This is a genomic window from Klebsiella sp. 1SOBk10mer (assembly GCF_046602535.1).
Taxonomy (GTDB): domain Bacteria; phylum Pseudomonadota; class Gammaproteobacteria; order Enterobacterales; family Enterobacteriaceae; genus Klebsiella; species Klebsiella quasipneumoniae.
In genome coordinates, this window is sequence record NZ_JBKIUP010000007.1 from 171107 (window position 1) to 286449 (window position 115343).

Below are 115343 nucleotides of genomic sequence, written 5' to 3' on the forward strand. Positions count from 1 at the left end.
GAGCAGCGCGCAGTCGCGGCTCACAATCGTCAGCACTCTGCCAAAGCTCTGGCTGTGACCGGCCAGTTCCGCCGTGGCCGGAGTCTGTAACGCGGGCTTTGGCGCCGTTGGCGTGTCGAGCAACTGACGATAAAGCGCCCCTTGCTGCTTCTGGTAACCCGGCTGCGCGTGCGGCCAGCTCGCGCCGCCCGGCCTGCCGCTGGAGGCCGCAGGCTCACGCGATGGCGTGATGCTGAAACGGGTTGCCGGTTCACGCGCTTCCGACGGCCGCGCAAACTGGTTGCCGCCCGCCGCGATCCGGTTCTCCGGCATCGGACGGGGCGCCGGCGGGTCGTCTTTTTCCGCCAGCGGCGCGTCAAGTTGCTGCTGCAGCACGCTCAGTACGCCCTGGTAGATAAAGTCATGCACCAGGCGCGACTGATGGAAACGCACCTCATGCTTGGCCGGATGGACGTTCACATCCACCTGATGGGGATCGATCTCCAGATACAGTACAAACGCCGGCTGCTGATCGGCCCCCAGTTTGTCTTCACAGGCCTGGCGGATAGCGTGGTTGATCAACCGGTCCCGCATCATCCGCCCGTTAACGTAGCAATACTGAATTTCCGCCAGTGCAGAGTTAGTATGCAGCGGATCGGCGACCCATCCGCGCAGGGTCAGATCGCCATGCTGCCACTCGATCGCCAGGGCATGTTCAAGAAAGGCGGCGCCACAGATGGTTCCCAACCGCCGCTCCCGCTGGCCATCCTGAGCGACTGCCCGATACTGGCGCATCACCTTGCCGTTATGGCTGAGGTTGATGGTGACGTCGAATCGCGCCAGCGCAATGCGGCGGACCACCTCGTCAATGTGGCCGAACTCGGTCTTTTCGGTGCGCATAAATTTGCGCCGCGCCGGGGTGTTGTAGAACAGATCGAGGACTTCAAGGGTCGTACCGACCGGGTGCGCCGCCGGCTTCACCGTCACCGCCTGCTCGCGGCCTTCGGCATACGCCTGCCAGGCTTCCTGCTGTTCCGCCGTGCGCGAAGTGAGCGTCAGGCGCGCCACCGAACTGATACTGGCCAGCGCTTCGCCGCGAAAACCGAGGCTGATAATGGCTTCGAGATCGTCGAGCGAGGCGATCTTGCTGGTCGCGTGGCGAGCCAGGGCCAGCGCCAGCTCGTCTTTTTTGATGCCGCAGCCGTTATCGCGAATGCGAATAAGCTTCGCGCCGCCGCGTTCGATATCAATATCAATCCGCGTGGCGCCCGCATCAAGGCTGTTTTCAACCAGCTCTTTCACCACCGACGCGGGCCGTTCCACCACTTCGCCGGCGGCAATCTGGTTGGCGAGCTGCGGCGGCAGAACCTGAATCGGCATCCCCTGCTCCTTAGTTAATCAACATCCCGCCTGGCGCTGCGGCGCTGGCGGTCTGCGCCGCCTCGCCGCGAGGCGCAGACTGCAGCGGATGCTGCATAAAGTAGTTGCGTAAGCCGTTATAAATCGCCTCCGCAATCTGCTCCTGGTAATCATCGCTGCCCAGTAGCCGTTCTTCCCCGTTGTTACTGATGAAGCCCGTTTCCACGAGGATCGACGGAATGTCCGGCGAGCGCAGTACGCCGAGGCTGGCATGCTCCGGACGGCGTTTATGCAGATTGCCAATCCGCTGCAGCTGGCTGAGCACGTTGGTCGCGACATCGTAGCCGACGCGTTGGGAGTGACCGAACTGCAGATCCAACACCGCCTGGCTCAGGTAGGGATCGGCCTGGCTGTTCGCCAGCACATCGCCCGCGCCGCCGAGCAGTTCAGACTGTTTCTCATGCTGTTCCAGCCAGCCGGCCATTTCACTGTTGGCGCGACGGTTAGAGAGCACCCATACCGAGGCGCCGGTGGCGTCGCGGTTTGGCGCGGCGTCAGCATGGATTGAGACGAGGAAGTTGGCATTTTGCTTACGCGCCACATCCGAGCGTCCCATTACCGAAATAAAGTAATCCCCGTCACGGGTCAGCACCGGTTTAAACTGCGGATCGGCGTTCAGCAGCGCACGCAGCTTGCGCGCGATGGCGATAGTCACGTTCTTCTCTTTGGTGCCATTCGGGCCAATCGCGCCAGGATCCTGACCGCCGTGCCCGGCATCGATGGCGATAATCACTTTATCCTGCGCCGACACGGTGCGGGCCGCCGGACGGGTCACGGTTTGATTGTTGGTCATCGCCGGCTGAGAGGAGGTCATCACCGTCTGCCGATCGTGGCCCGACGAGCTGAACGGATTGCGTCCCGCCGTCACCGTCCGGGAAGGCATCACCGGCGGCGGGTCGGCCCGTTTCACCACCACAGGAGGTGGCGGCGGCGGCGGCGGCGCGTCGGCGTTGATGGTAAAGACCACCGTGTAATTCGCCCCGTTCTGCTGCTTCACCGCCCGGGTTTTGCCATCTTCCGTCAGATCCACCAACAGACGCAGCGTCTGCGAATCCTGCGGCGTACCGGCACGAATGCTCTTCACCAGGTTGCTGCCGCTAAATTTCAGCGGCAGTCCCTGCAATACGCCGGTCTGTTTGATATCCAGCGCCACCAGTCGTTTGCCCTGGGGGGTAAAAGAGTACTCCGGTTCACCGACAAAGCTAAGAGTAATACGGGCCTGCTGGTCTCCGTTGGAGACCTGGATATCGGATAAACTCGCCGCAGTGGCGTGAAGACTCGACAGCATCAGCGCAGCGGCAAGCCAGGTGGTTATGCGATACTTCATCCCGTCATCCTTCAGGCTAAATGGCTAAACGTGCCAGTAAAGACTCACCCCGTGAGGAGATCGCGGTAATGCGCGCCTCACGCCCTTGTGCCTGGTAATCAAGGTGAATTTCAACGTCCGGGTCAGGCAGGACACCTGCGCCTTGCTGCGGCCATTCCACCAGGCAGATGGCATCGTCGGCAAAATAATCGCGGATCCCCATAAATTCCAGCTCCTCAGGATCCGCCAGGCGGTAGAGATCGAAGTGATACACCATCAGCTTGTCGAGGGTATACGGTTCCACCAGGGTATAAGTTGGGCTTTTGACATTGCCGCGGTGACCGAGCGCCTGTAAAAAGCCGCGGCTAAAGGTGGTTTTTCCCGCGCCTAAGTCACCATAAAGGTAAATCACGGTGGCGCCGGTACAGGCCTGCGCAATACGGTCGCCCAGGGCCAGCGTGGCCTGCTCATCGGGTAAAGGAATCACTCGGTTAATCATGGTCTACGTCAATCACATCCGGGTTAACAACACGCTTGAGCGTGGAAAAGAGATCGGTCGCCAGCATGCCGCGGGTGCCCTCGCGGGCGGCCAGTCGGTCGGCGGCATCGCCATGAACGACGCACCCAGCACAGGCAGCATCATACGGCGTCAGGTGCTGTCCTAACAATGCGGCGATGATGCCAGTGAGCACATCGCCCATGCCGCCGCTGGCCATCCCGGCATTGCCGGCGTCGATAATGCCCATCGCCCCGCTTTCACTGGCCACCACCGTGCCCGCGCCTTTCAGCACGACCACGCCGCCATACCGTTTTACCAGACGCTGCGCAGAAAGTAAGCGATCGCTTTCAATTTCTGCCACGCTGATATTCAGCAGACGGGCCGCTTCGCCGGGGTGCGGCGTCAGCACGCGATTGTGACGTTTATCGGGATTGAATGCCAGCAGGTTCAGCGCATCGGCGTCCCAGACCATCGGTTTGTTAACCCTTTCCACCATGCGCAGGGCGCTGCGTCCCCACTCGTTCTGCCCCAGGCCCGGGCCAATCGCCACCACCTCCGCCCATTCCAGCGCGGCTTTCAGGGTCTGCGGCGTCAGTTCATCCACCATTAATTCCGGCCGGGCGGTGACAATGGGCGCCACGTTCTCAGGGTGAGTGAGTACTCGCACCAGCCCTGCGCCGGCGCGTAAAGCCGCTTCACCGCACATGCGAATCGCGCCTGCCGTGCCGCGATCGCCGCCGACGATCGCCAGCTTGCCGTGATCGCCCTTATGGGAGGTGGCCCGGCGCGGCGGCAGCCAGTCGGCAAGGTGGGCGGCGCAAAACCGCGTCAGGGGGGTACTTTGCCCGGCGAGCCAGCGCTCAAGCCCCAGCGCATGATGGTGGAGCTGCCCGACGACATCCCGCGCCTTGCCGGTCAGCAGCCCCGGTTTGAGCGCGATAAACGTCAGCGTATGGTCGGCCTGAATGACCGCCCCCGGCGTCGCGCCGGTCTGCGCGTTCAGGCCGGAAGGGATATCCAGAGCCAGCACCGGCGCAGGATGGTGGTTCGCCTGGTGAATGAGCACCGCGACGTATTCACGCGGCGCACTGCGCAACCCGGTGCCGAGCAGGCCATCAATAATCAGTGAGATATCGTCTGGCCAGGGGACAGTGGCCGCATGGATCACGCCGCCGGCGTTAAGCCATGCCTCCCGCGCCGCCTGCGCCTCTTCCGGCAGCGGGCTGTCACTCTCTACCGCCAGCAGCGTCACCCTCCGCCCGGCGGCCTGGGCCAGACGCGCGACGACATATCCGTCACCGCCGTTGTTGCCATGCCCGCAGAGGATCAGCCAGTGCGCGCTGTCAGGAAAAGCGCGGCTGGCCAGTTGGAACGCCGCCTCGCCCGCGCGCTGCATCAGTTCAAACAGCGTCAGTCCCAGGCTGTCCGCCGCCTCTCGTTCGGCCAGGCGCAGCGCCTCCGCAGGCCAAATGTTGTATGGTATACTGTCAGGGTTTTTCGTCATTGTATGGTCCATCATGTCACAGCCCCTCGATCTCGTTCAGTTAGCGCAACAAATCAAACAATGGGGCACAGAGCTCGGGTTCCAGCAGGTCGGTATCGCTGATACCGACCTCAGCGCCAGTGAACCCAAACTGCAGGCATGGCTGGATAAACAATACCACGGCGAAATGGAGTGGATGGCCCGTCACGGTATGATGCGCGCCCGCCCCCACGAACTGCTGCCCGGTACGTTACGCGTCATCAGCGTGCGGATGAATTATCTGCCCGCCAACGCCGCCTTTGCCCGCACCCTGAAAGATCCCGCGCTGGGTTACGTCAGCCGTTATGCCCTCGGGCGTGATTATCATAAGCTGCTACGTAATCGCCTGAAAAAACTGGGTGAGAAGATTCAGGAACAGTGTGCTTCGCTCAATTTTAGACCTTTTGTCGATTCCGCGCCTATCCTGGAACGGCCCATTGCAGAAAAAGCGGGCCTTGGCTGGACAGGTAAGCACTCACTTATCTTAAGCCGCGACGCCGGATCATTCTTTTTTCTCGGCGAACTGCTGATTGACCTGCCCCTGCCGGTCGACAGCCCGGTCGCGGAGGAGTGTGGACGCTGTGTCGCCTGCATGACTATCTGCCCCACCGGGGCCATCGTTGAGCCCTATACCGTCGACGCCCGCCGCTGCATCTCCTATCTCACCATCGAACTGGAAGGCGCTATTCCGGAGGAGTTCCGTCCGCTCATCGGCAACCGGATCTATGGCTGCGACGACTGCCAGCTTATCTGCCCGTGGAACCGTTTCTCACAGCTCACCGATGAAGAGGATTTCAGCCCGCGCCAGGCGCTGCATGCCCCGCCGCTGGTGGAGCTGTTCGCCTGGAGCGAAGCGTGGTTTCTGAAGGTGACCGAAGGGTCGGCGATTCGTCGCATTGGTCATCTGCGCTGGCTGCGTAATATCGCCGTCGCGCTGGGCAATGCGCCCTGGGATGAAGCCCATCTTCGCGCACTGGAGAGTCGCCTGGGCGAGCACCCGCTTCTCGACGAGCACATTGAGTGGGCGATGGCCCAGCAGCTGAAAAAGCGCAGCGTCGACGCCGTCGAAGTACAGCTGCCGAAAAAATTACGTCTGGTCAGGGTGGTAGAGAAAGGCCTGCCGCGCGACGCCTGATTCATTCACAGGCTGTGAATAAAATCTAAAACACATTGAGTTTCAAGGCGCAGACCGAGGTCAAGTGATCGGATTAACATTTCGAAATGAAATTTAATTGTTAAATTTCAATTAGATATAAAGATATTATTTACAAAGCGAAGCATTTACGCCGTCAGAAGCGAAACGACAACCTGTGGATAACTCTGTTTACAGTATTTCTGCAGACCAAACGAAAATCATCCCCGGCGCTGGATTGCACTGTGGATAAATAAGAGATGGAAGAAAATTTGGAGCGGGAAACGAGACTCGAACTCGCGACCCCGACCTTGGCAAGGTCGTGCTCTACCAACTGAGCTATTCCCGCTTAATCATCGTCATTCAAGCTACCGTGTAGCAACCTGAAAACTGCGACTGGTGTGGTGTGTCATTCAAATTTTGGAGCGGGAAACGAGACTCGAACTCGCGACCCCGACCTTGGCAAGGTCGTGCTCTACCAACTGAGCTATTCCCGCTTAATCTTCGGCTTTCGCCCCGCATCTGCGAGATGAAATCCTTTGATCAGGATGGTGCTTTCAAATTTTGGAGCGGGAAACGAGACTCGAACTCGCGACCCCGACCTTGGCAAGGTCGTGCTCTACCAACTGAGCTATTCCCGCGTTACTGCATTTTTTGCCATATTTCGATGGCGTCGTAATTTGCATTTCTGCGTCGTTACGGGAGGCGCATTATACGAGAATTCGATGCCCCTGCAACCCCCTGTTCATCACTTTTTTGCGTTTTTTGTTTAAATGGATATTTTCTCGCCACCTACGCCGCTGAATTGTATAAATAAGCGTCATTTCGGGCAAAATCGCTTTTTCCGCCCGCCTGAATGACGCAAAATCGCTCGCATCATACAGCGGTGGCGCGACGTAAAACGAGGCCACCACGCCGCCAAACAGGGAATTAGCATGAGAAAAGTCCTCACCGTCCTGCTGCTGAGCACGCTGGCCATCGGAACCGCGTCAGCCGAGACGCTCCATTTTGGCACCAGCACGGCCAATCCGCCGTTTGTCACCGCCAACGGCAAAAATCAGCCTGTCGGCTTCGATATCGATCTTGCCCAGGCCCTGTGCCAGCAGATGCAGGCGCAGTGCCAGTTCACGGCGCAGCGTTTCGATACGCTGATCCCGGCTTTACGCTTCAAGAAATTTGACGCGGTGATTGCCGGCATGGAAGTGATCCCGATGCGTGAGAAGCAGGTCGCCTTCAGCCGTCCCTATCGCCAGGCGCTCTCCGGGGTGGTGATCGTCAACAAAGATGTCGCCCATACCTTTGCCGACCTGAAAGCCAAAAAAGTCGGCGTGGTGAAAGGCACACTGCATCAACACTATCTGCGTGATAAACAGAAAGCCGTACAGGCTGTTCCTTACGACGACGTCGCCAGCGCCCTGGCCGCGCTGAAGGCCGGGCAAATAACCGGCGTCATGGGCGACTTCGCCACCCTCGACGCCTGGCAGCAGGAGAACCCTGACTACGCCATCATGGATGAACGTGCCACCGACCCGGCTTATTACGGTAAGCAGTATGCGATTGCGGTGCGCAAAGACGATCCGGAGCTGCTGAATGCGATCAACGATGCCCTGACCGCGGTCATGGCGACGCCTGACTTCCAGCAGATGCAGCAGAAGTGGTTTAAATAACGCAGAAAAGTGTACCGGGCCGCGCACAGGGCCCGGTCGCGGTTTACAGCTTAATGAAATGCTCGCGGTAGTAAGCCAGCTCGGCGACTGACTCGCGGATATCGTCCATTGCCTGATGGGTACCCTGCTTTTTAAAGCCGTCGAGAATTTCCGGCTTCCAGCGACGCGCCAGCTCTTTCAGCGTGCTAACGTCCAGATAGCGATAGTGGAAATAGGCTTCCAGTTGCGGCATGTACTTAAACAGGAAGCGACGATCCTGGCCGATGCTGTTGCCGCAGATCGGCGACTTGCCCGCCGGCACCCACTGCTTAAGAAACTCAATGGTCGCCAGTTCGGCGTCGTGCTCGCTGACGGCGCTGGCCTTCACGCGATCCACCAGCCCACTGCCGGTATGCGTCCGCACATTCCACTCGTCCATCAGCGCCAGTTGGGCATCCGATTGATGCACCGCGATGGTCGGCCCCTCGGCCAGAATGTTCAGGTTGGCATCGGTCACCAGGGTGGCGATTTCAATAATGCGATCGCGCTCCGGATCCAGCCCTGTCATCTCAAGATCGATCCAAATGAGGTTGTTTTCATTTGCACTCATGCTATTTTCCACCCTTCTTGCGTGACTATATTCATCTAAAATAGCGTGTATCATAGAGGTTTTGCCCCATCAGGGCGACCAGGAGCCAGTTCGATTGAGTAAAAATAAACTCTCCAAAGGCCAGCAGCGCCGCGTCAAAGCCAACCACCAGCGCCGTCTGAAAACCACTGCGGAGAAGGCCGACTACGATGACAACCTGTTTGGCGACACGTCGGAAGGCATTGTCATCAGTCGCTTTGGCATGCATGCCGACGTCGAATCCGCTGACGGCAGCGTGCATCGCTGCAATATCCGCCGGACGATCCGTTCGCTGGTCACCGGCGACCGCGTGGTCTGGCGGCCGGGTAAAGACGCCGCCGACGGCGTAAGCGTCAAAGGGATCGTCGAAGCGGTTCACGATCGCGCCTCCGTCCTGACGCGCCCGGATTTTTACGACGGCGTGAAGCCTATCGCCGCCAATATCGACCAGATCGTGGTGGTTTCCGCGATCCTGCCTGAGCTGTCGCTGAATATTATCGATCGCTATCTGGTGGCCTGCGAGGCGCAGGATATCGAGCCGTTAATCGTCCTGAACAAAATCGATCTGCTGGATGACGATGGCCTGCGCTTCGTCAATGAGCAAATGGACATCTACCGCAACATCGGTTACCGCGTACTGCTGGTCTCCAGCCGTACTCAGGACGGCCTCAAGCCGCTGGAAGCGGCCCTGACCGACCGCATCAGCATCTTCGCCGGGCAGTCCGGGGTGGGTAAATCAAGCCTGCTGAACGCCCTGCTGGGGCTGAATGAGGATCAGATCCTCACCAATGATGTCTCGGACGTTTCCGGCTTAGGCCAGCACACCACCACCGCGGCGCGCCTCTACCACTTCCCGCACGGCGGCGATGTGATTGATTCACCGGGGGTACGTGAGTTCGGCCTGTGGCATCTGGAAGCGGAACAAATCACCAACGGCTTTGTCGAATTCCATGATTATTTAGGCCGTTGCAAATATCGCGACTGTAAACACGATACCGATCCTGGCTGTGCGCTTCGCGAAGCGGTAGAGAGCGGCAAGATCGCCGAAAGCCGTTTCGAGAACTACCACCGCATCCTGGAAAGCATGGCGCAGGTACAGGTAAAAACGCGTAAAAACTTTTCCTCGACCGATGACTGACCATTAAGCTGAGCGTCACGTCAGGCGCTGCCGGGCAGCGGTGATGGCGCGGCTTACGCGGATGCCATTTGGCGAGTTTTACGTATAGAATCGTCCCCTTTTTTCAGGTCCCCGCCCGCAGGCGGGGTCAGGAACGACATATCATGGCCTGGAGGCTACTTTGTTAAACGATCTTAAACTTTCACTGCAATACATTCTGCCTAAACTGTGGCTCACCCGCCTCGCAGGCTGGGGTGCGAGCAAACGCGCAGGTTGGCTGACGAAGCTGGTCATCGATCTGTTCGTGAAATACTACAAGGTCGATATGAAAGAGGCGCAGAAGCCGGATACCGCGGCCTATCGCACCTTCAACGATTTCTTTGTGCGCCCGCTGCGCGACGACGTTCGCCCGCTGAATACCGATCCTAACGTACTGGTGATGCCGGCCGACGGCGTGATCAGCCAGCTTGGTGCCATTGAGAACGATAAAATTCTGCAGGCCAAGGGCCACGACTACAGCCTGGAAGCCTTACTGGCCGGCAACTACCAGATGGCCGACCTGTTCCGTAACGGCAGCTTCGCCACCACCTATCTGTCGCCGCGCGACTATCACCGCGTGCACATGCCGTGCAACGGTATCCTGCGCGAAATGATCTACGTTCCTGGCGACCTGTTCTCCGTTAACCATCTGACGGCGCAGAACGTGCCAAACCTGTTCGCCCGTAACGAGCGCGTCATCTGCCTGTTTGATACTGAGTTTGGCCCGATGGCGCAAATTCTGGTGGGCGCGACTATCGTCGGCAGCATCGAGACCGTGTGGTCCGGCACCGTAACCCCGCCGCGCGAAGGCATTATTAAACGCTGGACCTGGCCCGCTGGCGACAGCGAAGGCTCCGTCGCCCTGCTGAAAGGCCAGGAGATGGGCCGCTTCAAACTGGGCTCCACCGTGATCAACCTGTTTGCCCCGGGCCAGGTGAAGCTGGTCGACACGCTGCAAAGCCTGTCCGTGACTAAAATCGGCCAACCGCTGGCGACAACGGTGGAAGCAACCACCGCCGCTGAACCGGCGCCGTTACCGGAAGAAGAGATCCGCGCCGAACATCGCGCCAGCCCGCTGGTTGACGATAAACAAGACCAAGGTTAATTCTTCAGCAAAAGGGTTATGCCGTGCGCCTGATATACACTTTCCTGTTGGCCTTGAGCCTCAGTTTCGGGGCGTACGCTGCGACAGCCCCGGATGCTAAACAGATAACCCAGGAACTGGAACAGGCGAAGGCGGCAAAGCCCGCCCAGCCTGAAACCGTTGAAGTTCTGCAGTCCGCCCTGAACGCGCTTGAGGAGCGAAAATCGTCTCTCGAGCGCGCCCGTCAGTATCAGGACGTTATCGACAATTTCCCCAAACTGTTTCAAAGCCTGCGCGCCCAGCTCAACAATCTGAGCGAAGAGCCGCGCCAGGTGCCAGTCGGCCTGACCGCCGATGCGCTGAACCAGGAGATCCTCCAGGTCAGCAGCCAGCTGCTGGAGTCAAGCCGTCAGGCGCAACAGGAGCAGGATCGCGCGCGTGAAATCGCCGACTCCCTGAACCAGCTGCCGCAGCAGCAAACCGACGCCCGGCGTCAGCTCAATGAGGTTGAGCGCCGCATCGGCACGCAAACCGGCAACAATGCTCTCGCCCAGGCGCAAAATCTTGCCCTGCAGGCGGAATCGGCGCGCCTGAAGGCGCTGGTGGATGAACTCGACCTCGCCCAGCTCTCCGCCAATAACCGCCAGGAGCTGTCGCGCGCCCGTTCTGAACTGGCGCAAAAGCAGAGCGAGCAGCTGGATGCCTATCTGCAGGCGCTGCGTAATCTGCAGAACAGCCAGCGCCAGCGTGAGGCGGAAAAAGCACTGGAGAGTACCGAACTGCTGGCGGAGAACAGTGAAAACCTGCCGCCGGACATCACCGCCCAGTTTAAAGTCAACCGCGAACTCTCCCAGGCGCTGAACCAGCAGGCGCAGCGTATGGATCTGGTGGCGTCCCAGCAGCGGCAGGCGACGAATCAAACGCTGCAGGTGCGCCAGGCGTTAAACACCCTGCGCGAGCAGTCGCAGTGGCTGGGCTCCTCTAATCTGCTGGGCGAAGCCCTGCGCGCCCAGGTGGCGCGGCTGCCGGAGCGCCCTCGCCCGCAGCAGCTGGATACGGAGATGGCGCAGCTGCGCGTGCAGCGTCTGCGCTTTGAGGATTTACTCAGTAAGCAGCCGCAGCTGCGGCAGATCCGTCAGGCCGACGGCGAACCGCTGACCAGCGAGCAGAACAAGATCCTGCAGGCGCAGCTACGCACGCAGAACGAGCTGCTGAACTCGCTGCTGCGCGGCGGCGATACCCTGATGCTGGAGCTCACCAAGCTGAAGGTCGCCAACGGCCAGCTGGAAGACGCGCTGAAGGAGATCAACGAAGCCACCCACCGCTATCTGTTCTGGACTTCGGACGTCAGCCCCATCGGCTTCTCCTGGCCGCTGGAGATCGTCCAGGATCTGCGGCGCCTGATCTCCCTGGATACCATCAGCGAGCTGGGTAAAGCCAGCGCGATGATGCTCACCAGCAAAGAGACCCTGCTACCGCTGTTTGCCGCCCTGCTGCTGGTTGGCTTCAGCATCAGCTCCCGGCGCCATTTCACCCGCTTCCTTGAGCGCTCCAGCGCTCGGGTGGGGAAAGTCACCCAGGATCACTTCTGGCTGACGCTGCGCACGGTCTTCTGGTCGATACTGGTGGCTTCGCCGCTGCCGGTGCTGTGGATGACGCTCGGCTATGGTCTGCAGTCCGCCTGGCCCTTCCCGCTGGCGGTGGCGATTGGCGATGGGGTCACCGCGACGGTGCCTCTGCTGTGGGTGGTGATGATCTGCGCCACCTTCGCCCGGCCAAACGGGCTGTTTATCGCCCACTTCGGCTGGCCGCGTAGCCGCGTGGCGAAAGCGATGCGCTACTACCTGATGAGCATCGGACTGATTGTGCCGCTGATAATGGCGCTGATCATGTTCGATAATCTTAACGACCGCGAGTTCTCCGCCTCGCTGGGCCGCCTGTGCTTCCTGCTGATCTGCGGCGCGCTGGCGGTGGTCACCCTCAGCCTTAAGCATGCCGGCATCCCGCTCTACCTGGATAAAGAGGGGAATGGCGACAACATGGTGAACCGCCTGCTGTGGAACCTGATGCTTGGCGCCCCGCTGGTGGCCATGCTGGCGGCCGCCGTCGGCTACCTCGCCACCGCTCAGGCGCTGCTGGCGCGTCTGGAAACCTCCGTCGCCATCTGGTTCCTGCTGCTGGTGGTCTATCACATCATCCGCCGCTGGATGCTGATCCAGCGCCGCCGGCTGGCCTTCGACCGGGCCCGCCATCGTCGCGCGGAAATTCTCGCCCAGCGCGCCCGCGGCGAAGATGAGCCTGTTCACGTCAGCAGCCCGGAAGGGTCGGTGGAGACGGAGGTCAGCGAGGTCGATCTCGATGCCATCAGTACCCAGTCGCTGCGCCTCGTGCGTTCCCTGCTGATGCTGATCGCGCTGCTGTCGGTCATCGTGTTGTGGTCGGAAATTCACTCGGCGTTTGGCTTCCTTGAGAATATCTCGCTGTGGGACGTTACCTCAACGGTACAAGGAGTGGAAAGCCTCGAGCCCATCACCCTTGGCGCAGTGCTGATTGCCATTCTGGTGCTGATCATCACCACTCAGCTGGTGCGCAACCTGCCGGCGCTGCTGGAGCTGGCGATCCTCCAGCACCTCGATTTAACGCCCGGCACCGGCTACGCCATCACCACCATCACCAAGTATTTGCTGATGCTGATCGGTGGGCTGGTGGGCTTCTCAATGATCGGCATTGAGTGGTCGAAGCTGCAGTGGCTGGTCGCCGCGCTGGGTGTGGGTCTCGGGTTTGGCCTGCAGGAGATCTTCGCTAACTTTATCTCCGGCCTGATTATCCTGTTTGAAAAACCGATCCGCATCGGCGATACGGTCACCATCCGCGACCTGACGGGCAGCGTCACCCGCATCAATACCCGCGCCACCACCATCAGCGACTGGGACCGGAAAGAGATTATCGTGCCGAACAAGGCGTTCATCACCGAACAGTTTATCAACTGGTCGCTGTCGGACTCGGTCACCCGCGTGGTGTTGACGGTGCCGGCTCCGGTGGACGCCGATACCGAAGAGGTGACCAAGATCCTCATCGCCGCGGCGCATCGCTGTTCGCTGGTCATCGATACCCCGGCGCCGGAGGCGTTTCTCGTCGACCTGCAGCAGGGGATCCAGATTTTCGAGCTGCGTATTTTTGCCGCCGAGATGGGGCACCGCATGCCGCTACGCCATGAGATGCATCAGCTGATCCTGGCGGGCTTCCGCGAGCATGGCATTGATATGCCGTTCCCTCCGTTCCAGATGCGGCTGGAAAGTATCGACGGCAGGCAAAGCAGTAAAACCATGACCTCGGCCGGGAAAACCAGCCGACGTACGGCTGGCAGCCTGTAGGCCATACCCTGCCCGGCGGCGGCGCCGGGCAGGCTTTCTAGCTCTCCATTACCAGCACACCGGACGCCAGGCGCCGACGGTAGCTTTCGTAAATGGCCAACGCCAGCAGCGAGAAGAAGATCGGCCCGCCGACCATCCACAGCGTGCTGCTCCAGTCCCCGCTGTCGATGACCGGCTGAATGATGGTGAAGATATTGGCGAAGGTCACCATCAGCAACACCACGCCGGTCGCCAACAGCGTCGCCTGGCCTCATAAAACGAGCGCGGATAGTAGCAAAAGCACCGAAGGAGATTGTGGATATTCGGGCGAAAGCCGGGATAGCATGAGGGAGGGGGGATCAGGGCAGACCTGTCACCTCCCTCGCCCGCAGGCGGCAGGAGGTGACAGCGCCATCAGGCGCGGTCGACCGTAAAGGCGATCACCTCACCGATGCTTTCAGCGCCCAGCGCCAGCATCACCACGCGATCAACGCCCAGTGCCACGCCGGAGCAGTCCGGCAGCCCCGCCTCCAGCGCCGCCAGCAGGTTGTTATCGATGGGCTGCTGCGGGAGACCGCGCGCGGCACGCTTGCGATTGTCCTGCTCAAAGCGCAGGCGCTGCTCATGGGCGTCGGTCAGCTCGTGGAAACCATTCGCCAGCTCAATTCCTTTGTAATAGACCTCGAAGCGCTCAGCGACCCGATGATCTTCCGGGCTGATCTGCGCTAAAGAGGCCTGAGTCGCCGGGAAATGATAAATGAACGTCGGCCGATCTTTGCCGATGTGCGGCTCCACGCCCATGGTGAACAGCAGTTGCAGCAGCGTGTCGCGATCTTCTTCAGTATCGGCGATATTGCTCAGATCCAGCTTCGCCGCGACTTCGCGCAGCTGCGCTTTATCGGCAGAGAGCGGGTCAATATCCAGATGACGCTGGAACGCCTGCTGATAGGAGAGGCTTTCCGCCGGCTGGCACTCCAGCACCTGCTGCAGCAGATCGTCCACCTCGTTGATCAGACGATACATGTCATAGCACGGACGATACCACTCCAGCATGGTGAATTCCGGATTGTGATGCCGCCCCATCTCTTCATTACGGAAGCTGCGGCAAAGCTGGAAAACCGGGCCGCAGCCCGCCGCCAGCAGGCGCTTCATATGGTATTCCGGACTGGTCATCAGGTACAGATTGAGTCCCTGTGAGTGGCCCGGGCCGACGAAACGGGTTTCAAACGGGAACAAATGGATATCCGTTACCGTCGCCTGACTCATGCAAGGCGTCTCCACCTCCAGCACGCCGCGATCGGTAAAGAACCGGCGGATTTCCGCCATCACCGCCGCGCGTTTCAACAGATTGGGAATGGGTGCGCTCGGCTGCCAGGTTGCCGTCTCGCTCATGGTACTTTCTCCGATTGCAAACAAGGGCACGAAGTCTACTCGCAACCGGCGAGTGAAACAAATTTTGTGCAATCCCCGGCAGATTACATGCCATTAATCTATCGTTAACCTAAATGCATAAATATCACTGATAAATAACCGCACATATCGATAAAAAAATCGAACACGTCAATTTTCCATACTGACCCTACGGCTATACTCCTGTACCTATAAAGGAGCAGTGATACTTTTTCGCCAGCCCGGCGGCGAAATACACTAAAACTGGAGGAATGTCGTGCACACTTTTCAAGCCGATCTCGCCGTAATTGGCGCCGGCGGGGCAGGCCTTCGCGCCGCTATCGCCGCCGCCCAGGCCAACCCCAATGCCAAAATCGCCCTGATTTCTAAAGTCTATCCGATGCGCAGCCATACGGTCGCTGCAGAAGGGGGGTCCGCAGCCGTTGCCCAGGATCACGATAGCTTTGAGTACCATTTTCACGACACCGTCGCCGGAGGCGACTGGCTGTGCGAGCAGGATGTCGTCGACTATTTCGTTCACCACTGCCCGACGGAAATGACCCAACTGGAACAGTGGGGATGCCCGTGGAGCCGCCGCCCTGACGGCAGCGTTAACGTCCGGCGCTTCGGTGGCATGAAGATCGAACGCACCTGGTTTGCCGCCGATAAAACCGGCTTCCACATGCTGCATACCCTCTTCCAGACCTCCCTTCAGTTTCCCCAAATTCAACGCTTTGATGAACATTTCGTCCTTGATCTGCTGGTCGATGACGGCCAGGCCCGCGGCCTGGTGGCGATGAATATGATGGAAGGCACGCTGGTGCAGATCCTCGCCAACGCGGTGGTGCTGGCCACCGGCGGCGCCGGACGCGTCTATCGCTACAACACCAACGGCGGCATCGTTACCGGTGACGGGATGGGTATGGCGCTGGGCCACGGCGTGCCGCTGCGCGATATGGAGTTCGTTCAGTATCACCCGACCGGTCTGCCGGGTTCCGGGATCCTGATGACCGAAGGCTGCCGCGGTGAAGGCGGGATTCTGGTCAACAAAAACGGCTATCGCTATCTGCAGGATTACGGCATGGGCCCGGAAACCCCGCTCGGCGAACCGAAGAACAAATATATGGAGCTGGGCCCGCGCGACAAAGTGTCCCAGGCCTTCTGGCACGAATGGCGGAAGGGGAACACCATTCCAACGCCGCGCGGCGACGTGGTCTACCTCGATCTGCGCCACCTCGGCGAGAAAAAACTGCTGGAGCGTCTGCCGTTTATCTGTGAGCTGGCGAAAGCCTACGTCGGCGTCGACCCGGTGAAAGAACCGATTCCGGTACGCCCGACCGCGCACTACACCATGGGCGGCATCGAAACCGATCAACAGTGCGAAACCCGCATCAAAGGGCTGTTTGCCGTGGGCGAATGCTCGTCCGTTGGTCTGCACGGCGCCAACCGCCTGGGCTCCAACTCGCTGGCCGAGCTGGTGGTCTTCGGCCGCCTGGCCGGGGAACAGGCCATGCAGCGCGCCGCCCAGGCGGGCGAGGCGAACGGCTCCGCCCTCGATGCGCAGGCTGCCGATGTGGAGCGTCGTCTGAAAGATCTCGTCAACCAGGAGGGTAACGAAAACTGGGCGAAAATCCGCGACGAAATGGGGCTCTCGATGGAGGAAGGCTGCGGCATCTACCGGACGCCAGAGCTGATGCAGAAAACTATCGACAAGCTGGCTGAGCTGCAGGAGCGCTTTAAGCGCGTGCGCATTACCGACAACTCCAGCGTATTCAACACCGATCTGCTTTACACCATTGAGCTGGGACACGGTTTAAACGTTGCCGAATGTATGGCGCACTCGGCCATCGCCCGTAAAGAATCGCGCGGTGCGCACCAGCGTCTGGATGAAGGCTGTACCGAACGCGACGACGTCAACTTCCTCAAACATACGCTCGCCTTCCGCGAGGCTGATGGCACCACCCGCCTGGAATATGGCGATGTGAAGATCACCACGCTGCCGCCGGCGAAACGTGTTTATGGCGCTGAGGCGGAAGCGGCTGAGAAGAAGGAGACCACCCATGGCTGAGATGAAAAACCTGAAAGTCGAAGTGGTGCGTTACAACCCGGAGGTCGACACGGCACCGCACAGCGCGTTCTATGACGTGCCTTACGATGAGCAGACCTCGCTGCTGGACGCGCTGGGCTACATTAAAGACAACCTGGCGCCCGACCTGAGCTACCGCTGGTCCTGCCGGATGGCGATCTGCGGCTCCTGCGGCATGATGGTCAATAAGGTGCCGAAGCTGGCCTGTAAAACCTTCCTGCGGGATTACACCAAAGGTATCAAGGTTGAGGCGCTGGCCAACTTCCCGATCGAGCGCGATCTGGTGGTGGATATGAGCCACTTTATCGAAAGTCTGGAGGCCATTAAGCCGTATATCATCGGTAATAACCGCACTCCGGACCAGGGACCAAACAAGCAGACGCCGGCCCAGATGGCCAAATACCATCAGTTCTCCGGTTGTATCAACTGCGGGCTGTGCTATGCCGCCTGTCCGCAGTTCGGCCTGAACCCGGAGTTTATCGGCCCGGCGGCGATCACCCTCGCCCACCGCTATAACGAAGACAGCCGCGACCACGGCAAAAAGGAGCGCATGGCGCAGCTTAACGGCCAGAACGGCGTCTGGACCTGTACTTTCGTGGGCTACTGCTCGGAAGTCTGTCCGAAGCACGTCGACCCGGCGGCCGCGATCCAGCAGGGCAAGGTGGAAAGTTCGAAAGACTTTCTTATCGCCACCCTGAAACCACGCTAAGGAGTGCATTATGACGACGAAACGCAAACCCTACGTCCGGCCGATGACCTCCACCTGGTGGAAAAAGCTGCCATTTTATCGCTTCTACATGGTGCGGGAAGGTACGGCGGTACCGACAGTATGGTTCAGCATTGTGCTGATTTACGGGCTGTTTGCCCTCAAGCACGGCGCTGAAAGCTGGGCGGGATATATCGGATTCCTGCAAAATCCTGTGGTAGTGATCCTTAACCTGATCACCCTGGCGGCAGCGCTGCTGCACACCAAAACCTGGTTCGAGCTGGCGCCAAAAGCCGCCAACGTCATCATCAAAGGCGAAAAAATGGGGCCAGAGCCGGTGATTAAAGGTCTCTGGGTGGTGACGGCGGTGGTCACCGTGGTGATCCTGTTTGTCGCCCTGTTCTGGTAAGGAGGCTGAGATGATTAATCCCAATCCGAAACGTTCCGATGAACCCGTTTTCTGGGGGCTGTTTGGCGCTGGCGGCATGTGGGGCGCGATTGTCGCGCCGGTGATGGTGCTGCTGGTGGGCATTTTGCTGCCGCTGGGGCTCGCCCCCGCCGACGCCTTCAGCTATGAGCGCGTGCTGGCCTTTGCCCAAAGCTTTATCGGCCGCGCGTTCATCTTTCTGATGATTGTCCTGCCGCTGTGGTGTGGGCTGCATCGTATTCACCACGCCATGCACGACCTGAAAATCCATGTGCCAAACGGCAAATGGGTCTTCTACGGTCTGGCGGCGATCCTCAGCGTCATTACTCTGGTTGGCGTACTGTTTATCTGATCCTGCAAGAGCCCGGCAGCAATTCTGCTACCGGGCTCGCTTCATAGAAAAATCTTGCCGCCTTTGCCCTGCCGGACTCTACACTTAGCTTAAAAGCCAGCAAGGAGCATACCATGCGTATCCTGCCGATAATCACCGCGGTCGCCGTCTCGTTCCTGTCTGTCGCCTGCAGCACCCCTGCCCCGCCGCCAGGCGTCACCGTGGTCACCCCCTTCGACGTTCAGCGCTATCTGGGTACCTGGTACGAAATCGCCCGCTTCGACCATCCTTTTGAAAGCGGGCTTGAAAAGGTCACGATCGCCTGGCAGCCGCGCGATGACGGCGGTCTGGACGTGGTCAATAAAGGCTATAACCCCGACCGCGGCATGTGGCAGAAAACGGACGGGGTGGCGTATTTTACCGGCGAACCCAGCCGCGCCGCGCTGAAGATCTCCTTCTTCGGCCCCTTCTATGGCAGCTATAACGTCATTGCGCTGGATAAGGAGTATCGGTACGCGCTGGTCTGCGGCCCCGACCGCGACTATCTCTGGCTACTGGCGCGAGCCCCCACCATCGCCCCGGAAGTCAGGCAGCAGATGCTGGATATTGCCACCCGGCAGGGTTTTGATATCAGCAAACTGGTCTGGGTCAATCAGCGCTACAACTAGTGCGCGCTGATCTTCAGGCCAATGATGCCGACCACGATGCAGACAAGACTGGCGATACGCATAGCGCTGGCGGATTCACCTAACAGTACGATACCGGTCACAGCGGCGCCCACGGCGCCGATCCCCGTCCAGACGGCGTAAGCGGTACCCACCGGCAGGGTTTTCATCGCCCATGAAAGCAGCGCCATGCTGACGACCATCGCGACGATGGTGATGACGCTGGGAACCAGGCGGCTAAAGCCATGGGTATATTTCAGGCCGACGGCCCACACCACTTCCAGCAGGCCAGCGATAAATAAGACTATCCAGGACATAAGGCTCCTTTGCTGGGGCCGTCCCCGGATGAGAAACGCTTACGGGTCGTCCCGTAAGGTGGATGAAAAGTCGTAGTGAGTATATCCAACAGAATGGGGGAAGTGAAGAACGGTACGGCGCAAAACCGTACCGTCGAAGGCTGTTATTGCTGAGCTTTGGTTGCTGCGCCAGAGATTGCGCTGCCGCCCTCTGAAATATCCTGACCCACACCGCGCGTGGTGTTACAAGCGGTCAGTGCTGAAGAGAGGACCAAAACCGTAAAGAACGCTGCAATCGTTTTTTTCACCATAATGTCATCCTTAGTGTCAGTTTTGTTTTCATGCCCTATAAGCATAGACAAACCGTCCACAGATGAAGGGATCTTTGCGTTTTTTAAGAGAAAAGGAGTATTCGTGAAGGAAGCAGGCGCACCGGAAGGCGAGCGCGGCAGGCGAAACGGAAGGAAGTCAGCTTACAGCGCGAGAGATGGCGTGGCCCAGGCCCTGAATATCTTCACCGAAACCGCGGGCGGTATTGCAGCCAGACAGCAGTGCGCTGCTCAGAAACAGTAACGCCAGGAGTTTTACGCTGCGCTTCATGTGTCGTGCTCGTCGTGCCAGTACAGAAAGAGCGGCGCAGCACAGAGGCTGCGCCAGTCATCATGACGTGAAATTACTTCACGCGGGATACGTATTCGCCAGAGCGAGTATCCACTTTGATCACTTCGCCAATCTGGACGAACAGCGGCACTTTAACCACAGCGCCAGTAGACAGGGTCGCTGGTTTACCACCGGTACCCGCGGTGTCGCCTTTCAGACCTGGGTCGGTTTCAACGATTTCCAGCTCAACGAAGTTCGGCGGGGTGACCGCGATCGGCTGGCCGTTCCACAGGGTCACGATGCACTCAGCCTGATCCAGCAGCCATTTGGCATTGTCACCGATCGCTTTCGCGTCAGCAGACAGCTGTTCGAAGGTTTCGTTGTTCATGAAGTGCCAGAACTCACCGTCGTTATACAGGTAAGTCAGGTTCATATCGACAACGTCCGCGCCTTCTGCAGAATCAGTAGATTTGAAGGTTTTCTCAACGCGGGTGCCGGTCAGCAGACGGCGCAGCTTAACGCGCGCAAACGCCTGACCTTTACCTGGTTTAACGAATTCGCTGGCTTCTACCGCATAAGGTTCGCCATCTAACATGATTTTAAGACCAGCACGAAAATCGTTGCTATAGTAAGTCGCCATAAGGCCCTCTGAAATTGTTTAACTGGTAGCTAAGCCACAAAATGGCGCATATTGTAACCCTAAATACCCCATCCAGAGAAGATTGGATAACGCAACTTGCCAATGTTGTGACCAGTCCTGATGAACTGCTGCGTCTTTTAAATGTAGACGCTGATGAAAAACTGCTGGCCGGACATGAGGCCAGACGCCTGTTCCCGCTGCGAGTCCCGCGCGCGTTTATTGCCCGAATGGAGAAAGGCAACCCTGACGATCCGCTGCTTCGTCAGGTACTTACCGCCGAAGAGGAGTTTATCGTCGCCCCCGGCTACTCCACCGATCCGCTGGAAGAACAGCACAGCGTCGTGCCCGGCCTGTTGCACAAATATCGCAACCGGGCCCTGCTGTTGGTGAAAGGCGGTTGCGCGGTCAATTGCCGTTACTGCTTCCGCCGCCACTTCCCTTATGCCGAAAATCAGGGCACCAGGCGCAACTGGCAGACGGCAATGAACTATATCGCTGAGCATCCGCAGCTTGATGAAATCATCTTCTCCGGCGGCGACCCGTTGATGGCGAAGGACCATGAGCTTGACTGGCTAATGACCCAGCTGGAAGCCATTCCGCACGTTAAGCGTCTGCGTATTCACAGCCGCTTGCCGATCGTGATCCCGGCGCGCATCACCGAGATGCTGGCCAGCCGATTCCACCGTTCGTCGCTGCAGGTGATCCTGGTTAACCACGTCAACCACGCTAATGAAATTGACGGCGAGTTTCGCGCGGCGATGGCCATGCTGCGTCAGGCGGGCGTCACGCTGCTTAACCAGAGCGTGCTGCTGCGCGGGGTGAACGATAACGCGCAAACCCTGGCCGATCTCAGCAATGCGCTGTTCAATGCCGGGGTAATGCCCTACTACCTGCACGTGCTGGACCGGGTACAAGGGGCGGCACACTTTATGGTCAGCGATGATGAAGCCCGTGAAATCATGCGTGAACTGTTGACCCTCATCTCCGGCTATATGGTGCCGAAGCTGGCGCGAGAGATCGGCGGCGAACCCAGCAAGACGCCGCTGGATTTAGGACTGAAGCAGCGTTAGCTCCCCTCCCTTGTCTGCCAGGTCGTGCTGGCAGACATCTTAATATGAATACACAGCCAGGTTGGGACTAACATACTCGGCAATCCACTTTACCGTTACCTTCTCGATATAAACCCCAGCGGCGGCGTATTATCGATGTAACACGATCAGTACGATAACATTGATAACTATCATCACGACAATCAGCGCGATTAACCAGGTGGGAACTTTAAAGGTTATATGTAATCGTTCCGATAGTTTCTCTGCCACCTTCACGCTATTTTCCCGCCTATCATTCTCCTGGATTGCTAAATTCACTGGTAGTGGAAGACTTAATTTATGGTCAATTTTCCCCGTATCATTGAAAATGACATCAGCAGTTTTACTACTGTGAAAATGCGTTAATCTTTCCCGATTCATATTCTCGCACTCTTCATCCGAGAGCGGGATAACTAAAGTATCCGGGGCGACGCTAAAGCCTTTTTGTCTGACGGTGATAATGATATCCTCAGATAGTCCGGCTTTGAGCAGCGATTTTCTCAACAAAGAGATATTTTGATAAAATGTATTTTGCGAAACTACCACACCCCGTGTTTCCCATACAGCAGCCAGAAATTCATCCCGAGAAATCACTTTGCCGCAATTCTGCAATAGCAGCAGCAAGCATCTGGCGGTAGGCGCATTGAGGCTGATGCTCTCCCCATTCCCGGCAAGCGGTCGCAGCTCATTCATATTGGCATTAAATATAATTTCCTGATTAATTATACAGCCATTAAATAATGCAATATCATCCATATCCTTGCCCCACGCAACCCTATTATCCATAACAAAAATAAATAATCCCAGCCAAACCATGGCGTGAACATTATCGCTTCAGACAGAAGCGGGGTCAGTTCACATTGAACTTCAGCTTTGAGGATACCGCGTAAAAAATGACAAGCGATAGTTATCTTGTTTAAAAGCCACATTTTCAGATTAAATTTATCTCAACCTAACTCAATATCTCATTAGAAAAGGTCATTATTAAATTCACGTGTGCTTCATCAAGAATTCACAAGCATTTTTTGCACCAGACTTTTAAATTACCCCCGCTTCTCCATGGTTCGCTATGGCAAGTGATATTGTAGCGTCGTTCACAGGAGGGTAGGTTTCAGCACTATATAAGGAATGCTGGCGCTTATTTTCAATATCAATAGGAATGCATATTCCATTCCCATGATAACTGTTATCGATTCTACACAGGACTAAGTATCTATATATGGATTAATTAAATGAAAAAGACAATCGTAGCTGTAATGGTCGCTGCTTCTGCAGTTCTGAGTGCTCAGGTAATGGCAACCAACACCGCTCAGGTAACTGTACTGGGTGAAGTCTCTGATGCAGCTAACTCTTGTGTCGTGACTCCGACGGGTACCCTGAACAACGGTATCGTTCAGCTGATGACCGTGACCACTACCGAAGCGAATGCTGAAGCGGCTGGTGCTCTGTTTAAAACTCAGGACTTCGGTTTTGACGTGAAAGACTGCGCACAGGGTAGCGCCACTCCGGTTACTGCTGTAACCGTCAATGTGACCGGTGCCTCCAGCAACGCTAACATCCTGGACAACACCGCACCTGGCGGCGCTACCGGCATTGGTATCGGTATCCAGCGCGTACGTGATGCACACCGCGTAGGTTTCGACGGTTCTGACCTCATGACCGAAAGCTACACTGCAGCTGGCGGCACTCAGCTGAAGTACACCACTGGTTATGTGAAAGTGAACTCCGCGACTCCGGTTACCGAAGGTCCGGTTAAAGGTGTTGCGACCTTTACTATCGATTATACCCTCTAATTTTTCCCCGAAGGGGCTCCGCTTCACGGCGGGCCCTTTTTCGCATTCAGAGAAAAACCATGTTCAGGAACTTATTAAATATCACCGCATCCTGTGCATTACTCCTCAGTAGTATTGCCCATGCTGGTATTGTGATTGAGTCCACCCGCTACCTCTATAAAGAAGGTGCGCGTGAAATCACCGCGCAAATCGAAAATAAAGATGACATCCCTTATCTGATTAAATCCTGGGTTGAAGCGCCGGCAGGGAAAACGCCCTCTTTTATGGCTACACCTCCGTTATTCCGCCTTGAGGGTAAGCAGCAGAATACCGTGCGTCTATTTTCTACCGGAAACGTCAATGCCCCGAACGACCGGGAATCCATATACTATTTTAACGTGATGGCCATCCCGCCGGCGGACGATGAGAAAGCCAACGCCAATACTATTCAACTGGCGGTCCGCCACCGCATGCGTCTGGTCTATCGTCCAAAAGCACTTTTCGACCTTTCTCCAAACATTGAAGCCAAAAAACTCGAATGGCGGAAATCAGGCACAAAACTGACGATTAAAAATCCGACACCGTTTTTCTTCTATTTCCATAGTGTTCAGATTGGTAGCAAAGAAGTGAAGCCGGAAGTCAACTCGGTCGCTCCAATGACGACCAAAGAAGTGACATTAAAAGAAAATATTAATGCCTCCAGCGTCAACTGGAAAGTAGTTAATGATTATGGCGGAGCAGGATCGCTCTATTCCTCATCGCTGTAATAAGAATTTTATTTTATCATTATAGGGATGTGTCTATGCCAAATAAGAATAATGGATTATTCAAACTATCCGCGGTCTTCCTCGCAATGCTTCCGGCATTGCTTTCTGGTTTGAATAATAAAGCGCAAGCACGTGACTTTTTCGATCCCTCATTCATTAGCTCATTGAATGGTAGCGATCCATCAACCACTCCCGACTTATCTATTTTCCAGACGCAGAACGCACAGGCGCCAGGGGATTATCGGGTAGATATCATGTTTAATGGTCGCTATCTGGATACCAGGACAATGAAGTTTGTTGCGAATAGCCGTGCCACTGGGAATAATCGAGAGCCCGCCCTGGTGCCCTGTTTGAGCCTGAAAACATTGGCAGAGTATGGCGTACGGGTTAAAGCCTTTCCCGAACTGGTCGAGGATAAAAACGGCTGCGCCAATCTTTCAGTCATCCCGGATACCAAAGCGGATTTCGACTTTACCGTCCAGCGCTTGAATATATCCATTCCGCAGGCGGCACTATCTACCACCGCGCAGGGATATATTCCACCGGATCAGTTTGATGACGGCATCAACGCCCTGCTGGTGAACTATCAGTTCAGCGGCTCAAACGACATGCAGGCCAATGATGAATACTACAGCCTGAACCTGCAGTCTGGCCTCAACGTTGGCCCATGGCGTATCCGTAACCTCAGCACCTGGAATAAAAACAACGGCGATGCGGGTGATTGGGACTCAGCCTATCTCTACATGCAGCGCAGCATTCGTCCCATCAACAGTAACCTGGTGATGGGTGAGAGCTCGTCACTCTCAGGCATCTTTGACAGTGTACCGTTTACCGGTATTCAACTGGCCACCGATACATCAATGTTGCCGGAAAGTATGCGCGGCTATGCGCCGATTATCCGTGGTATCGCCAAAACCAACGCCCGTGTCTTCATTAAACAAAACGGCTACCAGGTATACCAGACCTACGTGGCGCCTGGCGCGTTTGAAATCACCGATATGTACCCGAGCGGCGGTAGCGGCGACCTTTACGTCACCGTGGAAGAGTCCGACGGTTCTAAGCAGGAGTTCGTCGTACCGTTCGCTACGCTGCCGGTGATGGTCCGTGAAGATCAGCTGGAATATGAAATTACGTCTGGTAAATATCGTCCTTACGACGGCGGGGTCGATGAAACGCCCTTTACGCAAGCTACCGCGACCTACGGTGTCTCCAGCAGCCTGACGCTTTATGGCGGGGTGCAGGCCGCATCGCGCTATCAGGCGCTGTCAACAGGCCTCGGCTATAACCTCGGCGAGCTTGGCGCCGCCTCGGCAGACGTCACCCAGGCCTGGTCAAAAATGAAAGACGACGAAAAGACCTCTGGGCAGTCATGGCGTGTCCGTTACGGGAAAAATATTATCGAAACCGGTACAAACGTGACTATCGCTGGCTACCGCTATTCCACCCGCGGATTTAATACCCTCTCTGAAGTGTTAGATAGCTATTCTAATGATGGCAAGTATACTCCTCGCTCGCTGCGCAACCGCACCAATCTGACGCTGAATCAAAGCCTGGGTAAAGGCCTCGGCAATCTGTCTATCAGTGGATTGATTGAAGATTACTGGGACGATAAGCGCACCAACAAGTCGATCAGCGTGGGGTACAACGGTGGCTTCCGCAATGTAAACTATTACCTCGGGTACAGCTATAACCGCTATACCTGGAGCGGGAATAACTCCGGGAAAGACGCCCAGGACGATCAGCGTATCTCGCTGACCGTCACGCTGCCGCTGAGCAACTGGCTACCGGGCACCTATACCAGTTATCAGTTAACCAACAGTAATCCGGGGTCTACCGATCAGTCGGTCTCCATCGGTGGTAACGCGCTGGATAACGACAGCCTGGAGTGGAGCCTGCAGCAAGGATACAGCAACCGGGAATACTACAGCGGCGATATGCGCGCAACCTATAACGGTGCTCGCGGCAGCGTCAATGCCGGTTACAGCTACGATCGCGGTAGCGAGCGTATAGACTATGGCGCCAACGGCAGCATTGTCGCTCATGCCGATGGGGTCACGCTTGGTCAGGACATCACCGATGCCGCCGTACTGGTTAAGGCCCCAGGTTTGGATAACGTCAAGCTGACCAACGATAACACCATCACCACCGACTATCGTGGTTACGCCATCGTACCTTACGTTACGCCTTATCGTCGCACCGATATCACCCTCGATAGTACTTCGCTTGGCGAAGATATGGAGCTTCCGGAAACCACGCAGAGCGTCGTTCCGACACGCGGCGCCATCGTGCGGGCCAATTATGCCGGTAATATCGGCCAACGCGCATTTGTCCATCTGAAAACGGCCAGCGGCCAGGACGTGCCTTATGGCGCGATGGTGCTGCTCGCCGGCGACAGCAAGTCGCAGCCAAGTATCGTCAGCGACGCGGGCATGGTCTATATGTCCGGCCTGCAGCAGACCGGGATCCTTAACGTTCAGTGGGGCAAAAGCGCCGCGCAGCAGTGCAATGCTTCATTTACTTTACCGGCCAGGGAAGGCAAAGCGACTGGCATCAGTCAAATCGAAGCGGTTTGCCGTTAGTCATCCATAGGGGAATATATTGATGAAGAGAATTTTTATCCTAATAACATTGCTGGTGCTGGGTAGTGAGGCTGCTGCTAAGTGCACATATAGCGGCACTACCAAGCGTCAAGGCTTAACGCTGAACAATGTCAAAATTCCAACGGATACTTCCATTCCGGTAGGGACTGTATTGTATACCCATAAGTTTGGTACTGGATCGTATAAAGGTTTCACTTGTGATAAAAGCACCGATGACCAATATATTATTGATATCGGGGCCGCCGCTGTTTCAGGCGTTACCGGTATTCAAGGCGGTACCGTATATGAAACGGGGATTGATGGCATTGGGTTTCAAGTCTCGGATTTATTGCGCAGTAAAAATGGCGCTCTGGTCGCTGCCGAGGCAGGTTCGACCCTGGTGCCGATAACAAAATCATCCGAGAATAACTATCAATTTATTACCGTATGGCTAGTCAAAACTAAAACCGTAATTGATACCAGCACCAAGTCCAGCTCAAACCCCTCCGTTTCCTTTTCGGTAGGGAATCTAAATACCAACCCGGTTGCAAACGATAGACTCATATACGAAGCAATTTCCATTTCAATTAAAAACATCAATTATCGTACTACATCTTGTAATATCTCTACGCCACGGTCGCAGGTGACACTGAATCGTATTGACAAAGGACAACTCATGTCACTGGCTCGTGGGGCAACAACGCCAGCGCAGAAGACCATTCCAATGAACATTAGCTGTCCGAATGATTCAGTCGGTAACACGGTGACCTACTGGTTTAATCCAGTAGATGGGATAAGCGCCTCGGGGGATGGAATCGTGGACAATATGCTTACCGGTAGTGACGCTGCTAACAAAGTTGGAATTATATTCAAGCTGTCGAACAGTCCTGTAGTTTTCTATGACACTGACAGTTATAATTATAAAATAAACACCACTAACGACCTCAATAAAACCATTAATCTGACCGCTGATTATTATCGACAAAGTGATAGCAGCAGCGATGTAACAATGGGTCTAGTTAAAGGGATGATGGAGGTTGTGATTCAGGAAGATTAATTCACTCTCATTTCATGGGGATGATTAACTCCCCATGAAAAGTTCAAACCGAGCCCAACAAAAAAAACAAAAACAGCTTTATGCCCCCCAAAGAACCCCCAAGGAAACCCTACATGATCTTGCCATTTTATTTTTTGAGAAAAAAACACATGAAACAATATGAAATGGATTCTAAATCAAATGTTTCACATACAATTCATGATTATTGTATTGAACCTCGTAAAACATTCCCCTATATTTTTGCACCGGGCGATTAGTTCTCCCGGAACATTTAACATCTAATATTTATTTAAATTTAAGGGAATAAAAGTAATGAAACAATTAACCGTTTTTGAAATGGAAGAAATCTCGGGTGGCTACTCTTGGGATTTTTCATCTCTCGGTTCTGCACTCACCTCAATTGTATCAAATGGAGCTGAGCTCACTCTCAGCGCTTTATTAGGTGGCGCCGTTTATGCTATGACAGGGTCCGTCATTGGTGGCGCCCATGGCGGCAATGGCGGTGGTTCCTTAGGTTTTGGTACTCTCGGTATGATGGTCGGGGGGGTTTGGGGACTGTTAGCGGGTGCGATCGGTGGTGCGATTACCGCCGCCATGCTAGGGTGGGACAAAACTGTGGAACTGACCACGGGATTGCTGGAAGGTTGGAATAACGGTACCTTCACACCTTGGGCTTAATAGGTCTCCCGAAGTAATTGATTTATAGTTAATCTGTTCATATTCGAAATGTTAACAAAGGTCTGATTATTCAGACCTTTTTTAAAATAAAAAGCGGTACACATGTCAAAAAACCTCTATCGCAAGGAAGCGGTCGAATACAAAAGGCATCACTGGAAAGGGAAAGCGTTATTACTCGCTGGCTTACCTTCCTGGTTAGTTCTTTCGTTATCGGCACTATTTCTCACTGCGCTTGTTTGCGCATTGATTTTCTTCAAATTCACCCAACGAGTTGATGTAAAGGGTGAAGTCATTACCCTTCCTCACTCTATTAACGTGTTTGCGCCTCAACAAGGATTTATTGTTAAGCAATTCGTCAAAATCGGTGATGTAGTTAAAAAAAACCAACCACTCTACGAAATTGATGTTTCCCGCAGCACCACCAGTGGTAATGTCAGCGCAGCACAAATAGAAGTCATCAATGAAAAGATTGCCAACTCTGATAATATCATCAAAAAGCTGGAAGATAATAAAAATCAGACATTAAGCGCGCTAAATGCGCAGTTAAAAACCACCACCGACTCCCTGAAAGAGACCAACCGTATGCTGGTCAATACTCAGGCTGGCCTGAAAAAAATGCACGATAATCTTTCCAGTTATGATAAATATCTTAACAATGGCCTGATAACGAAAGACCAATATAATTATCAGCACTCTTTGTATTTCCAGCAGCAGAGTGCCTACCAATCATTGGTTAGCCAAAAAATGCAACTGGAATCGCAAATCACTCAACTTAATAGTGATCGAATCACTAAAGCGGCTGATTTTGACAACCAAATTTCCAGTCAGTATAACCAATCCAATGATTATAAAAACCAGCTGGTCGAATCCAATGCTAACGGTAATATTATTGTCAAGTCTACCAGTGATGGCAGAATTGAGTCGCTTTCAGCTACACAAGGGCAGACGGTTGATAATGGCAGTAGTCTGGCCCAGATCAAGCCGACCGGTAATGTTGAATATTATCTCGTCCTATGGTTACCAAACAATACGATACCCTATTTAAGAACGGGGGATACCATCAATATTCGCTATGATGCATTTCCCTCAGATAAGTTTGGTCAATTCCCAGGCGAGATAGTATCCATATCTTCTATGCCTGCATCACGACAAGAAATGTCTGAATACACAAACGTCAATAACGCTGTCAACCAACAGCAAGAACTGGCGCTATACAAAGCAATTGTCAAAATTAAAGATAAACAGTTCGAATATGACGGTAAAAAGTTAAGTTTGTCTAATGGGCTCAAAGCTCAGGCCGTTGTATTCCTTGAAGAACGCCCTCTCTATATGTGGATGTTTACCCCAGTTTATAAGATTACTCAAAGCGTGAGCGGCCCGATCAATGACTAACGAACTTTTTGAAAAGATCATCGCAAAAATTAACTTTTCTCTCCTGAAGAAAACGCCTGTTATATTACAGTCGGAAGCCGCTGAGTGTGGGATCGCCTGTCTGGCCATGGTTTGCGGCCACTATGGCCTTGATATCGATCTGTTTAATTTCCGTCAGCGCTTTGGCAGTCCTTCGCAGGGCGTCACGCTGATGTCCTTGAGCAAAACGGCGGAACATGCTGGTTTAAAAAGCCGGGCGCTGTCGTTGGATCTGGATGAGATCCGCCAGCTTAAACTCCCCTGTGTCCTGCACTGGGGGATGAACCACTATGTGGTATTGACCAAAGTACGTAAATCCAGCTTTGTGGTGCACGACCCAGCGCTAGGCAAGCGCATCATTGGTAATCAGGAGATGTCCAATTATTTTACCGGTATCGCCCTGGAACTCTGGCCCGATCAAAACTTTCAGCAGGAAAAAGCTAAGTCCCGCCTACGCCTGTTGGATTTGATGCGTAATATTGTCGGATTAAAGTCAGCGCTACTGAAAATTTTTGCCTTCTCAGTGGTCGTTGAAGCGATTGGTTTACTGCTGCCGATAGGTACCCAGTTGGTTACCGACCATGTAATTATGGCGCACGACCAAAGTCTGCTGTCAGTCATCTGTATCGGTCTGGTCTTTTTTACGCTGTTTCGCACTTTCATCAGTATGCTGCGTGCCTGGACCTCATTGACGCTGAATACGCTAACAAATATTCAGTGGAAAACCACCCTTTTCGATCATATGACCAGCCTGCCGCTATCGTTTTTCGAAAAGCGTCATCTTGGGGATATTCAGTCACGTTTCTCCTCCCTGGATACCATTCGCTCAACGTTTACTAACAGCATCGTCAGCGGCATTATTGACTCGATCATGACTATTGGCCTGCTGATCATGCTGACGCTGTACGGAGGCTGGCTAACATGGGTGGTCGTTGGCTTTACCCTATGCTATGCGATTATGCGTCTGGCAACTTATCATTTCTATCGTCGCGTGGCGGAAGAGCAGGTTATTAAGGGGGCGCGGTCCAGCTCGCACTTTATGGAGTCTCTGTACGGTATCTCGACCATCAAAGCGCTAAATCTCAAAGAGCGGCGCTCCCAGCACTGGCTCAATATTAATATTGAAGCCTGCAACGCCGGTATTAAACAAACCCGTTTCGATATGATGTTTGGAGGAGTGAACACCTTTATTACCACTATCGATCAGGTCGCAGTCCTCTGGTTGGGCGCCATCATGGTTATTGATAATAATATGACCCTCGGTATGTTTATGGCATTTAATGCCTACCGTGGTCAATTCTCACAGCGCGCCTCCAGCCTGGTCGATTTGTGTATGCAGCTGCGAATGCTCTCTTTACATAACGAACGTCTGTCAGAGATTGTTTTTAGTGAGCCGGAAAAAGAGCTCCCCGCGCGGGAAGTATTTTCCCCTGATTCAGGCGCCAGACTGGAGGTCAAAAACCTCTGTTATCAATATGATCCGTTTTCTCAGCCAATCTTCTCAAATTTAAATATTACGGTTGAGCCTGGTGAATCCGTGGCCCTGATCGGTCCTTCAGGCGTTGGTAAAACCACGCTGTTAAAAGTAATGTGCGGTTTGCTTTCACCAACCAGTGGCGATGTTTTAGCCGATAATCTTGATATCACTAAAATTGGTCTCAATAATTATCGACTTGGCACCGCCTGCGTACTGCAGGAGGATCGCCTTTTCTCCGGGTCGCTTATCGACAATATCAGCGGCTTTGAAGATAACGCCGATATTGATTTTGTCATGGAGTGTGCCAAACGCTGCAACATCCATGACGAGATTATAAAGATGCCGATGGGTTATGAAACCATCGTCGGCGAACTAGGCCTGGGGATTTCCGGCGGACAAAAACAGCGTATTCTAATTGCCCGAGCGCTGTATCGTAAACCAAGCATTCTGTTTATGGATGAGGCCACCAGCCACCTCGACTTACAGAATGAATCTGTTATCAATCAGTCAATCTCAGCGTTAAGCATTACCCGGATTATTGTTGCCCACCGGCCATCCACGATTGCCTCCGCCGATCGCGTTATCGACCTGTCGCAGTCTAAAACCTTGGCGCCTGCTTAAAAAGGAAAAAATGATGCAAGGAACATTTATTGGATTTAATACCGCAGGTATTACCTTTGAAGATCGATTTCTGGCGCTGTTATTAAAAATAAAGCAGCAAAATGGGCTCTGTCAGCAATATTATCTGCAAGCGCCCATACTACTCGATCTTCTTCTCATACTTCAAAATCGTCTGCTTGTGACGTATAAGCGATTACACGAACAGGGGGAAACCTATAAAGAAGAGCTTATCGCTTATAATGAATCGCTGATCGCTAACATCCCTGCCGTAGAGATGGCGGAGATTCAGCAGCCGAATCCTGAGCGGCGTATTATGTCGATTACTCTTAAACCAGGCGAAACTGAATCGACCCTCATTCTGGTTCTGCAGAATGAGCAAATTTGCACATTATGCATTGAAGACCGGCAGGTAGAGGCATTACTTACAGGCATTCAGCAAGCGTTAAAAACTATTGATGATCAAGAGCTTATGCGGTATTTAACTTCAAGTTTTGATTTTTTGATGTGCTACACCGTGGACTTAACCACCCAGCCCAATATTGATTACCAGCAGTATCCTCAGGAAGAGTGGAAGTTGAACCTGTTTTCCCATTACCTGGGCGTACTGTACTGCTGCGAGACGGAGGAAGGGAAGAAAATTGTCTCCGGTGCGGTAGTCAAAACCAGCGTACCGCATCTGTCTGAACTGGAAAACAACATCGTGATGCAGCTTATCGAGAAAAGCCCCAAGCTCAAGGCGATGCACGCGGAGCTGGCGCCATGCCAGATCTTCAGTACCATTATCCCTTCCCAGCCGGGAAGAATGCTCAGCCTGGAAGAGTGCCTGCGTCCTCTGCACGCCTTCTATCTGGAGAAGAAAGCGGAGCTTAGCGCCTGATCCTCATCTAGCGACCACGCCTCTCTCCGCGCTCGCAGAGAGAGGCGTCACGCATCAGTTCGGGCACTTATAAACCTGGCCGTTCATTTCGCTGTCGGTAGGTACAAAGCTCGACAGCAGATTCTGCGTCGGGCTGCTGACGCCGTAAATCACGTTGCCGCCCATCGCTGCCGCCTGGTTACGCAGGGCGTTAGCCGCACCGCGCATGGAGCCACCCTCATCTCCATTCTGGCCGGAGAGCCAGTTACTCTGTTTACCCGTCGCGGTCCCTAACAACTGACACTCTGCGCCCGGCTTCTCCTGTACAAAACGCACATTCTGGCCGGCAGAGGTTAATTCATTGCTGGAACTGCAACCTGCCAACAGTAAGGCTGCGCCGGCAATCCCTGCTAAATATTTTACCTGCATGTTATTCCCCATGATCGATGAGCTGGACGCACTGGCCCGGATGTAAACCTGTCATCCTTCAAACTGCGTCGGCATGAGCCGCTTTCATTCCTTACCCAGTCGCGCTTGTCAGTCGCTTCCGATACGAAGGTGCTTGCCGCTCTGATACAGCTTAAATGATTTTATGTATAAGCCTTATACTAAAAAGCGCACCAAAAGAAAAACCCCCAGCCATTGCTGGCCAGGGGTTTCTGCTTTTTTATGCTGTATAGCGCACGATTACATCATGCCGCCCATACCGCCCATGCCGCCCATGCCGCCAGCAGCACCTAAATCAGGCGCGTCGCCTTTCGGCAGGTCGGTCACCATGCACTCGGTGGTGATCATCAGGCCAGCCACGGAAGCCGCGTACTGCAGTGCAGAACGGGTTACTTTGGTTGGGTCCAGGATACCGAAGTCGATCATGTTGCCGTATTCTTCAGTTGCCGCGTTGTAACCGTAGTTACCGTCGCCTGCTTTCACGTTGTTCGCCACAACAGACGGCTCTTCACCGGCGTTGGACACGATCTGACGCAGCGGCGCTTCCATTGCGCGCAGCGCAACTTTGATACCGACGTTCTGATCTTCGTTCTGACCGGTCAGGCCAGCGAGTTTCGCAGCAACGCGAACCAGCGCTACGCCGCCGCCAGCCACCACGCCTTCTTCAACCGCAGCACGGGTTGCGTGCAGGGCGTCGTCGACGCGTGCTTTTTTCTCTTTCATTTCAACTTCGGTAGCTGCACCGACTTTGATTACTGCCACGCCGCCAGCCAGTTTAGCGACACGTTCCTGCAGTTTTTCACGGTCATAGTCGGAGGTTGCTTCTTCGATCTGCTTACGGATCTGAGCAACACGGCCCTGGATTGCGGACTCTTCGCCAACGCCATCGATGATGGTGGTGGTGTCTTTATTGATAACCACGCGTTTCGCCTGGCCCAGGTCTTCCAGAGTTGCTTTTTCCAGCTCCATACCGATCTCTTCAGAGATAACGGTACCTCCGGTCAGAGTAGCGATATCCTGCAGCATGGCTTTACGACGGTCGCCGAAGCCCGGCGCTTTCACCGCAGCCACTTTAACGATGCCGCGCATGGTGTTAACCACCAGGGTCGCCAGCGCTTCGCCTTCAACGTCTTCAGCGATGATAACCAGCGGTTTGCCCGCTTTCGCTACAGCTTCCAGAACCGGCAGCATTTCGCGGATGTTGGAGATTTTTTTGTCAGCCAGCAGGATGAACGGGCTTTCCAGCTCAACGGCGCCGGTGTCCGGCTTGTTGATGAAGTACGGGGACAGGTAGCCACGGTCGAACTGCATACCTTCAACCACGTCCAGTTCGTCTTCCAGGCCAGTACCGTCTTCAACGGTGATCACGCCTTCTTTACCGACTTTGTCCATCGCTTCCGCGATCAGTTTACCTACGGTTTCGTCAGAGTTAGCGGAGATGGTACCTACCTGAGCGATAGCTTTGGAGTCAGAGCACGGAACAGACAGCGCTTTCAGCTCTTCTACTGCAGCCAGTACCGCTTTATCGATACCGCGTTTCAGATCCATCGGGTTCATGCCTGCAGCAACAGCTTTCAGGCCTTCGTTCACAATGGCCTGCGCCAGCACGGTTGCGGTGGTGGTACCGTCGCCTGCCGCGTCGTTCGCTTTAGAGGCAACTTCTTTCACCATCTGCGCGCCCATGTTTTCAAACTTGTCTTCCAGTTCGATTTCACGAGCAACGGAAACGCCATCTTTGGTGATGGTCGGCGCGCCGAAGGATTTGTCCAGAACCACGTTACGGCCTTTCGGGCCCAGGGTCACTTTAACTGCATCTGCCAGTACGTTTACGCCGCGCAGCATTTTTACACGAGCGTCGTTACCGAATTTTACGTCTTTTGCTGCCATTTCTTATATTCCTCAAATTCGTTCAGGGTCGTGCGAATTAAGCTTCAACAATTGCCAGGATGTCGCTTTCGGACATGATCAGTACTTCTTCGTTGTCGATCTTTTCAGTCTTCACGCCGTAGCCATCGTTGAAAATCACGATGTCACCAACTTTAACGTCCAGCGGCTGCACGGTCCCGTTTTCCAGGATGCGGCCTTTACCGACAGCGATGATTTCGCCACGCGTTGACTTAGCTGCTGCAGAACCGGTCAGAACGATGCCGCCCGCAGATTTGGTTTCAACTTCTTTACGTTTGACGATCACACGATCATGTAACGGACGAATACTCATTGATAGCTCTCCTTCGAGAAAGTCATTATCAGTTATGGGTGACGCCGGGCCGAACGCGGTTTACCGGCTAGTGCAGAGAGAGATGGGGATGGCCATTTCCGGCTTCAAGGGCAAAATTAAAAAAAAATTTTTACCTTTGCGCTGGCACGCAAAAAGCGGCGTCACCGGGCAACCGGTCATAAGGAAAAGCGATTGTGATACTCTCTTTCTTTTTACTGGCGCAGGATGGAATCATGAGTGGTTTAAAACAGGAGTTAGGGCTGGGACAGGGAGTCGGGTTGCTTTCCACCTCACTGCTGGGCACTGGCGTTTTCGCCGTCCCGGCGCTTGCGGCGCTGGTCGCTGGCGATAACAGCCTGTGGGCATGGCCGTTGCTCATCCTCCTTGTTTTTCCGATTGCCATCGTCTTCGCCCTGCTGGGCCGCCATTTCCCCAGCGCGGGCGGCGTGGCCCACTTTGTCGATATGGCCTTTGGCCCACGTCTGGCTAGCGTCACCGGCTGGTTATTTTTATCGGTTATCCCGGTCGGGCTCCCCGCCGCGCTGCACATCGCCACTGGCTTCGGCCAGGCGCTGTTCGGCTGGCATGATGCGCAGCTGTTGCTGGCGGAGCTAGGTACCCTGGCCATCGTCTGGTGGGTCGGTTCACGCGGCGCCAGCTCCAGCGCCAACCTGCAGACCCTGGTTGCCGTGCTGATTGTCGCGCTGATCGTCGCCGTCTGGTGGCGCGGCGGAATAAGCCCGGCGCAAATCCCCTTCCCCGCCCCGGCGGCGATCGACCGCGGCCAGCTCTTCTCCGCGCTGTCGGTGATGTTCTGGTGCTTTGTCGGGCTGGAAGCCTTTGCCCATCTCGCCTCGGAGTTTAAACATCCCGAGCGCGATTTTCCCCGCGCGCTGATGATAGGCCTGCTGCTTGCCGGCTCGGTCTACTGGGCCTGTACCGTGCTGGTGTTGCACTTCCACGCGTTTGGCGAGGAGATGGCGGCGGCCGCGTCTTTACCGAATATCGTGGTCCGCCTGTTCGGCGTCGAAGCGCTGTGGGTGGCCTGCGTCATCGGCTATCTCGCCTGTTTCGCCAGCCTTAACATCTATATTCAGAGCTTCGCCCGCCTGGTCTGGTCGCAGGCGCAGCATAAGCCGCAGAGCTACCTCGCGAGGCTGTCGCCGCGGCAGATCCCGCGCAACGCCCTCAACGCCGTGCTGGGCTCCTGCGTGGTCAGCACCTTGTGTATCTATTTTCTCGATATCAATCTGGACGCGCTGATCGTCTATGCCAACGGCATTTTCATCATGATCTATCTGCTGTGCATGCTGGCGGGCTGTCGTTTGCTGCGCGGGCGCTATCGGCTGCTGGCGGCGGTGGGCAGCATTCTCTGTCTGCTGCTGCTGGCGATGGTCGGCTGGAAGAGTTTGTACGCGCTGGTGATGCTGGCGGCGCTGTGGTTGTTTTTACCGAGACGCAAGCTGGCGACAGGCAGCGTATAGGCGCAATAAGAAAGCGGCCCGGTCGCGTCTGCTGACCGGGCCGATAAAAGTTAATCGCGGCGATCGTCCTTATGGTCCAGACGGTCGCGCTGTTCGTCCTTGCGCTGGAATTCCCCTTCGAAGGTCTCTCCACCGCCAGTCCCGGCGCTGAAGCCGCCGCCCGGCATCCGGCTGAAGCGCAAATGCGGCATCAGCTTCATCGTCAGGTGCTTCTGCACCGGGGGCAAAAGCAGCAGCAGGCCGAGGAAATCGGTAAAGAACCCCGGGATCAACAGCAGCAGGCCAGCGATAATGAGCGAGACGCTTTTGATCATCTCCGCCGCCGGGCTCTCGCCCGCGGCCATCTTCTGCTGCATCAGCAGGAAGTTTTTGAAGCCCTGGTTACGCACCAGCGACATCCCCACCACCGAGCTAAAGATCACCAGGATCAGCGTCATAAAGACGCCCAGCACGTGCGCGACCTGGATAAAGATCGATATCTCAATGTACACGTAAAGAAAAAAGGCAATAAACGGAATCCAACGCACCGGCGTCTCCTTCATCGACAGGCACCGAGTTCGGCCCCCGTAGTTATAATTTGCTGATTGCATCCCACTAAGATGGGGATGCTGAGCGGCTTTTCAATCAGCGGAAATGCTTATTTTTTCCAGGAATAGGAAAGCGGTGACCCATTTCACAGATTAATAAATCTTCTCACACCCGCGATGTAATAAGTGATCAAGCTTACTGATATTCGCTATCATCAGCATATGATCTTGGGCACCGGGCCGGTTAAGGAAATAATCGTCGGCCAGAAAATATACTGAATACTGGATATTCTGTGTATTTGGTGAATTCATTGGCAGCTTGAAAAGAAGGTTCACATGTTAAACAACATTCGTATCGAAGAAGATCTGTTGGGCACCAGGGAAGTTCCCGCGGACGCTTACTACGGCGTTCATACTCTGCGAGCGATTGAAAACTTCTACATTAGCAACAGCAAAATCAGCGACATACCAGAATTCGTGCGCGGCATGGTAATGGTGAAGAAAGCCGCGGCGCTGGCAAACAAGGAGCTGCAGACCATTCCCAAAAGCGCGGCAAATGCGATTATCGCCGCCTGTGACGAAGTCCTGAATAACGGCAAATGCATGGACCAGTTCCCGGTCGATGTCTTCCAGGGCGGGGCCGGCACTTCCGTAAACATGAACACCAACGAAGTCCTGGCGAACATCGGCCTCGAGCTGATGGGTCACCAGAAAGGTGAATACCAGTATCTGAACCCAAACGATCACGTTAACAAATGTCAGTCCACCAACGATGCCTACCCGACCGGGTTCCGCATCGCGGTGTATGCCTCCATCCTCAAACTAATCGATGCGATTAAGCAACTGGGCGAAGGTTTCCAGGCGAAAGCCGTAGAATTCCAGGACATCCTCAAGATGGGCCGCACTCAGCTGCAGGACGCGGTGCCGATGACCCTCGGCCAGGAGTTCCATGCCTTCAATGTGCTGCTCAATGAAGAGACCAAAAGCATTCTGCGCACCGCGGAGCTGCTGCTGGAGGTGAACCTTGGCGCAACCGCCATCGGCACACGTCTCAACACCCCGGACGGTTATCAACAGCTGGCGGTACAGAAGCTGGCGGAAGTGAGCAACCTCCCGGTCGTTCCGGCGGAAGACTTGATTGAAGCCACCTCGGACTGCGGGGCGTACGTCATGGTCCACAGCTCGCTGAAACGCCTGGCGGTGAAACTGTCCAAGATCTGTAACGACCTGCGCCTGCTCTCTTCCGGACCGCGCGCGGGCCTCAACGAAATCAACCTGCCTGAGCTGCAGGCTGGTTCTTCTATTATGCCGGCGAAGGTTAACCCTGTGGTGCCGGAGGTGGTCAACCAGGTCTGCTTTAAAGTGATCGGCAACGACACCACAGTAACCATGGCCTCCGAAGCCGGGCAGCTGCAGCTGAACGTAATGGAGCCAGTGATCGGCCAGGCGATGTTCGAATCTATCCATATTCTGACCAACGCCTGCTACAACCTGCTGGAGAAATGCGTCAACGGCATTACCGCCAACAAAGCGGTGTGCGAAGGTTACGTCTATAACTCCATCGGTATCGTTACTTACCTCAACCCGTTTATCGGCCACCACAATGGCGATATCGTCGGCAAGATCTGCGCCGAAACCGGGAAGAGCGTGCGGGAAGTGGTGCTGGAGCGTGGGCTGCTGACGGCGGCGGAGCTGGATGACATTTTCTCCGCGCAAAACCTGATGCATCCTGCTTATAAAGCGAAGCGTTATACCGATGAAAGCGAACAGTAATCTTTCCGGATAGTCATTCAAAGGCATGTCAGCGATGACATGCCTTTTTGCTTTTTAGTTTTACTAAAATACAACAATCCAATATCAACTTGTTAAAAAACAAGGAAGGCATATATGTTTGGTGCAGAACTGGTTATTGTCCTGCTGGCGATTTATCTCGGCGCCCGGCTCGGCGGCATCGGTATCGGCTTTGCCGGTGGCCTTGGCGTCCTTGTCCTGACGCTTATTTTTCAAATTAAACCGGGTGCGATCCCCTTCGACGTTATTGAAATCATTATGGCGGTGATTGCCGCTATCGCCGCCATGCAGGTCGCAGGCGGGATGGATTACCTCGTCAGCCTCGCCGAACGGATGCTGCGTCGCCACCCGAAATATATTACCTTCCTTGCCCCGCTGGTGACCTGGTTTATGACCGTGCTCGCCGGCACTGGCCATACCGCCTTCTCCACGCTGCCGGTGATCACCGAAGTGGCCAAAGAGCAAGGCATCCGTCCGTCCCGTCCGCTGTCGATTGCGGTGGTGGCCTCCCAGATAGCGATCACCGCTTCGCCTATCTCCGCCGCGGTGGTGTTCTTTGCCGGGATCCTGGAGCCGCTGGGCGTTAGCTACCTGATGCTGTTGGCCATCTGTATTCCGGTCACCCTGCTGGCGGTAATGCTCACCGCTATCGTCTGCAACTTCCTCGGCTGCGAGCTGAAAGACGATCCTGTTTACCAGGAGCGGCTGGCCAAGGGTGAAGTCAGTCTACGCGGCAGCCAGGTATTTGAACTGAAGCCGCACGCCAAACGTTCCGTTCTGCTGTTTCTGATCGGCATCGTGGCGGTGATGTTCTACGCTACGGCCATCAGTGATACCGTCGGCCTGATCAAAAACCCTGTACTACCGCGTAACGAGGCGATCGTGGTGTTTATGCTGACCATCGCCACCCTGATCAGCATCACCTGCAAAATCGACACCGGCGAAGTGCTCAATGCCAGTACCTTTAAGTCCGGGATGAGCGCTTGCGTCTGCGTGCTCGGCGTCGCCTGGCTGGGGGATACCTTCGTTAAAGCGCATATCAGCGACATCCAGGCCGTGGCCGGCGACTTGCTGCAAAACTACCCGTGGCTGCTGGCGGTGGTGCTGTTCTTCGCCGCCACGCTGCTCTACTCGCAGGCGGCCACCACCAAAGCGCTGATGCCCGCCGCGCTGCTGCTGGGCGTCAGCCCGCTGACGGCGATTGCCTCCTTTGCCGCGGTCTCGGCGCTGTTCGTCCTGCCCACCTACCCGACCCTGCTGGCGGCGGTGGAGATGGACGACACCGGCTCAACCCGCATTGGTAAATATGTCTTTAACCACGCCTTCCTGATCCCCGGCGTTATCGCTATCACCCTGTGCGTGATCCTGGGTTTCATCTTCGGCGGGATTATGCTGTAAATGCCGTCGGCAGCGGGCCCCGCGCGGGCCCGCTGCCCGTTTCCCTCCCATTCCCCGCTCGTGACGCTAATATCCCCGCATCTTGCATGCTATAGTGCCTCTTTTCGCTGATACGAGGTTCATGATGACTACGCCTGATGCTGTTGTTGTGCTCTGTACCGCGCCGGATGAAGCAACCGCCCAGGATCTGGCGGCGAAAGCGCTGGCGGAAAAGCTGGCCGCCTGCGCCACGCTCCTGCCGGGGGCCACCTCGCTCTATTACTGGGAAGGGAAGCTGGAGCAGGAGTATGAAGTTCAGATGCTGCTCAAAACCGATCTTGCCCATCAGCAGGCGCTGCTGGACTGCCTGAAGTCTCACCACCCGTATCAAACCCCTGAACTGCTGGTTCTGCCCGTCACGTATGGAGACAACGATTACCTCTCATGGCTTACCGCATCATTACGCTGATCCTGCTGCTGTGCAGCGCGTCAGCCACCGCCGGGTTATTCGACGCACCGGGGCGCTCGAACTTCGTGCCTGCTGACCAGGCCTTCGCCTTTGACTTTCAGCAGCAACAGCATGACCTCAACCTGAGCTGGCAAATCAAGGATGGTTATTATCTTTATCGTCAACAGTTTACCTTCCGCGCCGCCGGGGCGACTCTCGACGAACCGGCACTGCCGGCGGGCGAGTGGCACGAGGATGAGTTTTACGGCAAAAGCGAGATCTTTCGCCAGCGCCTGACCGTTCCGGTCACGGTGAAGCAGGCGGACAAAGACGCCACTCTCACCGTCACCTGGCAGGGCTGCGCCGATGCCGGATTCTGTTATCCGCCGGAGACCAAAGTGATCCCGCTGAGCGCCGTGCTGGCGGCTTCGGCAGATGGCCAGGCGTCCACCATTGACCCTGCGCCGCCGACGAGCAGTCGTCCGGTGTTCAACCCGCCGCTGCCGGTTGAGCCGCGTCCGTCCCCGGAGATCGCCACTTCACCTGCGCCTGCCTCTGCGCCGCCAGCTGACGCCCCCGCCCGCCTGCCTTTCACCGCCCTGTGGGCGCTGCTGATAGGCATTGGTATCGCCTTCACCCCCTGCGTGCTGCCGATGTACCCGCTGATTTCCGGCATCGTGCTGGGCGGCAAACAGCGGCTTTCCACCGCGCGCGCCCTGCTGCTGGCCTTTATTTATGTCCAGGGGATGGCCTTAACCTACACCGCGCTGGGGCTGGTGGTGGCCGCCGCCGGGCTGCAGTTCCAGGCGGCCCTGCAGCACCCGTATGTGCTGGTGGGTCTGTCGGCGGTGTTTATACTGTTGGCCCTCTCCATGTTCGGCCTGTTTACGCTGCAGCTGCCCTCCTCGCTGCAGACGCGGCTGGCGCTGCTCAGCAATAAACGCCAGGGCGGATCGCCCGGCGGAGTCTTTGCGATGGGCGCTATTGCCGGGCTGATCTGCTCCCCCTGCACCACCGCGCCGCTGAGCGCCATCCTGTTATATATCGCCCAGAGCGGTAATCTGTGGCTGGGCGGCGGCACGTTGTACCTCTACGCGCTGGGCATGGGCCTGCCGTTGATCCTCGTCACCGTGTTTGGCAACCGTCTGCTGCCGAAGAGCGGGCCATGGATGGGCCATGTGAAGACCGCCTTCGGGTTCGTGATCCTGGCTCTGCCCGTTTTCCTGCTGGAGCGCATACTCGGCGACCAGTGGGGATTACGTCTGTGGTCAATGCTCGGTATCGCCTTCTTCAGCTGGGCGTTTATCACCTCGCTGGGCGCCACCCGGCCGTGGATGCGGCTGGTGCAAATCATTCTTCTTGCCGCCGCGCTGGTCAGCGCCCGTCCCCTGCAGGACTGGGCGTTTGGCGCCCCGGCGCTCGAGCAGCAGGCGCACTTGGCCTTCACCCGCGTCAGCTCGGTGGCCGAGCTTGACCGGGCGCTGGCGCAGGCAAAAGGTCAGCCGGTGATGCTCGATCTCTACGCCGACTGGTGCGTGGCCTGCAAAGAGTTTGAAAAATACACCTTTAGCTCACCTGACGTGCAGCAGGCGCTGAAAGGCGTCGTGTTATTACAGGTTGATGTGACGAAGAACAATCCGCAAGACGCCGCGCTGCTGAAGCGCCTGCAGGTGCTCGGTCTGCCGACGATCCTGTTCTTCAACGCGCAGGGTCAGGAACAGCCCGACCGGCGAGTCACCGGCTTTATGGATGCTGCGGCATTCAGCGCCCATTTGCGCGATTGGCAAGCGTGAGCGACACTTTAGGAGGAAAGATGGAGGAGAACACCGTGCTGCGTGAAGACGTCCTGGCAGAAGCCATTAAAATTCTTGAAATTGAAGGTATCGCCAACACGTCGCTGGAGATGGTCGCTGAGCGCGTGTCCTGTCCGACGAGCGACCTGAAACGCTTCTGGCCCGATCGTGAAGCGCTGCTGTATGACGCGCTTCGCTATCTGAGCCACCAGGTGGATGCCTGGCGCCGTCAGCTGCTGCTGGACGACACCTTAAGCGCAGAGCAAAAGCTGCTAGCACGCTATAGCGCGCTCACCACCTGCGTCAGCAATCAGCGTTACCCCGGCTGTTTGTTTATCGCCGCCTGCACCTTCTATCCGGATGCCCAGCACCCGATTCACCAGCTGGCGGAACAGCAGAAGCAGGCTTCGCTGGCCTACACCCATGAGCTGCTGACCCAGCTGGAGGTGGATGATCCGGAAATGGTCGCCAAGCAGATGGAGCTGATTGTCGAGGGCTGTCTGAGCCGTCTGCTGATCAAACGTAGCCAGACGGATGTCGATACGGCGCGGCGGCTGGCAGAAGATATTCTGCGCTTCGCCCAGTGCCGTATGGGCGGGGCATTAACCTGATTCTGATATCCTAACCGCCATGTCGCGCCTATAATTTCCCCCTCACTGATTGCTGACAGGGATTGATATGCGCGCGTTCTTCTGGGCTGTCTGGCTGGGGCTGTGTTCTACGCCCCTGCTGGCGGCTCCCCTGCAAGGTTTTTCCTTTGCGCAAAAAGACTGGGAGCTCGCCTGCGATAACACCGGCACCTGCCGGGCGGCGGGTTACGGCGACCGCATGGGCGAGGTTAGCGTGCTGTTGACCCGCAACGCGGGCAGCGAACAGCATCCCACCGCCACGGTCACCTTCGCGCAGATCGAACACGATATCCCCGCCGACTCCACCGCCAGCCTGCTGATCGACGACCGGGACCTCGGCTCGCTGGATGCCGTGGATGACAGCCACTTCCGTCTGGACAGCGATCAGACATCCGCCGTGCTGCAGGCCCTGGCGAACCAGCGTAAAATCGAATTCGCCCTTAACGGCCAGCACATGCTGCTTTCCAGCGCTGGCAGCCGCGAAGTGCTGCGTAAAATGGATGCGTTTCAGCGACGAACCGGCACCGCCGATGCGCTGCTGGATAAAGGCGATGCGGGCGACGACGCCATTTTGCCCGCCGCCCCCGCCCCGGAAATCATCGCCGCGCCGGTGATCCACAACGCGCAGCCTGTACCGCTAAACATGCTCCAGCGCCAGAAGCTATTGCCCTCCCTGACGCCGCTGCTGAATCAGCGCTGTGAAGACTGGCAGAACCCGGCCATTCCGGCGGCAGAGCGCCAGATTACCCTTACCGCGCTGGATAAAACCCATTCGCTGGCGCAGGCGCTCTGCTGGCGAGCGCCCTATAACGACGGCTATGCCCTGTGGCTGGTCGATAACGCCCAGTTGAGCAAACCGCGGCTGCTCACTACCGAGGCCTCCAGCTACGCCAACGGCACGCTGGTCTTCCTGCATAAAGAGCGGGGCATGGCCGACTGCGTAACCGGCGAGACTCGGGTCTGGGAGGGTAAGACCTTCGTTCCCAGCCTGAAGTACAGCACCGGTATGTGCCGGGAAATCACCCCGGGCGGTACCTGGATGCTGCCGACCTTTGTCAGCCAGGTGATCCCGAAGCAGCAGAAAGAGGCGGATAACCTGGCCCTGCGAACGCTGTATAACGCGGTGCTGAAGGCGCAAAAAAGCGATCCCGAACTGGCGCTGAACCGGGTCGCCGAGCAGTTTCCGTTAACCGGCCATATTACCGACTTCACCCTCACTTACGCCGATGACAGCCTGGTGACGACCAGCAAACCGTCCCCGGATATCAGCGATGACGAGTGGCAGGCGTTTCTGCGCTCCGCAATTAGCGCAGATTCAGAAAACGGCAAAGTCAGCTTTACGCTTATCGACCTCGACGGCGACGGCAAACGCGATCTGATCATCGACAGCTACGTGGGCGGCACCGGGCTCTTCAGCTACACCGGGGTGCTCCGGCGCGGCGAGGATGATTTTGCCGCCGTCGACGGTAGCGACAGTGATAATGGCGACGATTTCGATGCCGGGGTGCCCGGCGCCCTCTTTTCCATTAATGGCCGCGGGGCTAACCAGTGGAACCACTGGGTCAAAATCAACGGCCAGGTGTATGCCCTGTGGTACAACGGCCAGTTTGGCGAAGATAATCTCTACCTGCTGCGCCCGTTCAGCACCGCCAGCCAGACGCCCGCGGTGACGGTTCGCTATCGCTATACGCTGAACAGCATCCGCTCCCCGGAGAAAGACCAACCGCTGACCCCCAGCCTGAGCGACGGCGATAAAGCGGATCTGCTGCGCTCGCTGGAGGTTATGCAGGGCAACCTGCTGAAAGATAAGCCCGCCAGCGACAACGATGCACCGATCTGCCCCATTCCGCCCGGCACCTCCGCCGACGAGGCGGACAACTACTACAGCGGCGTTGCCGTCAACTATATCTATGAGACGGTGGCCTATATTCCGGTGTGGCTGAACGGAAAATGTTATATCGGCACCATTTTCAGCCATCATGGCGCCTATCGTCACGGCGTGGATGCGGAAATCACGCTGAGCTCGCCGCGGGAAGATGAAGAGGTGATTGGTGATTACCTGATTTCCGGGTTGCGTCACGTTATCTCCGTCACCAGCGGCTGGAAAAGCCGTCAAGGTGATAACGGCATGCAGTGATATTGAGTCAAAATGCGCCTTTGAACGCGGAATTGCCGCAAAGATAAGCAATCGACAAGTAATTTAAGAAATTTGGTTGACGGGGTGGGCGGATTACGGTTTAATGCGCCCCGTTGCCCGGATAGCTCAGTCGGTAGAGCAGGGGATTGAAAATCCCCGTGTCCTTGGTTCGATTCCGAGTCCGGGCACCACTTATTCAGAGAACCCAGCCTATGGCTGGGTTTTTGCTTTTCTACATCCGGACTCTTCATCGAACTGCGTTCGATTATTCGCCGCACAGCGGCTCACCCCTTCGGGGCCAGCGCGACACGCGCGCTGTTCAACGCCTGCGGCGTTAGTCCGAGTCCGGGCACCACTTATTCAGAGAACCCAGCCTATGGCTGGGTTTTTGCTTTTCTGCAGCCGGACTCTCCATCGAACTCCACTCTATGATCCCTGCCAAGCGGCGCTGCGCTTGCGCGGGCCTACGCTGTTTGAGCCTGCGGGAGGACCCGTAGGCCGGATAAGGCATTTATGCCGCCATCCGGCATAACCGCGGGTACGGCGTCTGATGTATATCGCCAGGCGGCGCTGCGCTTGCGTGGGCCTACGCTGTTTGAGCCTGCGGGAGGACCCGTAGGCCGGATAAGGCATTTATGCCGCCATCCGGCACAACCGCGGGTACGGCGTCTGATGCATATCGCCAGGCGGCGCTGCGCTTGCGTGGGCCTACGGACAATGAAACGCCTGCGCAAACGCAGGCCGTCAGGCAAACGCAATAAAGAAAGGTATTATTCGGCGGCGGTTTTCCCTTTGCCGGGTAGTCTGAACGCTTCGCCATAAGGCTTAGCAATGCCCATGCGATATTGCGTCTCTTTAGCCGCCTGGTGGAGATCGGCAAACTCCTCTTTCGGCGCCGGCGGACGTTGCGCCTTTTTCAGACACTGATTGCGATGGTGACGGATCCACTCTCGGTCCTCATCGTCCAGACAACGCTGCATCACCTCAATCCATCTGGATGCCGCCCGACGGTAGAGCCCGCAGGCTTCTAACCGCTCCGCAATACTGTCCCTTATTCTCATCCACCTCGCTCCTCTGATGCTTTCACGATATCTCATGGTATTCCGACACGTGAGCCGGAATACCATGGTAAAGTTAATTTATGACAAAACTATTCCTCTGCGGCGCAAGGAATATATTCATTATAATAATCGCTGTGCATAGCAAACCGCCATGGCGGTAATTACTTCCAAAGAGCTCCGGAATTATATGCCGGGCGCCACCCTGGATACCGACCGGTATCGACGGTTGTACCTATCAATATCTATTTAATTTATTACATTTCCATCATTACATACCTTGCGATATCACCCATTTCCTGTACAACCAGCCCTCATGGCGATCGACCGGACTGGTCCAGCAGTTTATTTTTGAAGATAAATAAGCAGGCTTCATTAAAATTATCTAACCCCAGTCGTTCATAAAGTGCGGTCCGCTTGCGGTAAAGGCTTTTTAGCGAAGTATTAAGATTCAACGCCACCTCCTCCATTGTCATCCCCGCCCCAAGAAAACGCAGCATCAGCTGCTCTGTCATACTTAAGCGCAGATTGTCGAACCACTCTTTGGTCAGCCGATTACTCTTCATCTCCAGGAAAAGCCCAAATAAGGTCGCCATATCGGCGGGTGATAATGACATGTTTAAAAACGATTTCAGGCTGAGTAAATGCTCTTCCCGATGGCGCATATCGAGGACAATACAGCATATTCGCTTTCTGGATTGTGCCGCCTCCATCACCAGATAATCGTAATGACAAAGCGGCGAACGGCTATCAACCAGCAGAGAGAGTTCATCAACCTCATTATCTAAAATCGCTTTTCCGCTAGAATCTAACTGAATGATATCAGGGAAGAAATTCTTAACACCTTGAAAAAGATAGTGATCCTGGGTAACTAATATCATTGAATTTGCCACAAGTCGTCCCTTTAACATTTAATCAACAAATTCTCGTCAACCAGACATTATCCTTGCCCCTGTGGATCGCTCCGCATGGCGGTAAAAATAACGAGATCTGTGATTTATCATTAGCGCGGCATCTGAATCTGGCTGTGAAAAACCTCCCAGGGTTCGGACAGAAAATAAACGGATTAATTATAAATAAAAAAATCCCACAGAAAAGATGCTTTTTTTGCTATTAAGAATTTTTGTCAGAAATCATCTTAAATATCTATATAAAATCTTTCCCCTCACAGCAATATAAGCCACCAGGAAAATTTGAAACAAAATTCCAGCCAGCTTCATTTTTTATTTATTTCAGTAAGTTAAAGACATTGACTTCAACATGGCGATTCGAATTAAACCATTTTTACAGATTTATCTTAAAACGCAGCTCGTCATTTAACCATATTTATCCGCCGCGGTATCGGGTATAAATTATCCATTCAATTATCCACAGGAGATAGGTTTATTAGTTTGCAATAAGTCATTCACCCGCAGTGCCAGTCAGCTAAATGGGACCATCCTCATCCTTTAACTCACCGTCAAAGGACGGTCGTGTTGTGCAATGGATTCTTGATGAACATATGGCAAATAGAAATGGAAAGATCACCTTATTCAAATACGTTATTGTTTAATCGCAACACGAAACTCTCGCTATCAATCGGCGTGCTTTTGCTCTTCCCGACGCTGGTTCAGGGAGCGGACTCGCTCTATGACCAGCAGATCCTGCAAGCGCGTCAGGGCCAGTACGCCCCCTTTCTCTCATATCTTCAGCAGTACCAGCTACGGCATGCGTTAACCCCTTCTCAGGTAGCCGACTGGCTGCAGGTAGCCCTCTGGGCCGGCCAGGACGATGAGGTCGTGAAAATCTGGCGACGCTATCAGGTCTATATGCCGCTTCCCGCACGGGGCACCGCCGCCGCCGCGCAGGCTTTGCGCAACCAGAAACAGTGGCAAGCCTCGCTCCTCCTCTGGCAGCAGGCTCTCAGCCAGTCCCCTGACAGTGACGACTATCGTATCGGCTATATCAAGACGCTGGCCGATGCCCGCAAGGACGGCGAGGCGCTCAGCGAAGCGCGTCGCCTGGTGGCGGAGCAGGCGAGCGTGGCTCACCTGCAGACCCTCTCTTATGTCTACCTGCGGCTTGGCAAAAGCTGGGACCAGCTGCTGGTGGACACGCAGATCCTCGATCGCGAACCGCAGAACAAAGCCGCGCTGGCCAGCCTGATGGCGACCCTGACCCGCAACCGGATCGACTCACCCGCCTTCGGCCTCGCGAATAGCGTCGAACTGACGCCCGCGGAAAAGCGCAACCTGCAGCTGAACGCCGCCGCCGAGCTGGTGCGCCTTGCCGATACGCCTTCCCGTGAAGAAAATGCGCGTTACGCGCTGGCCCGCACGGCACTGGCGCAATACGACGCGATGATCGCCGCCTGGCGTCCCGATCCGCAGGCCGCCCCGGACATCACCCGGGCGCGCATTGACCGTCTGGGCGCGCTGTACGCCAACGCAGACTACGCGCAGATCATCCGCGAATACCAAAGCCTGCTCGCGCAGCAGCAGGTGGTTCCCGACTGGGCCATCGGCTGGGTCATCTCCTCTTATATCGCCCTCAAGCAGATTGAACCTGCGTTGACGCTCATTCATCAGCATCCCTCGTGGTTGACAAGCCAACAGAATGAAGAACATGAGCTTTTCTACGCCCTGCTGGACATCGCTCAGTACCCAGCGGCGCAACGGTATGTCGCCAGACTCACCCGGAATGCACCCTATATTCGTCATCTCTACGGCTCGCCGACGCCCCAGCCGAACGACGACTGGCTCACCGCGCAGACGCTTAACGTGCACTATCTTTCCGCCACCAACGCCCTGCCGCAGGCCGAAGCCCGCATGCAGCGCCTGGCGGCGACGGCCCCCGGCAACCAGGGGCTGCAGATCGACTATGCCGCCGTGCTGCAGGACAGAGGGCTGCCGCGGGCTGCCGAACGCCAGTTGAAAGCGGCGGAAGCCCTGGAGCCCGCCAGCCTGCAGCTGGAGCGCCAGCAGGCCTGGGTCGCTCTCGATCTGCAGGAGTGGCGGCAGATGGATCTGCTGACCGACGACGTTATCGCCCGCTCGCCACGGGATCTGAATACCCAACGCCTGGCCAAAGCCCGCGAAGTCCATCATTTCTCCGAGCTGCGCCTGAGCGTTGGCAAAGGGCTGCATTCCGACAACCCGGTGAGCGGTACCCACGACCTCAGTTTTGAGACGGCGATCTACAGCCCGCCGATAGCCGACAGCTGGCGGTTGTTTGGCGGCCACCGCTTTGCCAAAGGCAATTTTGAAGAGGGGACAGGCAGCCGTCGCCAGCTGTTCGCCGGTATTGAATGGCGCCCGCGCGACGCCTGGGGAGAACTTGAACTCTCCAGCGTCAATTTTCACGGCGAGAATAAGCCCGGCATCCGCCTTTCCGCCGCGCACGACGTCAACGATCGCTGGCAGCTGGGCGGCGAGCTGGAGCGGATTTCGCAGCAGACGCCGCTGCGCGCGTTACGCAACGGCGTCAGCGCCAACCGCGGCGAAGGCTGGCTGCGATGGTATCAAAACGAGCGCCGGGAGTACCGCGTCAGCGTGGCCGCCAGCCGCTTTACCGACCACAACCGTCGTCAGGAGTACACCCTCTCTGGTAAAGAGCGCCTCTGGCAGACGCCGTGGTTAACGCTGGATCTGCAGCCCGGTCTGGCGGCCAGCGCCAATAGCCGCACTGACACCGCGTATTACAGTCCGGCCCGCGACCTCGCGGCCACCGCAGCGCTGACCGTCGATCACACGCTTTACCAGCGGTATGACACCGTCTGGAGTCAGCAGCTGCTCGCCGGCGGCGGCAGCTACTGGCAAAAAAATCACGCCGCCGGCGCGATAACGACGCTGGGCTACGGCCAGCGTCTACGCTGGAACAACCTCGTCGACGCCGGGGTGATGCTGAACTGGGACAAACGCCCCTACGACGGTAAACGTGAAAACAACCTCGCCATCACTGTTGATGCAAACATACGGTTTTAAGGATGACCATGCTGAACACGACCCTGCGCAACGGCCTGATGCTTCTCGGCTGGCTGTGCCTTATCTTCAGCGTGCGTGCTGAGGAGGTCCCCTTCCTCGCCCCGCAGCAACGACCCCAGCTGGAGGCCAATAAACCCTGGCCGGCGGATCGCTTTCTGGTGCTGGCCTATCATGACGTCGAAGACGACGCCGCCGACCAGCGTTATCTTTCGGTGCGGACCAGCGCGCTTAATGAGCAGATCGCCTGGCTGCTGCATCACGGCTACCATGCCGTGAGCGTTCAGGACATTCTGGACGCCCATCATGGCCTTAAGTCGCTTCCGCCTAAGGCTTTTCTTCTCAGCTTCGACGATGGCTATAGCAGTTTTTATACCCGCGTCTGGCCGCTGCTTAAAGCCTGGAACGTTCCGGCGCTGTGGGCGCCGGTGGGCAGCTGGGTGGACACCCCCGCCAACCAGCCCGTTAATTTTGGTGGCCTGATGACGCCGCGCGATCGCTTCGCCACCTGGGAGATGGTGCGCGAGCTCAGCCGCTCGCCGCTGGTGGAGATCGGCGCGCACACCTGGGCCTCGCATTACGGCCTGCCGGCCAATCCGCAAGGCAGCCGCGAGCCCGCCGCCGCCAACCGAGGCTGGGATAAAACCACCGGCCGCTATGAAAGCGACGCGCAGTTTACCCGGCGAATGACCGATGACGTGCAGAAAGTAACGGCGAAAATCCACGACGTCGCCGGGAAAGCGCCGCGCGCCTGGGTGTGGCCCTACGGCGCCGCCAGCGGCAGCACTCTGGCCATCGCCAAACAGCAGGGGTATCAGCTGGCGTTTACGCTGAACGACGGCCTGGGCAACGTGAAGGATCTGGACAATATTCCGCGCATGCTGATCGCCGGTAACCCGTCGATCAAGGCCTTTGCCAACGCAGTGACGCAAATTCAGGAAGCCGATCCTGTTCGGGTGATGCATGTCGATCTGGACTATGTCTATGACCCCAATCCCGTCCAGCAGGCAAAGAATATCGATAAGCTGATACAGCGCGTCTATGACATGAAAATCAGCCACGTCTTTCTGCAGGCCTTCTCCGACCCGCAGGGCGACGGCACGGTCAAGTCGCTCTATTTCCCCAACCGCTGGCTGCCGATGCGCGCCGACCTGTTTAACTTCGTCTCCTGGCAGCTGCAGACCCGCGGCGGGGTGAAGGTTTATGCCTGGATGCCGGTGCTGGCCTTCGATCTCTCGTCCGATCTGCCGCGCGTTCAGCGCTGGGATCCGCAAACCGGGAAGGCGTTGCTTGCCCATCAGCCCTATGTTCGCCTGTCGCCCTGGGATCCGCGGGTTCGCCAGCAGATCACCGACATCTATGAGGATCTGGCCCGACACGCCAGCTTCAGCGGGATTCTGTTCCACGACGACGCCGTGCTGACCGATTTTGAAGACGTGAGCCCGGAGGCGGTCGCCGCCTGGCGGCAGAGTAGCCTGGCGCGCGATGCCGGCCCGGTGCCCCAGCGTCCGCAGGAGCGTGAAGCATGGATGCGTTTCAAAAGCCAAACCCTGACCCGCTTCACTCTGCAGCTGCGCCAGGCGGTGCAGGCCATCCGCGGCCCGCAGGTAAAAACGGCGCGTAATCTCTTCGCCCTGCCGATCCTGGAGCCGCAGAGCGAAGCCTGGTTTGCGCAAAATCTGGATGACTTCCTTGCCGCCTATGACTGGACGGTGCCCATGGCGATGCCGCTGATGGAGTCCGTGCCGATCGACGCCAGCCAGGCCTGGCTGACGCGGCTGGTGCAGACCGTTGCCCGCCACCCGGGCGCGCTGAAGAAAACCATCTTTGAGCTACAGGCCAGAGACTGGAGCCGACGCCAGCACAACGCCATTCCTGACCAACAGCTGGCGGACTGGATGCGTTTGCTGCGGCTAAACGGCGTCAAAAACTACGGCTACTACCCAGACGATTTCATTAACAATCAGCCTGATATCTCCCGTATCAGACCGCAATTCTCTTCCTGGTGGTACCCTGACCATGACTGATCGTATTATCGCATTGTGCATTTTATGCCTCGTATTCGGGCTACCGTTAGGCGTCGCAGCGGTATTTACCGGCGAGCTTATCCTCGACTTTGTCTTTTTCTGGCCGCTGTTTATGTCGGTGCTATGGATCACCGGGGGTCTGTACTTCTGGTTTCAGCTGGAGCGCCACTGGCCGTGGGGCGAGAATACCCCGCCGCCGACGCTGCCGGGCAATCCGCTGATCTCGATATTGATCCCCTGCTTTAACGAGGAGAAAAACGCCCGGGAGACCATCAGCGCGGCGCTGGCCCAGCGTTACGCCAATCTCGAAGTGATCGCGATTAACGACGGCTCTTCCGACAACACTGCCCAGGTGCTGCAGCAGCTGGCGCAGGAGGAGCCAAGGCTGCGGGTGATCCACCTGGCCGCCAATCAGGGAAAAGCGGTGGCGCTCAAAGCGGGCGCCGCCGCCGCCCGCGGCGATTTGCTGGTCTGCATCGATGGCGACGCCCTGCTGGACCGGGATACCGCGGCCTGGCTGGTCGCCCCGCTCATCCACTACCCGCACGTCGGGGCGGTCACCGGCAATCCGCGGATCCGCACCCGATCCACGCTGATCGGCCGCATTCAGGTCGGGGAGTTCTCGTCGATCATTGGGCTTATCAAGCGGACGCAGCGGATCTATGGCCGGGTCTTTACTGTCTCCGGCGTGATCGCCGCCTTCCGGCGCCAGGCCCTGGCGGACGTCGGCTACTGGAGCCCGGATATGATCACTGAAGATATTGATATCAGCTGGAAGCTTCAGCTCCGCCACTGGGACATCTTTTTCGAGCCGCGGGCGCTGTGCTGGATCCTGATGCCTGAGACCCTCAAAGGGTTATGGAAGCAGCGTCTGCGCTGGGCCCAGGGCGGGGCCGAAGTCTTTCTGGTCAACCTGCGCCGTCTGTTTCACTGGCAGCATCATCGGATGTGGCCGCTGTTTCTGGAGTATGCCTGCTCCACGCTGTGGGCCTTTGCCTACGCGGTCACCATCCTGCTGTTTATCCTCAGCCGCCTGATGCCATTGCCGGACAACCTGACCGTGCACAGTCTGTTTCCGCCTGAGTTCACCGGCATGCTGCTCGGCCTGATGTGCCTGCTGCAGTTCGTCGCCAGCCTGTATATCGAACGGCGCTATGAGAAAAAGGTGGCCAAATCCCTGTTCTGGGTGATCTGGTTCCCGATGGTTTACTGGATGATCGGCCTGCTGACCACGCTGGTCGCTTTTCCGAAGGTGATGTTGAAACGTCAACGTTCCCGCGCGCGCTGGGTGAGCCCGGACCGGGGAAAAGGAAGCCTGCGATGAATGAAAATACGCTCATCTTAACCGAACACCGCGTGCTGCCCCGGCTGGTGGACGCCGGCTTAACGCTGCTGGCCTGGCTCGGTTTTCTGTTCTTTCTTTACGCCAATTTGCTGATGCAGTTCATCGCGCCGCCCTCCCCGCGCTGGTCGTCGCTGATGGACTCCCTGAATACGGCGCTGGTGTATTTATTGCTTGCCGCGCTGAACGGCTGGCTGTTGATCCTCTGGTATCACTATAACCGACGCCGCGCCCACACCCGGCGTCACACCGCGGTGCTTACCCTGCGGGATGAGGAGCTGGCCAGCAGCTTTAACGTCGCCCCGCAGATCATCTCCGAGATGAGTCGCTATAATTTGCTGACCGTTTACCACGATCACATTGGCCAGATTATTGATTTAAAAAGCCACGCGCTGCCGCCGCCGAACGAGGAAAGGGATCATGAATGATAGCAGAGCCGCCCTCGGCGGCCCTGACCGGGTAACGACGCCGCCGATCAGCCGCCGGCTTTTTTAATCGCGGCTTCGAGCGAGGCTTTATCCGCCAGTCCCGGGAAGACGGTGATGCTGGCTTCCGTGGCGCCGGTGGTCGGCATCACGATCACGCCCGGCGTGCCGCTAAGACCAATCTCCTGCGCCAGGTCGTTAATGCTCTGCAGTACCGGTTCGACGTCGCTGGCCTTCTTCGCATCAAAGCCGGCTTTCTTCGCCTGCTGCTGGATATCCGCCGTCGTCAGCTTGCCTTCGTTATGTCCGGTGGCGTAGATCCCGTTATGGTAGGTCAGATAGGCATCCGCCCCTTTCTGCTGATAGATCTGCAGGCCGGTTTTCGCTGCTTCCAGCGAGCTTTCCCAGCGGCCGCCAAAGATAGGCCACTCTTTAAAAGCGAAGCGGGTCTGCGGATGCGCTTTAATCACCTGTTCCATCACCGGCGCCAGCCGGCTGCAGTAGACGCACTGGTAGTCAAAGAACTCAATCACCGTGACTTTGCCGTTGGCCGGGCCGTAAGTCGGGGTATTTTTATCCTGGGTCAGCAAGGCGGCATTCTTCAGCACCGCCTGGGTGGCCGCGCTGGCCTGTTGCTCAGCCTGAATTTGCTGCAGTTTCTGGCTTGCCTGCAGGAGAACTTCCGGGTGGGCGACCAGGTAATCGGCGGCGATTTTGCCGATTTGCGCCTCCTGTTCCGGGGTGAAGGTCGCCGGCGCATCAGCGGCAGAGGCCATCGCCGGCAGTAAAACAGCGCTCAGCAGGGCGACAGAGAGGTATTTCTTGTGGCCAGACATAGTGGGGATCCTTGCGATAAGTGAACGGCAGGTGTGTCTGTATGACAAAATATCACCCTTTTTCGCCGAAGCCTTGCCCGACGGCGCGTTGATTCGTAACTTTATTTTTCAGGCTCAGGTTCCACGCGCGTCGGCGCGGGCCGGCGCCAGCGGTCAACGCTCACCGGGCGGAGTCCCCTGCGCAGCGGCTTTTCGTGGTATTTATTTCAGGTGGTTTCTCTCAATATGTATGCGTTTCTTCAACAATGGGACATGGCAGTGATTATGCTGCAGATTGTCGCCATCGACTTACTGCTGGGCGGCGATAACGCCGTGGTGATCGCCATGGCCTGTCGCAAACTGCCGCCGCAAAAACGCACCAAAGCGATCGTCATCGGCACCGTAGGAGCCATCCTGGCGCGCATCCTGCTGCTGGCGATCGCCCTGTATCTCCTGTCGCTGCCGTGGCTGAAAATAGTCGGCGCGTTGCTCCTGCTGTGGATTGGCATCAAGCTGGTCAGTGATGAGGAGGACGAGAGCGAGGTTGCCAGCTCAGGCAGCCTGTGGCGCACCGCAATCACCATCACCGTAGCGGATGTGATCATGTCGCTGGATAACGTGCTGGCGGTGGCTGCCGCAGGCAAAGGACACATTGCGCTGGTCGCCCTCGGCGTGGCGATCAGCATCCCGGTTATCGTCGCCGGCAGCAAACTGGTGCTGGCCCTGCTCACCCGCTTTCCCGCGGTGGTGCTGCTGGGCGGGATGCTCATCGGCTGGATTGCCGGCTCAATGCTGGTCAGCGACCCTACCCTCCGCCAGCTGTTTCCCACTGCCGGCGAGGGCATGGCGCGCCTGGCCGGCGCCATCGGCGCGCTGCTGGTGCTGTTCGCAGGCTGGCGCCGTCGTCAGCGGCCGCAGGCGAAAGACTAGCCTTGCCCAAGACGCCGTTGACCCCGACGGCGTCAAGTTTCCGCCACTTTTCTTCCCCTTCAGGGCGCATTTGCCCTACGCTTTATACAGACGCCTGATCCAGGGAATATGTAACCACCGCACTGAGCATAGATGAGATAACAGCATGGAATTGAAGGATTATTATGCCATTCTCGGGGTGCAACCAACCGACGATCTGAAAACCATCAAGACCGCCTACCGCCGCCTGGCGCGCAAGTACCACCCCGACGTCAGTAAAGAAAACGATGCCGAAGCCAAATTTAAGGATCTCGCCGAAGCCTGGGAAGTCCTGAAAGATGAGCAACGGCGCGCGGAATACGATCAGCTCTGGCAGCATCGCAACGATCCCGGGTTCGGTCGCCAGCAGCAGACCCACGAGCAGAGCTACAGCCAGCAGGATTTCGACGACATCTTCTCCTCCATGTTTGGCCAGCAGGCGCATCAGCGTCGCCGCCAGCACGCGGCGCGCGGCCACGACCTGGAGATCGAGGTCGCAGTGTTCCTTGAAGAGACGCTGGCCGAGCAAACCCGCACCATCAGCTATAACCTGCCGGTGTATAACGTGTTCGGCATGATTGAAAGCGAAACGCCGAAGACGCTGAATGTGAAGATCCCCGCCGGGGTGGCCGATGGACAGCGCATCCGCCTGAAAGGCCAGGGGACGCCGGGCGAAAACGGCGGCCCGAACGGCGATCTGTGGCTGGTGATCCATATCGCCCCGCACCCGCTGTTCGATATCGTGGGACATAACCTGGAGATCGTCCTGCCGCTGGCGCCGTGGGAGGCCGCGCTGGGCGCCAAAGTCACGGTGCCCACCCTGAAAGAGAGCATTCTGCTGACGGTGCCGCCGGGTAGCCAGGCAGGGCAGCGCCTGCGCATCAAGGGCAAAGGGCTGGTGAGCAAAACCCACACCGGCGATTTGTTCGCCGTTATTAAAATTGTGATGCCACCAAAACCAGATGAAAAAGCGCGTGAGATCTGGCAACAGCTGGCCACCGCCGAAGCCAGCTTCGATCCGCGTAAGACATGGGGGAAAGCCTGATGGCTACAGTAACAGTGACGTTTACCATTACCGAATTGTGCCTGCGTACCGGGGTGTCGGAAGAGGAGCTGACGGAGATTGTCGGCTTAGGCATGATTGAACCGCACCAGCCGCAGGCGGACGCCTGGCTGTTCGACGACAGCGCGGTGACGATTGTCCATCGCGCGGTGCGCCTGCGTAACGAGCTGGAGCTGGACTGGCCGGGGATCGCGGTAGCGCTGACCCTGCTGGATGAGAACGCGCGGCTGACCCGCGAAAATCGCCTGCTGCAGCAGCGCCTGGCCCGCTTTCTCGCCCACGGATAGGGGCGACATCCCGGGTGGCGGCGTACCGTCTTACTGCCGGGTGGCGGCTACGCCTGACCCGGCCTACAAACTAAGCACAGCGCAAGCCGGGGAATTTCCCAGTCGCGGCGTTCCGCCTTACCCGGGCTACCGGACAGTGTAAACAGTAGCCCGGCTAAGCGCAGCGCAAGCCGGGGAGTTTCCCGGATAGCGCAAACCGCGAATAGCGCTTAGTCCGGCAGCGAACCGGCGAGGTTGCGCGCCGAAACGCTCTCGCTGACCGGCGCGGGCGGCTCCGGCGCCTTAGCCGAGGCGGCCGCTGGTGCGGCTGTCGGGGCGGAAGAGGCCGGCTGGATCTCAAGGAACGAGGCCAGCATCTTGCGCAGCGTTTCCGGTTTCGTGTCTTCCGCCAGCAGCGCCGCCAGCATCGACGGCAAGCGGCTATCGACTTCCCCTAACGCCAGCCCCGCCAGCAGCGCCGTGCGCGACATATCGCCGCGGTCGCCGCGGTGGTGGGCCTCAATTTTTGCGTCCGCGAAGCGCTCGCTGGCGCTGATATCCGGGCGCAGGTAAATCAGCACTTTTCTGCGATCCAGAGTCATAGACGCTCCTTAGCCAATAATTTTCAGACCACGCACCAGGGCGAACTGCGGCTCTTCAGCCACCACGAAACGGTCCTCACGCAGGCCCATACGTTCACGAATGGCATCGGCCACCAGCGGCGCACCGCCGCCAATCACGATGGCATGCGAGTAGCCTTTAAAGCTATCGATAGCCGTCAGGACGCGGGTGGTCAGACGTTCGATGCTGTTATTGATTACCTTCTTCACCTCAGAAACCGCATCCGGATCGTTAATGTTATCGGTTAGATACTCTTCGTCATGGCGATTGATAATGATCTGATCGACGTTATAGCTTGAGGTATCGGTGTTAGCCCGCGCCAGCGCCAGCTTAACGGCGTCGGTCACCAGCGATACGCCCAGCTTCGGATCGCCGTAAATGCGCGAAACCGAGGTCATCTGCCCGGCGACCATCGAGATATCGAGCGTGGTGCCGCCGAGGTCGATAATCAACACCGAATGGGAGGGCTTGAGTTCATCACACAGGCTAATGCCCGCCGGAATCGATTCCGGGCGCACGGTGACTTTGGTGATGTTGAAGACCACGCCTTTATTCAGCTTAACGTCGCGCAGCAAGCTCTTTTTCTTGCGCTCAATGTTGTCGAGGCGATATTGCGCATCCTCGTCATAAAATTCAGTCAGCGGCAGCGTCACGACGATTTCGACGTCCTGCGGCTCAAGACCGCTGGTCAGCAGCGCGTGATGGACAGCGATGGAGTTCAACGGGCTGTACTGCCAGTCAATATTATTGGTCGGGAGCGCATCGGGAGTGATCAGGTCGAATGAGTACTTTTCATCATCCACGGTGTAGTTAAAGGGCTTCCCGGAACCGAAGGTGGCAGACCAGCCGCGTTTAAAACTGTTGGGGCTGATATGGGTGAAAGTTTCGCCATCTTGCTCCCACAGCATTTTGATATTGGTTGAACCATCATCGATAAAAATGCGCATCGCATTGCTCCATCACTGAGACAAATAAGAGAAAAATGTAACACCCAACAAGCGTAGCAAGAGTTAAAAAGCAGCGCAAGAGCACGAAAAAGAGACAATTCTGAGTTTTATTTGAGAACAAATGGAGCTAACAGCAACTCCGTGCGCATAAAAAGAGACCATTTTGAGATAGATTAGAGAAATACGTTTTTCTCTTTTCGCCCGTTTTCTACGCTCATTTTTGTCCAAAAAGAGAGCATCCCTCCCCTCTTTCGTCAGCGGTTTTTGAACGCTTTTTACACCTGGTTGGGTACCACAATGGGCCGTTCCGGCTCAGCCACATTTTCCGGTACCCGGCGATATTTATCCAGCAGGTGAATCTGAATGCGACGCAGCATATCGCCGTTGAGCTTGTAATAGCGGAAATAGAGCAACAGCGTCAGGGCAAAAAAGAGCGTCGGCAGCGCAATCATAATCGCCTGCATCCCCAGCAGCGTCTGGGACGACTGGGCCACATTCGGCACGTAACCGATGATACCGAGCACGATAGCGATAAACCAGGCCGCGAACGCCGAGCCCGCTTTCACCACCAGCGTCTGCACCGAATAGGCGATACTTTCGCAGCGGATGTTCATCGTATATTCGCCGTAGTCGACGGTATCGGCCACCATAATAACCTGCAGCACCCAGAACAGCGCGGTACCGATATTCAACAGCACCCCAGCCAGCGAAATAAGCGCGATGTTATAGACCCCGCTCAGGGCCATCAGCAACAGCACGCCGCAGCCCAGCACCGGCATGATCGAGGCTCCCGCCCACAGAATACGTCGCGACAGCCCTTTCACCAGCCGCGGAAACAGCACTAAGGTCAGCAGGTTCGCCGCGCCGGCGTAGGACATGTAATACGGGAACATCTCTGCGCTGCCAATCACGTAGGTAAAGTAGTAAATCGCAAAGCCAGCGATAATATTCGCCGCCGTGTTATAAGCCAGCGCCATGCCCAACAGGCAGGCCAGCTGATCGTTTTTATAGATCAGCGCCACCATCTGGCGCAGTGAGAGATGGCTGGCATCCTCGCTCACGCCGCTATCCGAGGAGTAAACCTCGTGGACGTTGCGCAGCGTGACGAGGGTGGAAACCACGAAGAAGGCGATCAACACCAGGGTGAACATCTGGAAACCGAAACCGCGGTCGGCGCCGCCCACGGCGCTGACAAACGGCAGCGTGACGCCGGCAGTAACGAATCCCGCCAGGCTGGCGAAAAAGCGTGGATAGGGCACCAGCTGTTCACGTTCGCGCTTATCGAGGGTAATAGTCGGCACCAGCGACCAGAACGGCACATCCATGATGGTGTAGGTGAACCCCCACAGCAGGTAGGTTAGCCACACCCATGCCAGTAACGCCCCGCCGGAGAAGTGATGGGCGCTGAACAGCATATACAGCACCACCGAGTTGGTTATCGTGCCGATCAGGATCCACGGTTTGAATTTTCCCCATCGCGATCGCGTACAATTCACGATCCACCCCATGATCGGATCGGCTATCGCATCGAGGATCCGCGCCACCAGAAACAGGGTGCCGACCACCCCAACCGACAGTCCAACAATATCGGTGTAGTAATACATCAGGTACATGTAGACGATACCGATAGCGAAATCTTTACCAAAGGCACCAAATCCGTAGCTGAGCTTTGTTGTCATTGAAATACTCATAGGGTACAGGTCGCTGTCGCCAGCGCCTCCTTCAGTGTTTGATAGAGCATGCAGGGCGCCGCCGGGATCGTTGCCCCCGGCGGCATGAGAAGATTAACGATGCAGCCAGGCCGGCAGCCAGTCGCCGTGGCTGGCGATCAGATCGTCCACCAGCGCGTAGATCTCTTCGATCCCCAACACCGCGGCGGTGTGCGGATCCATCATCGTGGCGTAATAGACGTAATCGCGATTTTCGGTGAGGATCGCCTCCGTAAGCAGCGTCTGCACGTTGATATTGGTCTGCATCAGCGCCGCCAGATGCGCCGGCAGCGCGCCCACTTTGGTCGGCTGAATGCCGTTGGCGTCCACCAGGCAAGCCACTTCCACGCAGCAGCCCTGCGGCAGGTTGTCGATAAGGCCGTCATTGCGCACGTTGCCATACACCACGCTTGGCTCGCCGGTCCAGATGGCGTTCATGATGGTGCTGGCATACTCGCGGGATGGCTTCACCTCGATGCGCTCGCCGCGCTGATAGCTCTCCAGCTCCTGATGCCAGTTGGCCAGTTGCTCGACGCAGCGTTTCGGGTATTCATCCAGCGGCACTTTATAACGGGCGATGAGGTCCTCGCGGCCCGGCTTGATAAACCATGGCGTGTATTCGGCAAAATGCTCCGACGACTCGGTCACAAAGTAGCCGAGCTTTTTGAACATCTCATAGCGGACGATGTTTTCGCAGCGCGGGTTGCCGTGCAGGTTAGGCTTCGGCGCCCGCCCGTCGGCGTAGGCCTGCAGCAGGTCGGGATAAAGGTTGACATAGCTGCCGTCGGCGAGCTTTTTCTCCAGCGAGAGATAGAACGCCATATGGTTAATCCCGGCGCAGCGGTAGCGTAAATCCGCCGGGTTGAGGTCAAGATCGCGCGCCAGTTCTTCCGCCGTTCCCTGCACCGAGTGGCACAGGCCAACCTGTTTAATATGCGGGTAGCGGGCGTAGATGGCCCAGGTGTTCATCGCCATTGGGTTGACGTAGTTAAGCAGGGTGGCGTCCGGGCAGACCTCGGTCATGTCGTCGCAGATAGCCCATAGATGAGGTATGGTGCGCAGGGCGCGCATAATGCCCCCCGGACCCAGCGTATCGGCGATGGTCTGCTCCAGGCCATGGCGTTTACAGACCTCAAAATCAGTGACGGTACAGGGCTCATAGCCGCCAATCTGGAAGGCGACCACAACGAAATCAGCGCCCTGCAGGGCGGTTTTGCGATCGCGATGGCAGCTGATTTCGCCCTTCGCGCCGACGGAATCCATCAGCTTGCGCACCACGGTATGCGACTCTTCCAGCCGGGTGTCATCGATATCCATCAGCGCGACATGCGCCGATTTCAGCGCCGGGCGCTGGAAAACATCACCGAGAATATTTTTAACGAACACCGTCGAACCGGCGCCGATAAAGGTAATTTTTGGGGCGGTCATTACGCTCTCTCCATCTGGTCATTGAACCCTTGCAGAGTGGCACGCCGTTCAGCGTTGCGCTGCCCTGTTCCCACCGGAGCATTCCCGAAAGCTCAGATCGGCCATTAAGCGCCACAAAATCTGAGTTTTCGGGAACAGATTGCGCAAAAAGGAGAGAAAATGGGCCGATTCTTCCGCTAAGCTGTGGTCAGTTCTGGCGAAAAATGCAGCCACTCTGACAATTCAGGAATACGCTAACGATGGAATACCGCTTCACCTCCCTGCCCCCCGATCCCTTTATGTGCAGCAGCGATGAAAAGCAGAGCCGCAGCCCGCTGGCGCTCTACTCTGAGTATCAGCGTATGGATATCGAGCTGCGCCCGCCGCACGCCATGCCTACCAGCCACTGGCATGGCCAGGTGGAGGTCAACGTGCCGTTCGATGGCGACGTGGAATATTTGATTAATAACGAAGTGGTGCGCATAGAGAAAGGCTATATCACTCTGTTCTGGGCCTGTACGCCGCATCAGTTGACCCGCCCGGGGGATTGCCAGCAGATGGCGATCTTTAACCTGCCGATGCATCTGTTTCTCTCATGGCCGCTGGACCGGGAGCTGATCAACCACGTCACTCACGGGATGGTGATTAAATCCCTCGCCGCCCAGCAGCTGAGCGCCTTCGAGGTGCGCCGCTGGCAGCAGGAGCTGAACCACGACAATGAACAGATTCGCCAGCTGGCGATCGATGAAATCGCCCTGATGCTGAAGCGGCTGAGCCTCGCCGGCTGGCAGCCGATTCTGGTCAACAAAACCTCGCGCACCCATAAGAACAGCGTCTCGCGCCATGCGCAGTTTTATGTCAGCCAGATGCTGGAATTTATCGCCGCCCACTACGACCAGGCGCTGACCGTCAATGCCGTCGCCGAGCACGTTAAGCTCAACCCGAACTATGCGATGGGGGTATTCCAGAGAGTGATGCAGCAAACCATGAAGCAGTACATTACCGCCATGCGTATCAATCACGTGCGGGCGCTGCTGAGCGATACCGACAAGACCATCCTGGATATCGCCCTCACCGCCGGTTTCCGCTCCAGCAGCCGTTTCTACAGCACCTTTACCCGCTACGTGGGGATGCCGCCGCAGCAGTACCGTAAACTTAGCCAACAGCGTCGTCACGGTCTGGCCTTGCCGGAGGCATAAAAAATGCCGCCGGGGTTTCCCCAGGCGGCATGATTAGCAGTGAAAACAGTTAGTCGTTGATACGCGGATGCTGCTGCACCAGACGCGACCGTTTTGCCTGCAGATCGGCGATCTCCTGATCGATATCTTCGATTTTTTGTTCGATGTTATCGTAGTGCTCGCCAAGGATTTCTTTCGCTTCCTGGATGTCCGACGCCGCCGGGGTCGCCCCTTTCAGCGGACGGTTAGCCGTCTCTTTCATCGACAGGCCCGTCGCCATACCCACCACCGCGATCACCATCAGGTAGTATGCCGGCATCATCAGGTTCTGGGTGGTCTCCACCAGCCACGCCGCCAGGGTTGGCGTCAGACCGGCAATCAGCACCGAGATGTTAAAGGCGCTGGCCAGGGCGCTGAAGCGGATATGCGTCGGGAACATCGCCGGCAGCGATGAGGCCATCACGCCGATAAAGCAGTTCAGCACCACCGCCAGCAGCAGCAGACCGGCGAAGATCAGGCTCGTCACGTTGCTGTTGATCATAATGAAGGCCGGGATCGACAGGGCAAACAGCGCCACGCTACCAATCAGGATAAACGGACGGCGGCCGAAGCGGTCGCTGAGCATGCCGATAACCGGCTGCACAAACAGCATCCCGACCATGATGGCGATGATGATCAGCACCCCATGGTCTTCCGAGTAGTGCAGGTTATGCGACAGGTAGCTCGGCATGTAGGTCAGCAGCATGTAATAGGTCACGTTAGTGGAAATCACCAGACCGATACAGGTCAACAGGCTGCGCCAGTGCTTAGTGGCAATCTCTTTAAAGGAGACCTTCGGCCCGTCCTGCAGACCTTCTCGGTCGCCCTGCTCCATGGTGTCCACATGCTGCTGGAACGCCGGGGTCTCTTCCAGCGCATGGCGCAGATAGAGGCCGATGATGCCTAACGGCAGCGCCAGGAAGAACGGGATACGCCAACCCCACTCAAGGAAGTTCTGTTCCCCCACCACGCTGGAGATCAGGACCACCACGCCAGCCCCCATCACAAACCCGGCGATGGAGCCAAAGTCCAGCCAGCTGCCCATAAACCCGCGTTTACGGTCAGGGGAGTATTCCGCGACGAAGATCGATGCCCCGGTATATTCACCGCCGACCGAGAAGCCCTGCGCCATTTTACACAGCAGCAGCAGGATCGGCGCCCAGATACCTATCGTGGCATACGAAGGAATAAGGCCGATACAGAAAGTACTTATCGACATGATCACGATAGTTATCGCGAGAATTTTCTGCCGACCATATTTATCGCCCAGCATCCCGAAGAACAGGCCGCCTAACGGACGAATTAAAAATGGAACGGAAAAGGTGCCGAGTGCGGCAATCATCTGCACGCTTGGGTTGGCATCGGGGAAGAAGACTTTACCTAAGGCGTAGGCCACAAAGCCGTAGACGCCGAAATCGAACCACTCCATCGCGTTGCCCAGGGAGGCCGCGGTGATCGCCTTTTTCAGTTTACCATCGTCGATGATGGTCACATCCTTAAGGGTGATGGGCTTTATTTTTTTCCTTTTAAGCATATTTTTCCTCTGCTACTCCGCCTTGAGTGCACGCCTCTTCGCCGAATGGCAAAGCCATTCGCATCGTGCGTCAGGAGCGGTGAATTGCTGTGCTCCTCATTTCAAGCGTAGCAGGTTTGCCTGCACTGTCTGCTGACAGAATGTACAACCGAACCTGTTGACGCCTGCTCTGGCTACTGGTGGATAAATAGAGCGGCTCATCGTGATAATTGATGAAATTGACCTGCTCCCCTTTTTTACCCTAACAGTGTTTATATCTGCGATCAACTTCACATAAATTTACCGCCTAATTACAGAGTGTCGAAAAATAAATAAGTTCATTTCCTGCCGATCGCCCGGAAATTATTTCGTCGATTTTGCTCCACCTCGGGCGGTTAATTTCAGCGTTTATTCGCTTCTTCCCGGAATAACACCACGGCTATTTTTTATCAAAAAAACACCCGACAAAAGTGGGTGATTGCGCTATAATCACACCCACTTTCGGCTCTCAGCCACTGTTTAAAGGACCAACGTCCTGTTTTTCGACGACATCACGAGGAACGTCATGCAACTGCCACACTGCCCAAAATGCGATTCGACTTACACTTATGAAGACAACGGCATGTACATCTGCCCGGAATGCGCCCATGAGTGGAACCCTGCCGAAGCCACGGAAGAAACCGACGTTCTGATCGTTAAAGATGCCAACGGCAATTTACTGGCCGATGGCGACAGCGTCACGGTAGTGAAGGATCTGAAGGTTAAAGGCAGCTCTTCGATGCTGAAAATCGGCACCAAAGTGAAGAATATCCGCCTGGTCGAAGGCGATCACAATATTGACTGCAAAATTGACGGTTTTGGCCCGATGAAGCTGAAATCTGAATTCGTCAAAAAGAACTGATTTATTTCCGGGCAGGCGACGCGATTATTTTCCCCTATCGCCGTCGCCGCTCCCGATATCCTGACGGTCCCTCGCCTCCCTGCGTATCCGGTTATTTATCCGGCCAGCCGCCGCTATTTATGCTGCCCCCTGCAGCGGTATTCCCACCCCCATTTTCGCGCTGCCGTCTGGCTCAATCCCGCTGCGGGCGACTACGCTTTACGGGTTACGGTCACTGAGGTATTCACCATGTCCTTAAGTCCCTACCTTGCCTTTGCGGGCAACTGCGCCGAGGCGATCGCCTTCTATCAGCAGACGCTGGGCGCGGAGCTGATGTTTAAAATGACCTTTGGCGAAATGCCGCCTTCGGCGCAGGAAGCCTCTGACGGCTGCCCGTCTGGCCAGAAGATGGCGAATGACGCCATCGCCCACGCCAGCCTGCGCATCGGCAACGGCGAGCTGATGCTAAGCGACAGCGCCTTCGGGCCCGATGAACACTACGCCGGCTTCACCCTCGTCCTCGATCCCAGGGATGTCGCTGAAGGTCAGCGCTGGTTCGAAGCGCTGGCGGTCGGCGGACGCATTGAGATGGCCTGGCAGGAAACCTTCTGGGCCCACGGCTTCGGCAAAGTCGTGGATCGCTTTGGCGTTCCCTGGATGATCAACGTGGTCAAACAAGGCTGACCCCGCCAGGGCGGCTTGGCCGCCCTGTCATCCGTCTGGCATTAACTCTTCATCCTTTAGTCATCATCACTTAACCGAACTGCAACATAAACCGGTCAGGATCGGCTCACAACGCGAGGAAGCTCCTCGCCTATGCTGTGTGAGGCTTGATAACCATGCACCTGTCCAGACATCCGACCAGTTATCCCACGCGCTATCAGGAAATCGCCGCCCGGCTTGAGCAGGAGTTGCGCCACCACTATCGCTGCGGTGACTATCTGCCCGCCGAGCAGCAGCTGGCGACGCGCTTCGACGTTAACCGCCACACCCTGCGCCGGGCGATCGACCAGCTGGTTGAGCGCGGCTGGGTACAACGCCGTCAGGGCGTGGGCGTGCTGGTGCTGATGCGGCCGATCGATTACCCACTCAACGCCCAGGCGCGTTTCAGCCAAAACCTGCTGGAACAAGGCAGCGATCCCACCAGCGAAAAACTGCTGTCGGTACTGCGCCCCGCCAGCGCGCACGTTGCCGAAGCCTTTGGTATTAGCGAGGGCGAGAACGTCATTCATCTGCGCACCCTGCGCCGGGTCAATGGCGTCGCCCTGTGCCTGATTGACCACTACTTCGCCGACCTGCGCTTCTGGCCGGTGTTACAGACCTTCAGCCACGGCTCGCTGCACGACCTGCTGCGCGATCGGCTTGACGTCGAACTGACCCGGGTGCGCACCAAAATCAGCGCCCGTCGCGCACAGGCGAAAGAGAGCAAACTGCTGGAGATCCCCAATATGGCGCCGCTGCTCTGCGTCCGCACCCTCAACAGCCGCCAGGGCGAGCAGGCCGCCACCGAATACTCCGTCAGCCTCACCCGCGCCGACATGATTGAATTCACCATGGAGCACTGAATGCACTTCGATACCGCCACCCGCCAGCGCTGGATGTCCGTGCTGGCCCACAGTGAACCGCAAGATCTTCTGGCGCGCATGCACTCCCTGCAGCTGGCGCCGGAGTATGAACTGATCCGCACTCCCGAGACTGGCCTGGTGCAGCTTCAGGCCCGGATGGGCGGTATCGGCGACCGTTTCTTCGCCGGCGACGCCACGCTCACCCGCGCCGCGGTACGTCTGGCCGACGGAACGCTCGGCTACAGCTGGATCTTAGGCCGCGACCGCCCGCACGCCGAACGCTGCGCGGCCATCGACGCCCTGCTGCAGTCACCCCGCCATTTTCACAATTTAATGGAAACCCTGATAACCCCGCTGGAAGCGCTACGCAGCGCGCGCATTGAAGCCCGACGCGCCGAAGTCAACGCCAGCCGGGTCGACTTCTTTACCCTGGTTCGCGGAGATAACGCATGACCTTACAACCCGCTTTTTCCCTGGCTGTGCAGGATGCCCAACACAGTTTTCGTCGCCTGCTGAAAGCGATGAGCGAGCCGGGGGTGATTGTCTCCCTGCAGCAGTTACAGCACGGCTGGCAGCCGCTGAACGTCGCTTCCACCAGCCTGCTATTGACCCTTGCCGATCACGAAACGCCGGTCTGGCTCGCCAGCGCTCTGCATAACGATCTGGTGGGACAGAATCTGCGCTTTCATACCGGCGCGCCGCTGGTGGACCAGCCGCAGCAGGCGGTCTTTGCCGTCGCCAATGACGGCATCAGCGCCGAGCAGCTCAACGTCCTCTCCGCTGGCACCGTCACCGCCCCGGAGACCGGCGTCACGCTGATCGTTCAGCTCGCCAGCCTTAGCGGCGGACGCATGCTGCGCCTGACCGGGGCGGGCATTGCCGAAGAGCGAATGATCGCCCCTCAGCTGCCGGACTGCATCATTGACGAACTGACGGAGCGCCCACACCCGTTCCCGCTGGGCATTGATCTGATCCTCACCTGCGGCGAGCGCCTGCTGGCGATCCCGCGCACCACTCACGTGGAGGTTTGCTAAATGTACGTTGCCGTCAAGGGCGGCGAGAAGGCGATCCGCGCCGCTCACGCCTTACAGGAACAGAAACGACGGGGCGATGGACGGCTTCCCGAACTGAGCGTTGACCAGATAGGCGAACAGCTCAATCTGGCGGTGGACCGGGTGATGACCGAGGGCGGCATCGCCGACCGCGAACTGGCGGCGCTGGCGCTCAAACAGGCCAGCGGCGATAACGTCGAAGCGATCTTCCTGCTGCGCGCCTACCGCACCACCCTGCCGCGGCTGGCGGTTAGCGAACCGATCGACACCGCCAAAATGCGTCTCGAACGCCGCATCTCGGCAGTGTACAAAGATATCCCCGGCGGCCAGCTGCTGGGCCCCACTTACGACTACACCCACCGCCTGCTCGATTTTACCCTGCTGGCAAACGGCGAAGCGCCTTCTGTGCAGCAAGCCGAGTGCGACACGCAGCCGACGCCGCACGTCTTTAGCCTGCTCACGCAGCAGGGTCTGGCGAAGGCCGAGGAAGATCGCGGCACACCGCCCGACGATATCACCCGCACCCCGCCGGTCTACCCCTGCTCACGTTCTTCGCGCCTGCAGCAGCTAATGCGCGGCGATGAAGGCTACCTGCTGGCGCTGGCCTATTCGACTCAGCGCGGCTATGGCCGCAACCATCCGTTTGCCGGCGAGATCCGCAGCGGCTACGTGCAGGTGGAGATTGTCCCGGAAGAGCTGGGCTTTAGCGTCAATATTGGCGAGCTGCTGCTCACCGAATGCGAAATGGTCAACGGCTTCGTCGCCCCGCAGGATGAGCCGCCGCACTTCACCCGCGGCTACGGTCTGACCTTCGGCATGAGCGAGCGCAAAGCGATGGCCATGGCCCTCGTCGACCGCGCCCTGCAGGCGGCGGACTATGACGAAGAGATTGCCGGTCCCGCCCAGGATGAAGAGTTTGTGCTGGCCCACGCCGATAACGTTGAAGCCGCCGGCTTCGTCTCGCATCTGAAGCTGCCGCACTATGTCGATTTCCAGGCCGAACTGGCGCTGCTGAAACGCCTGCAACGGGAGAACGAACGTGGCTAACCCACTGACTGGCTATAACTTTGCTTATCTCGACGAGCAAACCAAGCGCATGATCCGCCGGGCTATTCTCAAAGCGGTAGCCATTCCCGGCTACCAGGTGCCGTTCGGCGGTCGCGAAATGCCGATGCCCTACGGCTGGGGCACTGGCGGCATCCAGTTGACCGCCAGCGTCATCGGCGAGAACGACGTGCTGAAGGTGATTGACCAGGGCGCCGATGACACCACCAACGCGGTGTCGATTCGTCAGTTCTTTAAGCGTGTTACCGGCGTCGCCACCACCGAGCGTACCGAAGACGCCACCCTGATCCAGACCCGCCATCGCATCCCGGAGACGCCGCTGGTGGAGGATCAGATCCTGATCTACCAGGTGCCGATCCCGGAGCCGCTGCGCTTTATCGAGCCGCGTGAAACCGAAACCCGCACCATGCACGCCCTGGAAGAGTACGGCGTGATGCAGGTGAAACTGTATGAAGATATCGCCCGCTTCGGCCATATCGCCACCACCTACGCCTACCCGGTGAAGGTCAATGGCCGCTACGTGATGGATCCCTCGCCGATCCCGAAATTCGATAACCCGAAAATGCATATGATGCCGGCGCTGCAGCTGTTCGGCGCCGGGCGCGAAAAGCGGATCTACGCCGTGCCGCCCTATACCCCGGTGGAGAGTCTCGATTTCGACGACCACCCATTTACCGTCCAGGAGTGGGATGAACCCTGCGCCATCTGCGGCTCGCGCCACAGCTACCTCGACGAAGTGGTGCTGGATGACAGCGGCCAGCGGATGTTTGTCTGCTCCGATACCGACTATTGCCGCCAGCAGAGCGAGGGGCAGAAAAAATGAACCAGCCATTACTTGCTGTGAATAACCTGACCCATCTCTACGCCCCGGATAAAGGTTTTCGCGATGTCTCCTTCGAGCTGTGGCCGGGAGAAGTGCTCGGCATCGTCGGCGAGTCCGGCTCCGGTAAAACCACCCTGCTGAAGGCAATCTCCGCCCGCCTGACGCCGCAGCGGGGCGAGGTGCTGTACCAGCAGCGCTCGCTGTACGCCATGAGCGAAGCCGAACGCCGCCGCCTGCTGCGCACCGAATGGGGGGTGGTGCATCAGCACCCAATGGACGGTCTGCGTCGCCAGGTCTCCGCCGGGGGCAACATCGGCGAACGGCTGATGGCCACCGGCGCCCGCCACTACGGCAACATTCGCGCCACCGCTGAAAAGTGGCTGCAGGAGGTGGAGATCCCGCCCTCGCGCATCGACGACCTGCCCACCACCTTCTCCGGCGGCATGCAGCAGCGTCTGCAGATTGCCCGCAATCTGGTCACCCAGCCGAAGCTGGTGTTTATGGATGAACCCACCGGCGGGCTGGATGTGTCCGTGCAGGCGCGGCTGCTTGATCTGCTGCGTGGCCTGGCGGTGGAGCTGAATCTGGCGGTAGTGATTGTTACCCACGATCTCGGCGTCGCCCGCCTGCTGGCGAACCGACTGCTGGTAATGAAGCAGGGCCAGGTGGTGGAAAGTGGCTTAACCGACCGGGTGCTCGACGATCCGCACCATCCTTATACCCAGCTGCTGGTGTCGTCGGTGTTGCAGAATTAATGCTGTTTTGCCGGGTGGCGGCTGCGCCTTACCCGGCCCACAGGTGCGTTATTCGTAGGCCGGGTAAGCGAAACGCCACCCGGCAACCCAACCTCGTGAGAGCTAACATGATCCGCGTTGAAAACGTCCATAAAACCTTTGTTCTGCACCAGCAGCACGGCGTGCGTCTGCCGGTGCTGGCCGACGCCTCGCTGACCGTTAACGCCGGGGAGTGCGTGGTGCTCCACGGTCACTCCGGCAGCGGCAAATCGACCCTGCTGCGTTCGCTGTACGCCAACTATCTGCCGGACAGCGGCCATATTCATATCCGCCACGGCGACGAATGGGTGGACCTGGTCACCGCCACGCCGCGCAAGGTGCTGGAAGTGCGCAAAACCACCATCGGCTGGGTCAGCCAGTTTCTACGGGTGATCCCGCGTATTTCGGCGCTGGAGGTGGTGATGCAGCCGCTGCTCGATCTCGGGACGCCGCGTGAAGCGAGCGCCGCCAAAGCCGCCCAGCTGCTGACCCGCCTCAACGTTCCGCAACGTCTGTGGCACCTTGCGCCGTCGACCTTTTCCGGCGGCGAACAGCAACGGGTCAATATCGCCCGCGGTTTTGCGGTCGACTATCCGATCCTGCTCCTCGATGAACCCACCGCCTCACTGGATGGCAAAAACAGTGCTGCCGTGGTCGACCTGATCCACGATGCCAAAGCGCGCGGCGCGGCCATCGTCGGGATTTTCCATGACGAAGGGGTACGCCGTCAGGTCGCCGACCGGCTGCACCCCATGGGAATAACAGCATGATTATCAATAACGTAAAACTGGTTCTCGACGATGACGTGGTCCACGGTTCGCTGGAAGTCCAGGACGGTCGCATCCTCGCCTTCGCCGAAAGCCAGAGCCGGCTGCCGCAGGCGCTGGATGGCGAAGGCGGCTGGCTGCTGCCGGGCCTTATCGAGCTGCATACCGATAACCTCGACAAGTTCTTTACCCCGCGGCCGAAGGTAGACTGGCCGGCCCACTCGGCGATGAGCAGCCACGACGCAATGATGGTCGCCAGCGGCATCACCACCGTGCTGGACGCCGTGGCGATTGGCGACGTGCGCGATGGCGGCGATCGTCTGGAGAATCTGGAGAAGATGGTCAATGCCGTGGAGGATACGCAAAAGCGCGGTCTCAACCGCGCCGAACACCGCCTGCACCTGCGCTGCGAGCTGCCGCATCACACCACGCTGCCGCTGTTTGAAAAGCTGATCGATCGCGAGTCGGTGAGCATGGTCTCTCTGATGGACCACTCGCCCGGCCAGCGTCAGTACGCCGATCGCAGCAAGTACCGCGATTACTATCAGGGAAAATATCATCTGACGCATGACGAAATGGACCGTTTTGAAGCCGAGCAGATGGCTCTGGCCGCCACCTGGTCGCAGCCCAATCGCCAGACCATCGCCGCCATGTGCCGCGCCCGCCGTATCGCCCTCGCCAGCCACGACGACGCCACCGAGGCGCATGTGGCTGAATCCCACCAGCTGGGTAGCGTCATCGCCGAGTTTCCCACCACCCTGGCCGCGGCGCAGGCTTCACGTCAGCACGGGATGCACGTCCTGATGGGGGCGCCGAATATCGTGCGCGGCGGTTCCCACTCCGGCAACGTCGCCGCCCACCAGCTGGCGAACCACGGTTTGCTCGACATTCTCTCTTCCGACTACTATCCCGCCAGCCTGTTGGATGCCGCATTCCGCATCGCCGACGCCGAGGATAACGCCTTCACCCTGGCGCAGGCGATCCGTCTGGTCAGCAAACATCCGGCGCAGGCGCTGGGCCTTGACGATCGCGGCGTCATCGCCGAGGGGAAACGCGCCGACCTGGTGCTGGCGCACCGTCGCGGCGAGCATGTCCACATCGACCATGTCTGGCGCCAGGGAAGGAGGATCTTTTAATGCCGGGAAAACTGATCTGGCTGGTGGGCCCCTCCGGCTCCGGGAAAGACAGCCTGCTGGCGGCGCTGCGCCAGCGCGAGCACCCGCAGCTGCTGGTGGCGCATCGTTACATTACCCGGCCCTTTAACGCCGGTAACGAAAACCATATCGCCCTCAGCGAACATGAATTTTTTACCCGCGCCGAGCAGCATCTCTTTGCCCTCAGCTGGCACGCCAACCATACTTACTATGGCATTGGCGTGGAGATCGACCTGTGGCTGCACGCCGGCTTCGACGTGGTGGCCAATGGCTCCCGCGCCCATCTGGCGCTGGCGCGGGAACGCTACGGCGAGGTGCTGGTGCCGATCTGTCTCGCCGTCTCGCCGCCGGTGCTGCGCCAGCGGCTGGAGCAGCGCGGCCGGGAAAATGCGGTGGATATCGCCCAGCGTCTGGACCGCGCCGCGCGCTATAAGCCGGACGATTGCCTGACGCTGAATAACGACGGCAGTCTCCGACAATCGGTCGATGAATTTTTCCGCCTGCTGCGCAGCCACGCGGTGCGCGAAGCGGATCCGCTGGTATAAACCAAAGGTGACACGATGAGCCTGACCCTCCGCTTAACCGGCACCGGCGGCGCTCAGCTGGTGCCGGCCTTTGGCTGCGATTGCGCGGCCTGCCGCCGCGCCCGCCGCGAGGAAAGCCATCGCCGACGCCCCTGTAGCGGGGTGGTGACGTTCAACAGCGCAGTGACGCTGCTGGACGCCGGCAGACCGGATCTGATGGAACATCATCCCGCCGGCAGCTTTCAGCAGGTGCTGCTAACCCACTATCACCTGGATCATGTGCAGGGGCTGTTTCCGCTGCGCTGGGGCGTGGGCGCGCCGATCCCGGTCTACGGCCCGCCGGACGACGCCGGCTGCGACGATCTGCTCAAGCACCCCGGCCTGCTCGACTTCAGCCATACCGTCACGCCGTTTGTGGTGTTTGAGCTGCAGGGCCTGCGGGTAACGCCCCTGCCGCTCAAGCATTCGAAGCTCACCTTCGGTTATCTGCTGGAGTCGGCCCACAGTCGGGTAGCCTGGCTCTCGGATACCGCCGGGCTGCCGGACAAGACGCTGAAGTTTTTACTCAGCAACCGCCCGCAGGCGATGATCATCGACTGCAGCCATGAGCCGCGGGCGCAGACCCCGCGTAACCATAACGATTTCAATACCGTTCGCGCCCTTAACCAGGCGATAGGCTGTCCGCGGGTGATCCTCACCCATATCAGCCATCAGTTTGACGTCTGGATGATGGATAACCCGCTACCGGAAGGTTTCGAAGCGGGTTATGACGGGATGGAAATCGTGCTGGATTAGGCGTCGGTCTGCTGCGGGGCGATCAATAGTCATCGTCCAGACGACGCTGATCGCTTTCTAACTGACGGCGATCGCGATCGAGCTGGCGCTGGCGTTCATCCAGCTGACGGCGGCGATCGTCCAGCTGGCGTTGCCGATCGTCATGCTGACGCTGGCTGTCACGGCTCTGCTGGCGACTTCCCTGATAGCGCCCGTCATCATACCGGCCATCGTCATCGTATCTGTCGTCGTCATCAGAGCGACTGCTACCCGGGTTATAGGCGTCGTTAATGGCTTGCTGAATATTGCCGATCGCGTCATCGATAATATCGGCGCGGGCGGCCAGGCTGGTCAGCGACAGAGTGCAAAAGAGCAGTGCGATTGCGTAACGTTTCATCGGGGCCAATCTCATCAGAGTCCTGCCGCTACCTTAATCATCGGCATGCCGCCCGGGTAGCGGAGGAATCTCAAATCCTCGCGTACGCTGCACTCAGCGCCTGCGCCAGTTGAGCGCGGGTAAAGGGCTTACGCAGCCACTCCACCTCCGGCAGGGCCGGGTTCTGCGCCGGGCGCAAATCCTGACCGCTGATCAGCAGCACCGGCAGCGCCGGAAAGCGGCGGCGCGCGGTATGGATCACATCGGCGCCGCTCAGCCCGCCGGGCAGCATCAGATCGCTAATCAACAGGGCAATATCCGGCGAGGCCTCCAGCAGCTGCAGCGCCTCTTCCCCGCTGGCGGTTTCCAGCGTCAGCCAGCCCAGCTGATGCAGCTGTTCGCACAGCGTCTGGCGAACATCCTCTTCATCTTCCAGCACCAGCGCCAGCCGTTCTCCCGCCGGGATTGGTTCGTCTTCCACCGGCACCGCCGCCTTCTCTACCTCGGTCATCGCCCGCGGCAGCTGCAGCCGCACCGTCGTTCCCTGCCCCGGCGCGCTCTCCAGCGCCACCCGGCCGCCCGACTGGCGCACAAAGCCATACACCATCGACAGCCCCAGGCCGCTGCCGCTGCCGGTGGCTTTAGTGGTAAAGAAGGGTTCAAACACCCGGGCTTTCACCGCCTGCGACATGCCGCAGCCGTGATCGATCACCTCCAGAGCCACCATATCCTGCCGCTGGCCGCTGCTGCGGGTGACCCGCTGATTCCAGGTACGAATTTTAATGACGCCCGCGCGCCCGGCCATGGCGTCGCGGGCGTTCATCACCAGGTTAATCAGGGCGTTTTCCAGCTGGCCGACGTCTATCCATGCCGGCCACGCCGGCGACTGCGCCTCAATCTCCAGGCTCAAGGTCGCCGGCAGGGAGTGACGCATTAGCTCGCTGAGGTTCTCCAGCAACGGCGCCATCGCCACCGCCTGGGGATGCAGCGCCTGCTTACGCGAAAAGGCCAGCAGCCGCTGGGTCAGAAGCGCCCCGCGTTCCGCCGCCTTCAGCGCCCTGGTGAGGCGTGGCGCATCCTGCGCATTCGGCTCCACCAGCTCAAGGCTGCCGATGATCACCGCCAGCAGGTTGTTAAAATCATGCGCCAGGCCTCCGGTCAGTTGGCCGACGGCCTTCATCTTCTGGCTGTGCAACAGCGCCTCCTCCAGCTCCTGACGCTTAATCCTATCGATCTCCATCTGGGTGGTCTTCTCTTTCAGCAGCCGGGTGGTGTGCTCCAGCGACGCCGTATTGCGCGCGAAAACGTTAAAGGCGCGCGCCAGTTCGCCCAGCTCGTCGCGCCGCTGCAGGGCCGGCACCGAGACGTTCGGCTCTCCCTGAGCCAGCCGCGACATCGCCCGCGAGATAGCGGTCAGGTTAGAGCCCAGGTTACGGTAGATGTACCACCCGGCGCAGCCGGTGATCGCCAGCGCCAGCAGCGCGGAAAGCAGAATAAACATGCTGATGGAGCGCAGCTCCCGATGGCTCTGCGCCGCCCGCTGTTCGGAGGCTTCCGCCACCCGGGTCACGTACTGATTGATGTCGTCGTTAAGCAGCGCGACCAGCGCTTTGATGTGGTACATGTACCAGCTGATCGTCAGGTCGCTCTCCTCCAACTGGGCCGACAGCGGGGCCAGCTTCGCCAGCTCCCGGGTGACGTCGGGGAGAACAAACGCCAGCGCGGGATCGGCGCTTTGAGCCGGCAGGTCGCCGCGCAGCTGGTCGAGCTGCAGAACGATCGACCGCGGCGTGACGGTATGGATCGCGGCGGCGATCAGCCGGTCCATCTCGGCTAGCCGACGAGGATCGATCGCCCGGTCCCCGCCGCGATCGTTAAGATCGGCGAGATGGCGCAGGTTGCTCTGATTCTGGTAAAGCGAACTCAGCAGCGCATTGCGCTGCAGATGACGACGCTGGCCGCGCTCCAGCATCTCCGCCACGCTCCGCTGCAGCGCGTTGCTGCGGCGAATAATACTGGCCACCAGCGCCTCCTCCTGCTGCGCCAGCGGAGCCGCTGCCAGCTGAGCCAGCGAGTGCTTCAGCGCCTGCTGCGTCGCCAGCAGCCGTTCCGCTTCGCTTTTGTACTCCAGCGCGCCCACCACCTGCGACAGGCGCACCGCGGCCGTGGCGACATTCGCCGTGTCCCGCGCCAGATCCATACTGCCGCGCATATCGTTGAGGGTCTGGCGCTGCACCTGCTCCTGCAGCTGGCTGGCGTGGTGAAAGCCGAACACCGCCACGCCGCTCACCAGCAGGGTGACGACCACCATCAGCAGATTAAAGGAGAGCAGGCGGCCACGGGCGCTGGTGAAAAACGGGTGTCGGCGAGCGGTCATAGCAACTCCGGTGAAGGAACGGTCGGCATATAGGCGTGACGGTGCAGAAAATGACGCCGCGTAACTGTGATCGCGGTTAACTATTTATCACTATGACAAATATGAATGGATTCTGACATCCTGCATTTATTTTCCGGTGGTGGACTGCTGCTATTGTTCTCGCAGACAGGAGCGCCGTGATGACCGCCACCCCGGTACTGGAAATGCGCCATATCGCCAAAGCTTTTGGCAAATTCTACGCGCTGAAGGGCGTCGACCTGACGGTCTGGCCCGGCGAGATCCACGCCCTGATGGGGGAGAACGGCGCCGGAAAAAGCACGCTGATGAAGATCCTCGCCGGCGCCTATACCGCCACCAGCGGCGAGATCCTGATCGACGGAAAACCGCAAACGATCCGCGGCCCCAAGGACGCGCTGGCCGCCGGGATCACGTTGATCTACCAGGAGATGCAGCTGGCGCCGAACCTGACCGTCGCGGAAAACATTTTCCTCGGCAGCGAGCTGGCACGTGGTGGCCTGGTGCAGCGCAAAGCCATGCTCAGCCAGGCGCAGGCGGTGATCGACCGTCTCGGCGCCCAGTTCAGGGCCAGCGACCGGGTGATGACCCTGACCATCGCCGAGCAGCAGCAAGTGGAGATCGCCCGCGCTCTGCACCGTCAAAGCCGCATTCTGGTGATGGATGAACCCACCGCCGCCCTCTCCTCGCGGGAAACCCAGCGCCTGTTCGACCTCATCCTGCGCCTGCGCGATGAGGGGATGGCGATTATCTATATCAGCCACCGCATGGCGGAAGTGTATGAGCTCTCCGACCGGGTCAGCGTCCTGCGCGACGGGCAGTATGTCGGCAGCCTGGTGCGCGACAAGCTCAACGCACCGGAGCTGGTGCGCATGATGGTCGGCCGTCCGCTCAGCGATCTGTTCAATAAAGAGCGCGATATTCCCCGCGGCCAGCCGCGCCTGCGGGTCGAGGATCTGACCGATGGCGGTAAGGTTAAGCCCAGCAGCCTGGTGGTGCATGCCGGCGAAATCGTCGGCCTCGCCGGGCTGGTCGGCGCCGGACGCTCCGAACTGGCGCAGCTGATCTTTGGCGTGCGCAAAGCCACCGGCGGGGTGATCGAGATCGACGGCGAGCCGGTGGTGATCCACTCGCCGCGCGAAGCCATCGACCATGGAATCGGCTTTCTGACCGAAAATCGCAAAGAGCAGGGCCTGTTTCTCGAACTGGCGGCCCAGGAAAACATCACCATGGCGACGCTGGAGCGCGACGCGACCTGGGGGATGCTCAATCGCCGTAAGGCGCAAACTATTTCCGATGACGCCATCCAGCTGCTGAACATCCGCGTACCGCACGCCCAGGTGCGCGCCGGCGGGCTGTCCGGCGGCAACCAGCAGAAATTATTGATTTCACGCTGGGTGGCGATTGGCCCGCGCATTCTGATCCTTGATGAACCCACCCGCGGCGTCGACGTCGGCGCGAAAAGCGAGATTTACCGCATCATGAACGACATGGCGCGCCAGGGCGTCGCCATTCTGATGATCTCCAGCGAACTGCCCGAAGTGGTGGGCATGAGCGACCGGGTCTATGTGATGCGCGAAGGGACTATCGCCGGCGAGCTGCAGTCCGGCGATATCAGCCAGGAACAGATCATGACGCTGGCCACCGGCGTGAACGATTCTCACCTTAAGGCAGGGCAACTATGAGCATACCGAAAGAGACCTCCGCGCCGGTCGCGAAATCCGCTTCGGCGAAAAAAATGCTGATGGGCGACCTGATGCAGACCGTCGGCATTCTGCCGATCCTCATCCTGATCGTCGCCGTCTTCGGCTTTATCGCCCCCAACTTCTTCACGGAAAGCAATCTGCTGAATATCACCCGCCAGGCCTCGATCAACATTGTGCTGGCGGCGGGAATGACCTTCATCATCCTCACCGGCGGCATTGACCTTTCCGTCGGCTCCATTCTCGGCACCACCGCGGTGGCGGCAATGGTGGTCTCGCTGATCCCGGAGCTGGCGTTGCTGTCGATTCCGGCGGCGCTGATGCTCGGCCTGCTGCTCGGCCTGTTCAACGGCGCGCTGGTGGCCTTCGCCGGGCTACCGCCGTTTATTGTCACTCTCGGCACCTATACGGCGCTGCGCGGCGCCGCCTATCTGCTGGCCGACGGCACCACGGTGATCAACTCCGATATCAGCTTCGAGTGGATCGGCAATGACTACCTCGGCCCGGTGCCGTGGCTGGTGGTCATCGCCCTGGCGGTTATCGCGGTGTGCTGGTTTATCCTGCGCCGAACCACCCTTGGGGTGCATATCTACGCGGTGGGCGGCAACATGCAGGCGGCGCGGCTGACCGGCATTAAAGTCTGGCTGGTGCTGTTGTTTGTCTATGGCATGAGCGGCCTGCTCTCCGGCCTTGGCGGAGTGATGAGCGCCTCCCGGCTGTACAGCGCCAACGGTAACCTCGGGGTCGGCTACGAGCTGGACGCCATCGCCGCGGTCATTCTTGGCGGCACCAGCTTCGTCGGCGGGATCGGCACCATCACCGGTACGCTGGTGGGGGCGCTGATTATCGCCACCCTCAATAACGGTATGACCCTGATGGGGGTCTCCTACTTCTGGCAACTGGTGATCAAAGGGGCGGTGATCATCATTGCGGTGCTGATCGACAAATACCGTACCCGACATCATCAAAGTGCATAACAACACCATCTTACCTGCGAGGAAAAGCGAATGCGTTTAAAACCGATAGTCACCGCGCTGTGTGCTGGCGCGCTGCTGGCCGCCTCCCCTTTTGCGTCGGCCAAAGAGCTGAAAGCGATTGGCGTGACGGTGGGCGACCTTGCCAACCCGTTCTTTGTGCAGATCACCAAGGGCGCGGAGCTGGAAGCCCGCAAGCTGGCGGGGGATAACGTCAAAGTGACGCTGGTCTCCAGCGGCTACGATCTGGGCCAGCAGGTGGCGCAGATCGATAACTTTATCGCCGCCAAAGTCGATATGATTATCCTCAACGCCGCCGATTCGAAAGGCATTGGCCCGGCGGTGAAACGGGCCAAAGAGGCCGGGATCGTGGTGGTGGCGGTTGACGTTGCCGCCGAAGGGGCCGACGCCACCATCACCTCCGATAACACCCAGGCGGGCGAGCTGGCCTGTAAATACATTAGCGATCGTCTGAACAACAAAGGCAACGTGGTGATCATCAACGGGCCGCCGGTCTCCGCCGTACAAAACCGCGTCGAAGGCTGCGAAACGGAGTTCAAAAAACACCCGGATATAAAAATTCTGTCCTCCAACCAGAACGCCAAAGGCAGCCGGGAAGGCGGACTGGAGGTGATGACCTCCCTGCTGGCGGCCAATCCGAAGATTGACGGCGTGTTCGCGATCAACGATCCGACAGCGATTGGCGCCGATCTGGCAGCGAAACAGGCGCAGCGCAGCGAGTTCTTCATCGTCGGCGTCGACGGCAGCCCGGACGGCGAAGAGGCACTGAAGCGTAAGAACTCCTTGTTTGTCGCAACGCCGGCGCAGGATCCCCAGGTGATGGCGGCGAAGGCGGTGGAAATTGGCTACAACATCCTGCAGGGCAAACCGGCCCCAACCGCGCCGGTGCTGATCCCGGTGACCATGATCGACAAAAACAACGTCAGCTCTTACAAAGGCTGGACCGTGAAATAAGCGCAACCGGGCGCACGATCGTTCCGCCGATTGTGCGCTACGCTTAACAAGTATGACGGCGCGGAGTAGCGATCATGGAACGTAAAGGCATTATTGCCGCAGGCAACATGCTGGTCGATCATGTCCACCAGATCAGACAGTGGCCGGAGCGCGGCTGGCTGGTGGAGATTATGCATAGCGAACGCGCCACCGGCGGCGCGCCGCTGAACGTCCTGCTGACCCTGGCCAAAATGCACGCCGGCCTGCCGCTGCAGGCGGTCGGCCTGATTGGCGAGGATAACGATGGCGACTACATTACCGCCATGCTCGATCAGTACCATATCAATCGCCAGCTCGTGCAGCGCACCAGCTCTGCCCCCACCTCGATGACTCAGGTGATGACCGACGCTGACGGTCAGCGTACCTTTTTTCACTCCCCCGGCGCCAACCGCCTGCTTGACCTTCCGGCCTTTGAGCCGCTGGATGCGCCGCTGAAAATTTTCCATCTCGGCTATCTGCTGCTGCTTGAGAGTCTCGATCGCCCCGACGAAGTGTACGGCACCCGCAGCGCGCGACTGCTGGCGCAGATGCGCGAGCGAGGCTATGAGGTTTCCCTCGATCTGGTGTCGCGCAAGGGCGACCCGCGCTACCGCCCGCTGGTCCTGCCGGCGCTGGCGCATCTTGACTACCTGACCATCAATGAACTGGAAGCCAGCGAGTTTAGCGGGCTGGAGATTCGGCTACCCAACGGCGAGCCGCACGTCGCCAATATCGCCAGCGCCGCCAGCGCATTGCTTGACGCCGGCGTGCGCCAACGGGTGGTGATCCACTGCCCGGAGGGGGCATGGGGCGTCTCACGTACAGAAGCCGGGCGCTGGGTGCCGTCATGGCGGCTGCCGCCGGAGGAGATTGTCGGCAGCGTCGGCGCCGGGGATGCCTTCTGCGCCGGCCTGCTGTACGGCAGCCACGAACGCTGGCCGTTAACCGACAGTCTGCAGCTGGCCCACGCCTGCGCCCGCGCCAGCCTGCAGGCTGCCAATGCGATCGACGGCGCCAAAACGCTCACTGAGCTACAGACGTTTATTCAGTTGCAAAATAATTAGAAGGGTTGACTCCCCCAGCAATGGCCAGGCCGGTTAGACAGCTTCCCGCCCTATGCCGCCTTCTCGCTGTGGGTCACGTCGGCGGAAAAGACATAGCCCAGGCCGCGCAGCGTTTTAATCAGCGTCGGCTGATGCGGGTTCAGCTCGATTTTGCGCCGCAGGCGCATGATCAGCACATCGATGGTGCGGTCGAACACCTCGGTGCTTTCGGTATGGGTCAGCGCCAGCAACTGTTCGCGGTTCAGTACCCGGCGGGCGTTCTGCGCCAGCGCCAGCAGCAAACCGTATTCTCCCTGGGTCAGCGGGATCGCCTGCTGCTGCGGGTTATACAGCTCACAGCGGGTGGTATCCAGCCGCCAGCCGTTGAACGTCAGGCCGGCGGCGACGCCCGGCGCCTCGCTGGCCAGCGCCCCGCTGCGCCGCAGCACCGCCTTCACCCGGGCGACCACCACCCGCGAACTGAACGGTTTGGCGATGTAATCATCGGCGCCCATCTCCAGGCCCACCACCACATCGGACTCACTGCCCAGGCCGGAGAGCATCACCACCGGCAGCTCCGGCCGGGTGCGCTGCAGCTGCTGAAGCACCTGCAGGCCATTGGTATCCGGCAGGATCATATCCAGCAAAACCAGCGCGATGTCCGCCCGCTGCGCCACCGTCGCCAGCGCGTCGCCGCCGGTCTGGCAGACCAGCACCTCAAACGCGTGCGCGCCGAGCACATCTCTGAGCAGCTCGCCCATCGCTATGTCGTCATCGACCACTAAAATGACCGGTTTCATCTTTGCCTCTGCCCGCGGGGAGTTAGTGTCAGTCTGATCGATTCTGCAAGGCTGCGCCGACAAATTCCTCTCCCGGTGACATTTTTTCAAGCGCCGTCACATCTCCAGGGTATCGACACGTCAAATCTGTCGACAGGCTGTTTTTCGTCAGCATTTCGCCCAAAAAAGCCGCGTATCATCAAGGAATACCCACAATGAAAATATGGCATAGAAGATGCATAGTGACGGCGCGATAGCGCAAACGCGCCCATTGAATAACTGGAGCAAGACCGATGAAAAAAGTCGTCACGGTTTGCCCGTATTGCGCATCAGGTTGCAAAATCAATCTGGTGGTCGATAACGGCAAAATCGTTCGGGCTGAAGCGGCGCAGGGGAAAACCAACCAGGGAACCCTGTGCCTGAAAGGCTATTATGGCTGGGACTTTATTAACGATACCCAGATCCTGACGCCGCGCCTGAAAACCCCCATGATCCGTCGTCAACGCGGCGGCAAGCTGGAAGCTGTCTCCTGGGATGAGGCGCTGGATTACGTCGCCACTCGCCTCAGCGCCATTAAAGCCAAATATGGCCCGGATGCGATCCAAACCACCGGCTCCTCCCGCGGCACCGGTAATGAAACCAACTATGTGATGCAAAAATTCGCGCGCGCCGTTATTGGTACCAATAACGTCGACTGCTGCGCTCGCGTCTGACACGGCCCTTCGGTTGCAGGTCTGCACCAGTCGGTCGGTAACGGCGCCATGAGTAATGCCATCACAGAGATTGATAACACCGATCTGGTGTTTATCTTCGGCTACAACCCGGCGGATTCCCACCCTATCGTGGCGAATCACGTCATTAACGCTAAACGCAACGGGGCGAAAATTATCGTCTGCGACCCGCGCAAAATTGAAACCGCGCGCATCGCCGATATGCACATTGCGCTGAAGAACGGCTCGAATATCGCGCTGCTCAACGCGATTGGCCACGTGATTATTGAAGAGGATCTGTACGATAAATCCTTCGTCGCCAGCCGTTCCGAAGGCTTCGAGGAGTATCGCAAAATCGTTGAAGGCTACACGCCGGAGTCGGTGGAGGAGATCACCGGGGTCAGCGCCCAGGAGATCCGCGCCTGCGCCCGGATGTACGCCAGCGCCAAATCCGCCGCCATTCTGTGGGGCATGGGCGTTACCCAGTTCTACCAGGGCGTGGAGACCGTGCGTTCCCTGACCAGCCTGGCGATCCTCACCGGCAACCTCGGCAAACCGAGCGTCGGCGTCAACCCGGTGCGTGGCCAGAACAACGTCCAGGGCGCCTGCGATATGGGTGCGCTGCCGGATACCTATCCAGGCTACCAGTACGTTAAGTTCCCGGAAAACCGCGAGAAGTTCGCCAAAGCCTGGGGCGTCGACAGCCTGCCGGCGCATACCGGCTATCGCATCAGCGAGCTGCCGCACCGCGCGGCGCACGGTGAAGTGCGGGCGGCGTACATTATGGGTGAAGATCCGCTGCAGACCGATGCTGAACTGTCAGCGGTGCGCAAAGCGTTCGACGATCTGGAACTGGTGATCGTCCAGGACATTTTCATGACCAAAACCGCCTCCGCGGCCGACGTCATCCTGCCGTCCACGTCGTGGGGCGAGCACGAAGGCGTGTACACCGCAGCGGACCGCGGCTTCCAGCGCTTCTTTAAAGCCGTGGAGCCGAAGTGGGATCTGAAAACCGACTGGCAGATCATCAGCGAAATCGCTACCCGGATGGGTTATCCGATGCACTACAACAACACCCAGGAGATCTGGGACGAGTTGCGGCATTTGTGCCCGGACTTCTACGGCGCCACCTACGAGAAAATGGGTGAGCTCGGCTATGTGATGTGGCCGTGCCGCGATGAGTCCGACGCCGATCAGGGGACGTCGTATCTGTTTAAAGAGAAGTTCGATACCCCGAACGGGCTGGCGCAGTTCTTCACCTGCGACTGGGTCGCGCCGATCGATAAGCTCACCGACGAGTACCCGATGGTGCTGTCGACGGTGCGCGAAGTCGGCCACTACTCGTGCCGTTCAATGACCGGTAACTGCGCGGCGCTGGCGGCGCTGGCGGATGAGCCTGGCTATGCGCAAATCAACACCGCCGACGCCGAACGGTTAGGCATTGAGGATGAAGCGCTGGTGTGGGTGAATTCGCGCAAGGGTCGGATCATCACCCGCGCGCAGGTCAGCGACCGGCCGAATAAAGGCGCGGTGTATATGACCTACCAGTGGTGGATTGGCGCCTGTAACGAGCTGGTGTCGGAGAACCTGAGCCCAATAACCAAAACGCCGGAGTACAAGTACTGCGCGGTCAACGTTGAGCGGATTGCCGATCAGCGCGCGGCGGAACAGTACGTGATCGACGAGTACAACAAGCTGAAATCCCGCCTGCGCGAAAGCGCGATGGGTTAAGGTTCGACGGCCATACCCGATATCCGGGAACCCTCCCCGGTGGCGCTTACGCTTACCGGGGCTACCAACCGAATACCGAACCGTAGCCCGGATAAGGTGCTACGCGCCGCTATCCGGGTATTCACCCCGCTAATTCCCGCCATTTTCTTCTTTTTCGCCTCCCTTTATACTGCGCGCTATGTTCCTTGCTGATAATAAATACAAATGAAATACCTCTTTTTATTTTTACTGGTTTTCACCAGCGGCGCAGCGGTGGCCACCGAACCCGGCAGTCAGTATCAACAGCAGGCGGAAGCCGGCGATCGTCGCGCGCAATATTACCTTGCGGATACCTGGGTCAGCTCCGGCGATTATCAGAAAGCCGAATTCTGGGCCCAGAAAGCAGCGGCGCAAGGCGATGGTGACGCGCTGGCCCTGCTGGCGCAGCTCAAAATTCGCAATCCGCAGCAGGCGGACTATCCGCAGGCCCGCCAGCTGGCGGAAAAAGCCGTTAAGGCCGGCAGTAAATCCGGGGAAATCGTCCTCGCGCGGGTGCTGGTGAACCGTCAGGCCGGTCCCACCGACGTGGCGCACGCCATCACGCTCCTGCAGGATGCCGCCCAGGACAGCGAAAGCGATGCGGCGGTAGACGCCCAGATGCTGCTCGGGCTGATCTACGCCAGCGGTGTGCACGGCCCGGAAGATGATGTGAAAGCGAGCGAATACTTCAAAGGCAGCTCAGCGCTCTCGCGGACCGGCTATGCCGAATACTGGGCCGGGATGATGTTCCAGCAGGGGGAGAAAGGCTTTATCGAACCGAATAAGCAGAAGGCGCTGCACTGGCTGAACGTTAGCTGTCTTGAGGGATTTGATACCGGCTGCGAAGAGTTTGACAGGATCAGTAAAGGATAAGAAAAAGCCCGGCACTCGCGCCGGGCTTTGTGTTTTATTGGGCGGTTTTATCAAACTTGCCCAGCACTTCGCGTTCATACGCCAGCGCTTTTTTACGGTCGAACTTATGCTCCCACTTGGCGATAACCAGCACCGCCAGCGCATTGCCCACCACGTTCAGCGCGGTACGCGCCATGTCGAGGATACGGTCAACGCCGGCGATAAAGGCGAGACCTTCCAGCGGGATCCCGACGCTGCCCAGGGTGGCCAGCAGCACGACAAAGGAGACGCCCGGCACGCCAGCGATCCCCTTCGAGGTCACCATCAGGGTCAGCACCAGGGTGATCTCCTGCCAGATGGAGAGGTCGATGCCGTAGAGCTGGGCGATAAAGATCGCCGCAATGCTCTGATACAGCGTTGAGCCATCGAGGTTAAAGGAGTAGCCGGTCGGCACCACGAAGCTGGTGATCGACGCCGGCGCGCCATAGGCTTCCATTTTCTCGATAATTCGCGGCAGCACACTCTCGGAGCTGGCGGTGGAGTAAGCCAGAATCAGCTCATCTTTTAGGATGCGGATCAGGATCCAGATGCTCAGGCCGCACAGGCGGGCGACAATCCCCAGCACCACCAGCGCGAAAAACAGGATCGCGAAGTAAACCAGCAGCACCAGCTTGGCCAACGGCCACAGCGAGGCGAACCCGAAGGTGGCGACGGTCACTGAAATCAGGGCGAACACCCCGATCGGCGCATAGCGCATCACCATATGGGTGACTTTGAACATGGTTTCGGAGATGGAGCGGAAGACCGTCACCAGCGGTTCACGGTGCGTCGCCGGCAGCGAGGAGAGCCCCAGACCAAACAGCACCGAGAAGAAAATAATCGGCAGCATATCGCCTTTCGCCATCGACGCCACGATGTTGGTTGGCACCAGCGACAGGATGGTGCCCATCAGGCCATGCGCATGGCTCTGCACCTCAGCGGTGGTATTCTGGTATTTCGAAATATCAACCGCCGCCAGCTGCGACATATCAATGCCCGTTCCCGGCTGAAAGACGTTGGCCAGGGTGATACCCAGCACGATCGCCACCGTGGTGATCACTTCGAAATAGATAATCGTTTTGGCGCCGATCCGGCCTAACTGTTTGGCATCGCCCACGCCGGCAATCCCGACCACCAGGGTCGAAATAACAATCGGGACCACGATCATTTTAATCAGATGGATAAAGATATCGCCCGCCGGTGTCAGCAAATTGCTAATCAACCAATCGCGACTTTCGGCGTGGTAATGCAGATAACTGCCCAGAAGGATACCCAGCACCAGGGCTAGCAAAATTTGCCAGGCCAGACTGACTTTTTTTGTTTTCTTCACTACTGACTTCCTCAATGAAAGGCACCATTCCTTTTCGTCATGGTACCCACTGCAGGGGGTATGAATTGTGTTGCGTTGCTTTGTGGGGTTATTTAACGCGCAATATCAGTATCATTTGCACGGCATGCTGCGCAAGCCTTTAAGAACAGGGCTTTCCTCTGCTTTTCTGCATAAAGCAGCGAATTTCCCCCAGTTACCTTGCATAAGTATTTGTAATAAAAAATATTTCACATCATCCATTTCTATAAATTCATTTGCGTAATTATTTCACTTCAAAGTTTCATTTGACGAAATTTCACTCAGTTGAATCATTGCGTGATCTGCCCCCCAATTAACAAACAAAGCTGTCAAAACCCCTACTCTTAACGTTTGTTTGACATATATTTAACAAGTTCAAAGGAGAAAAAAAGCCATGAGCCAAATACACAAACACCCTATTCCCGCTAACATTGCGGAACGTTGCCTGATTAACCCGGATCAGTACAAGGCGCAGTATCAACAATCCATAACCGACCCTGATACATTCTGGGGCGAGCAGGGGAAAATCCTTGACTGGATGCGCCCCTACACCCGCGTGAAGAATACCTCCTTCGCGCCAGGTAACATTTCCATCAAATGGTATGAAGACGGCACCCTGAACCTCGCCGCCAACTGCCTCGACCGCCACCTCGCCGAGCGCGGCGATCAAACCGCCATCATCTGGGAAGGCGACGACGCCAGCCAGAGCAAGCACATCACCTACCGTGAACTGCATGCGGACGTGTGCCGCTTCGCCAATGTGCTGCTCGGCCTCGGGATTAAAAAAGGCGACGTGGTCGCCATCTATATGCCGATGGTGCCGGAAGCCGCGGTGGCGATGCTGGCCTGCGCCCGCATCGGCGCCATCCACTCGGTGATTTTCGGTGGCTTCTCGCCGGAGGCAGTGGCCGGACGCATTATCGACTCCAGCTCGCGCCTGGTGATCACCGCGGATGAAGGGCTGCGCGCCGGTCGCGCCATCCCGCTGAAGAAAAACGTCGATGACGCGCTGAAAAACCCGAACGTAAACAGCATTGAACACGTCGTGGTCCTGAAACGTACCGGCGGTAAAATCGACTGGCAGGAAGGCCGCGATCTGTGGTGGAGCGATCTGATGGCGAACGCCAGCGCCGAACACCGCCCCGTCGAGATGAACGCCGAAGATCCGCTGTTCATCCTCTATACCTCTGGCTCCACCGGTAAACCGAAAGGGGTGTTGCACACCACCGGCGGCTATCTGGTCTACGCGGCCACCACCTTTAAATACGTTTTCGATTACCACCCGGGCGATATTTACTGGTGCACCGCCGATGTCGGCTGGGTCACCGGCCACAGCTATCTGCTGTACGGCCCGCTGGCCTGCGGCGCCACCACTCTGATGTTCGAAGGGGTGCCGAACTGGCCAACCCCGGCGCGTATGTGCCAGGTCGTCGATAAGCATAAGGTCAGCATTCTGTATACCGCTCCGACGGCGATCCGTGCCCTGATGGCGGAAGGCGACAAGGCTATCGAAGGCACAGACCGCTCCTCGCTGCGCATTCTCGGCTCGGTCGGCGAACCCATTAACCCGGAAGCCTGGGAGTGGTACTGGAAGAAGATCGGTAACGAGAAGTGCCCGGTGATGGACACCTGGTGGCAGACCGAAACCGGCGGCTTTATGATCACCCCGCTGCCGGGGGCGATTGAGCTGAAGGCTGGCTCCGCTACCCGCCCGTTCTTCGGCGTTCAGCCGGTGCTGGTGGATAACGAAGGGCTGCCGCTGGATGGCGCCACCGAGGGCAATCTTGCCATCGCCGACTCCTGGCCCGGCCAGGCGCGTACCCTGTTCGGGGATCATGAGCGCTTTGAGCAAACCTACTTCTCCACCTTCAAAAATATGTACTTTAGCGGCGACGGCGCGCGCCGAGATGAAGATGGCTATTACTGGATCACCGGCCGCGTGGATGACGTACTGAACGTCTCCGGCCACCGTCTGGGTACTGCCGAGATCGAATCGGCGCTGGTGTCGCACCCGAAAATCGCCGAAGCGGCAGTGGTCGGTATTCCGCACAACATCAAGGGCCAGGCTATCTACGCCTACGTGACGCTCAATCACGGTGAAGAACCGACGCCGGAGCTGTATGCGGAAGTACGTAACTGGGCGCGTAAAGAGATTGGCCCGCTGGCGACGCCGGATGTTCTGCACTGGACCGATTCGTTGCCAAAAACCCGCTCGGGCAAAATCATGCGCCGCATTCTGCGCAAGATCGCCGCGGGCGACACCAGCAACCTCGGCGATACCTCGACTCTCGCCGATCCTGGCGTAGTGGAAAAACTGCTCGAAGAGAAGCAGGCCATTACCATGCCTTCTTAAGTAAGGACCGATTCCCTACACCCTCTCCCCCACCGGGGAGAGGATAAAAATAAGTCCCTCCCCCAGGATTTCACTCGCAGGAACGCCGTCAGCGAACCGTATCCCGGCCTTTAACGCCGGAGGGGTTGCTGTCGCCAGCGTCCGCTGCGTGGATGACGAAAGGGAGACCTCTGGAGACGCTAAGATGAATGAACAACTTTGTCAGCGGATAGAAAATAGTGCGCATTTCAGGGAGCTGGTAGCATCACGGCAACGGTTTGCCGCCATTCTGTCAGTGATTATGTTAGTGATCTATGTGGGCTTTATTCTGCTTATCGCCTTCGCGCCAGGCTGGCTCGGCACGCCGCTGCACGCCGGGACCAGCGTCACCCGCGGGATCCCGCTGGGCATCGGGGTGATCGTCATTTCGTTTGTTCTCACCGGTATTTATGTCTGGCGGGCCAACGGTGAATTTGACCGTTTGACCAAGAGCGTTCTCAACGAGGTAAAAGCATGATCAAGAGAGTCCTGACGGCGCTCGCCGCCACGCTGCTGCCCCTCGGCGTTCAGGCCGCAGACGCCATTACCGGCGCGGTACAGCGCCAGCCGACCAACTGGCAAGCGATTGTCATGTTCCTGATTTTCGTCGCCCTGACCCTGTACATCACTTACTGGGCGTCAAAACGGGTGCGTTCGCGCAGCGATTACTACACCGCCGGCGGCAATATCACCGGTTTCCAGAACGGGCTGGCGATTGCCGGCGACTTTATGTCGGCAGCGTCGTTCCTTGGTATCTCCGCGCTGGTGTATACCTCCGGTTACGACGGTCTGATCTACTCGCTGGGCTTCCTTGTCGGCTGGCCGATTATCCTGTTTCTGATTGCCGAACGTCTGCGCAACCTTGGCCGCTACACCTTTGCCGACGTGGCGTCCTATCGTCTCAAACAGGGACCGATCCGCACCCTCTCCGCCTGCGGCTCGCTGGTGGTGGTGGCCCTCTATCTGATCGCCCAAATGGTTGGCGCCGGCAAGCTGATCCAGCTGCTGTTCGGCCTTAACTATCACGTTGCGGTGGTGCTGGTGGGCGTCCTGATGGTGCTCTATGTCCTGTTCGGCGGCATGCTGGCGACCACCTGGGTGCAGATTATCAAAGCGGTTCTGCTGCTGTTCGGCGCCAGCTTTATGGCCTTTATGGTGATGAAGCACGTCGGCTTCAGCTTCAATAATCTGTTTACCGAAGCGATGGCCGTCCACCCGAAAGGCGCGGCGATTATGAGCCCAGGCGGGCTGGTGAAAGATCCGATATCCGCGCTCTCCCTTGGCCTCGGTCTGATGTTTGGTACCGCCGGCCTGCCGCATATCCTGATGCGTTTCTTTACCGTGAGCGACGCCAAAGAAGCGCGTAAAAGCGTGTTCTACGCCACCGGTTTTATGGGCTACTTCTATATTCTGACCTTTATCATCGGCTTCGGCGCCATCATGCTGGTCGGCGCGAACCCAGTGTTCAAAGACGCGGCCGGGCAGCTTATCGGCGGCAATAATATGGCGGCGGTGCATCTGGCGGATGCGGTGGGCGGCAACCTGTTCCTCGGCTTTATCTCCGCGGTCGCCTTCGCCACTATTCTGGCGGTGGTCGCTGGCTTGACGCTGGCGGGCGCCTCGGCGGTGTCGCACGACCTGTACGCCAACGTCTTCCGTAAAGGGGCGACCGAGCGTCAGGAGCTGAAGGTCTCCAAAATTACGGTGCTGATCCTCGGCGTGGTGGCCATTCTGCTGGGCATCCTGTTCGAAAATCAGAATATCGCTTTCATGGTCGGCCTGGCGTTCTCTATTGCCGCCAGCTGTAACTTCCCGATTATCCTGCTGTCGATGTACTGGTCGAAGCTGACCACCCGCGGGGCGATGATCGGCGGCTGGCTGGGTCTGCTGACGGCGGTGATTCTGATGATCCTCGGCCCGACCATTTGGGTGCAGATCCTCGGTCATGAGAAAGCGCTGTTCCCGTATGAATACCCAGCGCTGTTCTCCATCGCGATCGCCTTTATCGGCATCTGGCTCTTCTCCGCGACCGATAACTCACCGGAAGGGATGCGCGAGCGCGAGCAGTTCCGCGCCCAGTTTATCCGTTCGCAGACAGGGATTGGCATCGAGAAAGGTCAGGCGCATTAAGCTCGCTTTCCCGGCCTGCTGGCCGGGGAAGCAACCCGCGGCATTTAGGTTAATTGTAGGTAAAGTTCAGGGTTCCGTTGGCGTTCGCCTGCCCAGCCTTCACCTCGGAACCGGTTTTATAATAGTTAGTCGTAAAGGAAAGTCTCTCTGTACCTGAAGCCCCTCCCGGGTTGTCCGGATTGCTGAATACGCGGTAACTGGCCTCTGCACCCGAATTCAAAACTGTCGTTCTGCTGGATGAAAACAATGTGAGATCCGTATTCAAGGGTAATGCCTTCCCATTAAGATTCAATTGCACGCCGACACCTGTTGCCGCATCAGGAGCCCATCCCAGGGATATCACGCTATTGTCTGGATTATCTCCTTGAGCTGAAGAGGCCGAGACCTTCAGTGTGACGTTCGTTCCTGGTTCGCAAGTCAGCGTCAGATTTTGTTGTGCAGAACCGACTTTTGTCGCCTTATTAAATTCAGAGGCCCTGACGTTGCCCATCTGAAATAGCAGACTTGTCACGTCAACATCGCACCCCATCGGCACCAGCTGGATTTGCGTGGAACCAGTGACGCGCAAACTGGAAGCTGCCATCGTGCCATCGCCATCTTTGATGGACACCGTTGAGGTTGGGTTACCCAAGGTCAGAGCACTACCGCTGGCGATAGCGCCGCCAGTGGCTATCAATTGCAATTGATAGACAGGGTTGTAGTGAGAGTGGTTATAAAAATAAAACAAGCTCCCCTGCCCCAATAGAAAATTCGCATCTCCTATATAATGTTCGCTATAGTCAGGTTTGATTTGGGTATTGTAACCCTCCATTTGCCCTGTGACATTAAGCCACACTTTTATTCTGATACCGATCCCCGGGACTGAAGTCGTATAGATATGATCGCTGGTGTGAGAACCCACCATTGAGGAAGCCCATTTAAACTGTGCGTAAATACCACCATTACAATTATTCATCGAAGTTTGCGGCCCGGTGATTTTCCCGGAGTCATAGAGAATGGTCCCAGCCGTATAGTTATTCGCACTCAGCAATATTCTTGGCGGCAGGTTGGCAATGGTGACATCCCCGCCATTTATATAGTTGCTGCAGGCCCAGCCACAAACTGGAGACAGCCACAGCAGCAGTAAAAAAACACGTTTCATACTAACTCCATTTATATGTTTTTATGCGCACTATTATTTGTAGGTCACGTTGAAAGTAACGGTAAAAGCCACCTTTCCCGCTGTTACTTTCCCGTCAGGGGTGTACATTCTGGCAATCATATTAAAAACGCGTTCAGCGCCCTCAGGGAGGGCATAGGTATAAGTATCATTTGGCCCCAGGCTTTTCTGATCCACCGCACTTAGCAGCTGTAACCCTACGTTCTTGGCACCATAAATAAGCTCATCCTGATAAATACTGGGATAGGTACTACTATATGAATTACCGTTAAATGTTATCGTCACCGAGGTCATCCCCGTTGAGCAATGCTCAAAGGCAATGGCAACGGCCGTGGCATCACTACTCGCGCCTGGTTTACCGGTCAGACGTTGAAGGGAAACCGTTCCCAGATCGATAGTACTGGAGGGCTTTACCGACACTTCACATACGGGTTCTTCAATCTTACCGCTGACATTAAAATTAACTACACTATTGGCGTTAAAGGGCCAGGCAGGTCTTGCGAAAATGAATAAAACCCCAATGCTAATAATAAGCAATAAGCATGGTTTTATGGATAGCCGGCCATTCCCCCTCTTCATCGCCGCTATCCTGAGATTATGAATTAAAGCCTTTACCCTGGTATTCATCATCGGCAATTCTCTGCATAAAAAACGATATCATCCACTGACTGATCAGATGAAAAATCATAATTGAGATAACACTGGCTATTTTGCGTATCACCCCACTTCACAAATAGCCGGCCTTTTTTGGGTAACCCGGTAATATAGACTTGCCCGGCATCGCCGACAATCGAACTACGACGCTCTTTATCATTCAGATTTTCATCCTCAAGCGTCACCACGGCGCCAAAAGGCACCGCTTTATTTTTGTAGTTGATGGTGACCATGGCCTTATAGCCGATCCAGGTATCATATTTGACTTTAACAATCGCATTTCGCGTCGGGACTACCTTTCTGACAATGTTATCAATTTCCGCACCAGAGACCTGCTGCTCATCAAGAGAGAGATTGTTTTCATGGTAGGGGCGTACAAAAGGCACAACGGCGTATCCAAAAGCATCGGTCGTAATATTCGTCTGCCCCCGAACTGCCACATCGCTGACGCCCGGCGCTTCGACCAGCGCCACGCTCTCGCCCAGATAGCGAGAAAGGGTTACCCCGCCAGAATGGGCAACCATCCCGCCGCGAAGCGAGTAATTGTAGTGCGAGCTATAGCTGTCATACCCGTATCCGGCGGCGACTTCGCCCCGGGAACCCTGATAGTTCAGATTGACGTTTCCAGAGATACTTTTATCGCTGGCGTTGTAGCCTTCCTGCACGTTCCAGTTCAGAGAACGGTCCGCAAACGCAGAACCGCTCAACCCCAGGCTATGGGTCGTGTCGCCCGTCCGGCTGCTGTTCAGGTTGTAGTTAGCCGATATATCCGCGCCAAAAGGCATGCTCATCGTAAGCGATATCATATTATCGCTGGTCGGAGAGCTATCGCTGTTCTGGCCTGTGCTCTGCACATTTCGGCTGTAGGAGTAGTTAATGAAGTAAGAAATGCGACCCAGGGTATTGCTATAGCTCACCCCCAGCGACTCCATACGTGAATTATCCCAATAAGATTCACTGACCAGCGAGAGGGCGAGAGAACCGAACCCGGAGAAAATCTGGGAGGCCGAAGCGTCAAAACGATCTTTAGTCCGCCCCGTTAATGAACAACACCCGCTATGAGCATTTGCCCGGTCAATGAAATTCTGCAGAGAATAATAGCCATGGGTTGAATACCGATATCCGGCAACGGAGAAGTTGGTACCCGTTAATGGAAAATCTTTACTAAAACGCACGCGATAAGACTGCCCCTCGCTGGCAGTGGTATTATCCGCGGTTGGATTTTCTTTTATATCAGCCCAGGACTGAGAAGCATCCAATGAGAGTGCGCCAACAGATCCCAGATTAAACCCAGCTCCCAACAGCGCATTGCTATATTTATCTTCCAGTTGCTGAAAACCGCCGTACAGCGTAACGTTACTCAATGCACCCCAGGCAAGGGTGGATTGCAGAAAATGGTATTCCTTTCCGCCTGAGCTCGCCGAGCGAGTTTTACCGCTGCTGAAAGCATAGTCTATCTGCCCTTCCCGCTGGAGAATCGCCAGCGAGGCAAAAGGCACCACGAAGCTCTGCTCGCCGCCATCAGACTCTTTCACCGTAACATAGAGATCGCCCGCACTCCCCGTTGGATAAAGATCATTTATTTCGAATGCCCCGGGAGAGACCGTGGTTTTATAGATGCTGTATCCATTCTGATATACCGTTACGTCTGCAGTCGTCCGGGCAATGCCTTTGATCACCGGAGCAAAGCCATTCATGCTGTCCGGTAGCATCTCCCTGTCTGCATTCATCTGCACACCGGTGAAGCTGAAGCTGTCAAAGATGCCAGGATAGGTGTAAGTCTGCCCCAGTATCAGCTGGCCTTTCAGAGCATGGATATCGCGCGAAATATAGCTATAGACGGAGTCCCACTGGTTGCCATCATTATCATGATTAAAGGTGCTGTAATTACGTAAACGCCATGGCCCAACGTTCAACCCAGGCTGCAGACTAAGAAACTGATTGGATGTCGATGCGCCTCCGTGCCGCGGATCGTTTTTTTGCCCCGAAAGATTATAGTTAAGCAGCCCGGCGGTAATGCCCTGCTGCCATTGATTCTCGGGGACATAGCCCTGAGGGTGACGCAGCATCGCGACCTGCGGCACGGTAAAATCGACTCGCTGCTGTGAAAGTAAAACCGCCGTTTCCCATCCTGGTATTGCAGGCAGTTTTGCACACTCGGAGCCCTCTATCGTGAGCTCAGGATAATCCTGCGTTTTTATTGACCACTCTTTTAGTTGCGCAACGCTAATACACGGCTCAGCAGACGAATCACTACCTTCCTTTTGTGGCTTAAAGACGATAGTGTCAGAAGCGATAAACTTGTCGTTAATATAAATATCAAGATTATACTGACCAGGAGGTACGGCTTCGCGAGAAATATAAGATAAATCTACGCTTGTCGCACTAGTTTCATTAACTTCAAGTAAATGTGGGTTAAAATACTCCCCAGCGAAAGACGTTAAGGGGATAGCGCCAAGACTGCAAAGTATGGCGATATAGCTACTTTTCAATGAGAATGCATCATTCCATCCAGCGCTATTGAATGATGGCCTTATATTTTGGTCCCGACATACCATAATCATTGATCACACTCCATGTGATTTCTTTTTTCCCAGCTGGAGAGGCATTAGCTACCGGTATTCTTATCGTTGAATAGGGTGCAACAAACCACGCCTCGGGTACTGCTTTACCATTAATAAAAATCTCAGAGAAATTCATATAGAGAGGAGAATCATTTTTTACCTTAATGGCTCTGCCATCATTTGACCATTGCAGTTTTTGAGCAAATTCTTCCGGAATAGCATTTTTTAAAGCTGCAGGCCGATAAATGAGTTTAATCCTTGAGTTAATCGCAAATTGCACTATATTTTTATCTGATACGTCATCCGTTGCAGGAATTCCTTTAATATTGAGCCACAACATAGACTCTCGATCTTCCGGCATCGGTTTGCCTGTACGAAGAATGCGTACAAATCCTTTTTCTCCTGCCTTCAAGCGAAAAAGAGGCGGGGTGGTAATAAAGGAGTCTTTCGCGGGTGATGTCTCATCAACGATGGCTAACCATGACTGGACGATATTTGTAACATTATCTTTATTCTGAACAGAGACGGTGGTTGTCTTTTTTGTTCCATCAAAGATAACGCGCGTTCCGCCAACAACTACGCTAGCCTGCGAAACTGAAATAGAGAAAAAAAAACACACTAAACATAATAATCTGTTCATAGCCTTGTCCAAACAGGGAAAGCAAACTGCTTTCCCTTGATATAGTGATTAATTAATAATAGGTTACGTTATAGGTTACGGTCGTCTTCACTGGGCCTTTAGTTGGAGCAGAGGAACCTGACTTAGCCATTTTTACGATAAACGGAATGGTCGCTTCCCCAGAAGAAATATCGACATCAGAACCTTCAGTATTGTTCTTTTGCAATACGCCAGCGCCATCAAAAATAGCAACAGCAACATTGGTTGCTGGTGTTCCTGTAGCCTGGTTTCGAAAATAATCACTATTAAATTTATCTGCTTCACCACCAAAGGTAATTCGGGCTTTGGTCAGAGCACCTTCGCCCGTAGGGCAACCGGCCAGTGTGAAAGAGAAGTTCTTCGCGGCGCTATAGACGTTCGCTGTTAAATCTGCTACCGAGACAGTCCCCATTTCAATAGATGAAGCATTATTATCAATACTGGCGGAACATGTGGTTTCGGCCACCGTCCCCGTGAAGTCGATAGTATTATTCGCATGAGACATTGCCACCAAAGAGCAGCCAGAAGATAAAGCTAAAATCTTAGCTAACGTTTTGAAATTTGCTTTCATTTGTATTCCCCTATTTATTCAGAATAACAATCAATCCATCAATTGTTTATGGCAAGCTATTAGCGAATGAGATTGGATACCAACGTTCTTAACTGCTGGTATATTTCTTAGGGAAATGTATGGCTTGCATTTAACATTAGTTCAAATGCAAGAGCTTTAATTCCACTTGAATCCATTCAATAATAAAAGCTCACGCAAACAAGATAACGGAAACCAGGAGTATTCTCAACAATAGAAGAAAGGCTAATTCAAAGTCATAAATGTCTGTCATTAATAACCATCATATATGCATTAAAAATATGCAAATAAAATCATTGAGTTATAATATCAAAATATTCATTATTAAAATATTCAAACACATACAAATAAATATAGTAAATAAAACAATATTCAAATAGAAACATTTGGTTACGAACTATCGATAAATAATTAAGAATAATCATGGCGGATTAAAGAAAAACCAGACAAGGGTTATCAATAAATAATATTAGAACTAAGACTAATTAAGGATTATTTTCCCTGGCAACAATCAGAGATAGTGATAAATCCCCAATCAAGTTGTTCCATTAATCACCATGCCACCAGGTTAATCCGTAAAAAATAGCTGAAATGAGCGCGGAGTGACTTTTAAAACAGTGCCCAGCGCACCAAAGGCGCGGCCAGCACCATCACGACTCCGGAAAGCATCATCACCAGGCTGGCGACGACGCCCTCCTGTGGGCCAAGCTCATAAGATCGTGCGGTACCAGCGCCATGTGATGCTGCGCCAAACCCCGCTCCTTTCGCCATTCCTGCGCGAATAGAAAGTCGCAGAAACAGTACATCACCTATCGTCATACCGAATACCCCGGTGACAACAACAAACAGAGCGACTAAATCAGGCTGGCCGCCCAGCGGCTTCGCTGCGGCAAGGGCAAAGGGCGTCGTTACCGAGCGCACAGCCAGGCTCCGCTGGATCTCATCAGGCAGCGTCAACCATCTCGCCAGCCAGACCGAACTGGTCACCGCAACAACCGACGCGGTGATCACCCCGGCGGTGAGTGACATCCAGTGGCGTTTAATCACCGCGACATTTTCATAGACCGGGACGGCAAAAGCGATGGTCGCCGGGCCCAGCAGCCAGAGCAGCCAGTGGGTCTCCCCCATATAGCTCTGATAGGAGATGTGGCCTACCACCAGAATCAGCACCAGCAGGATCGGCGTGAACACCAGCGGCATCAGCGGCAGTTTATGAAAACGGCGATACAGTTTTTTGTTGGCATAATAAAGGCCCAGGGTCGCCAGCAGACACAGGATACTCAGCACGACATCGCTCATTTATTTATCCTGCTCACTTCGTAACGATAGACCTTGTCAACGACCCAGGCGGTGGCGCCCAGCACCATCAGCGTGCTTAACGCAATCACCAGAAAAATCCGCCAGCCGTCGACCATCAGCAGTTGAGCATAATTGACCACCGCCACCACCGCCGGGACAAAAAACAGCAGCATTTCCGCCAGCAACCAGCGGGCGCCGGCGCGAACCCAGTTCAGGGGGATCACCCGGCAGACGATCAGCAGCAGGAGCATCACCATGCCGACCAGGTTGGCCGGCAGCGGCACCTGCCAGGTGTTCACCAGATATTGCGCGAAGATAAATAACCCGACGTAGAGAAGTACCTGCACCGGGATCTGAAGACGTTGCGCCACGACGGGGACAACGCGAGCTGGCGCGAAGGCCATGAGCGATATTCCTGGAAAAAAGAAGTCAGGGGTGCAGTATAGAGAGCCGCCGACGCGGACAGAAATGAATTAAAATCATCGCAGGTATAGTCTCAGGGAATAATTATGGATATCCGAACGCTGCGCTATTTTGTTGAAGTGGTTCGTCAGCAGAGTTTTACTCGCGCGGCGGAAAAGCTGTTCGTCACGCAGCCCACCATCAGCAAGATGCTCAAAAATCTCGAAGATGAACTGAACTGCACGCTGTTGATCCGCGATGGCCGCAAACTACTGCTCACCGATACCGGACGCGTGGTTTTTGAACGCGGCCAGGCGATCCTCGGCGAGTTCAGCCAGCTGGAGTCAGAGCTGAGCGATATCAACCACCTGCATAAGGGGGTGCTGCGGCTGGGCATTCCGCCGATGGTCGGGATGCTGATGGCCGAGCCGATCAGCCGTTTTCGCGAACGCTACCCGGGCGTCGAGTTGAAAATCGCCGAGTTTGGCGGCCTGACGGTTCAGCAGGCGGTCAGCAACGGCGAGCTTGATATGGCGATGACCGCCCTGCCGATCGAAGAAGGAAGCAGCCTCACCACCTTACCGTTGTTCAACCACCCGCTGTGCGTCCTGGCGCCCAGGACCGCGACGTGGGAAGGCAAGACCTCGCTCTCGCCGGCGGAGCTGGCGGCGCATCCGCTGGTTATTTACAACGAAGATTTCGCCCTCAGCCAGCAGTTGATGCGCCTCTTTGCCGAGCATGATGTGAAGCCGCGGATCGCCGTGCGCAGCGGTCAGTGGGATTTTCTCGCCGCCATGGTGCAGGCCGGCATTGGCGTGGCGATCCTGCCGGAGCCGATTTGCCAGCGTCTCGACCCGCAGAATTTTTGCTGGATCCCATTGCAAAGCGAGCTGCGCTGGGAGCTGGGGATGATTTGGCGGGAAGGGGTGTATATGTCGCGCAGCGCTGAGGCCTGGCTGGCCTGCAGTAAAGCGTTCTGGCTGGAATAACGCCTGGCGGCGCCAGGCTGGTGCGCATCGGGTGGATACCGCGGAGGTTGTCGGCCCGGTAAGGCGTCAGCTGCCCGGGGGCACACGTGCGTTACGAGAGATCACCCGGCGGCGCTACGCCACCGGGTCTGACGATCACTGATCTTCGATTAACAGCGCTTCCAGCAGGTCGAGGTCGTGCAGCAGCTTCTGCAGCGTCTCGTTGCTGATCTGCCGGGTGGCGCGCAGATGGTACAGCTCGCCACGTTCAGAGCGCAGCGCCGCCAGGCGGAAGCGGCGTTCCAGACTCTCTTCGAGCATGGAGGTCTCCACGTCGTTACGCCCATCGGCGCGGCGGCGCAGGTTACCGATCACCCGTGAACTGACTTCGGTCAGCAGCTGGTTATCGATATTCTCTTTGGTGTCCGCCGCCAGCCGCTCTTCCATCTTCTGGATAGCCACAATCGCCACGTCCGCCGTCGCCGCGCGCGCCAGACGCTCCTCTTTCCGCTGCTGCACATTATCGCTCGATTCAATGTGACGCAGCAGGATCGGCAGCGCAATCACCCCAACGAACAACGAGAACAGGATCACCCCGGCGGCGAGGAAAATCAGCTCATAGCGCGCCGGAAAGACATTCCCGTCCGGCAGCAACAGCGGAATAGAGAGCACACCGGCGAGGGTAATCGCCCCGCGCACCCCGGCAACGGAGGAGATCAGCAGCTCGCGCGTGGTCCAGGAGCCAAACTCCATCGGTTTCTTCTTCAGGAAGCGCTGGCTAAGCTTACGCATCGACCACAGCCAGCCAAAACGCACCAGCATCAGCGCGGCATAGATCAGGATGATGTCGGTAAACAGCATCCAGGTCTCGACGTTGGGGTCGGCTTCCGCCGCCACCAGCGAGCTGGAGAGGATATCCGGCAGCTGCAGGCCCAACAGCAGAAACACCATGCCGTTAAAGACAAACTCCAGCATCGCCCAGGTGCTGTTGGCGCGCAGGCGCATCGCCAGCGGCGCGGTACGCATCACGCCGGAACGGGTGATGGTCATCCCTGCCGCCACCGCCGCCAGAATGCCGGAGACGCCGATATGTTCGGCAATCAGATAGGAGGCAAACGGCAGCAGGAACAGCAGGACGATCTGCGTGGCGGGCTCGTCACCGCCCCAGCGGCTGAGGAAGCGCATCGAGCGGCCATACGACCAGCTCACCACAAACCCGGCCAGCACGCCGCCAATCGCCACCTTCAGAAACTCAACGGTGGCGCCGCCGACGGTAAAGACCATGGTGCCCATCGCCACCGCGACGGCAAACTTGAGCGAGACCAGGCCGGAGGCGTCGTTCATTAGCGCCTCACCCTGCAGAATACCCATGATTTTTTTCGGTATCCGCCCTTCCCCGACGATACCCGAGAGCGCCACGGCATCAGTCGGCGACAGTACGGCCGCCAGCGCGAACGCCGGGATAAGCGGAATGCCCGGCACAATCCAGTAGATCAGAAAGCCGATGCCGACCACCGTCACGACCACCAGCGCCAGCGCCAGGCCAAGGATCTCGCGCCCGTGCTCAATGAATTCGCGGGTCGGCGTTTTCCAGCCGTCGGCGAACAGCAGCGGCGGGATAAACAGGACCAGAAACAGCTCTGGATCAAATTCAACGTGCAAACCAAAGGTCGGCCACGCCAGAAGCGCGCCAATGGCGATTTGCATCAGTGGGAGTGGAACCTGAAAGGGCAGTACGCGCGTCACTACCCCGGAGAGTGAGACCACAAGGGTCATGATGAGGATGGTAAAGAATATTTCCATGTGTTCCCTGTTTGCTGCGTTTTCTTTTATACCTGTGAGGCGTCTTGCCTGTGAATCATACGCTACCCAGATTAACGCAAATGGAAACAGGATGTGGCTTAAAAATAAAACGGGCGGCCTGAGCCGCCCGAGAGGAGCACAAAGGGTTTAAATCGCCCACCCGCCGGCGTAGAAGACCACCAGCGCCACCGCGATAATCACCGTGCCGAGGTTCAGCTTACGCCACTCGCCGGAGACCAGGCGGCCGATCACCAGGGTCGCGAAACCGATCATAATGCCGGTCACGATGTTACAGGTCAGCACGATAAACACCGCGGTGATCAGGCCGGCCATGGCGTCAACGAAGTCGTTGAAATCGATTTTCGCCACGTTGCTCAGCATCAGCAGGCCGACGTACATCAGCGCCGGCGCGGTCGCGTAGGCCGGCACCAGATAAGAGAGCGGAGAGAGGAACAGGATCAGCAGGAACAGGACCCCTACCGTCACCGCGGTCAGGCCGGTTTTACCGCCGGCTGCCGTACCCGCCGCCGATTCGATATACACCGCCGCCGGCGCCGCCCCGACTAAGCCAGAGAAGACGCTGCTCAGGGAGTCGGTGGTCAGCGCTTTACCGCCGTTGATGATCTGTCCGTCTTTGTCCAGCAGGTTCGCCTGACCGGCCACCGCGCGGATGGTGCCGGTGGCGTCAAAAACCGCCGTCATCACCAGGGCCAGCACGCTGGGCAGCACAACCGGATTCAGCGCGCCGACGATATCCAGACTGCCAATCAGCGAGTTGCCCTGGTCATCGCTCAGGGATGGCATGGCGAAAATCCCGGAGAAATGGACGTTAGGATCGAAAATCAGGCCGACAATCGACACGCCGATAATGGTCAGCAGAATACCGCCCGGTACCTTCATTTTTTCCAGACCGATGATCACCGCAAGGCCAATCAGCGACATCACCACCGGGAAGCTGTCAAAGTTCCCCAACGCCACCGGCAGACCGTCCAGCGGGTTTTTGATCACCAGGCCAACGCCATTGGCGGCAATCAGCAGCAGGAACAGACCGATCCCGATCCCGGTACCGTGGGCCACGCCCTGCGGCAGGTTGCGCAAGATCCAGCTGCGGATGCCGGTTGCCGAGATCACCGTAAACAGGACGCCCATCAGGAATACCGCGCCGAGCGCCACCGGAATACTGATGTGCTGCCCCAGCACCAGGCTGAAGGCGGTGAAAGCGGTCAACGAGATAGCGCAGCCGATGGCCATCGGCAGGTTTGCCCATAATCCCATCGCCAGCGAGCCAACGCCCGCCACCAGACAGGTAGAAACAAACACCGCGGCCGGCGGGAAGCCCGCTTTTCCGAGCATGCCCGGCACCACGATGACGGAGTACACCATTGCCAGAAAGGTAGTAAGACCTGCAACAATCTCCTGACGCACGGTGCTACCGCGCGCCGAAATTTTAAACCAGGCGTCTAATGAACCGCCGGTACGCGCTGAAGGCGTAGACATAGAAAACTTCCCCTGAAAATTTTTATTGTTCGTTGATATGCGTGGTGGACCTTCCACTGCCAGTTAAACGCGATCTCCTTGTACCGAATCGCAGCGCCAGGGGGGCTGCAAAAAGCAAACGTTTAACTCCACGCATACACTACGGTATGTCAACCTTGTCTCCTCCCCCTGGATAGCAGATAAAAGAGGGAGCAAAACAGAAAGGCAAACGATTATCCGGCCTTTAGATAACCCTTTTCAACCGATGTTTATCGTATTTCGCTAAATTTCGCTTATGACGAACAGAAAATAACCAGCTGATGCGCAAACGTTATCGTCCATGCGCAATCCGCTAACAATTTTTTAGTCAGTTGCTTTCATTTAGCCGCGTCATCGGATCCGCTGATACCTCAGGCGCCGGGTAAGGTGAAGGGGCCGCCGCGCTCGATGGCCCGCTGCCAGGCCGGGCGCTGCTCCACCCGCTGTCGCCAGGCCTCGATATGGCGAAGATCATCCATGCCGCCGCGGGACAACAGCGCCATCACCGGGAAGCTCATCTGGATATCGGCCATGCTCAGCTGCTCGCCGGCAAACCATGGCCGCGTGGCCAGATGGTTGTCAATGAACCGCGCATGGGTGGCCAGTTGGGGATCGAGCCACGCTTTCTGGATACCTTTGCCCAGCAGCGAGCCCAGCGAGCGGACGCCAAAGGGCACCGGAGGTCTGCCGAGGCTGGCGAACACCAGCTTCATTAACAGCAGCGGCATCAGCGAACCTTCGGCATAGTGCAGCCAGAAGCGGTACTGCAGTTTGTCATCTGTGCCCCGCGGCTTCAGCAGCCCATCGCTGTCCCAACTCTCCTGCAAATACTCAAGGATCGCTCCGGACTCCGCCAGCACATAGCCGTTGTCTTCCAGCACGGGCGATTTACCCAGCGGGTGGATTTTCTTCAATGCCGCTGGCGCCAGCATCGACTTTTCCCGCTGATAGCGGACTATCTGATAAGGCAGCTGTAGCTCCTCCAGCGCCCACAGTACGCGTTGCGATCGTGACTGATTAAGATGGTGTACCGTCAGCATGGGCCTCTCCCGTCGTTTGTTCAAATTAACTATAGGAACAGGCGCTGATTGCCGGGAAAATTTCGGCAAAATAGTGAGGAAAAAACGGCGGCAGATGCCATAGTTAAAGTGTCGACGCAAACCGGAACCTCCATCAACAGATTGCGCAATACTGAGGGACGTCGACGTCGGGGGAAACCCTCTCGTGAACCAACGAGATAATGCGAAAGACCAAGACCGGAAAACAACTAAAGCGCCCAGTTGTGGCGCTTTAGTTTTATCACTCCTCTTCCAGCAGCCGAGCGCCGGTCCCCTCTTCCCCCAGCTTATCGCCCGGGTTGCGTAGCGGGCAATCGCGCCGCGATAAACAGCCGCAGCCAATGCAGCCGTCGAGCTGGTCGCGCAGCGCCGTCAGGGTGTGGATACGCCGGTCAAGCTCCTCGCGCCACTGTGATGACAGCATTTTCCACTCTTTTGCGCTGAGATTGTGCCCTTCTGGCAGCACGCCAAACGCGTCGCCGATGGTGGCCAGCGGGATGCCGATACGTTGCGCAATTTTGATAATCGCCACCGCGCGCAGGACATCGCGCCGGTAGCGCCGCTGATTGCCGGCATTCCGCTGGCTGTGGATCAGCCCTTTACTCTCATAAAAATGGAGGGCCGAGACCGCCACGCCGGTTCGTTTTGCCACTTCCCCGGGCGTCAGCAGCATTTTGATGCGGGGTGATTTCTTTTCCATAAAGCGCTTTACCTCAAGTTAACTTGAGGAATTATACTCGCCCGCAGACAAAACGACGAATCGAGAATTGAGAGAGGCCGCTTTATGTCCCATCAGGATATTATTCAAACACTGATTGAATGGATTGATGAACATATCGATCAACCACTTAACATTGATGTAGTCGCCAAAAAGTCAGGATACTCGAAGTGGTACCTGCAGCGGATGTTCCGCACCGTGATGCATCAGACGCTGGGGGATTATATTCGTCAGCGCCGCCTGCTGCTGGCGGCGGAGGCGTTGCGAACCACCCAGCGGCCGATCTTTGATATCGCCATGGATCTGGGCTATGTCTCGCAGCAAACCTTCTCGCGGGTATTCCGCCGGGAGTTTGACCGCACCCCCAGCGACTACCGCCATCAGATCTCCGCGTGACGCGGCGGCTGAGGCACGTTCACGGGCGCGGGCGCATTGGCTAACCACTGCATAAACTCCCGCGCCGGCATCGCTTTCGCAAACAGCCAGCCCTGGCAATACTGCACGCCGCGCTTGTAGAGCCAGCTTACCTGCTCAGGCGTCTCCACGCCTTCCGCGATAGTCTTTAGACGTAACCCGCGCGCCATCTCGATGATGTGTTCGGCAATCAGGTGGCTGGTGTTGTTGGTGGTCAGCGTATCAACGAAGGTTTTATCGATTTTAAGGATATCGACGTTCAGGGCGTGCAGATTATGCAGATTCGAATAGCCGGTACCGAAATCATCGATGGCAATTTCATAGCCCGCTTCGCGGAACGCCTGAATCACCGGCGTGGTCTTCGGTACGTCGATAAACCCCCGCTCGGTTACTTCGATTTTGATCTGCCCGATACAGACCGCATAGCTGCGCGCTTTCTCACTGATCTGTGAAATCAGCCGCGCCGAGTGGAAGTCCGACGCAGAGAGATTGATCGCCACGTACAGCTGCGGATGGCTGGCAAGAAACTCTCCCATTTCGTAAAACAGCTCATCCACCACGTAGTCCGTCACCTGGGCAATCATGCCTTCATTTTCCGCCAGCGGTATAAACTCCGCCGGGTTCATCACCGGGCCGTCAAACCCTGGCCAGCGCAGCAGCGCTTCCGCCCCGACGCAGCGGTTATTTTTAATATCGATAATCGGCTGGTAGTGCAGGCGCAGCTGGCGGCAGCTCAGAGCCCGCTGCAGCATATTGCGCGGCGAGTGATACTGACGGCGGGTGCGCGACCACACCAGCACCAGTAAAATACTGCAGATGATCCCCAGCGGCAGCGTCAGGCTGGCCTGGTCACAAAAGTTGTGATAATAGCTGGCCCGCGAGGTGGACATAATGACGGCGATCGGCCGGATAGCGGAGCGGGCTATCGTATACACCCGGCCATTCTGATTAAAAAAGGTATCGCCTTCGCGAATTAACGCATGGAGCTCCGCGGGCTCGACATTGTTACTGACCGAGAAAAAGAGGTTGGTTTTGGTATCAAATACGCCATAGGCTAAATCGCGATCGCTGGCGATTACCGAGCTGTACGAGAAGGGATTGACCACCACCACATAGGGCCCCTTCTGCATATAATTCATGGCAAAGCCCGGATAAAACGGCGTGTCCCGGTAATAGTAAATCGCGACATCCGGCTTTTTGGTGTAATTGGCCGCCGGCATCCGCCAGCCGGTTTGCTGATGAACGGACGTTGAACAGATAAAGCGCTGGCCGTTAGCGTAGATCAGATCTTCCACATACAGCAGGCCACGAACGATATGCAATAAATAACGCTGATGGTCCGCTGAGCATAGCTCCCCGCGATACTGGCTGGCTTTCGCCCGGGCCTGATCCGCTTCGCGGATGACCATTTCCGTTTTTTGCAGCGCCAACTGCGAAAATGAGTGTAATTGATCAATGGTTTCGGCTTTCGCCCGCAGCTGGGCAAACCACAATGCCAGTACCACTGGCAATAAAATAACCAAACCCGTTCCGATGAGCCTTAGCGCCTTATGCGGCGCACTGTCACCCATTTACGCTTACATCCATGCGATATGCCTTAATTAAGGTAGACCAAACACGTTAGCAATCGCGACTGCGATAGACATCAGCAGATTTTCTGCCAGCCCTCACGGGCGTCAGCTTTACCCCTGATGGTGAAGAATAATACTTATTTATCAGGTATTCGGAAGATATTCCGCCAAGATTAAGAATAGACGCGTATCTGACTCGGTTTCTCCGTGTAATAAACAAGAACAGGTAATAAAACCCGCAGAATAATAATCATTAGCAAGGCAATGAAAATAAGATCAGCGGGGGTTGCTCACTAATATCCACACAAATAACATTGCTATTAAACGCAGCGAAAGCTCATTTTTTGACTGGTGAAGAAAGCGCCAAGTGTGATATAGTTCACACAAGTTGATGAAACAGAAATGGCGTTTCATCACTCTCTAGTACGCCAGTTGAGACCAGAGCGCTATGCCATCGTCAGTCGCGCCAGGTCGTCCATGGCTCCCCGACTTTCTTTGAGGATAGGTTAATGGCTTCCATTACTACCAGTGTCGTGTTGTTGCGCTGGCCCCTGGTGAGCGCAGTACTCATGTTTCTCGCCAGCTCACTGAATATTCAGCTTCGCAAAAGCGATTACGCCGGTCTGGCGGTGATCTGCAGCTGCCTCGGCCTTGCCGCCGCCTGCTGGTTCGCCACCGGTTTGCTCGGCATCACCCTGCTCGATATTGCCAAAATCTGGGGCAATATCAAAGATGTGATGATTGAAGTCATGAGTCAGACGCCGCCAGAATGGCCAATGATGATGACCTGAGGTTAAAAAGCTTCCCGACGGGAAGCTTTTTCGTTTTCTGCAGCTCTTATTTCCCCAATTTCGCCATCATCTCCGGACGCATAAATTTCTGGATCACCACCATAAAGAGCAGCGATGGCACCAGCAAAATCAGCGCGGTAATCGACGAGACCTGATAGTTACCCGACATGCTGGCGTTATAGAGCAGCAGCGGCAGCGTAGTGATATCCGGCGCCCCGACGAAGAAGGTGCCGGTAAACTCATCCAACGACTCCAGAAAAACAAAGATGCAGGCGGCAACGATCCCTGGCGCCGCCTGCGGCAGCACGATGTGCCAGAAGGTATACACCGGTCCGGCGCCCAGGTTACGCGATGCCCGCGCCAGCAGCGGGTCGATGGCTGAAAACGCGGCCACACAGATCCACACCGAGTACATCAGACCATGGACGCTATGCACCAGCACCACCCCCGCGATAGTTCCGTTCAAGCCCCACTGGTAAAACAGACGAGCAATATTCATGTATACCGTCAGGTTGGGAAAGGCCTGCGGGAGGAGAAACAGCAGCATAAACAGCACCCGCAGCGGCATTTTCCGCCGGGAAAGCGCATAGCCGGCGGGAACGGAAATCAGCAAACAGACCCCCACCGACAGCAGGGCGATCAGTATGCTGGTTAACAGCGAGCTGGAGACATCGCTGTACGGATTGAAAACCTGATACCAGTACTTCAGGCCCCACTGGCTGGGCAGCGAATGGGGAAAATACCAGCTTTCCGCTACGGTCCAGATCAACAGGTTCAGAAGCGGGCCAAACATCGCCAGCAGCATAAACAGCAGCAGCAGGGTCTGCAGCACCGGGCTGGCGTTCACTTTACGGCGTCCTCTTACCCACCATGACGGAGAGGAAGCAAGGTTCAGCGCTTTCATCATTCACCGCCTTTTTGCTGCAGGCTATGGCGCAGGTAAAACCACGACAGCGCGCCGCAGATCGCCAGCGACACCACGCCAAGCGCATTCGCCACCGCGTAATCACCATAGGAATTGACGCGAAACGCCATATCCACGGTCAGCATCGTCGGCGTCCCCACGCCGATCATCAGCGGTACCGACAGCACCGACATCATGGTTACCGTCGACAGCACCAGCGCCACGCCGATGGTCGGCAGGACCTGCGGCAGCATAATATCGAACAGCAGCCGCGGCCGGGAGGCGCCAAGGTTACGTGCGGCGAGGATCTGCGACGGCTCCAGCGCCGCCATCGCTCCGCAGATCAACAGCGTAGCAAAGGCCAGCTGCTTCCAGACAAAGGTAATGACAATTCCCTTCCATCCCAGCCAGGAGAGGGTCTCCAGCGGCCTGACCAGATCGGCCGCCACCAGCGCATTGTTCATCAGGCCATTTTTGGCGAGAAAAGTGCGCATCATCTGAGCGACGACGATAAAAGGAATAAACAGCGGCAGGCGATACAAAAAACCCAGCAGGCGTACAACGGGCCGGCAAGGCGACAGCGCAATCACTGCCGACAGGGTAATGGCGATCAGCGCTAACAACGCCACCGAGATCAGCACGATAAGCAGCGAAAAGAGCACATCGTTGGCGTAAAGCGCGTAGACCTTGCGAAAATGATCGAGGGTGAACGGCTGTCCCGGCGCGGTAAACGCCGAGACCAGCGAAAACCCCAGCGGATACAAAAACAAGATCGCGACCATCAGCGCGGCCGGGGCAACCAGCAGCAAATATTTTAATGAACTGGACATAAAGAACCTGGCGTTGGCACAAGCAAGCGCCCGGGTCGGCGACCCGGGCTGGAAAAAGGGTTAATTGGCCACCTGGCTTTCGTAACCCTCTTTGATATCGTCAAAGTAGGGAGCGATCGGGAAGCTTTTGCCATACTTCGCCAACGCTTCTGGCGAGATTTCGGCAAACAGCTTTTGCCAGGTCGCTGCATCCAGCTTCGGCTTCACCTGCCCGGCGTCGATGCCCGGATACCAGTTGAACTGCTTAACGATCCCCTGCGCCTGCACTTCCGGGCTGGTGGCCAGCGCGATAAAGTCGCGCGCCAGCTGCGGATTCGCCGCTTTCGCCGGAATGACGTAATACATCGGCTGACCCGGCATGCCCGGGGCCAGTAAAGCGAGCTTAATCGATGGCGGCAGCTTGCCCTGATCTTTCCAGCTATAGAACATGTCGACCCATACCGGGCCCATGGCAATCTCTCCCCGACTTAGCATGTCGAGCGTACCAGCGTTGCCCGGAGTGAAAGTGACATTTTTATTGAACGCCTTCAGTTTCTCATAGGCTTGCTGCCAGCCCTTTTCGACGCTTTTATCATAAGGCGCGGAGGAGAGGCGCTCGGCGTCGGTCCCGTAGGCGTAGATCCAGCCCACCACAAAGCTAACGCCGGACATGCCGTTCTTGATGCCGTTATAGCCAAAAGCCTGAGGATGTTTCTGCGTCCAGGCCACCAGCTCGTCATACGACGCCGGTGGCGTATTGACGAGATCGCTGTTCCAGGCGATAGCGGTCTGGCTTAAGAACATCGGCATGACGTATCCGTCGACGTTAACGCCCAGCGCCTGGGTGGCGCTCGGCGAGCTCACCATGCCGCCGGTCTGAATATCCTGGCGATATTTTTGCAGCAATCCCTTTTCCACCTGCTCCCCGCCCGCCTTCTGATGCACCACGGCGACGTCGATATCCCATTGCTGCGCGCCGCTCTCCTGCTGGGCGCTCAGCTTCTCGCTAATTTTATTCGACCCGGCGTCGCCTGGGCCGGTACCGATCACCCGCACCTTGACGCCGGGATGAGCGGCTTCAAATTTTGGCCCCAGCCAGGTTTTCACGTAATCCACCATATTCTGATCGCCCGCGGTGGCGACGTTAAGAAAGGTGTCGGCCTGGGCGCTAACGCTCAGGCAGAGGGTCGTTAAGATCGCTGCTTTCGTCTTAGTAAACATGGATTGTCCCCAGAATGAACACGCTGATATCACTGTGATAGTGGTAAAGGAAAAATATGGAGGGCCGGCATCGGCACATGGAGCCTGACGCGGCTTTTCGTCGGCCAGCACTGAGCGGAGTCGGCCTGCAGCAGGCGGTCATGACAGCGCACGCTGTGGCGATACAGATTGCCCAGAAACGCGCTCTGCTCCACCATCCCCTCCAGGGCGAGCCCTTCCTGCGGCGCGGGCTGCGTTAATTCAGCGAGCGTGGCATCGGCGCTGCGAAAATAAATGACTTTTTCACCCTGCTGAGCAGCGGATAAACCGGATATTGCGGCAGCGGATATTTCATCAGAGGTTATTTTATTATCGGCGCCCATAAAATCAGCGACGAAGGGTGTCGCGGGTCGCTGATATATTTGTTCCGGCGTGCCGGTTTGCTCAATTCGCCCCTGGTTTAATACCGCAATTCGGTCCGCCATCACTAATGCCTCCTGCTGATCGTGGGTGACAATTAATGACGTAAAGCCGAGTTTCTTTTGCAGAGATTTAATTTCATGGCGCACATTGAGCCGCACTTTGGCATCCAGATTAGATAACGGCTCATCCAGCACCAGCACCTGAGGCTCTATCGCCAGCGCCCTCGCCAGCGCCACCCGCTGCCGCTGGCCGCCCGAGAGTTCGGTCACCTTCACGTCAGCCAGCCCGTCGAGATTGACGATCCGTAGCAGCTCCGCCACTCGCCGTGTGATATCCGCCCCGCGCCATTTGCGCAGCTTCAGGCCATAGCCAATATTGCGCGCCACCGTCAGGTGCGGCCACAGGGCGTAGCTTTGAAACACCATGGTGATATTGCGCTGCTCCGGCGCCTGATGGGTGATCGATCGGCTGGCGATGGCGATCTCCCCGCTTTCCACCGGAATAAAACCGCAGAGGGCATTCAGCAGGGTGGTTTTTCCACATCCGGAAGGGCCGAGCAGGGCGATCATCTCCCCCTGCTCGACCGCCAGATCGATATTATGTAAAACCACTTTATCGCCATAACTAATTTTAAGGCCAGAGATCTTTAAATAACTCATATTCGCTACCTGAAAGCGCTGTTGCGGGCATTTTTTATTGGTATGAACACGTGTTCATTTAGCTGTAAAAAAAATGCAACGTTGACTCGACATGATGTGAGCCTACTTTGTCGGGTATTTATGACAATTTAATTAAGCGACAAAAATTTTTGGCGAGGGTAAATGAAAATAGATGTGCTTGGCTGCGGGAGCGCCTTTTCCTGCACGCAAAATACTTCCGCGTTGCGGGTAATCGACGCGGACAACAAACAGTGGTTAATCGACTGTGGCCCCACCGTTCCCCGCGCGCTCTGGCAGCGCGGCGGCGGAGTCAACGATATCGACGCGATCTACTTCACCCACGTTCATCCGGACCACTGCACCGGTCTGACGGCGCTGCTGAATTACTGGAAAAGCGGCTCCCGCCAGAAGCCGTTGATTATCTACTGCCAGCCGGCGCAGCAGCCGGTGCTCAAGCAGCTGGCCGCGCTGGCGAACTGGCCGCAGGCGGAGCTTGGCTTCACCCTCGACTGGCAAGCGTGTCGCGACGCCTGGACGTGGCAGGACTGGCAGATCCGCACTGCCCCCACCCAGCATGAGCTGAGTAATCGCGCCATCCGTATCACCATTGCCGGGCAGACGCTGTTTTACAGCGGCGATGGCCGGCCGACCGCCGACTCGATGGCCCTGATGGCCGGCGCCGGGCTGGCGTTTCAGGAGTGTGCCTCGGTGGCGGCTCTGGACGATGACGCCTCTCATGGCGATTTCCCCTCTTGCCTGATGCTGTTCAGAACGCTGCAGCTCCCGGCGCTGGGGCTCTATCACTGCGAGGATGCTTCCCTGCCGGCGCTGAAGCAGGCCTGCCAGCCGTGGCCGGGTTTATTCGTTTCCCGGGATGGGCTCGCCTTAACGTTGCCGCGTCCCACGTTTAACGACGAGGCGCATATCCTATGAGCCCTGCACCCCGTAAACCCAGCGTCACCGCCCAGGACGTTGCCCGGCGAGCGGGCGTCTCCCGGGCGGTGGTGTCCCGGGCGTTGAGCAGCAACGGCAGCATCTCTCCCGATGCCCGGGCGCGGGTGTTGCGCGCCGCCGAAGAGCTGGGGTATCAGGTTAACTTCCTCGCCCAGGGGCTGAACCGCCAGCGCAGCCACTTAATCGGCGTGATCGTCTCGCGCATCAGCGATCCTTTTCGCAGCGCCCTGCTTGATGCCCTGCTCAACGAGATCCAACGCCAGGGCTTTCAGGCGCTGGTGAGCGAGATCCATAGCGAGCAGGATCTGGCGCACACCCTGCGCCGTTTCGCTCAGTTTCGCGTCTCCGGAGTTATCGTTACCTCCGGCCAGCCGCCGGAAGCGCTGGTGAACGAGTGCGTTCAGCAGCATATTCCGGTGGTGGGCATTAACCGTCAACCGACGATCCCCGGGGTGGATTATGTCTGCTCTGATAACGCCGCTGGCGCCGAGCTGGCCGCCGACCAGCTGTTGCGCAGCGGCTGTCGGCGCTTCGGCTGGCTCAATACTCACCCTTCCACCTGGGCCGGACGCATGCGCGGGGAAGCGTTCAGCCGGGCGCTACAGACGCGCGGAGTGGACATCGAACGCGACCTGGCGCACCTCGCCTGTCCGGAAGAGGGCTACGTCGGCGGTGAGCAGGCCGCGGCGCTCGCTGGCGAGGTGCCTGAGGGGATCTTTTGCGCCAATGCCCAGCTTGCCTGTGGCTTTCTCGATGGAATGCGCCAGCGCGGCAAACAGGCGCCTGAGGATTACCAGCTGATTGGTTTTGATAACACGCCGCCGACCGCGCAATATAGCTACCAGCTCACCACCCTACATCAGGATGTGGCGGCGATTTCCCGCCAGGCGCTTACCCGGCTGCAGGAGCGCGCCGCCGACCCTTTACAACCTTCACGCACCACCTGGGTGGAGGTGACATTAATTCACCGGCGCACGTCGCCCTTTGTTATCTGAGAGCAGGACTATGACGGAAGCACAACGAGAGTCATTATGCGCCTTGATTCGCCAGGCTGGCGCCCACGCCCAGGCGCTGCGCGATGCGGGATTACAGGTCGATAAAAAATCGCGCCAGGACTTTGTGTCCCAGGCGGATCTCGCGGTAGAACAACAGATTAAAGGCTGGCTGCAGGCCCATTTTCCCCAAGAGGGTTTCCTCGGCGAGGAGAGCGGTTTTGCTGGCGATGAACAGACCGTCTGGGTGCTCGACCCTGTCGATGGCACCACCAACTTTATCCTCGGTATGGATTACTGGTGTATCTCGCTGGCGCGAGTATGCCAGGCCGAGCTGACGCTTGGCATTATCTACGCTCCCGATCGCGATGAGTTGTTCTTCGCCGGCCGCGGCGAAGGCGCGTATCTCAACGGCCAGCGTCTGACGCTACGCGAACCGGATCCGGATGCGGTGGTGGTGGGTATGGGCCGTTCCAGCCGCGCCCCGGCCAGCGACTACGCCCAGGCCATCGCGACCCTGCTCGACGCCGGCCTGGAATATCGCCGCTTCGGCGCGGGGGCCCTGATGCTGGCGCATGTCGCCGCCGGCCAGCTCCATGCCTATTATGAAGCGCATATGAACAGCTGGGACGCGCTGGCAGGCATGCTGTTGATTGAGGAGGCGGGGGGAAAGTGCAATGCGTTTCTCGCCAATGAGGGTCTGCGGCGAGGCAACCTCGTGCTGGCGGGCTGCGCAAGCGTCCAGCCGCGGCTGGCGGCCCTGCTGGCGAAATAACGCCACGCCGCCGGCGGCTGGCCGGCGGCGTGGACTGACTACCGCCAGGGTTCGCTGCGGGGAATATTATTCGGACAGCGCTTAATTGCGCAAAAGGACTGGTAAAAACAGGAGTCAGACCGCTCGCCGCCGGCATGGTATGGGCAAGATGGCCGCTCACGTAATTTTTCCCATTGCGCCTCATCGTACACCGTAATATTGTAGATTTTTAATGAATGATACTGGTCATTAATTAAAACTCTCGAGGAATAGAGCTTCATCGACTCGCCGGGCAGCAGGATCACATCGGCC

Annotated in this window: 105 protein-coding genes, 4 tRNA genes and 3 pseudogenes (2 of these 112 running past the window's edge); 63 read left to right on the forward strand and 49 right to left on the reverse strand. The window is 57.1% G+C overall.

Annotated elements, in window-relative coordinates; translation table 11 throughout:
* The 4 genes in view from mutL to nnr are tightly spaced (at most 16 nt apart) and all read right to left on the reverse strand, a layout consistent with a single transcriptional unit that may run on beyond the window.
* Window positions 1–1359, reverse strand: partial view of a DNA mismatch repair endonuclease MutL gene (gene mutL / locus ACLH1I_RS18945; protein ID WP_198079894.1) — the 5' portion only. The gene continues 501 nt to the left of window position 1, outside the view; 1359 of the gene's 1860 nt are visible here — the first part of the coding sequence; the start codon lies at window positions 1357–1359; its stop codon lies beyond the left edge, outside the window.
* 10 nt (window positions 1360–1369) lie between these two features.
* Window positions 1370–2725, reverse strand: coding sequence for an N-acetylmuramoyl-L-alanine amidase AmiB (amiB, locus tag ACLH1I_RS18950; RefSeq protein ID WP_151385159.1), 1356 nt, complete (start codon window positions 2723–2725; stop codon window positions 1370–1372).
* Window positions 2726–2741: 16 nt separating this feature from the next.
* Window positions 2742–3203, reverse strand: a complete 462-nt coding sequence (tsaE, locus tag ACLH1I_RS18955) for a tRNA (adenosine(37)-N6)-threonylcarbamoyltransferase complex ATPase subunit type 1 TsaE (RefSeq protein ID WP_004206439.1) — start codon at window positions 3201–3203, stop codon at window positions 2742–2744.
* Entirely contained in the window at window positions 3196–4707 is a 1512-nt protein-coding gene (gene nnr / locus ACLH1I_RS18960) for a bifunctional ADP-dependent NAD(P)H-hydrate dehydratase/NAD(P)H-hydrate epimerase (RefSeq protein WP_198079893.1), read from the reverse strand. Before nnr ends, tsaE begins: the two co-directional genes overlap by 8 nt.
* 13 nt (window positions 4708–4720) lie before the next feature.
* Between nnr and queG the strand changes: the two genes are divergently transcribed.
* Window positions 4721–5860 (forward strand): tRNA epoxyqueuosine(34) reductase QueG, encoded by a 1140-nt coding sequence (queG, locus tag ACLH1I_RS18965; protein ID WP_004206437.1) that lies wholly within the window; start codon window positions 4721–4723, stop codon window positions 5858–5860.
* A 270-nt stretch (window positions 5861–6130) separates the two neighbouring features.
* Here the strand turns inward: queG and ACLH1I_RS18970 are convergent.
* The 3 genes from ACLH1I_RS18970 to ACLH1I_RS18980 all read right to left on the reverse strand — a co-directional run bounded on the left by ACLH1I_RS18970 (window position 6131) and on the right by ACLH1I_RS18980 (window position 6498).
* Window positions 6131–6206: transfer RNA gene (locus ACLH1I_RS18970), tRNA-Gly, on the reverse strand.
* A gap of 72 nt (window positions 6207–6278) precedes the next feature.
* Window positions 6279–6354: transfer RNA gene (locus ACLH1I_RS18975), tRNA-Gly, on the reverse strand.
* Between the two features lie 68 nt (window positions 6355–6422).
* Window positions 6423–6498 (reverse strand) — tRNA-Gly (locus tag ACLH1I_RS18980).
* 294 nt (window positions 6499–6792) lie between these two features.
* Here ACLH1I_RS18980 and ACLH1I_RS18985 point away from each other — a divergent pair.
* On the forward strand, window positions 6793–7524 hold the full coding sequence (locus ACLH1I_RS18985; RefSeq protein ID WP_004206436.1) for a transporter substrate-binding domain-containing protein: 732 nt from the start codon (window positions 6793–6795) through the stop codon (window positions 7522–7524).
* A 43-nt stretch (window positions 7525–7567) separates the two neighbouring features.
* On the opposite strand, the gene orn is transcribed toward ACLH1I_RS18985, so the two are convergent.
* Window positions 7568–8113 carry an oligoribonuclease gene (gene orn / locus ACLH1I_RS18990; protein ID WP_004206435.1) on the reverse strand — a complete coding sequence of 182 codons (546 nt, stop codon included), beginning with the start codon at window positions 8111–8113 and terminating at the stop codon, window positions 7568–7570.
* Window positions 8114–8207: 94 nt separating this feature from the next.
* On the opposite strand from orn, the gene rsgA reads away from it, so the two are divergent.
* From rsgA to mscM, 3 genes are all read left to right on the forward strand, one after another.
* Window positions 8208–9269, forward strand: a complete 1062-nt coding sequence (gene rsgA / locus ACLH1I_RS18995; RefSeq protein ID WP_023291707.1) for a small ribosomal subunit biogenesis GTPase RsgA — start codon at window positions 8208–8210, stop codon at window positions 9267–9269.
* A gap of 160 nt (window positions 9270–9429) precedes the next feature.
* Window positions 9430–10392, forward strand: a complete 963-nt coding sequence (gene asd, locus ACLH1I_RS19000) for an archaetidylserine decarboxylase (protein WP_004206431.1) — start codon at window positions 9430–9432, stop codon at window positions 10390–10392.
* Window positions 10393–10415: 23 nt separating this feature from the next.
* Window positions 10416–13745, forward strand: a complete 3330-nt coding sequence (gene mscM, locus ACLH1I_RS19005; RefSeq protein ID WP_049004017.1) for a miniconductance mechanosensitive channel MscM — start codon at window positions 10416–10418, stop codon at window positions 13743–13745.
* A gap of 37 nt (window positions 13746–13782) precedes the next feature.
* Here mscM and ACLH1I_RS19010 read toward each other — a convergent pair.
* Together ACLH1I_RS19010 and epmA are read right to left on the reverse strand one after the other, a co-directional pair.
* Window positions 13783–13989: pseudogene (locus ACLH1I_RS19010) on the reverse strand (glutamate/gamma-aminobutyrate family transporter YjeM); the annotation flags it as partial.
* 149 nt (window positions 13990–14138) lie between these two features.
* Window positions 14139–15116 carry an elongation factor P--(R)-beta-lysine ligase gene (epmA, locus tag ACLH1I_RS19015; protein ID WP_004206428.1) on the reverse strand — a complete coding sequence of 326 codons (978 nt, stop codon included), beginning with the start codon at window positions 15114–15116 and terminating at the stop codon, window positions 14139–14141.
* A gap of 274 nt (window positions 15117–15390) precedes the next feature.
* On the opposite strand from epmA, the gene frdA reads away from it, so the two are divergent.
* From frdA to ACLH1I_RS19040, 5 genes are all read left to right on the forward strand, one after another.
* A complete protein-coding gene (gene frdA / locus ACLH1I_RS19020) occupies window positions 15391–17181 on the forward strand; it encodes a fumarate reductase (quinol) flavoprotein subunit (protein WP_064189883.1) in 1791 nt (596 codons plus the stop codon).
* Entirely contained in the window at window positions 17174–17908 is a 735-nt protein-coding gene (frdB, locus tag ACLH1I_RS19025; RefSeq protein WP_198079892.1) for a fumarate reductase iron-sulfur protein, read from the forward strand. Before frdA ends, frdB begins: the two co-directional genes overlap by 8 nt.
* A 10-nt stretch (window positions 17909–17918) precedes the next feature.
* Complete coding sequence (gene frdC / locus ACLH1I_RS19030) at window positions 17919–18314, forward strand: fumarate reductase subunit FrdC (RefSeq protein ID WP_002885530.1); 396 nt, start codon at window positions 17919–17921, stop codon at window positions 18312–18314.
* Between the two features lie 10 nt (window positions 18315–18324).
* Complete coding sequence (frdD, locus tag ACLH1I_RS19035; protein WP_002885526.1) at window positions 18325–18684, forward strand: fumarate reductase subunit FrdD; 360 nt, start codon at window positions 18325–18327, stop codon at window positions 18682–18684.
* 113 nt (window positions 18685–18797) lie between these two features.
* A complete protein-coding gene (locus tag ACLH1I_RS19040) occupies window positions 18798–19331 on the forward strand; it encodes a lipocalin family protein (RefSeq protein ID WP_004206426.1) in 534 nt (177 codons plus the stop codon).
* Here the strand turns inward: ACLH1I_RS19040 and sugE are convergent.
* The 4 genes from sugE to efp form a co-directional block, all read right to left on the reverse strand.
* Window positions 19328–19645, reverse strand: a complete 318-nt coding sequence (gene sugE / locus ACLH1I_RS19045; RefSeq protein ID WP_004206425.1) for a quaternary ammonium compound efflux SMR transporter SugE — start codon at window positions 19643–19645, stop codon at window positions 19328–19330. The two genes, ACLH1I_RS19040 and sugE, sit on opposite strands and share 4 nt — an antisense overlap.
* A 143-nt stretch (window positions 19646–19788) precedes the next feature.
* A complete protein-coding gene (gene ecnB / locus ACLH1I_RS19050; RefSeq protein ID WP_004206423.1) occupies window positions 19789–19935 on the reverse strand; it encodes a lipoprotein toxin entericidin B in 147 nt (48 codons plus the stop codon).
* Between the two features lie 157 nt (window positions 19936–20092).
* Complete coding sequence (locus tag ACLH1I_RS19055) at window positions 20093–20224, reverse strand: entericidin A/B family lipoprotein (protein ID WP_004206422.1); 132 nt, start codon at window positions 20222–20224, stop codon at window positions 20093–20095.
* Between the two features lie 73 nt (window positions 20225–20297).
* Window positions 20298–20864, reverse strand: coding sequence for an elongation factor P (gene efp / locus ACLH1I_RS19060; protein ID WP_004206421.1), 567 nt, complete (start codon window positions 20862–20864; stop codon window positions 20298–20300).
* Window positions 20865–20905: 41 nt separating this feature from the next.
* Between efp and epmB the strand changes: the two genes are divergently transcribed.
* Window positions 20906–21934: an EF-P beta-lysylation protein EpmB gene (gene epmB, locus ACLH1I_RS19065; protein ID WP_004206420.1), complete on the forward strand. Its 1029-nt coding sequence runs from the start codon at window positions 20906–20908 to the stop codon at window positions 21932–21934.
* Between the two features lie 129 nt (window positions 21935–22063).
* On the opposite strand, the gene ACLH1I_RS19070 is transcribed toward epmB, so the two are convergent.
* A complete protein-coding gene (locus ACLH1I_RS19070; protein WP_043519376.1) occupies window positions 22064–22708 on the reverse strand; it encodes a transcriptional regulator in 645 nt (214 codons plus the stop codon).
* A 476-nt stretch (window positions 22709–23184) separates the two neighbouring features.
* Between ACLH1I_RS19070 and ACLH1I_RS19075 the strand changes: the two genes are divergently transcribed.
* The 8 genes from ACLH1I_RS19075 to yjeJ all read left to right on the forward strand — a co-directional run bounded on the left by ACLH1I_RS19075 (window position 23185) and on the right by yjeJ (window position 33190).
* Window positions 23185–23745 (forward strand): fimbrial protein, encoded by a 561-nt coding sequence (locus ACLH1I_RS19075; protein ID WP_004206418.1) that lies wholly within the window; start codon window positions 23185–23187, stop codon window positions 23743–23745.
* 59 nt (window positions 23746–23804) lie between these two features.
* Entirely contained in the window at window positions 23805–24491 is a 687-nt protein-coding gene (locus ACLH1I_RS19080; protein WP_004206417.1) for a molecular chaperone, read from the forward strand.
* 35 nt (window positions 24492–24526) lie between these two features.
* A complete protein-coding gene (locus ACLH1I_RS19085; RefSeq protein WP_198079891.1) occupies window positions 24527–27070 on the forward strand; it encodes a fimbria/pilus outer membrane usher protein in 2544 nt (847 codons plus the stop codon).
* 22 nt (window positions 27071–27092) lie between these two features.
* Window positions 27093–28127, forward strand: a complete 1035-nt coding sequence (locus ACLH1I_RS19090) for a fimbrial protein (protein ID WP_198079890.1) — start codon at window positions 27093–27095, stop codon at window positions 28125–28127.
* A 312-nt stretch (window positions 28128–28439) separates the two neighbouring features.
* Window positions 28440–28805 carry a hypothetical protein gene (locus ACLH1I_RS19095; RefSeq protein ID WP_017900068.1) on the forward strand — a complete coding sequence of 122 codons (366 nt, stop codon included), beginning with the start codon at window positions 28440–28442 and terminating at the stop codon, window positions 28803–28805.
* Window positions 28806–28907: 102 nt separating this feature from the next.
* Window positions 28908–30197, forward strand: a complete 1290-nt coding sequence (locus tag ACLH1I_RS19100) for an HlyD family secretion protein (RefSeq protein ID WP_198079889.1) — start codon at window positions 28908–28910, stop codon at window positions 30195–30197.
* Entirely contained in the window at window positions 30190–32313 is a 2124-nt protein-coding gene (locus ACLH1I_RS19105) for a peptidase domain-containing ABC transporter (RefSeq protein ID WP_017900070.1), read from the forward strand. The genes ACLH1I_RS19100 and ACLH1I_RS19105 overlap by 8 nt, the downstream gene beginning before the upstream one ends.
* A 13-nt stretch (window positions 32314–32326) precedes the next feature.
* Window positions 32327–33190 (forward strand): YjeJ family protein, encoded by an 864-nt coding sequence (gene yjeJ / locus ACLH1I_RS19110; RefSeq protein WP_198079908.1) that lies wholly within the window; start codon window positions 32327–32329, stop codon window positions 33188–33190.
* Between the two features lie 54 nt (window positions 33191–33244).
* Here yjeJ and ACLH1I_RS19115 read toward each other — a convergent pair whose 3' ends face one another.
* From ACLH1I_RS19115 to ACLH1I_RS19125, 3 genes are all read right to left on the reverse strand, one after another.
* Window positions 33245–33598, reverse strand: a complete 354-nt coding sequence (locus tag ACLH1I_RS19115; protein ID WP_004206410.1) for a DUF4156 domain-containing protein — start codon at window positions 33596–33598, stop codon at window positions 33245–33247.
* Between the two features lie 258 nt (window positions 33599–33856).
* Window positions 33857–35503: a chaperonin GroEL gene (gene groL, locus ACLH1I_RS19120; protein ID WP_002885441.1), complete on the reverse strand. Its 1647-nt coding sequence runs from the start codon at window positions 35501–35503 to the stop codon at window positions 33857–33859.
* 37 nt (window positions 35504–35540) lie between these two features.
* Window positions 35541–35834, reverse strand: a complete 294-nt coding sequence (locus ACLH1I_RS19125; protein WP_004152420.1) for a co-chaperone GroES — start codon at window positions 35832–35834, stop codon at window positions 35541–35543.
* Window positions 35835–36067: 233 nt separating this feature from the next.
* On the opposite strand from ACLH1I_RS19125, the gene yjeH reads away from it, so the two are divergent.
* Window positions 36068–37318 carry an L-methionine/branched-chain amino acid transporter gene (gene yjeH, locus ACLH1I_RS19130; RefSeq protein WP_004206408.1) on the forward strand — a complete coding sequence of 417 codons (1251 nt, stop codon included), beginning with the start codon at window positions 36068–36070 and terminating at the stop codon, window positions 37316–37318.
* A 50-nt stretch (window positions 37319–37368) separates the two neighbouring features.
* Here the strand turns inward: yjeH and ACLH1I_RS19135 are convergent, their stop codons facing one another.
* Entirely contained in the window at window positions 37369–37845 is a 477-nt protein-coding gene (locus ACLH1I_RS19135) for an FxsA family protein (protein WP_004206407.1), read from the reverse strand.
* Between the two features lie 336 nt (window positions 37846–38181).
* Between ACLH1I_RS19135 and aspA the strand changes: the two genes are divergently transcribed.
* The 7 genes from aspA (at window position 38182) to ACLH1I_RS19170 (ending at window position 46211) form a co-directional block, all read left to right on the forward strand.
* A complete protein-coding gene (gene aspA, locus ACLH1I_RS19140) occupies window positions 38182–39618 on the forward strand; it encodes an aspartate ammonia-lyase (RefSeq protein WP_002885424.1) in 1437 nt (478 codons plus the stop codon).
* Window positions 39619–39732: 114 nt separating this feature from the next.
* Window positions 39733–41034 (forward strand): anaerobic C4-dicarboxylate transporter, encoded by a 1302-nt coding sequence (locus ACLH1I_RS19145; protein WP_017900073.1) that lies wholly within the window; start codon window positions 39733–39735, stop codon window positions 41032–41034.
* Window positions 41035–41158: 124 nt separating this feature from the next.
* Window positions 41159–41482 carry a divalent cation tolerance protein CutA gene (cutA, locus tag ACLH1I_RS19150; protein WP_004206404.1) on the forward strand — a complete coding sequence of 108 codons (324 nt, stop codon included), beginning with the start codon at window positions 41159–41161 and terminating at the stop codon, window positions 41480–41482.
* Entirely contained in the window at window positions 41458–43254 is a 1797-nt protein-coding gene (locus tag ACLH1I_RS19155; protein WP_198079887.1) for a protein-disulfide reductase DsbD, read from the forward strand. The genes cutA and ACLH1I_RS19155 overlap by 25 nt, the downstream gene beginning before the upstream one ends.
* Before the next feature lie 35 nt (window positions 43255–43289).
* On the forward strand, window positions 43290–43865 hold the full coding sequence (locus ACLH1I_RS19160) for a transcriptional regulator (protein ID WP_032429251.1): 576 nt from the start codon (window positions 43290–43292) through the stop codon (window positions 43863–43865).
* A 67-nt stretch (window positions 43866–43932) separates the two neighbouring features.
* Window positions 43933–46020 carry a DUF1176 domain-containing protein gene (locus ACLH1I_RS19165; protein ID WP_032456872.1) on the forward strand — a complete coding sequence of 696 codons (2088 nt, stop codon included), beginning with the start codon at window positions 43933–43935 and terminating at the stop codon, window positions 46018–46020.
* Between the two features lie 115 nt (window positions 46021–46135).
* Window positions 46136–46211 (forward strand) — tRNA-Phe (locus ACLH1I_RS19170).
* A gap of 579 nt (window positions 46212–46790) precedes the next feature.
* Here ACLH1I_RS19170 and ACLH1I_RS19175 read toward each other — a convergent pair.
* Together ACLH1I_RS19175 and ACLH1I_RS19180 are read right to left on the reverse strand one after the other, a co-directional pair.
* Window positions 46791–47147, reverse strand: coding sequence for a PerC family transcriptional regulator (locus ACLH1I_RS19175; RefSeq protein WP_305961458.1), 357 nt, complete (start codon window positions 47145–47147; stop codon window positions 46791–46793).
* Between the two features lie 245 nt (window positions 47148–47392).
* Window positions 47393–47959: a helix-turn-helix transcriptional regulator gene (locus ACLH1I_RS19180; RefSeq protein WP_004206400.1), complete on the reverse strand. Its 567-nt coding sequence runs from the start codon at window positions 47957–47959 to the stop codon at window positions 47393–47395.
* A 633-nt stretch (window positions 47960–48592) separates the two neighbouring features.
* On the opposite strand from ACLH1I_RS19180, the gene pgaA reads away from it, so the two are divergent.
* Genes pgaA through pgaD form a run of 4 tightly spaced genes read left to right on the forward strand, consistent with a single transcriptional unit; the run spans window position 48593 to window position 54834 of the window.
* Window positions 48593–51040 (forward strand): poly-beta-1,6 N-acetyl-D-glucosamine export porin PgaA, encoded by a 2448-nt coding sequence (pgaA, locus tag ACLH1I_RS19185; protein WP_198079885.1) that lies wholly within the window; start codon window positions 48593–48595, stop codon window positions 51038–51040.
* A gap of 8 nt (window positions 51041–51048) precedes the next feature.
* Window positions 51049–53064, forward strand: coding sequence for a poly-beta-1,6-N-acetyl-D-glucosamine N-deacetylase PgaB (pgaB, locus tag ACLH1I_RS19190; RefSeq protein ID WP_004206397.1), 2016 nt, complete (start codon window positions 51049–51051; stop codon window positions 53062–53064).
* The gene (gene pgaC / locus ACLH1I_RS19195) at window positions 53057–54388 is read left to right on the forward strand and encodes a poly-beta-1,6-N-acetyl-D-glucosamine synthase (protein WP_032456869.1); all 1332 of its coding nucleotides are present in this window, start codon (window positions 53057–53059) and stop codon (window positions 54386–54388) included. Before pgaB ends, pgaC begins: the two co-directional genes overlap by 8 nt.
* The gene (gene pgaD, locus ACLH1I_RS19200) at window positions 54385–54834 is read left to right on the forward strand and encodes a poly-beta-1,6-N-acetyl-D-glucosamine biosynthesis protein PgaD (protein ID WP_032456868.1); all 450 of its coding nucleotides are present in this window, start codon (window positions 54385–54387) and stop codon (window positions 54832–54834) included. Before pgaC ends, pgaD begins: the two co-directional genes overlap by 4 nt.
* 47 nt (window positions 54835–54881) lie before the next feature.
* On the opposite strand, the gene ACLH1I_RS19205 is transcribed toward pgaD, so the two are convergent.
* Window positions 54882–55667, reverse strand: coding sequence for a DsbA family protein (locus ACLH1I_RS19205; protein WP_004206394.1), 786 nt, complete (start codon window positions 55665–55667; stop codon window positions 54882–54884).
* Between the two features lie 225 nt (window positions 55668–55892).
* Here ACLH1I_RS19205 and ACLH1I_RS19210 point away from each other — a divergent pair, with 225 nt between their 5' ends.
* The 3 genes from ACLH1I_RS19210 (at window position 55893) to cbpM (ending at window position 57944) form a co-directional block, all read left to right on the forward strand.
* Entirely contained in the window at window positions 55893–56576 is a 684-nt protein-coding gene (locus ACLH1I_RS19210) for a TerC family protein (RefSeq protein WP_004206393.1), read from the forward strand.
* 145 nt (window positions 56577–56721) lie between these two features.
* A complete protein-coding gene (gene cbpA, locus ACLH1I_RS19215; protein WP_023319528.1) occupies window positions 56722–57639 on the forward strand; it encodes a curved DNA-binding protein in 918 nt (305 codons plus the stop codon).
* Window positions 57639–57944 (forward strand): chaperone modulator CbpM, encoded by a 306-nt coding sequence (gene cbpM / locus ACLH1I_RS19220; RefSeq protein WP_020481009.1) that lies wholly within the window; start codon window positions 57639–57641, stop codon window positions 57942–57944. The genes cbpA and cbpM overlap by 1 nt, the downstream gene beginning before the upstream one ends.
* Before the next feature lie 209 nt (window positions 57945–58153).
* Here the strand turns inward: cbpM and ACLH1I_RS19225 are convergent, their stop codons facing one another.
* The 4 genes from ACLH1I_RS19225 to ACLH1I_RS19240 form a co-directional block, all read right to left on the reverse strand.
* Window positions 58154–58525 carry a plasmid partitioning/stability family protein gene (locus ACLH1I_RS19225; protein ID WP_004206390.1) on the reverse strand — a complete coding sequence of 124 codons (372 nt, stop codon included), beginning with the start codon at window positions 58523–58525 and terminating at the stop codon, window positions 58154–58156.
* Between the two features lie 9 nt (window positions 58526–58534).
* Window positions 58535–59491 (reverse strand): plasmid segregation protein ParM domain-containing protein, encoded by a 957-nt coding sequence (gene parM, locus ACLH1I_RS19230; RefSeq protein WP_004146678.1) that lies wholly within the window; start codon window positions 59489–59491, stop codon window positions 58535–58537.
* A gap of 275 nt (window positions 59492–59766) precedes the next feature.
* On the reverse strand, window positions 59767–61182 hold the full coding sequence (melB, locus tag ACLH1I_RS19235; RefSeq protein ID WP_032456864.1) for a melibiose:sodium transporter MelB: 1416 nt from the start codon (window positions 61180–61182) through the stop codon (window positions 59767–59769).
* 93 nt (window positions 61183–61275) lie between these two features.
* Window positions 61276–62628 carry an alpha-glucosidase/alpha-galactosidase gene (locus ACLH1I_RS19240; protein ID WP_032456863.1) on the reverse strand — a complete coding sequence of 451 codons (1353 nt, stop codon included), beginning with the start codon at window positions 62626–62628 and terminating at the stop codon, window positions 61276–61278.
* Between the two features lie 239 nt (window positions 62629–62867).
* On the opposite strand from ACLH1I_RS19240, the gene melR reads away from it, so the two are divergent.
* Window positions 62868–63806: a transcriptional regulator MelR gene (gene melR, locus ACLH1I_RS19245; protein ID WP_004206385.1), complete on the forward strand. Its 939-nt coding sequence runs from the start codon at window positions 62868–62870 to the stop codon at window positions 63804–63806.
* A 49-nt stretch (window positions 63807–63855) separates the two neighbouring features.
* On the opposite strand, the gene proP is transcribed toward melR, so the two are convergent.
* Window positions 63856–65358, reverse strand: coding sequence for a glycine betaine/L-proline transporter ProP (proP, locus tag ACLH1I_RS19250; RefSeq protein ID WP_023291673.1), 1503 nt, complete (start codon window positions 65356–65358; stop codon window positions 63856–63858).
* 187 nt (window positions 65359–65545) lie between these two features.
* On the opposite strand from proP, the pseudogene ACLH1I_RS19255 reads away from it, so the two are divergent.
* The 13 genes and pseudogenes from ACLH1I_RS19255 to phnP all read left to right on the forward strand — a co-directional run bounded on the left by ACLH1I_RS19255 (window position 65546) and on the right by phnP (window position 74735).
* Window positions 65546–65815: pseudogene (locus tag ACLH1I_RS19255) on the forward strand (hypothetical protein).
* A gap of 87 nt (window positions 65816–65902) precedes the next feature.
* Window positions 65903–66238, forward strand: a complete 336-nt coding sequence (locus ACLH1I_RS19260; protein ID WP_004206382.1) for a zinc ribbon domain-containing protein YjdM — start codon at window positions 65903–65905, stop codon at window positions 66236–66238.
* Window positions 66239–66466: 228 nt separating this feature from the next.
* Window positions 66467–66901, forward strand: coding sequence for a VOC family metalloprotein YjdN (yjdN, locus tag ACLH1I_RS19265; RefSeq protein WP_032456862.1), 435 nt, complete (start codon window positions 66467–66469; stop codon window positions 66899–66901).
* Between the two features lie 155 nt (window positions 66902–67056).
* Window positions 67057–67782 (forward strand): phosphonate metabolism transcriptional regulator PhnF, encoded by a 726-nt coding sequence (gene phnF, locus ACLH1I_RS19270; RefSeq protein WP_004206378.1) that lies wholly within the window; start codon window positions 67057–67059, stop codon window positions 67780–67782.
* Entirely contained in the window at window positions 67783–68235 is a 453-nt protein-coding gene (phnG, locus tag ACLH1I_RS19275; RefSeq protein ID WP_004206376.1) for a phosphonate C-P lyase system protein PhnG, read from the forward strand.
* Window positions 68232–68816 (forward strand): phosphonate C-P lyase system protein PhnH, encoded by a 585-nt coding sequence (phnH, locus tag ACLH1I_RS19280; RefSeq protein WP_004206375.1) that lies wholly within the window; start codon window positions 68232–68234, stop codon window positions 68814–68816. The genes phnG and phnH overlap by 4 nt, the downstream gene beginning before the upstream one ends.
* On the forward strand, window positions 68817–69881 hold the full coding sequence (locus ACLH1I_RS19285) for a carbon-phosphorus lyase complex subunit PhnI (RefSeq protein WP_017900090.1): 1065 nt from the start codon (window positions 68817–68819) through the stop codon (window positions 69879–69881).
* Window positions 69874–70722 (forward strand): alpha-D-ribose 1-methylphosphonate 5-phosphate C-P-lyase PhnJ, encoded by an 849-nt coding sequence (locus ACLH1I_RS19290; protein WP_002885202.1) that lies wholly within the window; start codon window positions 69874–69876, stop codon window positions 70720–70722. The genes ACLH1I_RS19285 and ACLH1I_RS19290 overlap by 8 nt, the downstream gene beginning before the upstream one ends.
* A complete protein-coding gene (gene phnK, locus ACLH1I_RS19295; protein WP_004206373.1) occupies window positions 70719–71477 on the forward strand; it encodes a phosphonate C-P lyase system protein PhnK in 759 nt (252 codons plus the stop codon). The genes ACLH1I_RS19290 and phnK overlap by 4 nt, the downstream gene beginning before the upstream one ends.
* Before the next feature lie 107 nt (window positions 71478–71584).
* The gene (gene phnL / locus ACLH1I_RS19300; protein WP_004206372.1) at window positions 71585–72265 is read left to right on the forward strand and encodes a phosphonate C-P lyase system protein PhnL; all 681 of its coding nucleotides are present in this window, start codon (window positions 71585–71587) and stop codon (window positions 72263–72265) included.
* Window positions 72262–73398 carry an alpha-D-ribose 1-methylphosphonate 5-triphosphate diphosphatase gene (phnM, locus tag ACLH1I_RS19305; protein ID WP_198079877.1) on the forward strand — a complete coding sequence of 379 codons (1137 nt, stop codon included), beginning with the start codon at window positions 72262–72264 and terminating at the stop codon, window positions 73396–73398. Before phnL ends, phnM begins: the two co-directional genes overlap by 4 nt.
* A complete protein-coding gene (gene phnN, locus ACLH1I_RS19310; protein WP_004206368.1) occupies window positions 73398–73961 on the forward strand; it encodes a ribose 1,5-bisphosphokinase in 564 nt (187 codons plus the stop codon). Before phnM ends, phnN begins: the two co-directional genes overlap by 1 nt.
* 15 nt (window positions 73962–73976) lie before the next feature.
* Window positions 73977–74735: a phosphonate metabolism protein PhnP gene (gene phnP / locus ACLH1I_RS19315; protein ID WP_198079876.1), complete on the forward strand. Its 759-nt coding sequence runs from the start codon at window positions 73977–73979 to the stop codon at window positions 74733–74735.
* 22 nt (window positions 74736–74757) lie between these two features.
* On the opposite strand, the gene yjdP is transcribed toward phnP, so the two are convergent.
* Both yjdP and ACLH1I_RS19325 read right to left on the reverse strand, forming a co-directional pair.
* Window positions 74758–75111 carry a DDRRRQL repeat protein YjdP gene (gene yjdP, locus ACLH1I_RS19320; protein WP_004206366.1) on the reverse strand — a complete coding sequence of 118 codons (354 nt, stop codon included), beginning with the start codon at window positions 75109–75111 and terminating at the stop codon, window positions 74758–74760.
* Between the two features lie 70 nt (window positions 75112–75181).
* Complete coding sequence (locus ACLH1I_RS19325) at window positions 75182–77467, reverse strand: ATP-binding protein (RefSeq protein ID WP_032456861.1); 2286 nt, start codon at window positions 77465–77467, stop codon at window positions 75182–75184.
* A 179-nt stretch (window positions 77468–77646) separates the two neighbouring features.
* Between ACLH1I_RS19325 and ACLH1I_RS19330 the strand changes: the two genes are divergently transcribed.
* The 4 genes from ACLH1I_RS19330 (at window position 77647) to ACLH1I_RS19345 (ending at window position 82216) form a co-directional block, all read left to right on the forward strand.
* The gene (locus ACLH1I_RS19330; protein ID WP_032456860.1) at window positions 77647–79167 is read left to right on the forward strand and encodes a sugar ABC transporter ATP-binding protein; all 1521 of its coding nucleotides are present in this window, start codon (window positions 77647–77649) and stop codon (window positions 79165–79167) included.
* A complete protein-coding gene (locus ACLH1I_RS19335; RefSeq protein WP_004206363.1) occupies window positions 79164–80162 on the forward strand; it encodes an ABC transporter permease subunit in 999 nt (332 codons plus the stop codon). Before ACLH1I_RS19330 ends, ACLH1I_RS19335 begins: the two co-directional genes overlap by 4 nt.
* Window positions 80163–80192: 30 nt before the next feature.
* Complete coding sequence (locus ACLH1I_RS19340) at window positions 80193–81134, forward strand: ABC transporter substrate-binding protein (protein ID WP_004206362.1); 942 nt, start codon at window positions 80193–80195, stop codon at window positions 81132–81134.
* 74 nt (window positions 81135–81208) lie between these two features.
* A complete protein-coding gene (locus ACLH1I_RS19345) occupies window positions 81209–82216 on the forward strand; it encodes a carbohydrate kinase family protein (RefSeq protein ID WP_017900095.1) in 1008 nt (335 codons plus the stop codon).
* A 50-nt stretch (window positions 82217–82266) separates the two neighbouring features.
* Here the strand turns inward: ACLH1I_RS19345 and ACLH1I_RS19350 are convergent, their stop codons facing one another.
* Window positions 82267–82995: a response regulator gene (locus ACLH1I_RS19350; RefSeq protein ID WP_004206359.1), complete on the reverse strand. Its 729-nt coding sequence runs from the start codon at window positions 82993–82995 to the stop codon at window positions 82267–82269.
* A 272-nt stretch (window positions 82996–83267) separates the two neighbouring features.
* Between ACLH1I_RS19350 and fdhF the strand changes: the two genes are divergently transcribed.
* Both fdhF and ACLH1I_RS19360 read left to right on the forward strand, forming a co-directional pair.
* Window positions 83268–85415 (forward strand): formate dehydrogenase subunit alpha, encoded by a 2148-nt coding sequence (gene fdhF, locus ACLH1I_RS19355; protein ID WP_077598907.1) that lies wholly within the window; start codon window positions 83268–83270, stop codon window positions 85413–85415.
* A gap of 204 nt (window positions 85416–85619) precedes the next feature.
* Entirely contained in the window at window positions 85620–86306 is a 687-nt protein-coding gene (locus ACLH1I_RS19360) for a tetratricopeptide repeat protein (protein ID WP_004206356.1), read from the forward strand.
* Window positions 86307–86340: 34 nt separating this feature from the next.
* Here ACLH1I_RS19360 and gltP read toward each other — a convergent pair whose 3' ends face one another.
* The gene (gene gltP, locus ACLH1I_RS19365; RefSeq protein WP_004206354.1) at window positions 86341–87654 is read right to left on the reverse strand and encodes a glutamate/aspartate:proton symporter GltP; all 1314 of its coding nucleotides are present in this window, start codon (window positions 87652–87654) and stop codon (window positions 86341–86343) included.
* A gap of 111 nt (window positions 87655–87765) precedes the next feature.
* Window positions 87766–87966, reverse strand: a pseudogene (locus ACLH1I_RS19370) (hypothetical protein).
* A gap of 100 nt (window positions 87967–88066) precedes the next feature.
* Here ACLH1I_RS19370 and acs point away from each other — a divergent pair.
* From acs to actP, 3 genes are all read left to right on the forward strand, one after another.
* Window positions 88067–90025, forward strand: a complete 1959-nt coding sequence (gene acs / locus ACLH1I_RS19375) for an acetate--CoA ligase (protein WP_198079874.1) — start codon at window positions 88067–88069, stop codon at window positions 90023–90025.
* Between the two features lie 184 nt (window positions 90026–90209).
* Complete coding sequence (locus ACLH1I_RS19380) at window positions 90210–90521, forward strand: DUF485 domain-containing protein (RefSeq protein ID WP_004206350.1); 312 nt, start codon at window positions 90210–90212, stop codon at window positions 90519–90521.
* The gene (actP, locus tag ACLH1I_RS19385) at window positions 90521–92173 is read left to right on the forward strand and encodes a cation/acetate symporter ActP (protein WP_025999225.1); all 1653 of its coding nucleotides are present in this window, start codon (window positions 90521–90523) and stop codon (window positions 92171–92173) included. Before ACLH1I_RS19380 ends, actP begins: the two co-directional genes overlap by 1 nt.
* Window positions 92174–92222: 49 nt before the next feature.
* On the opposite strand, the gene ACLH1I_RS19390 is transcribed toward actP, so the two are convergent.
* The 7 genes from ACLH1I_RS19390 to ACLH1I_RS19420 form a co-directional block, all read right to left on the reverse strand.
* Complete coding sequence (locus tag ACLH1I_RS19390) at window positions 92223–93314, reverse strand: type 1 fimbrial protein (RefSeq protein ID WP_198079872.1); 1092 nt, start codon at window positions 93312–93314, stop codon at window positions 92223–92225.
* A 33-nt stretch (window positions 93315–93347) separates the two neighbouring features.
* Window positions 93348–93962: a fimbrial protein gene (locus ACLH1I_RS19395; RefSeq protein ID WP_017900099.1), complete on the reverse strand. Its 615-nt coding sequence runs from the start codon at window positions 93960–93962 to the stop codon at window positions 93348–93350.
* Window positions 93959–96550: a fimbria/pilus outer membrane usher protein gene (locus ACLH1I_RS19400; RefSeq protein ID WP_198079871.1), complete on the reverse strand. Its 2592-nt coding sequence runs from the start codon at window positions 96548–96550 to the stop codon at window positions 93959–93961. Before ACLH1I_RS19400 ends, ACLH1I_RS19395 begins: the two co-directional genes overlap by 4 nt.
* Window positions 96504–97190: a fimbrial assembly chaperone gene (locus tag ACLH1I_RS19405; protein WP_048322709.1), complete on the reverse strand. Its 687-nt coding sequence runs from the start codon at window positions 97188–97190 to the stop codon at window positions 96504–96506. The genes ACLH1I_RS19400 and ACLH1I_RS19405 overlap by 47 nt, the downstream gene beginning before the upstream one ends.
* 52 nt (window positions 97191–97242) lie before the next feature.
* Window positions 97243–97779, reverse strand: coding sequence for a fimbrial protein (locus tag ACLH1I_RS19410; RefSeq protein WP_017900102.1), 537 nt, complete (start codon window positions 97777–97779; stop codon window positions 97243–97245).
* Window positions 97780–98406: 627 nt separating this feature from the next.
* The gene (locus ACLH1I_RS19415; RefSeq protein WP_032456852.1) at window positions 98407–99096 is read right to left on the reverse strand and encodes an LrgB family protein; all 690 of its coding nucleotides are present in this window, start codon (window positions 99094–99096) and stop codon (window positions 98407–98409) included.
* A complete protein-coding gene (locus ACLH1I_RS19420; RefSeq protein ID WP_032456851.1) occupies window positions 99093–99500 on the reverse strand; it encodes a CidA/LrgA family protein in 408 nt (135 codons plus the stop codon). The genes ACLH1I_RS19415 and ACLH1I_RS19420 overlap by 4 nt, the downstream gene beginning before the upstream one ends.
* 105 nt (window positions 99501–99605) lie before the next feature.
* Here ACLH1I_RS19420 and ACLH1I_RS19425 point away from each other — a divergent pair, with 105 nt between their 5' ends.
* Complete coding sequence (locus tag ACLH1I_RS19425; protein WP_004206335.1) at window positions 99606–100487, forward strand: LysR family transcriptional regulator; 882 nt, start codon at window positions 99606–99608, stop codon at window positions 100485–100487.
* A 135-nt stretch (window positions 100488–100622) separates the two neighbouring features.
* On the opposite strand, the gene ACLH1I_RS19430 is transcribed toward ACLH1I_RS19425, so the two are convergent.
* The 4 genes from ACLH1I_RS19430 to soxR all read right to left on the reverse strand — a co-directional run bounded on the left by ACLH1I_RS19430 (window position 100623) and on the right by soxR (window position 105542).
* The gene (locus tag ACLH1I_RS19430; RefSeq protein ID WP_004206334.1) at window positions 100623–102269 is read right to left on the reverse strand and encodes a Na+/H+ antiporter; all 1647 of its coding nucleotides are present in this window, start codon (window positions 102267–102269) and stop codon (window positions 100623–100625) included.
* A 147-nt stretch (window positions 102270–102416) separates the two neighbouring features.
* Complete coding sequence (locus ACLH1I_RS19435; protein WP_004206333.1) at window positions 102417–103766, reverse strand: NCS2 family permease; 1350 nt, start codon at window positions 103764–103766, stop codon at window positions 102417–102419.
* 389 nt (window positions 103767–104155) lie between these two features.
* Window positions 104156–104824 (reverse strand): glutathione S-transferase family protein, encoded by a 669-nt coding sequence (locus ACLH1I_RS19440; RefSeq protein ID WP_126065743.1) that lies wholly within the window; start codon window positions 104822–104824, stop codon window positions 104156–104158.
* A gap of 259 nt (window positions 104825–105083) precedes the next feature.
* Window positions 105084–105542, reverse strand: a complete 459-nt coding sequence (gene soxR, locus ACLH1I_RS19445; protein WP_004206331.1) for a redox-sensitive transcriptional activator SoxR — start codon at window positions 105540–105542, stop codon at window positions 105084–105086.
* 84 nt (window positions 105543–105626) lie between these two features.
* Here soxR and soxS point away from each other — a divergent pair, with 84 nt between their 5' ends.
* Window positions 105627–105956, forward strand: coding sequence for a superoxide response transcriptional regulator SoxS (gene soxS / locus ACLH1I_RS19450; protein ID WP_004206330.1), 330 nt, complete (start codon window positions 105627–105629; stop codon window positions 105954–105956).
* On the opposite strand, the gene ACLH1I_RS19455 is transcribed toward soxS, so the two are convergent.
* Window positions 105941–107545 carry an EAL domain-containing protein gene (locus ACLH1I_RS19455; RefSeq protein WP_017900108.1) on the reverse strand — a complete coding sequence of 535 codons (1605 nt, stop codon included), beginning with the start codon at window positions 107543–107545 and terminating at the stop codon, window positions 105941–105943. The two genes, soxS and ACLH1I_RS19455, sit on opposite strands and share 16 nt — an antisense overlap.
* A 509-nt stretch (window positions 107546–108054) precedes the next feature.
* Between ACLH1I_RS19455 and ACLH1I_RS19460 the strand changes: the two genes are divergently transcribed.
* On the forward strand, window positions 108055–108336 hold the full coding sequence (locus ACLH1I_RS19460; protein ID WP_002885064.1) for a YjcB family protein: 282 nt from the start codon (window positions 108055–108057) through the stop codon (window positions 108334–108336).
* 46 nt (window positions 108337–108382) lie between these two features.
* Here ACLH1I_RS19460 and ACLH1I_RS19465 read toward each other — a convergent pair whose 3' ends face one another.
* From ACLH1I_RS19465 to ACLH1I_RS19480, 4 genes are read right to left on the reverse strand one after another with little or no spacing between them, the layout of a single operon-like run.
* Complete coding sequence (locus ACLH1I_RS19465; RefSeq protein ID WP_198080094.1) at window positions 108383–109240, reverse strand: ABC transporter permease; 858 nt, start codon at window positions 109238–109240, stop codon at window positions 108383–108385.
* Entirely contained in the window at window positions 109240–110070 is an 831-nt protein-coding gene (locus ACLH1I_RS19470) for an ABC transporter permease (RefSeq protein WP_004206325.1), read from the reverse strand. Before ACLH1I_RS19470 ends, ACLH1I_RS19465 begins: the two co-directional genes overlap by 1 nt.
* Before the next feature lie 60 nt (window positions 110071–110130).
* Entirely contained in the window at window positions 110131–111270 is a 1140-nt protein-coding gene (locus ACLH1I_RS19475; RefSeq protein WP_004206323.1) for an extracellular solute-binding protein, read from the reverse strand.
* A gap of 29 nt (window positions 111271–111299) precedes the next feature.
* Window positions 111300–112331, reverse strand: a complete 1032-nt coding sequence (locus ACLH1I_RS19480; RefSeq protein WP_004206321.1) for an ABC transporter ATP-binding protein — start codon at window positions 112329–112331, stop codon at window positions 111300–111302.
* A 162-nt stretch (window positions 112332–112493) separates the two neighbouring features.
* On the opposite strand from ACLH1I_RS19480, the gene ACLH1I_RS19485 reads away from it, so the two are divergent.
* Genes ACLH1I_RS19485 through ACLH1I_RS19495 form a run of 3 tightly spaced genes read left to right on the forward strand, consistent with a single transcriptional unit; the run spans window position 112494 to window position 115052 of the window.
* A complete protein-coding gene (locus tag ACLH1I_RS19485) occupies window positions 112494–113264 on the forward strand; it encodes an MBL fold metallo-hydrolase (RefSeq protein ID WP_004206319.1) in 771 nt (256 codons plus the stop codon).
* Window positions 113261–114280: a LacI family DNA-binding transcriptional regulator gene (locus ACLH1I_RS19490; protein WP_135712196.1), complete on the forward strand. Its 1020-nt coding sequence runs from the start codon at window positions 113261–113263 to the stop codon at window positions 114278–114280. Before ACLH1I_RS19485 ends, ACLH1I_RS19490 begins: the two co-directional genes overlap by 4 nt.
* Before the next feature lie 10 nt (window positions 114281–114290).
* Window positions 114291–115052, forward strand: a complete 762-nt coding sequence (locus ACLH1I_RS19495) for an inositol monophosphatase family protein (protein WP_017900109.1) — start codon at window positions 114291–114293, stop codon at window positions 115050–115052.
* A gap of 38 nt (window positions 115053–115090) precedes the next feature.
* On the opposite strand, the gene iraM is transcribed toward ACLH1I_RS19495, so the two are convergent.
* On the reverse strand, window positions 115091–115343 hold the 3' portion of the coding sequence (gene iraM / locus ACLH1I_RS19500) for an anti-adapter protein IraM (RefSeq protein WP_004206315.1). The gene runs 101 nt beyond the window's last position; only the last 253 of its 354 coding nucleotides appear in the window; its start codon lies beyond the right edge, outside the window; it ends in the stop codon at window positions 115091–115093.

Bases quoted from the DNA above. Each gene is read 5' to 3' on its own strand.
- amiB (WP_151385159.1), bottom strand. From the start codon at position 2,725: ATGAAGTATCGCATAACCACCTGGCTTGCCGCTGCGCTGATGCTGTCG.
- tsaE (WP_004206439.1), bottom strand. From the start codon at position 3,203: ATGATTAACCGAGTGATTCCTTTACCCGATGAGCAGGCCACGCTGGCC.
- nnr (WP_198079893.1), bottom strand. From the start codon at position 4,707: ATGACGAAAAACCCTGACAGTATACCATACAACATTTGGCCTGCGGAG.
- queG (WP_004206437.1), top strand. From the start codon at position 4,721: ATGTCACAGCCCCTCGATCTCGTTCAGTTAGCGCAACAAATCAAACAA.
- ACLH1I_RS18985 (WP_004206436.1), top strand. From the start codon at position 6,793: ATGAGAAAAGTCCTCACCGTCCTGCTGCTGAGCACGCTGGCCATCGGA.
- orn (WP_004206435.1), bottom strand. From the start codon at position 8,113: ATGAGTGCAAATGAAAACAACCTCATTTGGATCGATCTTGAGATGACA.
- epmA (WP_004206428.1), bottom strand. From the start codon at position 15,116: ATGAGCGAGACGGCAACCTGGCAGCCGAGCGCACCCATTCCCAATCTG.
- frdB (WP_198079892.1), top strand. From the start codon at position 17,174: ATGGCTGAGATGAAAAACCTGAAAGTCGAAGTGGTGCGTTACAACCCG.
- frdC (WP_002885530.1), top strand. From the start codon at position 17,919: ATGACGACGAAACGCAAACCCTACGTCCGGCCGATGACCTCCACCTGG.
- frdD (WP_002885526.1), top strand. From the start codon at position 18,325: ATGATTAATCCCAATCCGAAACGTTCCGATGAACCCGTTTTCTGGGGG.
- ACLH1I_RS19040 (WP_004206426.1), top strand. From the start codon at position 18,798: ATGCGTATCCTGCCGATAATCACCGCGGTCGCCGTCTCGTTCCTGTCT.
- sugE (WP_004206425.1), bottom strand. From the start codon at position 19,645: ATGTCCTGGATAGTCTTATTTATCGCTGGCCTGCTGGAAGTGGTGTGG.
- ecnB (WP_004206423.1), bottom strand. From the start codon at position 19,935: ATGGTGAAAAAAACGATTGCAGCGTTCTTTACGGTTTTGGTCCTCTCT.
- ACLH1I_RS19055 (WP_004206422.1), bottom strand. From the start codon at position 20,224: ATGAAGCGCAGCGTAAAACTCCTGGCGTTACTGTTTCTGAGCAGCGCA.
- efp (WP_004206421.1), bottom strand. From the start codon at position 20,864: ATGGCGACTTACTATAGCAACGATTTTCGTGCTGGTCTTAAAATCATG.
- epmB (WP_004206420.1), top strand. From the start codon at position 20,906: ATGGCGCATATTGTAACCCTAAATACCCCATCCAGAGAAGATTGGATA.
- ACLH1I_RS19070 (WP_043519376.1), bottom strand. From the start codon at position 22,708: ATGGATGATATTGCATTATTTAATGGCTGTATAATTAATCAGGAAATT.
- ACLH1I_RS19075 (WP_004206418.1), top strand. From the start codon at position 23,185: ATGAAAAAGACAATCGTAGCTGTAATGGTCGCTGCTTCTGCAGTTCTG.
- ACLH1I_RS19080 (WP_004206417.1), top strand. From the start codon at position 23,805: ATGTTCAGGAACTTATTAAATATCACCGCATCCTGTGCATTACTCCTC.
- ACLH1I_RS19085 (WP_198079891.1), top strand. From the start codon at position 24,527: ATGCCAAATAAGAATAATGGATTATTCAAACTATCCGCGGTCTTCCTC.
- ACLH1I_RS19090 (WP_198079890.1), top strand. From the start codon at position 27,093: ATGAAGAGAATTTTTATCCTAATAACATTGCTGGTGCTGGGTAGTGAG.
- ACLH1I_RS19095 (WP_017900068.1), top strand. From the start codon at position 28,440: ATGAAACAATTAACCGTTTTTGAAATGGAAGAAATCTCGGGTGGCTAC.
- ACLH1I_RS19100 (WP_198079889.1), top strand. From the start codon at position 28,908: ATGTCAAAAAACCTCTATCGCAAGGAAGCGGTCGAATACAAAAGGCAT.
- ACLH1I_RS19105 (WP_017900070.1), top strand. From the start codon at position 30,190: ATGACTAACGAACTTTTTGAAAAGATCATCGCAAAAATTAACTTTTCT.
- yjeJ (WP_198079908.1), top strand. From the start codon at position 32,327: ATGCAAGGAACATTTATTGGATTTAATACCGCAGGTATTACCTTTGAA.
- ACLH1I_RS19115 (WP_004206410.1), bottom strand. From the start codon at position 33,598: ATGCAGGTAAAATATTTAGCAGGGATTGCCGGCGCAGCCTTACTGTTG.
- groL (WP_002885441.1), bottom strand. From the start codon at position 35,503: ATGGCAGCAAAAGACGTAAAATTCGGTAACGACGCTCGTGTAAAAATG.
- ACLH1I_RS19125 (WP_004152420.1), bottom strand. From the start codon at position 35,834: ATGAGTATTCGTCCGTTACATGATCGTGTGATCGTCAAACGTAAAGAA.
- yjeH (WP_004206408.1), top strand. From the start codon at position 36,068: ATGAGTGGTTTAAAACAGGAGTTAGGGCTGGGACAGGGAGTCGGGTTG.
- aspA (WP_002885424.1), top strand. From the start codon at position 38,182: ATGTTAAACAACATTCGTATCGAAGAAGATCTGTTGGGCACCAGGGAA.
- ACLH1I_RS19145 (WP_017900073.1), top strand. From the start codon at position 39,733: ATGTTTGGTGCAGAACTGGTTATTGTCCTGCTGGCGATTTATCTCGGC.
- cutA (WP_004206404.1), top strand. From the start codon at position 41,159: ATGACTACGCCTGATGCTGTTGTTGTGCTCTGTACCGCGCCGGATGAA.
- ACLH1I_RS19155 (WP_198079887.1), top strand. From the start codon at position 41,458: ATGGCTTACCGCATCATTACGCTGATCCTGCTGCTGTGCAGCGCGTCA.
- ACLH1I_RS19165 (WP_032456872.1), top strand. From the start codon at position 43,933: ATGCGCGCGTTCTTCTGGGCTGTCTGGCTGGGGCTGTGTTCTACGCCC.
- ACLH1I_RS19175 (WP_305961458.1), bottom strand. From the start codon at position 47,147: ATGGTATTCCGGCTCACGTGTCGGAATACCATGAGATATCGTGAAAGC.
- ACLH1I_RS19180 (WP_004206400.1), bottom strand. From the start codon at position 47,959: ATGATATTAGTTACCCAGGATCACTATCTTTTTCAAGGTGTTAAGAAT.
- pgaA (WP_198079885.1), top strand. From the start codon at position 48,593: ATGGAAAGATCACCTTATTCAAATACGTTATTGTTTAATCGCAACACG.
- pgaB (WP_004206397.1), top strand. From the start codon at position 51,049: ATGCTGAACACGACCCTGCGCAACGGCCTGATGCTTCTCGGCTGGCTG.
- pgaC (WP_032456869.1), top strand. From the start codon at position 53,057: ATGACTGATCGTATTATCGCATTGTGCATTTTATGCCTCGTATTCGGG.
- pgaD (WP_032456868.1), top strand. From the start codon at position 54,385: ATGAATGAAAATACGCTCATCTTAACCGAACACCGCGTGCTGCCCCGG.
- ACLH1I_RS19205 (WP_004206394.1), bottom strand. From the start codon at position 55,667: ATGTCTGGCCACAAGAAATACCTCTCTGTCGCCCTGCTGAGCGCTGTT.
- ACLH1I_RS19210 (WP_004206393.1), top strand. From the start codon at position 55,893: ATGTATGCGTTTCTTCAACAATGGGACATGGCAGTGATTATGCTGCAG.
- cbpA (WP_023319528.1), top strand. From the start codon at position 56,722: ATGGAATTGAAGGATTATTATGCCATTCTCGGGGTGCAACCAACCGAC.
- cbpM (WP_020481009.1), top strand. From the start codon at position 57,639: ATGGCTACAGTAACAGTGACGTTTACCATTACCGAATTGTGCCTGCGT.
- ACLH1I_RS19225 (WP_004206390.1), bottom strand. From the start codon at position 58,525: ATGACTCTGGATCGCAGAAAAGTGCTGATTTACCTGCGCCCGGATATC.
- parM (WP_004146678.1), bottom strand. From the start codon at position 59,491: ATGCGCATTTTTATCGATGATGGTTCAACCAATATCAAAATGCTGTGG.
- melB (WP_032456864.1), bottom strand. From the start codon at position 61,182: ATGAGTATTTCAATGACAACAAAGCTCAGCTACGGATTTGGTGCCTTT.
- ACLH1I_RS19240 (WP_032456863.1), bottom strand. From the start codon at position 62,628: ATGACCGCCCCAAAAATTACCTTTATCGGCGCCGGTTCGACGGTGTTC.
- melR (WP_004206385.1), top strand. From the start codon at position 62,868: ATGGAATACCGCTTCACCTCCCTGCCCCCCGATCCCTTTATGTGCAGC.
- proP (WP_023291673.1), bottom strand. From the start codon at position 65,358: ATGCTTAAAAGGAAAAAAATAAAGCCCATCACCCTTAAGGATGTGACC.
- ACLH1I_RS19260 (WP_004206382.1), top strand. From the start codon at position 65,903: ATGCAACTGCCACACTGCCCAAAATGCGATTCGACTTACACTTATGAA.
- yjdN (WP_032456862.1), top strand. From the start codon at position 66,467: ATGTCCTTAAGTCCCTACCTTGCCTTTGCGGGCAACTGCGCCGAGGCG.
- phnF (WP_004206378.1), top strand. From the start codon at position 67,057: ATGCACCTGTCCAGACATCCGACCAGTTATCCCACGCGCTATCAGGAA.
- phnG (WP_004206376.1), top strand. From the start codon at position 67,783: ATGCACTTCGATACCGCCACCCGCCAGCGCTGGATGTCCGTGCTGGCC.
- phnH (WP_004206375.1), top strand. From the start codon at position 68,232: ATGACCTTACAACCCGCTTTTTCCCTGGCTGTGCAGGATGCCCAACAC.
- ACLH1I_RS19285 (WP_017900090.1), top strand. From the start codon at position 68,817: ATGTACGTTGCCGTCAAGGGCGGCGAGAAGGCGATCCGCGCCGCTCAC.
- phnK (WP_004206373.1), top strand. From the start codon at position 70,719: ATGAACCAGCCATTACTTGCTGTGAATAACCTGACCCATCTCTACGCC.
- phnL (WP_004206372.1), top strand. From the start codon at position 71,585: ATGATCCGCGTTGAAAACGTCCATAAAACCTTTGTTCTGCACCAGCAG.
- phnM (WP_198079877.1), top strand. From the start codon at position 72,262: ATGATTATCAATAACGTAAAACTGGTTCTCGACGATGACGTGGTCCAC.
- phnN (WP_004206368.1), top strand. From the start codon at position 73,398: ATGCCGGGAAAACTGATCTGGCTGGTGGGCCCCTCCGGCTCCGGGAAA.
- phnP (WP_198079876.1), top strand. From the start codon at position 73,977: ATGAGCCTGACCCTCCGCTTAACCGGCACCGGCGGCGCTCAGCTGGTG.
- yjdP (WP_004206366.1), bottom strand. From the start codon at position 75,111: ATGAAACGTTACGCAATCGCACTGCTCTTTTGCACTCTGTCGCTGACC.
- ACLH1I_RS19325 (WP_032456861.1), bottom strand. From the start codon at position 77,467: ATGACCGCTCGCCGACACCCGTTTTTCACCAGCGCCCGTGGCCGCCTG.
- ACLH1I_RS19330 (WP_032456860.1), top strand. From the start codon at position 77,647: ATGACCGCCACCCCGGTACTGGAAATGCGCCATATCGCCAAAGCTTTT.
- ACLH1I_RS19335 (WP_004206363.1), top strand. From the start codon at position 79,164: ATGAGCATACCGAAAGAGACCTCCGCGCCGGTCGCGAAATCCGCTTCG.
- ACLH1I_RS19340 (WP_004206362.1), top strand. From the start codon at position 80,193: ATGCGTTTAAAACCGATAGTCACCGCGCTGTGTGCTGGCGCGCTGCTG.
- ACLH1I_RS19345 (WP_017900095.1), top strand. From the start codon at position 81,209: ATGGAACGTAAAGGCATTATTGCCGCAGGCAACATGCTGGTCGATCAT.
- ACLH1I_RS19350 (WP_004206359.1), bottom strand. From the start codon at position 82,995: ATGAAACCGGTCATTTTAGTGGTCGATGACGACATAGCGATGGGCGAG.
- ACLH1I_RS19360 (WP_004206356.1), top strand. From the start codon at position 85,620: ATGAAATACCTCTTTTTATTTTTACTGGTTTTCACCAGCGGCGCAGCG.
- acs (WP_198079874.1), top strand. From the start codon at position 88,067: ATGAGCCAAATACACAAACACCCTATTCCCGCTAACATTGCGGAACGT.
- ACLH1I_RS19380 (WP_004206350.1), top strand. From the start codon at position 90,210: ATGAATGAACAACTTTGTCAGCGGATAGAAAATAGTGCGCATTTCAGG.
- ACLH1I_RS19390 (WP_198079872.1), bottom strand. From the start codon at position 93,314: ATGAAACGTGTTTTTTTACTGCTGCTGTGGCTGTCTCCAGTTTGTGGC.
- ACLH1I_RS19395 (WP_017900099.1), bottom strand. From the start codon at position 93,962: ATGATGAATACCAGGGTAAAGGCTTTAATTCATAATCTCAGGATAGCG.
- ACLH1I_RS19400 (WP_198079871.1), bottom strand. From the start codon at position 96,550: ATGATTATGGTATGTCGGGACCAAAATATAAGGCCATCATTCAATAGC.
- ACLH1I_RS19405 (WP_048322709.1), bottom strand. From the start codon at position 97,190: ATGAACAGATTATTATGTTTAGTGTGTTTTTTTTTCTCTATTTCAGTT.
- ACLH1I_RS19410 (WP_017900102.1), bottom strand. From the start codon at position 97,779: ATGAAAGCAAATTTCAAAACGTTAGCTAAGATTTTAGCTTTATCTTCT.
- ACLH1I_RS19415 (WP_032456852.1), bottom strand. From the start codon at position 99,096: ATGAGCGATGTCGTGCTGAGTATCCTGTGTCTGCTGGCGACCCTGGGC.
- ACLH1I_RS19420 (WP_032456851.1), bottom strand. From the start codon at position 99,500: ATGGCCTTCGCGCCAGCTCGCGTTGTCCCCGTCGTGGCGCAACGTCTT.
- ACLH1I_RS19425 (WP_004206335.1), top strand. From the start codon at position 99,606: ATGGATATCCGAACGCTGCGCTATTTTGTTGAAGTGGTTCGTCAGCAG.
- ACLH1I_RS19430 (WP_004206334.1), bottom strand. From the start codon at position 102,269: ATGGAAATATTCTTTACCATCCTCATCATGACCCTTGTGGTCTCACTC.
- ACLH1I_RS19435 (WP_004206333.1), bottom strand. From the start codon at position 103,766: ATGTCTACGCCTTCAGCGCGTACCGGCGGTTCATTAGACGCCTGGTTT.
- ACLH1I_RS19440 (WP_126065743.1), bottom strand. From the start codon at position 104,824: ATGCTGACGGTACACCATCTTAATCAGTCACGATCGCAACGCGTACTG.
- soxR (WP_004206331.1), bottom strand. From the start codon at position 105,542: ATGGAAAAGAAATCACCCCGCATCAAAATGCTGCTGACGCCCGGGGAA.
- soxS (WP_004206330.1), top strand. From the start codon at position 105,627: ATGTCCCATCAGGATATTATTCAAACACTGATTGAATGGATTGATGAA.
- ACLH1I_RS19455 (WP_017900108.1), bottom strand. From the start codon at position 107,545: ATGGGTGACAGTGCGCCGCATAAGGCGCTAAGGCTCATCGGAACGGGT.
- ACLH1I_RS19460 (WP_002885064.1), top strand. From the start codon at position 108,055: ATGGCTTCCATTACTACCAGTGTCGTGTTGTTGCGCTGGCCCCTGGTG.
- ACLH1I_RS19465 (WP_198080094.1), bottom strand. From the start codon at position 109,240: ATGAAAGCGCTGAACCTTGCTTCCTCTCCGTCATGGTGGGTAAGAGGA.
- ACLH1I_RS19470 (WP_004206325.1), bottom strand. From the start codon at position 110,070: ATGTCCAGTTCATTAAAATATTTGCTGCTGGTTGCCCCGGCCGCGCTG.
- ACLH1I_RS19475 (WP_004206323.1), bottom strand. From the start codon at position 111,270: ATGTTTACTAAGACGAAAGCAGCGATCTTAACGACCCTCTGCCTGAGC.
- ACLH1I_RS19480 (WP_004206321.1), bottom strand. From the start codon at position 112,331: ATGAGTTATTTAAAGATCTCTGGCCTTAAAATTAGTTATGGCGATAAA.
- ACLH1I_RS19485 (WP_004206319.1), top strand. From the start codon at position 112,494: ATGAAAATAGATGTGCTTGGCTGCGGGAGCGCCTTTTCCTGCACGCAA.
- ACLH1I_RS19490 (WP_135712196.1), top strand. From the start codon at position 113,261: ATGAGCCCTGCACCCCGTAAACCCAGCGTCACCGCCCAGGACGTTGCC.
- ACLH1I_RS19495 (WP_017900109.1), top strand. From the start codon at position 114,291: ATGACGGAAGCACAACGAGAGTCATTATGCGCCTTGATTCGCCAGGCT.